78 protein-coding genes (2 of these 78 cut by a window edge) are annotated in these 115,343 nt (G+C 43.8%); 60 read left to right on the top strand and 18 right to left on the bottom strand.

The window, feature by feature from the left end; all coding sequences use genetic code 11:
- A protein-coding gene (locus AC07NA_RS16520) for an FAD-binding protein (protein ID WP_494898696.1) crosses the window boundary here: on the bottom strand, positions 1-514 show its start. The gene continues 977 nt to the left of window position 1, outside the view; the window shows 514 of its 1,491 coding nt (coding positions 1-514); the start codon lies at positions 512-514; its stop codon lies off the left edge, out of view.
- 537 nt (positions 515-1,051) lie between these two features.
- Here AC07NA_RS16520 and AC07NA_RS16515 point away from each other — a divergent pair.
- The 9 genes from AC07NA_RS16515 to AC07NA_RS16475 all read left to right on the top strand — a co-directional run bounded on the left by AC07NA_RS16515 (position 1,052) and on the right by AC07NA_RS16475 (position 18,395).
- Positions 1,052-3,829: a substrate-binding domain-containing protein gene (locus AC07NA_RS16515; protein WP_494898694.1), complete on the top strand. Its 2,778-nt coding sequence runs from the start codon at positions 1,052-1,054 to the stop codon at positions 3,827-3,829.
- Between the two features lie 761 nt (positions 3,830-4,590).
- Positions 4,591-5,916, top strand: a complete 1,326-nt coding sequence (locus AC07NA_RS16510; protein WP_494898692.1) for a sugar porter family MFS transporter — start codon at positions 4,591-4,593, stop codon at positions 5,914-5,916.
- Between the two features lie 17 nt (positions 5,917-5,933).
- Positions 5,934-6,812: a carbohydrate kinase family protein gene (locus tag AC07NA_RS16505; protein ID WP_494898691.1), complete on the top strand. Its 879-nt coding sequence runs from the start codon at positions 5,934-5,936 to the stop codon at positions 6,810-6,812.
- Between the two features lie 22 nt (positions 6,813-6,834).
- The gene (locus tag AC07NA_RS16500; RefSeq protein ID WP_494898690.1) at positions 6,835-9,924 is read left to right on the top strand and encodes a SusC/RagA family TonB-linked outer membrane protein; all 3,090 of its coding nucleotides are present in this window, start codon (positions 6,835-6,837) and stop codon (positions 9,922-9,924) included.
- A 21-nt stretch (positions 9,925-9,945) separates the two neighbouring features.
- Positions 9,946-11,661, top strand: coding sequence for a RagB/SusD family nutrient uptake outer membrane protein (locus AC07NA_RS16495; protein ID WP_494898689.1), 1,716 nt, complete (start codon positions 9,946-9,948; stop codon positions 11,659-11,661).
- Between the two features lie 149 nt (positions 11,662-11,810).
- Positions 11,811-13,460, top strand: a complete 1,650-nt coding sequence (locus AC07NA_RS16490; protein WP_494898687.1) for a glycoside hydrolase family 32 protein — start codon at positions 11,811-11,813, stop codon at positions 13,458-13,460.
- Between the two features lie 213 nt (positions 13,461-13,673).
- Positions 13,674-15,488 (top strand): glycoside hydrolase family 2 protein, encoded by a 1,815-nt coding sequence (locus tag AC07NA_RS16485; protein WP_494898686.1) that lies wholly within the window; start codon positions 13,674-13,676, stop codon positions 15,486-15,488.
- Between the two features lie 24 nt (positions 15,489-15,512).
- Positions 15,513-17,105 (top strand): glycoside hydrolase family 172 protein, encoded by a 1,593-nt coding sequence (locus AC07NA_RS16480; RefSeq protein ID WP_494898685.1) that lies wholly within the window; start codon positions 15,513-15,515, stop codon positions 17,103-17,105.
- A gap of 132 nt (positions 17,106-17,237) precedes the next feature.
- Positions 17,238-18,395 (top strand): hypothetical protein, encoded by a 1,158-nt coding sequence (locus AC07NA_RS16475; RefSeq protein WP_494898684.1) that lies wholly within the window; start codon positions 17,238-17,240, stop codon positions 18,393-18,395.
- 86 nt (positions 18,396-18,481) lie between these two features.
- On the opposite strand, the gene AC07NA_RS16470 is transcribed toward AC07NA_RS16475, so the two are convergent.
- The 3 genes from AC07NA_RS16470 to AC07NA_RS16460 form a co-directional block, all read right to left on the bottom strand.
- On the bottom strand, positions 18,482-19,465 hold the full coding sequence (locus AC07NA_RS16470) for an aldo/keto reductase (RefSeq protein WP_494898683.1): 984 nt from the start codon (positions 19,463-19,465) through the stop codon (positions 18,482-18,484).
- A gap of 61 nt (positions 19,466-19,526) precedes the next feature.
- A complete protein-coding gene (locus tag AC07NA_RS16465) occupies positions 19,527-20,570 on the bottom strand; it encodes an NAD(P)-dependent alcohol dehydrogenase (RefSeq protein WP_494898682.1) in 1,044 nt (347 codons plus the stop codon).
- Positions 20,571-20,672: 102 nt separating this feature from the next.
- The gene (locus tag AC07NA_RS16460) at positions 20,673-21,554 is read right to left on the bottom strand and encodes a helix-turn-helix domain-containing protein (protein WP_345210862.1); all 882 of its coding nucleotides are present in this window, start codon (positions 21,552-21,554) and stop codon (positions 20,673-20,675) included.
- A 337-nt stretch (positions 21,555-21,891) separates the two neighbouring features.
- Here AC07NA_RS16460 and AC07NA_RS16455 point away from each other — a divergent pair, with 337 nt between their 5' ends.
- From AC07NA_RS16455 to AC07NA_RS16440, 4 genes are all read left to right on the top strand, one after another.
- Positions 21,892-22,407, top strand: a complete 516-nt coding sequence (locus tag AC07NA_RS16455; RefSeq protein WP_494898681.1) for an RNA polymerase sigma factor — start codon at positions 21,892-21,894, stop codon at positions 22,405-22,407.
- Between the two features lie 93 nt (positions 22,408-22,500).
- On the top strand, positions 22,501-23,472 hold the full coding sequence (locus AC07NA_RS16450; protein WP_494898680.1) for a FecR family protein: 972 nt from the start codon (positions 22,501-22,503) through the stop codon (positions 23,470-23,472).
- Positions 23,473-23,606: 134 nt separating this feature from the next.
- Entirely contained in the window at positions 23,607-27,005 is a 3,399-nt protein-coding gene (locus AC07NA_RS16445) for a SusC/RagA family TonB-linked outer membrane protein (protein WP_494898679.1), read from the top strand.
- A 28-nt stretch (positions 27,006-27,033) separates the two neighbouring features.
- Entirely contained in the window at positions 27,034-28,548 is a 1,515-nt protein-coding gene (locus AC07NA_RS16440; protein WP_494898678.1) for a RagB/SusD family nutrient uptake outer membrane protein, read from the top strand.
- A gap of 180 nt (positions 28,549-28,728) precedes the next feature.
- Here AC07NA_RS16440 and AC07NA_RS16435 read toward each other — a convergent pair whose 3' ends face one another.
- The 4 genes from AC07NA_RS16435 to AC07NA_RS16420 form a co-directional block, all read right to left on the bottom strand.
- A complete protein-coding gene (locus AC07NA_RS16435; protein ID WP_494898677.1) occupies positions 28,729-30,351 on the bottom strand; it encodes a RagB/SusD family nutrient uptake outer membrane protein in 1,623 nt (540 codons plus the stop codon).
- Positions 30,352-30,369: 18 nt separating this feature from the next.
- Complete coding sequence (locus tag AC07NA_RS16430) at positions 30,370-33,603, bottom strand: TonB-dependent receptor (protein ID WP_494898676.1); 3,234 nt, start codon at positions 33,601-33,603, stop codon at positions 30,370-30,372.
- A gap of 252 nt (positions 33,604-33,855) precedes the next feature.
- Complete coding sequence (locus AC07NA_RS16425; RefSeq protein WP_494898675.1) at positions 33,856-35,010, bottom strand: FecR family protein; 1,155 nt, start codon at positions 35,008-35,010, stop codon at positions 33,856-33,858.
- 103 nt (positions 35,011-35,113) lie between these two features.
- Positions 35,114-35,698 carry an RNA polymerase sigma-70 factor gene (locus AC07NA_RS16420; RefSeq protein ID WP_494898674.1) on the bottom strand — a complete coding sequence of 195 codons (585 nt, stop codon included), beginning with the start codon at positions 35,696-35,698 and terminating at the stop codon, positions 35,114-35,116.
- 406 nt (positions 35,699-36,104) lie between these two features.
- Between AC07NA_RS16420 and AC07NA_RS16415 the strand changes: the two genes are divergently transcribed.
- The 10 genes from AC07NA_RS16415 (at position 36,105) to AC07NA_RS16370 (ending at position 45,707) form a co-directional block, all read left to right on the top strand.
- Positions 36,105-38,276: a glycosyl hydrolase family 95 catalytic domain-containing protein gene (locus AC07NA_RS16415; RefSeq protein ID WP_494898673.1), complete on the top strand. Its 2,172-nt coding sequence runs from the start codon at positions 36,105-36,107 to the stop codon at positions 38,274-38,276.
- Positions 38,277-38,391: 115 nt separating this feature from the next.
- Positions 38,392-38,994, top strand: a complete 603-nt coding sequence (locus AC07NA_RS16410) for a cupin domain-containing protein (RefSeq protein WP_494898672.1) — start codon at positions 38,392-38,394, stop codon at positions 38,992-38,994.
- A gap of 157 nt (positions 38,995-39,151) precedes the next feature.
- Positions 39,152-39,544 carry a GlcG/HbpS family heme-binding protein gene (locus AC07NA_RS16405; protein ID WP_494898670.1) on the top strand — a complete coding sequence of 131 codons (393 nt, stop codon included), beginning with the start codon at positions 39,152-39,154 and terminating at the stop codon, positions 39,542-39,544.
- 58 nt (positions 39,545-39,602) lie between these two features.
- On the top strand, positions 39,603-40,415 hold the full coding sequence (locus AC07NA_RS16400; RefSeq protein ID WP_494898669.1) for an SDR family oxidoreductase: 813 nt from the start codon (positions 39,603-39,605) through the stop codon (positions 40,413-40,415).
- Positions 40,416-40,572: 157 nt separating this feature from the next.
- Positions 40,573-41,490, top strand: coding sequence for an AraC family transcriptional regulator (locus AC07NA_RS16395; protein WP_494898668.1), 918 nt, complete (start codon positions 40,573-40,575; stop codon positions 41,488-41,490).
- Positions 41,491-41,678: 188 nt separating this feature from the next.
- Entirely contained in the window at positions 41,679-42,323 is a 645-nt protein-coding gene (locus tag AC07NA_RS16390; RefSeq protein WP_494898667.1) for an SDR family NAD(P)-dependent oxidoreductase, read from the top strand.
- A gap of 25 nt (positions 42,324-42,348) precedes the next feature.
- A complete protein-coding gene (locus AC07NA_RS16385; RefSeq protein ID WP_494898666.1) occupies positions 42,349-43,005 on the top strand; it encodes a putative quinol monooxygenase in 657 nt (218 codons plus the stop codon).
- Positions 43,006-43,021: 16 nt separating this feature from the next.
- A complete protein-coding gene (locus AC07NA_RS16380; RefSeq protein ID WP_494898665.1) occupies positions 43,022-43,870 on the top strand; it encodes an oxidoreductase in 849 nt (282 codons plus the stop codon).
- A gap of 379 nt (positions 43,871-44,249) precedes the next feature.
- The gene (locus tag AC07NA_RS16375; RefSeq protein ID WP_494898664.1) at positions 44,250-45,116 is read left to right on the top strand and encodes an oxidoreductase; all 867 of its coding nucleotides are present in this window, start codon (positions 44,250-44,252) and stop codon (positions 45,114-45,116) included.
- A gap of 48 nt (positions 45,117-45,164) precedes the next feature.
- Positions 45,165-45,707 (top strand): VOC family protein, encoded by a 543-nt coding sequence (locus tag AC07NA_RS16370; RefSeq protein ID WP_494898663.1) that lies wholly within the window; start codon positions 45,165-45,167, stop codon positions 45,705-45,707.
- Positions 45,708-45,934: 227 nt separating this feature from the next.
- On the opposite strand, the gene AC07NA_RS16365 is transcribed toward AC07NA_RS16370, so the two are convergent.
- Positions 45,935-46,795, bottom strand: coding sequence for a sigma-70 family RNA polymerase sigma factor (locus AC07NA_RS16365; RefSeq protein WP_494898662.1), 861 nt, complete (start codon positions 46,793-46,795; stop codon positions 45,935-45,937).
- 430 nt (positions 46,796-47,225) lie between these two features.
- Between AC07NA_RS16365 and AC07NA_RS16360 the strand changes: the two genes are divergently transcribed.
- From AC07NA_RS16360 to AC07NA_RS16325, 8 genes are all read left to right on the top strand, one after another.
- On the top strand, positions 47,226-47,825 hold the full coding sequence (locus tag AC07NA_RS16360; protein WP_494898661.1) for a sigma-70 family RNA polymerase sigma factor: 600 nt from the start codon (positions 47,226-47,228) through the stop codon (positions 47,823-47,825).
- A gap of 80 nt (positions 47,826-47,905) precedes the next feature.
- A complete protein-coding gene (locus AC07NA_RS16355) occupies positions 47,906-48,865 on the top strand; it encodes a FecR family protein (protein ID WP_494898660.1) in 960 nt (319 codons plus the stop codon).
- A 134-nt stretch (positions 48,866-48,999) separates the two neighbouring features.
- Positions 49,000-52,503, top strand: coding sequence for a SusC/RagA family TonB-linked outer membrane protein (locus AC07NA_RS16350; protein ID WP_494898659.1), 3,504 nt, complete (start codon positions 49,000-49,002; stop codon positions 52,501-52,503).
- 18 nt (positions 52,504-52,521) lie between these two features.
- Positions 52,522-54,282, top strand: coding sequence for a RagB/SusD family nutrient uptake outer membrane protein (locus tag AC07NA_RS16345; protein ID WP_494898658.1), 1,761 nt, complete (start codon positions 52,522-52,524; stop codon positions 54,280-54,282).
- Positions 54,283-54,487: 205 nt separating this feature from the next.
- Positions 54,488-55,105: an RNA polymerase sigma factor gene (locus AC07NA_RS16340; RefSeq protein WP_494898657.1), complete on the top strand. Its 618-nt coding sequence runs from the start codon at positions 54,488-54,490 to the stop codon at positions 55,103-55,105.
- A gap of 56 nt (positions 55,106-55,161) precedes the next feature.
- Positions 55,162-56,100, top strand: coding sequence for a FecR family protein (locus tag AC07NA_RS16335; RefSeq protein WP_494898656.1), 939 nt, complete (start codon positions 55,162-55,164; stop codon positions 56,098-56,100).
- A gap of 201 nt (positions 56,101-56,301) precedes the next feature.
- On the top strand, positions 56,302-59,541 hold the full coding sequence (locus tag AC07NA_RS16330; protein WP_494898655.1) for a TonB-dependent receptor: 3,240 nt from the start codon (positions 56,302-56,304) through the stop codon (positions 59,539-59,541).
- 9 nt (positions 59,542-59,550) lie between these two features.
- Positions 59,551-60,327, top strand: a complete 777-nt coding sequence (locus AC07NA_RS16325; RefSeq protein ID WP_494898654.1) for a hypothetical protein — start codon at positions 59,551-59,553, stop codon at positions 60,325-60,327.
- A gap of 104 nt (positions 60,328-60,431) precedes the next feature.
- On the opposite strand, the gene AC07NA_RS16320 is transcribed toward AC07NA_RS16325, so the two are convergent.
- A complete protein-coding gene (locus AC07NA_RS16320; RefSeq protein ID WP_494898653.1) occupies positions 60,432-60,677 on the bottom strand; it encodes a DUF1801 domain-containing protein in 246 nt (81 codons plus the stop codon).
- Between the two features lie 148 nt (positions 60,678-60,825).
- On the opposite strand from AC07NA_RS16320, the gene AC07NA_RS16315 reads away from it, so the two are divergent.
- Genes AC07NA_RS16315 through AC07NA_RS16285 form a run of 7 tightly spaced genes read left to right on the top strand, consistent with a single transcriptional unit; the run spans position 60,826 to position 67,139 of the window.
- On the top strand, positions 60,826-61,179 hold the full coding sequence (locus AC07NA_RS16315; RefSeq protein WP_494898652.1) for an S-adenosylmethionine decarboxylase family protein: 354 nt from the start codon (positions 60,826-60,828) through the stop codon (positions 61,177-61,179).
- 3 nt (positions 61,180-61,182) lie between these two features.
- Entirely contained in the window at positions 61,183-62,496 is a 1,314-nt protein-coding gene (locus AC07NA_RS16310; RefSeq protein ID WP_494898651.1) for a DUF4178 domain-containing protein, read from the top strand.
- Positions 62,496-62,666, top strand: coding sequence for a hypothetical protein (locus AC07NA_RS16305; RefSeq protein ID WP_494898650.1), 171 nt, complete (start codon positions 62,496-62,498; stop codon positions 62,664-62,666). The genes AC07NA_RS16310 and AC07NA_RS16305 overlap by 1 nt, the downstream gene beginning before the upstream one ends.
- Positions 62,667-62,678: 12 nt before the next feature.
- Positions 62,679-62,903, top strand: coding sequence for a DUF350 domain-containing protein (locus AC07NA_RS16300; protein ID WP_494898649.1), 225 nt, complete (start codon positions 62,679-62,681; stop codon positions 62,901-62,903).
- Between the two features lies 1 nt (position 62,904).
- On the top strand, positions 62,905-64,413 hold the full coding sequence (locus tag AC07NA_RS16295; RefSeq protein WP_494898648.1) for a polyamine aminopropyltransferase: 1,509 nt from the start codon (positions 62,905-62,907) through the stop codon (positions 64,411-64,413).
- Positions 64,391-66,058 carry an FAD-dependent oxidoreductase gene (locus AC07NA_RS16290; RefSeq protein WP_494898647.1) on the top strand — a complete coding sequence of 556 codons (1,668 nt, stop codon included), beginning with the start codon at positions 64,391-64,393 and terminating at the stop codon, positions 66,056-66,058. The genes AC07NA_RS16295 and AC07NA_RS16290 overlap by 23 nt, the downstream gene beginning before the upstream one ends.
- The gene (locus AC07NA_RS16285; protein ID WP_494898646.1) at positions 66,051-67,139 is read left to right on the top strand and encodes a hypothetical protein; all 1,089 of its coding nucleotides are present in this window, start codon (positions 66,051-66,053) and stop codon (positions 67,137-67,139) included. The genes AC07NA_RS16290 and AC07NA_RS16285 overlap by 8 nt, the downstream gene beginning before the upstream one ends.
- A gap of 86 nt (positions 67,140-67,225) precedes the next feature.
- On the opposite strand, the gene AC07NA_RS16280 is transcribed toward AC07NA_RS16285, so the two are convergent.
- Positions 67,226-67,618: a hypothetical protein gene (locus AC07NA_RS16280; protein WP_494898645.1), complete on the bottom strand. Its 393-nt coding sequence runs from the start codon at positions 67,616-67,618 to the stop codon at positions 67,226-67,228.
- Positions 67,619-68,085: 467 nt separating this feature from the next.
- Between AC07NA_RS16280 and AC07NA_RS16275 the strand changes: the two genes are divergently transcribed.
- From AC07NA_RS16275 to AC07NA_RS16210, 14 genes are all read left to right on the top strand, one after another.
- The gene (locus tag AC07NA_RS16275) at positions 68,086-68,412 is read left to right on the top strand and encodes a hypothetical protein (RefSeq protein ID WP_494898644.1); all 327 of its coding nucleotides are present in this window, start codon (positions 68,086-68,088) and stop codon (positions 68,410-68,412) included.
- An 85-nt stretch (positions 68,413-68,497) separates the two neighbouring features.
- Positions 68,498-69,241 carry a GLPGLI family protein gene (locus AC07NA_RS16270; RefSeq protein ID WP_494898643.1) on the top strand — a complete coding sequence of 248 codons (744 nt, stop codon included), beginning with the start codon at positions 68,498-68,500 and terminating at the stop codon, positions 69,239-69,241.
- Between the two features lie 146 nt (positions 69,242-69,387).
- Positions 69,388-72,078, top strand: a complete 2,691-nt coding sequence (locus AC07NA_RS16265) for a hypothetical protein (RefSeq protein ID WP_494898642.1) — start codon at positions 69,388-69,390, stop codon at positions 72,076-72,078.
- Positions 72,079-72,670: 592 nt separating this feature from the next.
- On the top strand, positions 72,671-73,840 hold the full coding sequence (locus tag AC07NA_RS16260; RefSeq protein WP_494898641.1) for a helix-turn-helix domain-containing protein: 1,170 nt from the start codon (positions 72,671-72,673) through the stop codon (positions 73,838-73,840).
- Complete coding sequence (locus AC07NA_RS16255; protein WP_494898640.1) at positions 73,827-74,474, top strand: hypothetical protein; 648 nt, start codon at positions 73,827-73,829, stop codon at positions 74,472-74,474. Before AC07NA_RS16260 ends, AC07NA_RS16255 begins: the two co-directional genes overlap by 14 nt.
- Before the next feature lie 154 nt (positions 74,475-74,628).
- Positions 74,629-75,276, top strand: a complete 648-nt coding sequence (locus AC07NA_RS16250; RefSeq protein ID WP_494898639.1) for a DUF3471 domain-containing protein — start codon at positions 74,629-74,631, stop codon at positions 75,274-75,276.
- Entirely contained in the window at positions 75,276-76,718 is a 1,443-nt protein-coding gene (locus AC07NA_RS16245; protein WP_494898638.1) for a serine hydrolase, read from the top strand. The genes AC07NA_RS16250 and AC07NA_RS16245 overlap by 1 nt, the downstream gene beginning before the upstream one ends.
- Before the next feature lie 488 nt (positions 76,719-77,206).
- Positions 77,207-78,754, top strand: coding sequence for a SusR family glycan utilization regulator (gene susR / locus AC07NA_RS16240; protein ID WP_494898637.1), 1,548 nt, complete (start codon positions 77,207-77,209; stop codon positions 78,752-78,754).
- 213 nt (positions 78,755-78,967) lie between these two features.
- Complete coding sequence (locus AC07NA_RS16235) at positions 78,968-81,943, top strand: SusC/RagA family TonB-linked outer membrane protein (RefSeq protein WP_494898636.1); 2,976 nt, start codon at positions 78,968-78,970, stop codon at positions 81,941-81,943.
- 21 nt (positions 81,944-81,964) lie between these two features.
- Entirely contained in the window at positions 81,965-83,560 is a 1,596-nt protein-coding gene (locus AC07NA_RS16230) for a RagB/SusD family nutrient uptake outer membrane protein (protein WP_494898635.1), read from the top strand.
- A gap of 14 nt (positions 83,561-83,574) precedes the next feature.
- A complete protein-coding gene (locus tag AC07NA_RS16225) occupies positions 83,575-84,627 on the top strand; it encodes a SusE domain-containing protein (protein WP_494898634.1) in 1,053 nt (350 codons plus the stop codon).
- Positions 84,628-84,680: 53 nt separating this feature from the next.
- Positions 84,681-87,137, top strand: coding sequence for a glycoside hydrolase family 31 protein (locus AC07NA_RS16220; protein WP_494898632.1), 2,457 nt, complete (start codon positions 84,681-84,683; stop codon positions 87,135-87,137).
- 39 nt (positions 87,138-87,176) lie between these two features.
- Complete coding sequence (locus tag AC07NA_RS16215; protein ID WP_494898631.1) at positions 87,177-88,577, top strand: alpha-amylase family glycosyl hydrolase; 1,401 nt, start codon at positions 87,177-87,179, stop codon at positions 88,575-88,577.
- Between the two features lie 282 nt (positions 88,578-88,859).
- Positions 88,860-89,975: a ligand-binding sensor domain-containing protein gene (locus AC07NA_RS16210; RefSeq protein WP_494898630.1), complete on the top strand. Its 1,116-nt coding sequence runs from the start codon at positions 88,860-88,862 to the stop codon at positions 89,973-89,975.
- Positions 89,976-90,066: 91 nt separating this feature from the next.
- Here the strand turns inward: AC07NA_RS16210 and AC07NA_RS16205 are convergent, their stop codons facing one another.
- Positions 90,067-90,414: a DUF7009 family protein gene (locus AC07NA_RS16205; protein ID WP_494898629.1), complete on the bottom strand. Its 348-nt coding sequence runs from the start codon at positions 90,412-90,414 to the stop codon at positions 90,067-90,069.
- 16 nt (positions 90,415-90,430) lie between these two features.
- Positions 90,431-91,174: a uroporphyrinogen-III C-methyltransferase gene (gene cobA, locus AC07NA_RS16200; protein ID WP_494898628.1), complete on the bottom strand. Its 744-nt coding sequence runs from the start codon at positions 91,172-91,174 to the stop codon at positions 90,431-90,433.
- A 314-nt stretch (positions 91,175-91,488) separates the two neighbouring features.
- On the opposite strand from cobA, the gene nirB reads away from it, so the two are divergent.
- The 6 genes from nirB (at position 91,489) to AC07NA_RS16170 (ending at position 102,874) form a co-directional block, all read left to right on the top strand.
- The gene (nirB, locus tag AC07NA_RS16195; RefSeq protein ID WP_494898626.1) at positions 91,489-93,981 is read left to right on the top strand and encodes a nitrite reductase large subunit NirB; all 2,493 of its coding nucleotides are present in this window, start codon (positions 91,489-91,491) and stop codon (positions 93,979-93,981) included.
- A 57-nt stretch (positions 93,982-94,038) separates the two neighbouring features.
- Positions 94,039-94,389 (top strand): nitrite reductase small subunit NirD, encoded by a 351-nt coding sequence (nirD, locus tag AC07NA_RS16190; protein ID WP_494898625.1) that lies wholly within the window; start codon positions 94,039-94,041, stop codon positions 94,387-94,389.
- Positions 94,390-94,946: 557 nt separating this feature from the next.
- Positions 94,947-96,488, top strand: coding sequence for an alginate export family protein (locus AC07NA_RS16185; RefSeq protein WP_494898624.1), 1,542 nt, complete (start codon positions 94,947-94,949; stop codon positions 96,486-96,488).
- A gap of 118 nt (positions 96,489-96,606) precedes the next feature.
- The gene (locus AC07NA_RS16180; protein WP_494898623.1) at positions 96,607-97,908 is read left to right on the top strand and encodes an MFS transporter; all 1,302 of its coding nucleotides are present in this window, start codon (positions 96,607-96,609) and stop codon (positions 97,906-97,908) included.
- A gap of 9 nt (positions 97,909-97,917) precedes the next feature.
- Positions 97,918-101,430, top strand: coding sequence for a molybdopterin-dependent oxidoreductase (locus tag AC07NA_RS16175; RefSeq protein ID WP_494898622.1), 3,513 nt, complete (start codon positions 97,918-97,920; stop codon positions 101,428-101,430).
- Between the two features lies 1 nt (position 101,431).
- Positions 101,432-102,874: a rubredoxin gene (locus AC07NA_RS16170; RefSeq protein ID WP_494898621.1), complete on the top strand. Its 1,443-nt coding sequence runs from the start codon at positions 101,432-101,434 to the stop codon at positions 102,872-102,874.
- A 928-nt stretch (positions 102,875-103,802) separates the two neighbouring features.
- Here AC07NA_RS16170 and AC07NA_RS16165 read toward each other — a convergent pair.
- On the bottom strand, positions 103,803-103,979 hold the full coding sequence (locus AC07NA_RS16165) for a TIR domain-containing protein (RefSeq protein ID WP_494898620.1): 177 nt from the start codon (positions 103,977-103,979) through the stop codon (positions 103,803-103,805).
- Positions 103,980-104,291: 312 nt separating this feature from the next.
- Positions 104,292-105,350 (bottom strand): esterase/lipase family protein, encoded by a 1,059-nt coding sequence (locus AC07NA_RS16160; RefSeq protein ID WP_494898619.1) that lies wholly within the window; start codon positions 105,348-105,350, stop codon positions 104,292-104,294.
- A gap of 445 nt (positions 105,351-105,795) precedes the next feature.
- Here AC07NA_RS16160 and AC07NA_RS16155 point away from each other — a divergent pair, with 445 nt between their 5' ends.
- Positions 105,796-106,029 carry a His/Gly/Thr/Pro-type tRNA ligase C-terminal domain-containing protein gene (locus AC07NA_RS16155; RefSeq protein ID WP_494898895.1) on the top strand — a complete coding sequence of 78 codons (234 nt, stop codon included), beginning with the start codon at positions 105,796-105,798 and terminating at the stop codon, positions 106,027-106,029.
- 317 nt (positions 106,030-106,346) lie between these two features.
- Positions 106,347-110,372 (top strand): ankyrin repeat domain-containing protein, encoded by a 4,026-nt coding sequence (locus AC07NA_RS16150; RefSeq protein ID WP_494898618.1) that lies wholly within the window; start codon positions 106,347-106,349, stop codon positions 110,370-110,372.
- A 9-nt stretch (positions 110,373-110,381) separates the two neighbouring features.
- On the opposite strand, the gene AC07NA_RS16145 is transcribed toward AC07NA_RS16150, so the two are convergent.
- The 3 genes from AC07NA_RS16145 to AC07NA_RS16135 form a co-directional block, all read right to left on the bottom strand.
- Positions 110,382-110,903 carry a hypothetical protein gene (locus tag AC07NA_RS16145; protein ID WP_494898617.1) on the bottom strand — a complete coding sequence of 174 codons (522 nt, stop codon included), beginning with the start codon at positions 110,901-110,903 and terminating at the stop codon, positions 110,382-110,384.
- Positions 110,900-112,201, bottom strand: a complete 1,302-nt coding sequence (locus tag AC07NA_RS16140) for a hypothetical protein (protein ID WP_494898616.1) — start codon at positions 112,199-112,201, stop codon at positions 110,900-110,902. The genes AC07NA_RS16145 and AC07NA_RS16140 overlap by 4 nt, the downstream gene beginning before the upstream one ends.
- Positions 112,202-113,087: 886 nt before the next feature.
- On the bottom strand, positions 113,088-115,343 hold the 3' portion of the coding sequence (locus AC07NA_RS16135) for an SIR2 family protein (RefSeq protein WP_494898614.1). The gene runs 801 nt beyond the window's last position; only the last 2,256 of its 3,057 coding nucleotides appear in the window; the start codon falls outside the window, past its right edge; its stop codon occupies positions 113,088-113,090.

The following is a 115,343-nucleotide window of genomic DNA, read 5'->3' as shown; positions in this document are numbered from 1 at the left end:
CCGAAATTCCTTGTCTGCGTTCTATATGAAAAACCTCACCGTTTTCGCCTATCATCACCACCGCCTCCACCAAACTCGCCAGCGAACCCAGCGTAATACCCGAGCCATGTGTAGCCGTTGAAATGGCCCCGGCAATGGTTTGCCCGGTGTAGGCACCCATGTTGGGCAATGCCAGTTTGCGGGCATCAAGCGCGGCATTCAGCTGCTTTATCAGTAGGCCGCATTCGCATACAAATAGGTGCGCGGTATCCGTGCCCGGCAATGTGTTAAGCAGATCGGTACTTAATATTTTGTTTAATTTATGCGTGTTGATCAAAAAATCGCGCGTGAGCGCAATGTCAGAAAACGAGTGTCCCGAACCTACCGCCTTTACCTTGTACCCCCTTTTTTCAGCTTCGCGAATAATCGTGATCACCTCCTGAGGCGTAGTAGGCTGAAAGTAGCCCAAAGGGTGCCCTACCTGTAGGTCGACACAGTTTTTCCAAACTTTTTTTAATCGTTGAGCTTTGATCATGTGGAAGGTAATTGGTTGTTATTTAGACTATTAAGTTACAAATAAATTTAATTAATACAAATATTTATAACGAAGAGTGTTTTTACGGGTTTTGATATTTTACCTGCCTGTTTTGGTTTAAAACACGAGGGGGAATCGTTTTTGAAACATTGCGCAACGGAATTGTAGCGTATCGACTCACCCCGACATCGCTTCGCTCGTCACCCCTCTCTCCGCAAGCGGAAAGAGGGGTTTGTATTTTTATTTTTTTCAGCCCTCTTTACGGCAAAGCCGGAGAGAGGGCGGTCCAGCGAAGCGTAGACCGGGTGAGTTAGCTATGCGATTTGCTTTGCTACAGGAGCCATTTTTAACTTTTCGTCCTTAAATTGGCAGCTATGCTCTCAAGAGGGGGAATAAAACTTCAAAAGCGATTTCCCTGCATAAACACATCTTAATTGGCTATACTAATTTCTTTTATATAACTTTAGAGATTAAGTTTGCGGCATACCAATTATAGTATCGTTAATTAAACCTGTCCGGCTTTAACTTGTATCAATTATGTTCAGCTGTCCATCGTACATGGGTTTTGTAAAAAGAGTATTGCTTTGGCTGCTGGTAGCGGTAACTGTTACGGCCTGCCACCGGGAAAAGGTTAAATCAACCTATACCATCGGTTTTTCGCAATGCGTGGGTACAGATCTGTGGCGCAAAACCATGCTGGATGAGATGAAGATGGAGCTCTCTTTACACCCCGGTGTAAAGTTTTTATACAGCGATGCCCAAAACAGCAGCGCCCGGCAAATATCGCAGGTGCGGGTAATGTTGCGGAAGGGGATAGACCTGCTGGTTATTTCGCCAAACGAGGCGCAACCGCTTACCGCCGTGGTAGAGGAGGCCTATAATAAGGGCATCCCCGTAATAGTTATCGACCGTAAAACATCCTCAACCCTTTACACCGCTTATGTGGGTGCCGATAATTATCAGCTTGGCAAAATGGCCGGGGAGTACCTGGGCAGTACTTTAAAAGGCGATGCATCGGTATTGGAAGTAATGGGTTTACCCGGTTCATCACCGGCCATTGAGCGCGACAGGGGTTTTTACGATGGCATAAAAAGATTCAGCAATATCCGCATAGCGGCAAAAGTATATGGCGACTGGCTTAAACCCAATACGCAACGCCAGCTGCATAAAATAAAGGCCGAACTGCCCGCTATTACCGCAGTATTTGCGCATAACGATGTAATGGCATCAGGCGTGCGTGAAGTGTTCAACGGTCTTAAATTATCGCCCGGGTTAAAAATTGTAGGGGTTGATGCCCTGCCCGGTCCCGGCGGCGGTTTGCAAAAAGTGAGCGATAAGGTGATTGATGCCAGCGTGTTATACCCTACAGGTGGTAAGGAAGCCATTGTTACCGCTTTCCGCATCTTGAACAAGGAGCCTTTTTCGCGCGAGAATATTCTGCAATCGTTAATTATTGATTCGGCCAATGTGCAGTTGATGAAAATGCAGTGGGCACGGGTAAACAGTCAGCAAAAAGATATTGAAAGGCAGCAGGAACTTATTGAGGAACAACAGGGCATATACAACAGCCAGCAGGTGATACTGAACATTACGGTGATCACACTGGTGCTTACCATCATATTCGGCGGACTGGCATTCTTTTCGTTAATGGAGAACCGCAAGATCAATAAAAGTTTGGCCGCCAAAAACGACGAGATCTTGTCGCAGCGTAATCAGCTGATAGAAATGTCGGTAAAGGCGGAGGCGGCTACCGAGGCCAAGCTGAACTTCTTCACCAATGTATCGCACGAGTTTCGCACGCCATTAACCCTCATACTTTCGCCTTTGCAGGATATGATGGCCAATGAGAAACTGGTATCACTTGCTGGCAAGAATATCCGGATGATCCATCAGAACAGTTACCGCCTGTTAAGGCTGGTGAACCAACTGATAGATTACCGCAAAATTGAGTACGATAAACAAATCATCAAGGCATCCGAAAATAACATAGTAGCCTTTGTGCGCGATGTGGTCGAAAATTTCAGGATGCACGCGCAAAAGCAGAATATCCACCTCAGCTTTTCAACCACCGAAAATGATATTCGCTGCTGGTTTGATGTTAATATGCTGGATAAGGTGTTTTTTAACCTGATTGCCAACGGCATAAAATTTAATAACGAACGCGGAAAAATCAAGGTAACCGTTATCCGCGAAGAGAACAATGTAGTTATACAGGTGCAGGATACCGGCGTGGGGATGGATGCCGAGGAACTTAAACAGGTTTTCGACCAGTTTTACCAGGCGGCGCACATGCCTTTAAATGGTTCGGGCATTGGCTTATCGCTTTCGCGCGAGATCGTTAACCTGCATCATGGTAATATACAGGTAGAAAGCGAAAAATGGAAAGGCAGCCGCTTTACCGTAACCCTGCCACTGGGCGAAACACACCTGTTGGCCGAAGAAAAAACCAATCAATCGGGCAATTGGGCCGATCTGGATGAGCGGTCGAAGGTGTTTAATTCCGACCTGAAAAAGATCCCGATGCTGAAGGAGAAAGATCCTTTAAGTGCGCCAAAAGAGTTTTCCATTTTAATTATTGAAGATAACACCGACCTGCTGCATTACCTCGAAGAAAAGTTTAGCGAATATTTTGAGGTTTATTGTGCCGGCAACGGTGCCGATGCCATATCGCAGGCTTATGAACATGTGCCCGACCTCATCATATCCGACGTGGTACTGCCAGGCGCATCGGGCAAGGAGCTTTCTAAGGGTTTAAAATCAGATATCCGTACCTCGCATATTCCTATTATTTTGCTTACTGCGCAGGGTAGTGTTGATCAGCAGATCTCTGGTATCAATGCCATGGCCGATCTGTATATCACCAAGCCTTTCAACTTTGATTTTCTGCTGGCCAACGTACGCAACCTCATTAAAAACCGCCGTATACTGAAAGATCACTTTACAAGCGATATCAGTCCGCTGGAAAAGGTATCGGTATCCAAAAGTATCGACAAGAAGTTCATCAATGATTTTGCCGGTATTGTAGAGCAAAACCTATCGAACGATAAATTCAGCGTTGATGATATTTGCAAGCTGATTGGTGTATCGCGCATACAGCTGTACCGCAAGGTAAAGGCCCTGCTGGGTTGCAGCATTACCGATTATATACTTAATCGCCGCCTAAAAAAGGCTACCTACCTGCTCAATAACGAAAACCTTACCATCGCCGAAATTACCTACATGGTTGGTTTTTCTAATCCTAACTATTTCGCCACCGTGTTTAAAGCAAAGTATGATTGTACGCCTACGGAGTATAAAAGGAAGGCTGTTTCTTAATCTTTTGTCATTGCGAACGAAGCAATCTTGTCGCATTTTGTGCTTCGTATATAAATCGCGTCATTGCGAGGAACGAAGCAATCTTTACGTAGGCTAAGCTTGTGCTGTAATTAACGTCAGCCTGCTCTTGGGCGCAGTGCCCCATTACTTTTGAGGGCAAAAGTAACAAAACCCTTGTCCAGCAAAAGGCTTCTTTGCCGCACATGGCCTATGCGCTGCCAAACCGTGCAGAACTTGGGGCTGGAACTTTTGCCCCGACGCTCATTTCCCAACCCACATGCAACAAGTTCCTATGCCCGCCTTTACGCACCATCCCACCACAGTTCTACCCGCTTTCGCCCGAAGCTGTTTGCTGACGAGAAAGCATTGCCGCATACCTTTTTGTCGAATAGCAAATGCCATTGCGCTCAAGCAGACTGCCGAAGGCTCCAGCACAAGCTTCACCAATATACCACTTCCCTTTTAATGTCAATACAAATCCCCCTGTGTAGTAACATACCCTCATAAACGGGCGGTAAAATGGCAAATCAATAAACACAGAGTGTAAAAAACACACCCTTGGCTGATGTAACATAAACAGAGAAATGATGTAACAGAAACGAATATCAGCGATAGTATATTAAGTGTATAAATTGTATGGTATTAATAATCAGTTAATTATAAACTGTCATAAATCTAATGGTTTTTGGTATAGATTCAATGTTGCACGGTAGCCCATCTGCCTAATTTGCGATCAGTAAACCAACTCCATTTTATTATTTATGAAGAAACATTCCGTACTGGCCTGGTCAATGGTCGTTGCCCTTGGTGGCTTTCTGTTCGGTTTCGATACCGCTGTTATATCCGGTGCCGAAAAAGCAATTCAGCAATATTGGCAACTTACTGTGGTCGAGCACGGGCTTACCATTTCTATCGCGTTATTCGGTACCGTTATAGGTTCGCTGCTGGGGGCTAAGCCGTCGGATATGTTCGGTCGTAAAAACACCTTGTACTTTGTAGCTGCCGCTTACCTGTTATCATCAATAGGTACCGCACTGGCCGAAAACTGGACGTTCTTTTTACTGTTCAGACTGCTGGGTGGCTTAGGCGTAGGCATTTCATCGGTTACCGCGCCAATATACATATCAGAGGTTTCACCGGCCGACAGGCGCGGCCGTTTGGTTGGTTTATTCCAGTTTAATGTAGTGCTGGGTATATTGGTGTCCTACCTGTCCAACTACCTCATCAGCCAGGGTGGCGAGGCCTCATGGCGCTGGATGCTGGGTGTACAGGCTTTCCCTTCGTTACTGTTTTTGGTGCTTATCTATTTTATACCCGAAAGCCCGCGCTGGCTCATCCTTAAAAAGAAAGATACCGTTACCGCGCTGGCCATTTTAAAGATCATCAACCCGCTTAACTGCGAGCAGGAACTGGCCGCCATTACCAGTGCTAATTTGCGGGAAGAAAAATCAAGTACCGGTCTTTTTTCGGGGCAGTATAAAACGCCTATTGTACTGGCGGTGCTGTTCGCTTTTTTCAATCAGGTATCGGGTATTAACGCCATAATTTACTATGCCCCGCGCATATTTGAAATGGCCGGTTTGGGTGCGCATTCCTCTTTGCTGTCAACTGTAGGTATAGGTATTATCAACTTTATATTCACGTTGCTGGGCATCAATATTATTGATAAAGTGGGTAGGCGCAAGCTGATGTTCGTTGGTTCGATGGGGCTGATCGCTTCGCTGTTTATGGTGGCGTTCACTTTTCAAACGGGTAATTTCAGCGGATTCGCTATCCCGGTTTACATGATGATCTTCATCGCGTTCTTCGCTTTTTCACAGGGCGCGGTGATCTGGGTGTTCATCTCCGAAATTTTCCCGAACCAGGTGCGTGCCAAAGGACAAACCCTTGGCAGCTCAACCCACTGGGTAATGGCGGCAATTATCGCCTTTTGTTTTCCGTACCTGGCCGAATCGCTTGGCGGGGCTATCACCTTTTCCTTCTTCGGTTTTATGATGGTTTGCCAGCTCATCTTCGTATGGAAGTTTATGCCCGAAACCAAAGGCCGCTCGCTGGAGCAGATTGAAAGTAACCTGGTTATGCACTAATTATCAATATAAAAAAGATGAACACTGTTTTTTGTTATGGCGAAATGTTGTGGGATATGCTGCCCGATGGCCCGCAGCCCGGCGGCGCGCCACTTAACGTAGCCTATCACCTGAGTAAAATGGGCATCCCGGCAGGTATTATCAGCAGGGTTGGTGCCGATGATAACGGAGCCGCGCTCATTGAGCTGGCAACCCAATGGGGGCTGGATGCCGACTTTATTCAAACCGACGATTTAAAAGACACCAGCAAAGCCGTTGCAAAAATGAACGGAACCGAGGTGACCTACGATATACTGCAAAACGTTGCCTGGGATTTTATTGAAACCAACGCCGCTATTAAAAAAGAAGTTAAGGCAGCGCCTTACCTTATTTATGGCAGCCTGGCATCAAGGAACGATGTATCGCGCGATAGCTTGTTTGAACTGCTGAGCATTGGCAACACCAATGTGTTTGATGTAAACCTGCGTGCGCCGCACTATACCCGCGATATACTGGAGAAACTGCTAACCGCTGCCGATATAGTAAAGTTTAACCAGGATGAATTGGGGATTGTTTACGGTTTCTATTTTACTGAGGATGCCGATGAAGCCGCGAAAGTAGCCTTCATAATGGGCGAATTTGCCATTGCCGAGGTACTGGTTACCAAGGGTGCGCATGGCGCATCGTATTATAATGCCGGTGGCGCGTGGCATGTAAGCTCTTTCCAGGTAAGCGTTGCCGATACCATTGGTAGCGGCGACTCCTTTTTAGCCGCCTTTATTGCTAACCACAGCAAGGGCGAAAACCCCGGCACAACACTTCGTAAGGCTATGGCAATGGGCTGCTTTATAGCAACGAAAAAAGGAGGTTGTCCGGATTATAACCTTAATGATTACCAGCTTTTTTTAAACCAATAAATTACCAAAACCAATAAATTAAATGAGAAAACTAATACTTTTTTGCTGTTTGCTGATAGCGATGGCACGAAGCGGGTTTGCACAAACCCAGAACATTTCGGGCGTGGTGACTGATAAGTCGACCTCGGCTCCTTTTGAGGGCGTAACCGTAACTATTGTTGAAACCCAAAAGGCCACAGTTACCGATGCCTCGGGTAAATTCACTATTCAGGCGGAAATTGGGCAAAGCCTGCAATTCAATTTTGTGGGTGCGCAAAGCGTTACCCGTAAAATTACCGATGGTAAAGCGCTCTCCGTGCAAATGGAATCGAGCAACATTAACCTGAACGAGATTGTAGTTACCGGTTACCAGAAAGAGCGTAAGAAAGATTTAACCGGCGCGGTATCTGTAGTAAAAGTGAGCGACATTAAGGATATCCCGCTGGGTAACCCCATGAAGGCCTTACAGGGCAGGGTAGCCGGTGTAACGGTAAGTACGGATGGTAATCCGGGCGGCGGCGCTACCGTGCGCATAAGGGGTATAGGTACTTTGGGTAATAACGATCCGCTGTATGTAATTGATGGTGTGCCTACCAAACGCGGGTTGCAGGAACTGAACCCTAACGACGTGGAATCGATACAGGTATTGAAAGACGCGTCGGCAGCATCCATCTATGGCTCGCGGGCGGCTAATGGGGTTATCATTGTAACCACCAAACGCGCTAAAAATGGGGTAAGCCGCATCAACTTTGGCGCTTCCACATCGTTACAGTTCAATACCTCTAAGCTGGATGTGCTGAATACTGATCAGCGCGGCCGCGCTTACTGGCAGGCCGCTGTTAACGATAAGCAAAACCCTAACCTTAATTCCACCTATCAGTACGATTGGAATAATAATTTCGACAGCCCTACACTGAACAGGGTAATTTTGCCCGAGTTTTTGGATGCAGCCAAAACCATGAAACCTGCCGATACACGCTGGTTTGATGAAATTTCGCAAACATCGGTAGTGCAGCAGTATAACCTCGATATATCTAACGGTACCGAAAAAAGCAATTCATTCTTCTCGGTAAGTTATTATGATAATAAGGGGATCATCAAGGAGTCGCAAAACAAAAAAATAACGGCGCGTTTCAATTCAGATTATACACTGTTCAACGGGCGTTTAAAGATCGGCGAAAACTTTTCGGCTTCTTACGTACGCAATACCTTATTGCCTATAGGCGATATTACAGGCCTTTCAGTGATCGATTTCTCGATCATCCCGGTGCATACTATTGATGGCGGCTGGGGCGGCCCGGCGGCTGGTATGGCCGACAGGCAAAACCCGGTAAGGTTAATTGAAGATAATAAACAAAATAAAGATCACCTGGGCCGGGTATTCGGTAACGCTTACGCTGATCTTAAAATATTACCAAACCTAAGCTTATCAACCAATTACGGTATTGACTATGCCGCAGGTTTCAACCGTACCATCCGTAAATCGTATGTGTCGGGTTATTTGGTCGATCCATCTAACCAGGTAGGAACATCGGCCTCTTACGATGGCAACCTGATATGGAAGAACCAACTGACCTACAACCTGGCCTTAAACAAGCATAAAATTGATGTGCTGGTAGCCCACGAGCAAATCAAGGTAATGAACCGTAACTTTTTTGGCAGCAGGCAAGGCTATGCTTTGGAAACATTAGACTATGCTTACCTGAGCTCGGGTTCAACCAATAAGGATAACGGCGGCGGCGGTTCAGGCAATGCCTTGCTGTCATACTTCGGCAGGGTTAACTACTCGTTTAACGATCGTTATATCGCATCGGTAACCTTACGCCGTGATGGTTCATCGCGCTTTGGTAGCAACAACCGCTTTGGTACGTTCCCGGCAGCATCGGTAGGCTGGCGCGTGAGCGAGGAGTCTTTTATAAAAGATAACCTGCCCTTTATATCCGATTTGAAACTAAGATACGGCTGGGGTAAAACCGGTAACCAGGAGATTGACAACTACGCCAATTATTCATTATACACACCAATATACGGTACCAACCCAACAGGTAGTTACGATGGTGGTACGGCGTATGATATCGGCGGAAATGGTACAGGTCAGCTACCATCAGGCTTTGTGCTGATACAAACCGGTAACCCTGATATAAGATGGGAAGATAAAACCGAAAATAACTACGGTATTGATTTTGGTTTGTTCAATAATAAAGTATCCGGGTCTATAGATTACTTTACAAAAAATACCACCGGTATATTGATCAGCCCGGCTTATCTGGCTGTAAAAGGCGATGGCGGTAAACGCTTTGCCAACGGTGCATCGGTATATAACAAAGGTTTAGAGTTTGTGCTCAACTATTCCACTACCATAAATCGCGACTGGAATATCGACCTTTCGGGTAATATATCTACCTATCGTAATAAAATTACCGATCTGCCTTCGGAAGTGTTAACCTCGTATCCGGGTAACGGAACCGATAAAACCATTTTAGGCCGCTCGGTAAATTCAATGTTCGGTTACGTGGCCGATGGTATTTTCCAGAACCAGGGCGAAGTAGATGGCTCGGCAACGCAGCCGGGTAAAGGCATTGGCCGCATGCGCTACAAAGACCTAAACGGCGATAACATTATTGATGATAAAGACAGGGATTATATAGGCAGCGGCGACCCTGATTTTGTTTGTGGTTTAAACGCCAATATCACTTACAAAAATTTCGATTTCGCTTTCTTTATCCAGGGGATAAAAGGCAATGATGTAAACAACGGTAATAAATACCTTACCGATTTTTCTTCACTGGCACCGGGTGCCAATTGGGGTTCGAGGGTGCTAAACGCCTGGACACCTCAAAACACCGGCTCAACCATACCTGCGCTAACCACGGTTGACAGGAATAACGAAGGTCGTTTTTCAACCTACTTTATTGAAAGCGGCTCATACCTGAAGTTAAGGAACATTCAGCTGGGGTATAACTTTAAGGGCTTATTAAGCAAATACAAGGTTCAAAATGCCCGCGTATTTATACAGGCTAATAACCTGGTTACCCTTAAGTCAAAATCATTTACCGGGCCCGATCCTGAAAACCCGGGCAATGGGTTCCCTATACCGGTAATTACTTCATTAGGTGTTAACATTTCATTTTAAAGTTTAAAGAAGATCAAAGCGATGAAAAAGAATATATTAATAGCGGCAATGCTTTGCCTGCTTTTCACATCCTGCAAAAAATACCTCGATGAACAGCCGCAAGGCTCAGTTTCGGGCGAAACCCTGAATACCCCCGAAAATGTTGATAAAATGCTGATAGCTGCCTATTCGGCATTAGGTAACGATGCCTGGATCACGCCGTATTCGGATATGTGGTCGTTGGGCAGTATCCGCAGCGGCGATGCCTATAAAGGCGGCGATGGCCCCGGTGATGTGGGCGATTTTCATGCCTATGAAACCTTTGCGCTTAACCGTGTAGATTTAGGTGCTACTGATAATATGTGGTTCAGGCTGTACATTGGCGTTGGCCGTGCAAATGATGCCTTGGGGCGTATCAATGCTATATCAGAGGCTGAATATCCTAACAAGGTATCGCGCCAGGCCGAAGCCCGTTTTTTAAGGGCGCATTTTTATTTTTTACTTAAAATGCTTTATAAACGTATCCCTTATATTGACGAAACCATTGATAAGCCGGGTTATGATACGGTATCGAACAGGAGTTTTTCGAGCGATCAGCTATGGTCAAAAATAGCGGCCGATTTCAGGTTCGCGGCTGATAACCTGCCTGCTACGCAAACGGATAAGGGGCGTATTAATAAATACGCGGCTAAAGCTTACCTGGCTAAAACGCTGCTTTACCAGGCCTATACGCAGGATGACAATAACAACGTAACCGGTATTGATAAACCCAAGCTGGAGGAAGTAAATACCTTAACCGGCGAAGTAATAGCGGGTCCGTACTCGTTGTATACTGATTATGCCAACAACTTTCTGTCGCAGTTTGATAACGGCTCCGAATCGGTATTCGCTATCCAGTATTCGTTGGACGACGGAACGCCTTTCGGCCGGGTTGATAACGGGCACTCGTTAAATTACCCCATGAACAAGGAGTACGGTTGCTGCGGTTTCCATGTGCCAAGTTATAATCTTATCAACTCGTTTGTTACCACAGGGCAGGGTATCCCGGATTTTGACGGCTTTAACAATAACGAGATAGGTAAGAACGGCGATTACAAAACCAAATCTTTTGACCCCCGTTTGGATCATACCGCGGCCATCCCCGGCCACCCGTATAAATACAAACCCGATTTTATTTATCAAAATACATGGTCGCGCGCGCCACAAATTTACGGGCCTATGCTGAGCCTGAAAGAAGCCGTACTTTATGACGATCCGGCATTTAAACGCTTCCCGCCATTTATGTCGAGCGCCAAAAACTGGATGGTGATACGCCTGGCCGATGTAATACTTATGAAGGCTGAAGCCCTGATAGAGCTGGGCCGCGAACAGGAAGCCCTTCCGCTCATCAACTCCATACGTACCCGCGCGGCAAACAGTACCGCCAAACTGAAAATGACGGATGGCACCGCTACATCGAACTATAAAGTTGATACCTACAAGCCGGGCGTTAACTGCACCTGGACAAATGATTACGCAAGGCAGGCCCTGCGCTACGAAAGGCGTTTGGAATTTGCTATGGAAGGTTACCGTTTCTTTGATTTAGTGCGCTGGGGCATTGCCGCAGAATACTTAAATACCTATTTTGCAAAAGAGAAATCGAGAGTAACACACCTGAACGACGCTTTGTTTAAAAAGAACAGGGATGAGTACTTACCAATACCGTTAAACCAAATTAACTTTAGTAAAGGATTATACAAACAGAATAGCGGTTGGTAAACTATGCTGTCAAAATATTAAAAATCAGCGGTGCCTGCCATTATTTACATGGCGGGCACAACTGATAAATATAAATGCCGGTAAGTAGAATAACTAACAAGCAAAGAACACATACAGGAATAATAAAATTCATACTTTATATAACTATTATGAAAATCCAATTTAAAGCAATCATGGCAGCCTGTTTACTGCTATGTATTTCGGTACCGTTACTGGCGGCTGATATTAATATCAAGATCAGTAAACGGTACCTTAACCTCCCGGTATCGCAGGCGCAGGCCCGCGGCACCATGCAGTTTAAAATAGGCAGCAAGGAAGAGCGCTCTTTCAAGATCAGGCTGGCTAAGGATGAGCCTCAATATTGGGTGTTTTGCGATGTAACCGCTTTAAAAGGCAAAACCATCAATATCAGTTATGACGGCGACGGCGCTGGCCTGAGCAAAATTTACCAGGACGATAAAATAGCCGGGCAGGATTCCATGTACCACGAAAAGAACCGCCCGCAGTTCCATTTCACCACCCGCCGCGGCTGGATCAACGACCCTAACGGTTTGATCTTTTTCGAGGGCGAATACCACCTTTTCTACCAGCATAACCCTTATGAAAGAGAGTGGGAAAACATGTCGTGGGGGCACGCGGTAAGTAAAGACATGATCCATTGGGAAGAGTTGCCAACTGCCTTAACTCCGGATAACCTGGGTACCATGTTCTCGGGCTCGGCGGTAATTGATTATGATAACACTGCCGGTTTTAATAAAGGCAATACCCCGGCCATGATAGCCACTTATACCGCTAATTCAGATGCTAAACAGGTACAATGCATGGCTTACAGTTTAGATAAAGGCCGCACCTGGACAAAGTACAGCAAGAACCCGCTGATTGATTCGAAAGCTAAATGGAACAGCCAGGATACCCGCGACCCACGCGTGTTTTGGTACAAACCGGGCAAACACTGGGTGCTGGTGTTGAACGAGCGCGACGGCCATTCCATCTATAACTCAACCAACCTTAAAGACTGGACCTTTCAAAGCCACGTAACCGGTTTTTGGGAATGCCCCGATCTGTTTGAGTTACCTATTGATGGCGATAAAAGCAAAACAAAATGGGTAATGTACGGCGCGTCTAACACGTATATGATAGGCTCGTTCGATGGTAAAACCTTCAAGCCTGAAACGGGCAAATACTACTACGTTACCGGTACAATTTACGCCGCCCAAACCATTACCAATATGCCCGAAGCCGATGGCCGCAGGATACAAATTGGCTGGGGAAGGGTTAGTCACCCCGATATGCCGTTTAACGGAATGATGCTGTTGCCTACCGAACTTACCCTGAAAACCACTAAGGATGGTGTAAGGCTGTTCAGCGTGCCGGTTAAAGAAACCGAGCAATTGTTTGATAAGGTAAACCAGTGGAGCAACCTTAAAGAGGGTGATGCCAACGATAAGCTGAAGGAATATAATAACAGCGACCGCCTGCGCATCAAAACAACCATCAAACTATCGCATGCTACCAGCGCGGGCTTAAACCTGTTTGGCCAGCATATTATTGATTACGATATGAACTTCAATCTTATCAACGGTAAGTTTTATTCGCCGCAGGATATGACGAGCATGGAACTGACCGCCGATATTTATATCGACCGTACTTCAATAGAAGTATTTATTGATGGTGGTGCTTACTCATACTCAATAGAAAGGAAACCGGATTCGAAAAATACCGAGGGTTTCCATTTCTGGGGAACCAATATAGATGTTAAGAACCTGGAGGTATACACCGTAAAATCCATTTGGAAATAATTGTATGTTAAAGCTGAAAGCCGAAAGGTTAAAGCTGAAAGGTCAATGACTAATGACAAAATGCCGAATGACTAAATAATAAAAACGTCATCCCTTCGCTAAGTGATGACGTTTTTATTCTACATATTATATAGAAAGACAGTGCTGTTAATTTTTTATTTATAATATTGGGGTTTCCGATCGTAAATATTAAAAACCAACATTCATCTTGATATGACCAACTACCTCAAACTTTTTTCCCTGTCGTTATTGCTTGCTGCAAACTGTTGTACCAACGTTTTTGCACAGGCACCCAAGTTACCAACCCAATGGACAAAAGCGGCCATGGAGGCCGACATCCCTTTCCCCGAATACCCACGCCCGCAGCTGCAACGCGAGAAATGGCTATGCCTGAACGGCAAATGGGATTACCAGAGCGGAAAAGATGTGGCCAACGCGCTTAATCCTGCAAAACCTGTAGCTTTTGATGGCAAGGTGGATAAGATTTTGGTGCCTTATTGCCCGGAGTCGGTAATATCGGGGATACAGCGTAAACAGGAGATCAACATGTGGTACAGGCGCACGTTTGAAGTGCCTGCAAACTGGGGTAACAAACAGGTAATTATCCACTTTGATGGTGTTGACCATGACGCGACCGTGTTTATTAACGGACAAAAAGCCGGTTCACATGCAGGCGGGTACGATGCTTTCAGTTTTAACATCAGCCCGTACTTGAAGAAGGGCAGCAATACCATTGTGGTTGCCGCTTATGATCCTAATGATGGCCGGGCACCTTCGGGTAAGAACGGTCCGCGTGGCGATTATACTTTTTCATCAGGTATATGGCAAACCGTATGGTTGGAGCCGGTGAACAAAGCCCATATTAAAGGCATTAAACTATTGCCCGATTTGGCTAACAGTCGTTTAATTATTACCGTAAATGCCGATGCCAATGCCAAACTATCAGCCTCCGCGCTTGATGGCAGCAAGGTAGTTTCACAGGCAAAGGGTGTGGCCGGTACGGCTTTTTACCTGCCTATTAAGGATGCTAAATTATGGTCGCCCGATGAACCGTTTTTGTATAATCTGAAAATCTCCCTTACCAATAACGATGGCAGCGTTGCCGACGAGGTGAACAGCTATTTTGGCATGCGCGATATTAAATTGGGTAAGCTGAATGGTGTAATACGCCCGTTGCTGAACGGCAAATTTGTAATGCAGGTAGGCTTGCTGGATCAAGGTTACTGGCCCGATGGCATCTTAACCGCGCCTACCGAAGCTGCTTTAAAGTTTGATGTGGAGTTTACCAAAAAAGCGGGTTTCAACCTGATACGTAAACACATGAAGACCGAGCCTCAACGCTTTTACTACTGGGCAGATAAACTGGGTTTACTGGTTTGGCAGGATATGCCGGCCATATGGTATCAAAACGAAGATACACTGAAAACCCGCAAAGTTTTCCGCCATGAGTTAAAAGCGATAATAGACGATCATTACAATTCGCCGTCGATAATTACGTGGGTGCCTTTTAATGAAAACTGGGGCGCTTTCGATGTTAAAAATATCACCGATTGGGTTAAGCAATATGATCCTTCGCGTTTGGTGAATGGTAACTCGGGCTTTAATAATAATCCTGGTTATCAAAAAGCTTACGGCGACCCCGGCAATGGCGACTATGTGGATACGCATATCTATGTAGGCCCGAGGGATGCATCGGTACCTGATGATCATAGGGCGGCATCGTTGGGTGAGTTTGGCGGTGTAGGTCTTTTTGTACGCGACCATATGTGGCCGGTTGAAAATAACGCTTATGATTATGAGCCTACCAAAGCTGCATTGACAGATCGTTATGTTTTCCTGCTCGATCAGGTAGAGCAACTGATGAAATATAAAGGCCTCAGCGTGGCCGTGTATACCCAAACTACCGATGTGGAGCACGAGGTGAACGGCGTATTAACGTACGACCGTGCTTATGAAAAAATGGAAGTTGAACGCATAAAAGCCGTTAACGAGGCGGTAATAAAAGAAAGTTATAAACTGAATAAATAACCGGGGTTGAAAAAAAGTCTGCCTATGTATAATAGATTATTGCTAATCGCTATATTGTTAATTGCCGGCATTAATTGCTTTGGCCAAAAAAAGGTGGATCTTAAGAGCTTGCTTACCGAACTGGCAGACAATACTTCGGTGGCCAGCTGGCCCGATCCATACTATAAGCAAATGCAGAGCAGCAGTTACGACCGCAACTCCGTTTCGCCCGATAAACCGGGCTGGTTTGCCAACGACGATCGCTCGCATTACATCCGCACCGAAGAGGTTGACGGCCATAAAGAAAATGTGATGCTGGATGTTGACGGTCCGGGTGCTATAGTGCGTTTTTGGCTCACCACCTTTCGGCGGAACGGTAAATTGAGGATCTATTTTGATGGGCAGACAAAACCGGAGATAACCATCCCGGCGTATGATCTTACCAAAAGCGGACTGGATTTAGGCAAAGGTTTACTGCAACCGCATTCGAGCTACGAACCGGCCGAAAAAGGCGGCAGTAATTTATACCTGCCTATGCCTTATGCCAAACACTGTAAAATAACCTGGGAAGATAATGACACCGATAACCAGCCGAGATATTACCAGGTAAATTATCGTGCCTATCAGCCCGGTACAAAGGTTAAAACATTTACGGTTGCCGAGTTTACCGCACTAAAACCTTTGGTTGAAAAAGTGAATAACAGCCTGCTGCACCCCGATGATATTAAAGGAAGCGTAGCACGGGCAAACGGAAATTTATTCCCGCAAACTACACTTATGCTGCGTGTGGCAGGTGCTTCATCTGCCATACGTTTGCTCACCATTAAAATTACTACGGCTAAGCCCGAAGATTATCAGCAGGCTTTACGCTCGGCCATTTTAAAAATCAGTTTCGACGGACACCAAACCGTTTGGTGCCCAGTGGGCGATTTTTCGGGCAGTGGAGTGGGCGGCAAGGCTATAAATAGCTGGTACCGCATGGTGGATGCCGATGGCCTCATCATTAGCAGGTGGGTAATGCCTTACCAGCGGTCGGCAGAGGTTTCCATAGTTAATACAGGCAGCGCGGAAATAAAGGTTAACATTATCGCCACAACCGAAAGCCGTAAATGGACGGCCAACAGCATGTATTTTCATGCAGACTGGAAAGCGCAAAACAACGTGGCCATTAAAAAGGGCGAAGAAGATAAACCTACCGAATGGGTATTTAACAGCATTAAAGGAAAAGGATTGTTTTTGGGCGATACCTTTGCCATATACAACCACATGCACAAATGGTATGGCGAAGGCGATCAAAAGATCTGGACCGATGGCGCTACCTTTCCCGATGAATTTGGTACCGGTGCCGAAGATTACTACAATACCTCATGGGCCCCTGTAGTATTGTACCAAACCCCGTTTGCCAATGCCCCGCGTGCCGATAACGCCGATTCTTTCGGCTACAATACCTTTACCCGAACACGTAACCTGGATGCTATCCCGTTTAAAGAATCGTTTCGCTACAGCTTGGAAACATTAGGCTGGGAAAACGGAACGGCCGATTTTGCCGCTACCACATACTGGTATGGTTTTAAAGGCGCTAAAAGCAGCGCGGCCGCTGAACAATCTTTGCCGGTGAGCTTAAAGGATAACGAATAGATTTCGCTGGGAATATCTTATTAATAAGTGTTGGTAAAAAAGTAGCGTATCACGTATATGTTACGTTGGTTTATTCGTAATCGTTTGATTTTTAATACGATATTTATATCGTTAAACAAAAGCCTTATCATTATGAAAAAACTCCTTATCCCGGCGCTGCTGTTATTGGCCGCCTGTCAAAACAAACCACTTGTTGATCCCGGTACAGCATCGGGCAAGCTGAAAAATGGTAAACTACGCACATTTGCGGGCACTACCCGTACCGATAGCCTCTACGGTGGCTCTGTTCACTTTGGTACCGCCAATAATCAGGATTACCTCGGCAATAAGATCGGCTATGCCATGAAACTGGCCCGCATGATGCACTGGAATTACTTTCGCGCTGATGCCTCAACAGATAGTCTCGGTAATCCGTCAAATGCTAATTTTGCCGTTTTTGTCGATTCGGCGTATAATGCCGGTTTTGGCGTATTTGCCGTACTTAGCAACCCTAATTTAGCAGCACCTGCTACGCCTGCTTCGGGTTACACTACATCAGAATTAAATGCTTTTTATCAAAAAGGTTATAACAAAGGGTACGGCTTTATAAACCGGTTCCCCGGAAAAATTGGTTTTCTCCAGGTTTACAATGAACTTGAATTGGATAATAATGCCAATTTGTTAAGATCTACCTATTATGGTACCGCCACACCTGCTGATAACGAGGTGAGCCCTAATAGATATGACATGACTAAATACAAGGCTTATCTTCAATATCTGAGCGGTATGTATTCGGGGGCAAAAGCTGCAAACAGTAACATTCGCGTGGGTATGAATTACGGTTGGATTCACTACGGCCTGTTCAGGAGATTTGCCCTGGATATGAAAGCCATTAATAAAAAATTGGATTTTATGGGTTTGGACTGGTATAACGATAGTGAATACGGAACAGACAGGAGCCACAATGTGAGCCCAATTGACACACCTATGGCTAATAAGGCCATAGTAAGACTTAAGCTGAAGTTTATAGATTCGAGCCTGGTGACGCAGGTTGGTATCACCGAAACAGGTATATCATTTGGCGGTACGCCAAGCCCCGGCATTAACCCTAATGGTTTGGGAAAAGGCGGTTTCTTAACCCTGATGCACAGCCAATACAAACCGAAGTGTAACTTTTTATTCTATTATGAATTGTTTAAAGAGCCATTGACGAGAGGATCGGGTACCAAGGAAGCTGAATTTGGTATTCAAACACCAACCAATTTGTCGCCAAATATTTTAGTTACTGATACACTTTCATTACTACACTAACTCATTTACAGAGATAGTAAAAAAGCAAAAAGAGCGGAATACGACATAATATCGTGTTCCGCTCTTTTGTATAAATAGCCGGTAGATTAGTTCTTATCTACAAACTTGTTATTGGCTTCATTATAACGGGCACCTGTATCGGGGTACTTGGTCAGTATCGCTTCAATAGCGGTTATGTCGGTATCAGATAGGTTTACATCAACCGATCCCGCGTTTTCAACCAGGTATTTGCGGCGTTTTGTACCGGGGATAGGGATAATGTTTTCGCCTTGTGCCAGTACCCACGCGATGGCCAGTTGTGCGGGCGAACAATTTTTAGTCGCAGCCAGGGCGGCAAATTCCTGTGTCAAACCGCGGTTGTTATCCACATGCTCTCCCTGAAAGCGCGGCAGGGTTTTACGGAAATCGCCATCTTTTAAAGTAGTTACATCCAGCGTATTGGTTACCAAACCCCTCGCCAGCGGACTAAACGGTATAAAAGAAATTCCCAATTCTTTGCAAAGCGGCAATATTTCGTTCTCTACTTCGCGGGTTAATAAAGAGTATTCACTTTGCAGGGCACTGATAGGGTGAACGGCATGGGCACGTTTAACTGAATTTGCCGATGCTTCAGATAGGCCAAGGTAGCGCACTTTGCCTTCTTTTACCAAATCGGCCATAGCGCCAACCATTTCTTCAACCGGCACATTCGGATCTATACGGTGAGCGTAGTACAGGTCGATCACATCGGTTTGCAGGCGTTTCAAACTTGCTTCAACCGCGGTTTTAATATAGGCAGGTGAACCGTTAAAGGCGGTATAGCCTTTAGTATTCAGTTCGAACCCAAACTTGGTAGCGATGAATATTTTCTGACGGTTAGGTTTTAATACTTTGGCTACCAGTTCTTCATTGGCGCCGTTGGCATAAATATCGGCGGTATCCCAAAAGTTGATACCCAGCTCTATGGCCTTCTCCAGCGTTGCAATAGATTCGGCATCGTCCGGTTCGCCATAGGCATGGTTCATACTCATGCAGCCTAAGCCAATGGCAGATAGTTCAACATCGGTATTACCTAATTTTCTGTATTTCATTGTTTATCAATTTAAGGGTGCTGATAACCGGCACCCTGTTTTTTAGCAGTTGACCGGCTGATTACAACGTAGCCAGATCGATCACGAAACGGTAACGAACATCGCCTTTCGTCATGCGATCGTAGGCAGCATAAATATCTTTAATATCGATCAGCTCAATATCTGACACGATGTTATGTTCGGCACAGTAATCCAGCATTTCCTGGGTTTCAGGCAAGCCGCCTATCATCGAACCAACCAAACTTTTGCGACCGCCAATCAGGCTGAAAGCATAAAGCTGTGCCGGTGTAGGAGGTACGCCAACGCAAATATGTACGCCATTGGTAGCCAGTAAAGACAGATATAGGTTCAAATCGTGATCGGCAGAAACGGTATCTAAAATAAAATCGAAAGTACCGGCAACGGCTTTCACCTGCTCTTCATCACTGGTTACAACAAAATGATGCGCGCCCAGTTTTTTAGCGTCTTCTTCTTTTTTAGGCGATGTGCTTAACACGGTAACTTCGGCGCCGAAAGCAACACCAAATTTAACGGCCATGTGGCCTAAACCGCCCAAACCTAAAACTGCCAATTTGTGGCCTTTGCCAACTTTCCAGTGTTTTAAAGGCGAATAGGTAGTGATGCCCGCGCATAGCAATGGGGCAACCGCGGCAAGATCCAATTTTTCTGAAATTTGCAGCACAAAATCTTCATGTACTACAATGCTGTTTGAGTAGCCGCCGTAGGTTGGGGTTACTTTATCCTGCTCAACGCCATTATAAGTTTGTGAGTGGCCATTGGTGCAATATTGCTCTAAGCCGTCCTGACAGTTTTTACAAATCCTGCACGAGTCAACCAAACAACCTGTACCGGCCAAGTCGCCGATCTTGAATTTTTTTACATGGTCGCCAACCTTTACTACTTTGCCTACAATTTCGTGACCGGGTACCATCGGGAAGATGGAGCCGCCCCATTCGTCTTTTATCTGGTGCAGATCGGAGTGGCAAACGCCGCAATATAAAATTTCAAATTGCACATCGTGCGGACCAACCTCACGGCGTTCAAAATTCCACGGAGCGAGGTCTGTTTGCGCGTTTTGTGCCGCGTATCCTTTTACTGGTATCATTTAATTACTTGTTTAAGTGTTTAATTGATACAAAGGTGTGGCATTTTCAAGCCTGTAGTTAGTCTTTAACGTTCAAATAAATTGACTTTGGCGTTCAATTACTCAGGCGCTCTGTAATTCTGTTTTATGTGCCGATGGCGAACAGCCGTAATGCGATTTATAAAGGCGCGAAAAGTGGGCCACGCTTTCAAAACCGAGCGAATAGCAAACATCCTTCACCGCCATATCGGCACGCAGCAGTTCGGCAGCTTTGGTCAGCCGCTTTTCCCTGATCCACAGGGCAGGGGTAGTTTTATATATGGCATGAAAATCGCGCTTAAAGCTGGACAGGCTCCTGCCCGAAAGATAAGCCAGTTCGGTAAGTGTGGCCGGTGTGGCATAATGCTCCATCACTATGGTTGGTATATCGCCATAAACCTGTTGCTTTAGCTGTAATAATTGCTGTAAAAGGTTTTTATCGGTGCTGGCCAAGTCATACAGCAATTCCATCATTTTAAGTTTGAGCAGGTTGCCGTCAATAGCCTCAGGGTTTTCAAAGTAGGGCACTACCGAATCAAAGAATTTTTGCAGCAACGGCTTAACGGGCTTTACCACCACCTTAACCATTTCATCCGTTTCTACCGATTGGATGTTGGCCATCTTCATGAACTCTATCAAAAACTCATCCTTCAAAAAGAACATCATGCTCTCATACACATTGCCCTTTTCGGGATTGCCGGTTTTATCGTAACCTATCTGTATGGCTTTTTTCAGGAAAACCATTTCATTTTTGTTCACCACAAACTCGTTATTGCAATAGGTTATCTTATTGGTGCCTTCCATTACAACCAACAGCATATGGTTTTGCAAAAACATGGTGCCCTGCTTACGGCTTGTTTGCGTGCACGATTCTACAATGCTTAAACCATTCAGTTTAAGGTCGCGGTTAAAATGCGGCGAACAGGTCATGTCGGCAGGTACTTTTATAGCTTTTGTTTTTTCCATTGATAATTTGAGCATGAATGCAGCAAAAGTAGAAAATTATAAAGGAGCATATTGTACAATAAAGGTCATATAAATTGACTATTAAGTTCAAGGTCGGCTAAGTTGATAGAATTTGAACCGATAGCTGTAAATCGAAATCCTGCTTATTTCTTGAAATGTGCTTCAACTCCAAGGTGGGCGTTTGTCAGAAAATTATGGTTTTAACACAATTTATGTAGGCGTAACAATTATTTAAAGCCCCGCCTGTAGGTTTGGGGTAATGAAAAACAGTTTGCCAGCGGACCCTCATCTGTTAAGCCAAATGCAGGCTGATGATCAAAAGGCGCTGTTATTATTGATGAAAAAATATGACCGGGCTTTGTTCCGGTACATCTATTCACGCATCAATTCGGCCGAAAACGCTAAGGAAGCGGTACAGGACATCTTCATTACCTTATGGAACAACCGCTATAGCATCCAGATCAACGATACCATATCGCCCTATTTGTATAAAGCCGCTAAGTACAAGGTTGTAGATTTTTATACCGCTGCCAACCGCGAAATAATAAATTACGAAGCGCTGTTGCCCGAGTATCAGTACGACGCGGCTCCCGCCGCCGATCAGGACATCGTTGCCTCCGAATTGGAGGATTGGTTTAGCAGCGAGATCAATAAACTGCCTGAGTCTGTAAAAAACGTGTTTAAGCTGAGCCGCCTCGAACAGCTTACCATAAAAGATATTGCCCGCCGGCTTTCCCTGTCAGAACAAACGGTAAAAAATAACCTTACCATTGCCCTTAAACACCTGCATGTGCGCTTTAACCGCATAGTGAGCATCTCGTTTATCCTCATCGCGCTTAAATACCTGTTATAAGGTGAAATCTTTGGTGTTTTTATTTTAACAAACTTTTCATAATTATTTAACGGTACTCATCGCCGCATCTGCCGATTATAGGTGCAGATGAATATGAAAGGATCGGCACAGGAAAAAGCCTTGTTAAAAAAATACCGGGACGGCGAATGCACACCCGCGGAAAAACTTCGGGTAGAGCAATGGCTCGCCGGATTAGGCCGTCAGGATATTCCTGAAGTTTCTTCAGCATCCGAAAAAAATATCCTGAAAACTGTACGCAAGGAAGTACTGAAACAAACCGGTACCCCACGTGGCCGTACTGTAACAATATTTCGCTACGCGAGTGTGGCTGCAATGCTGGTGTTTATCCCTTTAGCTTACTTGTTTTATAACCAGTTATCTAAACCGCAAACACCTGCCGAACAACGCTTTTCTACCTTGCCGGGGCAGCAAAAGATCATTGTACTGCCCGATAGTACCGAGGTAACGCTTAATTCCTCGTCATCATTAGCTGTAGGCGGCAGCTATAATCAAAAATATCGCCGTGTAACGCTTTCGGGCGAAGCCTATTTCAGGGTTAAGCACGATAAGCAAAGGCCGTTTATTGTAAGCACCGGCAAATTACAAACGCAGGTTTTGGGTACCGAGTTCAATGTGCATGCTTATACCGACGAGGCCAATATTAAGGTAGCCGTGGTACAAGGCCGTGTTAAAGTAAGCGAACAACAAAACGGCATTACCAAACAGTTGGGTGATGTACTTACCCACAATTTGATGTTGAGCTACGATGTAAATAGTCGCCGCCATATTACCACTACTGCCGATGCCGAAAAGTTGAGCGCATGGAAAAAAGGCGAACTGTATTTTGAGGAAACCGGTATTCAGGAGATAGTAAAAGCACTGTCGAGGCGGTATAACCAGGGTATAGAACTGGCAGATGCGCCTTTGGCCAACTGCAAATATACGATCAGCTTTTCTTCGGGCGATGCTTTGCCTAAAGTGCTTACGGTACTGGGCCAGTTAAGCGGCATTACTTATCAAACAACACAAAACAAGATCATCATACACGCAAAAAATTGCCATTAATTATGATATAAACCCAAGTCAATAAAAACAAGAACAGGCCGATGCATCGAACACCTGCCTGTTGTATGGCTGCTGAAGCAGCAGGCCATAGTTATTTCAACGATACCCAAATCATATTAATAACATTAGTAAAAATGAGAAATCTTTATCAATTTATTTCAAACAAATACATTTTCAGGAAATTCCCCATATTCCTGAACCTGTTATTGATCCTTACATTCAATACCACGCCTTCATTCTCTGCCGATGGGCAAACCATCAATACCATGCGTATCAGCATAACGGTAAAAAACGAACGCATAAAAAACGTTTTCAAGATCATTGAACAAAAAACATCTTTCAAAATTGGTTATAACTCAAACAATTTCGATTCTGACCGTACAATAAGCCTTAGCGCCAATAACGAATTGGTAATAAATATCCTGAAAGAGTTATTATCGGGTTACCAGGGTTCGGTACAACAGGTAGATGAGCAACACGTATTACTAAAGGTTGAAAAACAAAAGCCTGCTACTGTACCTGCCAAACAGGTAAATGCAGCCCCGGGCATTCGTGTTTCGGGTACGGTAAAAGATGAAGAGGGCTTTCCGCTTGTGGGTGTTACCGTTGCTTCAAAAGGTACTACAGTTGGTGGTGTAACCAACGAGGAAGGACAATACAACCTTAATGTTGAAGAGAACGCCATACTTGTTTTTCAATACATAGGTTATGTAAGCCAGGAGATAGCGGTAAAAAATCAACCTGTTATTGATGTGGTAATGAAAGCCGACAATCAATCGCTGCGCGAGGTAGTGGTAGTAGGTTACGGTACCCAAAGCCGTTCAACATTATCAGGAGCTATCACCAGTGTTAATCTTGATAAATTAACGTCACGCTCTTTCCGTAACGTTCAGGAAGCCCTGCAAGGTAAAGCCGCAGGTGTAGTGGTAAACAACAATGGCGGCGACCCAACCGCCACACCGCAGGTAAACATACGCGGTTTAGGCGGTATAAACGGTGAGCAGCCATTATATGTAGTGGATGGTTCGGTTTTTTATCCCGGCACACCGGTACTTAACCCTAATGATATCGAATCGGTTTCGGTACTTAAGGATGCATCGGCGGCTATTTACGGTTCGCGTGCTTCGGGCGGTGTAATTCTTATCACTACCAAAAAAGGTGTAAAAGGCAAACTGGCTATTACTTTTGATGCTAAATACGGCGCTGAATCGGCCTGGCGCTTATTACAACCCCTTAACGCTAAAGAGTATGCCGATGTATACAATACGGCTACAGACAACGCGGGCAAACCCCGCCTCCCGGCTTTCGACGCCACACTTTACCCCGACGGACAGATTACCCGCACTAACTGGATGGATGAAATATTCAGAACCGGCCGCATGCAGGATTACAACATTGGTCTGAGCAGCGCTAACGAAACCAGCAGCATGTACATGAGCTTTAATTACCGCAAAGGCGAGGGCATATTGTTAAATACTTTCTCTGAACGTTACGCGTACCGTGTAAATTCTGATCATAAGATAAACAAGTGGCTTAAGGTAGGCGAAAACCTGTCTTTCAGCAATACTAACGGTCGTGGTACCAATACCTTCAGCGGGTATACAGGTGCTATACAGGCTGCTATTTTTTACCCGGCAAGCATTACACCACGTACAGAAACCGGCGCGTATTCAGGCTTGCCAATTCAATACGCGGGTTCATACGGTGATGTGGTTAACCCGGTAGCCAACCTTGAACGTATAGACAGCAGTAATCCTATAAACACCATTATTGCCAACCCTTACCTGGAAGCAACATTGTTACCCGGTTTAAAATTCCGTTCTAACTATTCGATAACCAAGGTTTTCAACTATTACAAAAACTTTTCGGCAATAGTGCCTGAGGTGGGTAAACCTGTGCTTACCAACACCCTATCAGAAGCATCGGGCACCGAAAACCGTTTTTTGGCCGAGCAAACTTTAAACTATAACAAATCAATAGGCAAGCATAATTTTGATGTGCTGGGTGGTTACAGTTATCAGAAAAATACCAGCCAGGGCTTATCGGCATCATTATCGGGTTTTGGCAACGAGAACCCGCTTTACCGCTATTTTGTTAACGGTACAGGCACACCGGTACCACAACCCGGCGACTATAAAGTTACCGAGGCCCTTGTATCATACCTGGCGCGTGTAAATTACGATTACGACCACAAATACTTGCTATCATTAACCGGCCGCCGCGATGGTACGTCACTTGTTGCCGAAAAAAACAAGTTTCAAAACTTCGGTTCTATATCGGGTGGTTGGGTACTTAGTCGCGAAAACTTTATGCAACCGCTGTATTGGCTTAGCAATTTAAAATTGCGCGCAAGTTATGGTGTGTTAGGTAACTTGTCTTCGGTATCAACAACCGCGGTTAGCCCTAACCTGGGTTCGGGTACGTTGTATCTGGGTGCCGATCCCACATTGCTTAACGGTTATTACAGCAGCGATCGTTCAAACCCTGATCTTACCTGGGCAAAATCAAAACAAACTGATATAGGTTTAGACCTCGGCTTTTTAAACGAGCGTATCACCCTTAATGCCGATTACTTTGTTAAAAATACCGAAGATATGCTGATGAGCATTCCTGCAGGTATTGGTTTAGGCAATGTGTGGGTAAATGGTGGTAAGGTGCAGGATAAAGGTTTTGAATTTAGCCTGAGCTATAACAGCGATCAGCGTAAAGATTTTAAATACAATGTTACCGCTAACTTAAGTAAGATCAACAATAAAGTACTGTCTTTGCCAAATAACGTGCCTACTACAGGCAGCAGCCCGAGCGTGAGGGGTTTACTATCACCGGTACGTATACAGGTAGGTCAGCCGCTTTATTCATATTTCTCTATAAAAACCGATGGTTTATTCCAAAACCAGGAAGAGATAAACAATTACCGCGCACCTGATGGTACGCTTATACAACCAAATGCCAAACCGGGCGATATTAAGTTTGTGGATGCAAGCGGCAACGGTAAAATAGGCGACGAAGACCGCCAGTTCTTAGGCAGCGCTTTCCCTGATTTTACTTATGGCTTCAGTTTTAATGCCAGCTACAAAAATTTCGACCTGAACATTTTCGCGCAGGGCGTACAAGGCAATAAACTATACAACGCTTTAAAATATACCAGCTGGAACGCGGGCGGTTTAGGACAAAACTATAACCTGCTGAACGATGTTTTGAATGCCTGGACACCGCAAAATACCAATACTAACATTCCGCGTATTACCGCGAGCGATGCCAACGGTAACTTTGGTACCAACTCTGATTTTTATATTGAAAAAGGCTCATACCTGCGTATCAAGAACGTAACGCTTGGCTACACCTTTACGCCTAAAGTTTTGCGAAATGCAGGTATAAGCAGCCTGCGTATTTACTCAACAGCCAACAACCTGTTCACCATAACCAAATATAAAGGGTTTGACCCCGAGGTTGGTTTTGACAACTACGGTATGGATGTGGGCCGCTATCCGCAATCGCGAGCTTTCATTTTTGGTATAAACCTCACTTTGTAAGTAAAAACTATCTCATATTAAAAAGAGCATGAAAAAGATATTAAATAACCTCCTCATCTTATCGGCAAGCCTGCTACTGGGTTCTTGTTCTAATAAGCTGGATATATTACCTGAAGGCGCAGTATCTGAAAGCAATTTCTGGCGCACTTCTGACGATGCCGTACTGGGCGCGAACGCCATGTACCAGCCTTTTGATGGCGAAGAGTTTTATGGCCGCGGTTATATGTGGTTCATTAACGCCAGCGACGATATGGTTACCGGCCGTATAAACACTAATGCCGATGCTATAAAAAACTTTAGCAGTACTTATTATTCAAGCAGCTATACTGTTGATCAGTGGAATATGCGTTATTCTGTGATAAGGCGTGCAAACGATGTGATCAATAAGATTCCCGCCATCAGCATGGATGCTACCCTGAAAAACCGTTTAATGGGCGAAGCCTATTTTTTAAGTGGCCTGATGTATTTTCAGTTAGCTTATAACTACGGCGATTCACGTGCCGGCTTACCTATCATCACCCGCGAAAACAATAACGACCCTAACCCTACACCACGTGCCGCCAATGTTGACGCCAACTATACCTACATTGAGGGTGAGCTTAAAAAAGCGGCTAACCTGCTGCCAATGCTGGCGCAATTAGGTACTGCCAATTATGGCAGACCACATAAGGTTGCTGCCTGGGGTTATCTTTCAAAAATGTACCTGTATAAAAAGGATTACGTAAATGCCGAAAAGTATGCCGATTCGGTGATCAACTTTGGTAACAGGGCACTTTTGGATAACTATGGCGATGTGTTTAAAGCTGCTAATAATTACAGTTCAGAATATATCTGGTCGGCAGTAAGTACCGCTAAAGGCGCAGCTGGCTGGGGCAGTATTTTACCGGGTGTAATGCTGGAAAATAAAGGCTGGGGCAAGTACAATGGCTGGGGTTATTACCAACCAACCAAAGAGTTGTATGACGCGTATGAAACCGGCGACACACGCCGCGAGGTAACCATATTGAAACCGGGCGATAAGTTCATGTTCTTCGGCGTAGAAAATACTTACAGCTCGGTGAACAGTCTTTCGGGTTACCAGTTCAGAAAATACATGGAACCGTTCAGCTATGCAAGCCCGGTAGGCTCACATATCAGTTCTAATGGAGATCACCCTACTACAGACCTTAACGTGCCTTTATTACGTTATGCCGAGATCCTGTTAATTAAGGCCGAAGCAGCATTAATGCAGAATAAAAATGCCGATAAGGAGATCAACCTGGTGCGCCGTCGCGCAGGCTTAGAAAATATCAGCAACGCCACCATGGCCGATCTGAAAAAACAACGCCGTTGCGAACTTGCCGGTGAATGGGCCGACCGTCACCGCGATTTGGTACGCTGGGGCGATGCGCAGGCCGCTTACGCACAACCATTGCACGGCTTTAGCGGCAGTGTAATATGGCCATCGCGTACCTTTAACCCAACTGTACACCATGTTTGGGCAGTACCGCAAAAAGAAATAGACCGCAGCAGTGGTATCATCACACAAAACCAGGGCTGGTAAATAAAATAAAAAGGTCACGGGAGTAGTATTCCCGTGACCTTTTTATTTGAACCAACCGCTAAGCATCTGCGCGATGTTATTTCTAATCGATCAGGAAGACTCCATTTATTCATCCTTAATTATGGAAAAATTATCCTGACGATGACTAACTGGAGGCGTTCGAATTTTTAGAAGGTGAGCTTATTGCCAGCCCGGATTTTGTTCCATTTTGGTAATATCTATTTCCTTTTGCGGAATAGGCATGTACCACATTTTAGGATCAAAGGCACGGTTTTCCGCTGTAATTAGGGTAAAGCTTGTTCCGGCTGCATCGGCCCAAACAATGCCTTTAATTTGTCCGCCAAAGGTTAGTTTCCATCTGCGGTCATCAAAAAAGCGATGCTCTTCAAAGCAAAGCTCAATTCTTCGCTCGTGCCTTATGGCCAGGCGCATTTGTTCTTTTGACAGATCTGCCGCCAGCCCGGGCAAACCGGCCCTGGATCTGATCAGGTTAATATAGTTATAGATCAGCGGATCGGCAGAAGGGCTGCTGTTTGCCTCATTGCTCGCCTCGGCATAGTTTAAGTACATCTCTGCCAACCTGAACCATATACTCATCATTTGCTTTCCGGGCCCGTTACTCAGGTCAACAGACTCATCACAAAATTTGCGGGTATAATAGCCTGTCCTGGTATTATCATTACCGCCATTAATGGCCGCGTTACCTCCGGGATTGGTTTGTATGCGGATACCTCTTAGTACGCTGCCATTGTACCAAACGGTGCCGTAAAAGCGCGGCTCGCGGTGCAGGTACGGGTTAGCCGGGTCATAACCGGATGTAGGATCGGTAATGTTTTTTCCGTTATCCATCTGGTACTCATCAACAAAGTTTTGGGTGGGCGTTTCGTTTCCCCAGCCGCCGTTAGATGCCGGGTAGTAATTTTGTTCATAATCCTTACCGTTGCCTAAGTTGATAAACCAAATGATCTCTTTGTTGGCAAAAGCGTTAAATATAGCCTTGTAGTTTTCGGCCTTATCTGAATTTAAATCATACAACGCGTATTGGTTAAGGTCAATAACATCCTTTGCCGCTTTTGCTGCCGCCTGCCATTTGGCAGTGTTATCTGCCGAGTTTAGCGGGCTTGCAGCATATAACAAAAGCCTCGATTTAAGGGCCATGCACATGGCTTTGTTGGCCCTGCCCAATTGGTTTGCCGGGTAGGTAGCCGGGAGTAAGGTAATAGCCTCATCAAGATCATTTTGCATAAAAGCTACGCATTCATCATACGTATTGCGGGCTATTTTAAAATCGGCGTCGGGTGCAAATGCCTGTGAAATGATCGGGACCCGGCCAAATACTTTTAATACATCAAAATAAAGGAACGCGCGCAGAAATAACGCCTCGCCTCTTAATCTACTCCTGGTAATATCGTCGCCCGCGTTAATGGCGGGTACGGTTGGCAGTTTTTCCAGCAAAATATTGCACTTCCTGATATTTCTGAACGCGTTAGCCCAAATATCACCTATATAGTTAGTGATGTTTGTGGGGCCATATCCACCACCGTTAAAAGTGCGGCCATCCTGAAAGAAGGTAGGAGCGGCCTCGTCGCTCAGGCAATCCAACGAAGTAAACCTATGGCTGGTTCTTTTTTGATATGACGGAAGTTCGGCGTATATATTATTCGCGAAGTTTTCTGTTTGGATCATCGTGCTGAAGGCTTGTTCTTCAGAGATATTTTCATTAGGCGCGAGATCTAAATATTTCTTACACGAACAGAAAAATGTAAGCAATAGAACCGCTGCTGCTATTATAGTTTTTTTCATGATACTATCTATTAAATCTTAGAAATCAAGTCTGACACCGAAATTGTATACCTTTTGTTGCGGATAGGTATTACCTATACCGCCATTGCCATATTCGGGGTCAACAAACTTAATTTCGGACCAGGTGAACAAATTTTGACCATTTGCAAATACCCGCACCCTCTTCAGCCCTACCTTTTTCAGCAGGTCCTGTGCAAACGAGTAACCGATCTCCGCGTTTTTTAGCCTCACGTAATTTCCGCTTTGCTGGGTAAAGGTAGAGAGCCTTGTATTATTGGCATTCGCGCCAATATCTATCCTCGGGTAAGTAGCGGTAACGGCATTTTCCGGTGTCCAGCTGTTAAGCTGTTCTTTAAGTGCCGTTCCCTGCCTGTCAAATGGAACATAGCCGAACTCATCAAAATATACGCTTGAATGTGCTGAGCCCTGGAAAAGAACGCTCAGGTCAAAACTTCTGTAGCTCATATCAAGGGTTACGCCATATTGTATCTCAGGAATTGTAGAATAACCGATAGCCACACGGTCGAAATCGTTGATAATGCCGTCGCCATTTTCATCTTTGTATTTAATATCGCCCGGAATTACCCTGCTGGTGTATGTTTGTGTGGGGCTGTTAGCAATCTCGTCGGCATTTTGAAAGAACCCCTGAGAAATAAGCCCTAAGGGTTGATACACACGCTTGCCAACACCCGACTGATAGCCGTAAAGCGGCGTAGCCTCATTATTATCAAGTACTTTACTCCGGTTAAAGCCTACGTTACCCCTTAAGTTAACCATTAGGCTGCGGAATTTTTTACGGATACCTAATTCGGTTTCAAAGCCCTGGTTTCTTACCTCACCTTTGTTAATAGGCGGAAAATTAGGCAATCCGGCCGCGTCAGGAACGAGGGAGCTCACCAGGATCCGTTTCCTGTTTTCACGGAACAGGTCTACATTAAGGGTAATAAGGTCGTGAAAAAATTTACTCTCAAAAGCGATGTTTTTCTTGTAGCCACGCTCCCACGTAATGTTTCTATTACCCAAAAATGCCTCCCTTAAGCCGTTTGATGAGGATGGAGGATTACCAAAGCTACCGCCTCCTGCATCGGCATAATAACTGTTGAACAGGAAACGGCTGCCGCCGATCTGGTCGTTACCTACCACCCCGAAAGATGCCCGTAATTTTAAGAAGGAGATGAAACTAACGTTATCCTTAAAAAACGCTTCTTCGCTGGCAATCCAGCCGATGGCACCCGCAGGAAAAAAGCCATAACGTTTACCGGGTGCAAAGTTTTCAGAGCCATTGTAGGCATAAGTAGCCTCTGCAAAGTATTTATATTTATAATTATAGGTCGTTCTTCCCGAAAAGCCTTGCACAGCAGCCGGAATCTCAATATTACTGTATGATTTTTGCTGTGTAAAGATCGCGGAACTGGTTATAGCGCTGGGGCCAAAGGTTCTGTCATAAGCCAGTGTAGCACGATAGGTTGAAAACCTGGTAAGGCCGTATGAGCCCGATACCGTACCCAGTTTTGAGCCGGTGCCAACCCTGGTGTAAGTGCCATCGGCATTGTACTGAAAAGAATCATAACTTTTGCCCCGTTGCTGATCCTGAAAGTAGTTGGCATCGTACGATAAAGAAACCGTTGCCGACAGGCCTTTGGTCAGCATATCTAACTTTTGTGTGAGGGCGAATGTTCCCTGCGAGCGCCCGGTGTACGATACCACATACCCAACATCTGATAGTTCTGCCACAGGGTTTACGCCCAATGAACCGGCCGCGCCGAATGATCCGTCGGGGTTTCTGATAGGTGCCAGGTTAGGCGGGATACGAACGATAGAAAAGAATGGCTCGTTTGAATATCTTGGCCTGTTCACTGATCCGAAACTTCCTGACAGGTCTAACCGCAATATTGTTGTTTTGGTTACGTCTACATCGAGGTTACCGCGAAAGTTATATCGTTTGGCAACCTGGTCTGAAGGGTAAGGGGTAGGGTAGGTTTTATAGATCCCATCCTGCGACAGGTAACCTGCGGAAACAAAGAACCGTGCAAAATTTGATCCGCCTGTAACGTTAAGGTTGGTCCTGGTCATAGCAGAATGTTTTCTCAGCAAAATTGACGCGAAGTCATTATCAGGGTACAGGTAAGGATCCGAATGGTTTTTGTAGCCCTCCAACTGCGCATCTGTATAAGTAAGCGGCTGTCCGTTGTTTTTGTTCGCCTGGTTAAATAAGGTTGCATACTCAAAAGCATTAACCACTTCCGGTATCCTTGTAGGCGATTGCAAACCGTATTGCGTTGTAAGGCTTATTGCCGGCGCTTTTGATGATGATCCCCTTCTGCTGGTGATGAGTACAACACCATTTGCACCCCTGATACCGTAAACGGCCGTTGCCGTGGCATCCTTCAAAATGCTTACGCTCTCTACATCGCTTGGCTCAATATCGGCCATGGTACGGCCCTCCACACCATCTACAACAACCATTGGCCCCGAGCCGTTGAGTGTTGCCACACCGCGTATAAGTAATTGTGCATCATCACTTCCCTGCATGCCGCTTCTCTGTATAGAGATCAAGCCGGGTAATCGCCCGGCTAACGCGTTGCTGAGGTTTGATACCGGGCTTTGGCTTAGCTCCTTGGTTGACACCGAAGATATGGCGCCTATTACGCTGGCCCTCTTTTGAACGCCCTGCCCAACCACTACCACTTCATCAAGCCCTTTGTTATCTTCAAGCAGTGTTATTTTAAGTTCCGTTTCATTACTTACAACTATCTTTTGTGTAAGATAACTTAAGGTAGATATGATGAGCACATCGTTAACCTTAATGTTTTTTAACGAAAACTTACCGTTATAATCAGTGGCCGTACCATTATTGGTATTTTCTACCTTAACGTTAACTCCCTGAACCGGATTGCCGTTGTTGTCCACAACCTGGCCGGTTAGGGTAAAATCGGCTATATCGCTTTGTTTCTGCTGTTTCTTCTCTAATATAACGATGGTTTTGTCGCGTATTTTGTAAAACAACGGTTTGCCGGTGAAGGCCTGGTTTAAAGCTGCTTCTACAGGGGCGTTTTTGATTTGAAGGCTGATATTGCCATACTTTTGCAAAAGCTCGTCGTTATACAAAAACTCATAACTGGTTTGTTTCTCTACCTCGGCAAAGAAAACTTTTAAAGTACTGTTATTTAACGATAAGGTGACCTGTTGCGCCTTGGTATTAGCGTGTACGCCCAAGGAAAACAGTATAATTAATATGGCGGTTACCTTCATTATTCTGATACTTTGGATAAATATTGTGCAAAGCGGTTTCCTTTCATGTTCTTTGACATAAAACAGATATTTCATAATTTAGTAAAGTTTGGTTACAGATTGGTTATTGGTTCATAATAAACAGATCAAGCCAGACAGAACCGGAAGTAGTGGAATACTTCCGGTTTATTTTTTTTCGGGATGATCATTTGGTTGGTGTGTAAAGCTTTATTTTATCATAGGCATTTATATAAGGTGTTTATACTTAATTAATTATTTATTGTTCACCCATAGGGTGTTCCCGGTGCGTTTGAATTTCAGGTTGGTAATATCTGTAAGCATCGACAATACTTCGTCCAGCGATTCGGTCCGCACGATTTTACCGCTGTAGTGCAATCCCTGTGGAATAGCGCCTGAATATTTAACATCGATGTTATACCACCTGGCCACCTGTTGCAGTATGGTTTCAATACCGTCTTCTCTGAAACGGAAATATCCATTTTTCCAGGCTATGGCTTTTTGAAGGTCGGCGTTGCTGATGCTTATTTTCGCTTGTTCAGTTACGGCTTGCTGCCCCGGCTTAAGTAAACCCACGCTGCCCTTGCTGCTTACCCTAACAGAACCCTCAAGCAGGGTAGTTGTAACAGCGCCCTTGTTAAATGTGTTGACGTTGAATTTCGTACCTAATACCGCTATTTCGGTTCCGGTTACGTTTACCTTGAACGGCCTTGAAGCATCGTGAAATACCTCAAAATAAGCTTCGCCCTTTAAAGTGACCACACGGTCTTTTGATTTATCAAAAGCAATAGGATACGTCAATTCAGATACATTATTTAACCACACCACCGTACCATCAGAAAGATTTACCCTGTAGGTTTGGCCTGTAGGTACGTTTAAAATGTTTTGAGCAGCAGCGCCGGCCCGGTGTTTACTGGTATAAGTAATGGTGTTTTTTTCGATGTTGATTATAGAACCATCGCTTTCTTTCAGGTTGTTAAGACCTTTATCCAGGTAAACTCTTTTTCCGTTGGATAGCGTAAGCATTAACCTGTTCTGCTGATCAGGCAGAGCGACGTTAGTGGTTTTCGCGGTGAGTTTACCGTGTTTTTCAGGTTGTAAAAAATAAACGCCTATCGCGACGAGCAGCATAGCAGCCATGCCCGATACGGCATAAATAAGCCATTTTAATTTTGCAGGCTTTTGCACAACTGTTAAGTGTGACGATGCACCTTCAATCCTCCTGATATTGTCATTGATCCGCCCGAGCATCAGGGCTTCGAAAGCCTGTCTTTTATCGTCATCCAATAGCTCTTCCGGTTCACTTTCGGCTTCGTATGAATAATACCATTCATCAAGCAAAAGCTTTTCCTCGGCGGTACATTTTCCGTCAAAGAACTTATCTATAAGTTCAGGGATATTATGGCTCATTGTATCAGGAAAATAAGATGGAACTTGGTTTATATATAGCAGAAGTACCCTAATAAGACCGGCACCCTAAAAAAAATAAAAAAATATTTCAGAACCTGCTTTATCAGAGATAATAAGCGGTGAGGAGAAAAAGGAGAGCCACGAAATCTTTCAGATTGATGCGTAATATGGCAAGCGCCTTGGTGATATGATATTCCACGGCCTTTTCAGTAATGTTTAGCAACTGGGCAATCTCTTTATTGCTTTTATGCTCCTTGCGGCTTAGTCTGAACACCATACCTGTTTTGGCGGGCAGCTCTTTTATGGCTGCTTCAAAACTGTTGTTTAGTTCGTCAAATAAAATAACCTCTTCCGTGTAGTTATCAAGATCGGCATATATGGCTTTTGCATTGTCAATATATGCCCGTTTTACCTGTTCGCTTCTGAAGTGCTTAAATACCATGTATTTTACTGCAGTAAAAACATAAGATGCAAACGCGTGCTCAATATTCAGATCTATACGTTTTACCCATAGGGTAGTAAACAGTTCCTGAATTATCTCTTCTGCTATTTCTTTTGACTTTACGCGTTTATAAACTACGCTGTATAATTTTGAGAAATAGCGGTTATAAAGGATATTAAATGCCTCCCTGTCGCCTTTCTGCAACCTCTTAAGCAATTCGGTATCATCAAGTTCAATAGTTTTCATCGGGGATACCCTTTTATAACTTTACAAATGGAATTACAAACATATTTTAATTGATAATAACTTTTATACATTCAAAATAAATATATAATAATTACCGTGCCTCTAACTATGCACCCGCGGTATTAATATTCTTAGGCGTGATTTTTACTGGCCCGCACAACCGGCAAAACTTTCTCATTTATTTTTTAGGGTAACGCGGCTTTAAGGGTACTCCTCCTGTAATAAAGCCAATTTCTATTGATCGATCTCTATTATGCATAGCAGTATTCTTGAACTGATCAGCTGTTTTTTTGATGATAAATGTATAGCGGATAAAAGCTAATGCCGATACTATTTATTGATTAAAGCAGCCAAAAGATACCGCATGCAATTGGAGATGTAATACCAGCGGGGTTTAAACTAAAGAATGAGAAAATATTTATTAAGTACAATACTACAGTTTATGGTATTGCAGGTGATAGCACAACCGGTAAACTACCATAACACATGGACCTCCGCACCCGCCCATATACCAAATACTGCCTCTGTTGATGCGCCGCTTATGGGTAACGGCGATATCACCATGAGTGTAGGGTTTAAGCATAGTATACTGCGTTATTACCTGTCAAAAAATGACTTTTGGCGTTTACAATCAAAAGCCGACCATCTTTCGGGGCCGCGTGTGGCAGGGTATCTGGATATCAAGATCGACGGCTTGGCCGATGCCGGTTTTAGCGCCGGGCAATCGCTGTTTGATGGTACAACCACTTGCGTTATAGCTAATGGAGAACAGAAATTACAAGCCCGGTCATGGGTTTCGGCAACTGATAACTTAATATTTATTACACTTAGCGCATTAAATGAGCCGTCATCAATTAACATCGCGCTTAACGCGCCTGAAAACAGCGCTGCAAAACTAACCATAGGCGAAACGGGCGGTATTAAACACCTTACCCGGGCGTTTACTGATAGTGTGGATATACCAACCGAAATAGACGTAGCTGTTAAAGCGATTAACCAAAAAGGCTACAAGATTAAGGTAATTCCGGGCAAACCCGTTACGCTTGTATTGGCTTTTGAAAGTAAATTTAAAACCAGGGCTCCGCTGGCGTATACCCTGAAAAGGGTAGCTGAGATTGATAGCGGTACCGTCAGTAATCTCGCCAAACAACATACTGCATGGTGGCAGGCATACTGGCAAAAATCCTCCTTAAGTGTTGCCGATACGGTGCTGATGAAAGCGTATTACCAGGGTCTTTACACCATGGCTGCTTGTAGTAGGGATACAAAATTTCCGCCGGCTATATTTGGATGGTGTACAACCGATAAACCCACCTGGAATGGCGATTACCATTTAAACTACAACTTTTACGCGCCATTTTACGCGTTGTATGGTGCAAACCGGCTTCAACAAGCATCGGTACAGGAAGCGCCGCTGCTTGATTTTATGCCCCGCGGGGCGTGGTATGCCAAACAGGTAACAAAAACGAGGGGCATACTGTACCCGGTTGGAATAGGGCCGTTAGGGGTTGAAGTTACACGCGATTTCCCGACAGGTTCAGATAACGGGTATACTTTAACTTCCGATGTTGATTCGGGCGGCTTGTTTTATAAACAAAAATCAAATGCGGTGTTCGGGGTTGTAAATATGGCGCAGCATTGGCGCTGTACTTACAATGTTGATTATGGCAAACTGATATACCCTTATGTATTGGGCGTGATTGATTTTTGGGAAGATTTTCTGAAGCTGGAGAATGGTCGTTATGTGATTTATGACGATGCTCAAAACGAAAAATCAGGCTATAATAAAAATCCAAGCATGTCGTTGGCGTTGCTTCGCGACGCGCTCGATCTGATGATAGATCTGAGTACCCAACTAAAAAGAGATGAGCAAAGGCAGGCAAAATGGAAAGATATATCAGCCCGGTTAAGTGATTTTCCTGTTCAGTTACAACAGGGCAAACAGGTTTTACGCGGCGCCGAAGCAGATGATCAGGGGCGTATTGTAAGAGGGGCAAGTTCCTCTGCCATATATCCGGCCAATGGAATTACACTTAACAGCGATACGGCAATGATGGCTACCGGCCTAAATACGGTAGAGGCCATACAACGCTGGGATCATCATAACTCAACCAATAGTTTTTATATGGCTGCTATAAGGGTGGGTTATAACCCGCGTAAAATAGTTGATGAGCTGCATAAATATGCTTTGCGTACATATCCTAACGGGTTTCAGCTCGATAATCCGCATGGTATAGAGAACGCGTGTACCGTGGCCAACGCCCTTCAGGAGATGTTTTGCATGAGTGTGGGCAACCGTATTCGCTTATTTGGTGTTTGGCCGCGCGAAATGGATGCGGCTTTTACCAACATCAGGGCGTGGGGGGCATTTCTTATCTCGGCAAGGTTATCAAAAGGAACTGTTGCCAATGTTAAAATTAAGAGCGAAAAGGGAAAGGATTGCACCATAGTAAACCCTTGGGTGGGTAAAGCGGTACTGTTGGTTCGCAATGGCCGCAGCAAAGAGCAGCTTAACGGCGATTTGCTCAGTTTTAAAACCTCTGTTAACGAAACCATTGAACTAAAGGCTTTGCCGTAAGCCAATATTTATCAGCTACATACATTATTCATCTCACATAGCTAATAACAATGCATAATGTTTAAAAAACACATAACCACATGATTATCTTGATTTTAAACAGAGGGTGTCGTATATGAAGAGTAGCCTTAACAGAAAGGATGTTTTTCAGGAGGAGAAACTCATCAGGGTGCTTTCACCCGTTTTAAATGATGCGAAAGCCAGGGCGGACGCACTTTTTGGTATTTATATTACGCAGATTGGGTACTTCCCGCGGGCATATTTCCATACTTGTAATTACCCTAACGGATGCGAGGATAACCTATTTATATACTCTGTAAAAGGCAAAGGGCATTGTGTTACCGGTAATTACGAATACATTGTTCGCCCCAATCAATTTATCATTATCCCGGCAATTGAAAAGCGCATTTCTTATTGGGCTGATGAGCATGATCCATGGACCATTTATGAACTGTATTTTACCGGCCCGCACATTAACATTTTCAATACTACATTCATATCCCGTTTTTCTAAGGGGCCTGTAAGTATACCTTACAATGAATACGGAATATCTGTATGGGAAAACATTTATAGTCTTCTTGAAATGGGATACAGTTTTAAAAACATGGTGAAGACCAGTTTTTTGATACGGCCTTTTTTAGCCTCGTTTCTGTTTTTAAACAACGGCAACCGGCCGGAGATAGATCAAAAAAAGACAATTGAAACAACGCCGGTATAGCGCCTGCTGATTAAAGTTTATCTCGTTAAAACCGTCACAGGCACACGAATCTTTGAAATTCATAATAAAAGCTGTGTTATTACTACAAAACACCCCGGGCGTTCTGCCCAACTTTGTTTCATCAAAACATCAGCACAATAATTAAAAACTAAATAAAATGGAAGCCACACAAGCACAAGCTTTACAAGCCATTGACCAGGCGGTTGGTAAAGCAAATCAAATTGGCGTTAATGCCAACATTACCATTCTTGATACAGCCGGGCACATCAAAGCCTTCCTGCGTATGGATGATGCCTTTCTTGGTTCAATTGATATTGCTATGGGTAAAGCCAAAACAGCCATGCTCTTCCGCATGAACTCAGAAGCGGTCGGCGCGTTCTTAGATCCCGCAAACAAATCCTATGGTTTGGAAAACACCAATGGTGGATTGGTGGCCTTTAAAGGCGGCATGCCCGTAAGGTTAGCAGGTGAAATAATAGCTTACATCGGTGTATCAGGCGGCAGCCCCGACCAGGATTTTGAAATAGCAACCGCAGGCAGCACAATATAAAAACAACTAAATAACTATATATCAAATCAATTTTTTAACAAACCAAAAACTAAATAACATGTCAACTACAAAAACAATTCTGATAACCGGAGCGGGCTCTGGTTTTGGTGAAGGAACAGCGATCGGTCTTGCTCAGTTAGGTCATAAAGTAATTGCCGGTGTGCAAATTTCACCGCAGGTAACCCCATTGCGCCAAAAGGCCGAAGAACTGGGTATAAGCGATAACCTGGAAGTGATCAAGCTGGATATCCTCGACAAATACGATGTAAAAGTTGCCTTGAAATATGATATCGACGTACTGTTCAGCAACGCCGGTTACGGCGAAAGCGGCCCGGTATTCGAAATCCCTGTCGAACTGGTGCGTGCTAATTATGAAACCAACGTTTTCGCTCCGCTTGAACTGTCGCAGCAATTTATCAACAAATGGATCAATGCCGGTAAAGCGGGCAAAGTTGTATTCACTTCATCAATGGGCGGCTTGTTTACACCATCAGGCTACGGTATTTATGTATCAACCAAACACGCGCTTGAAGCGGTTGCTGAAGCCCTGGCAGATGAACTGAAATCATATAATATTAAAATACAAACCATTAACCCGGGTGCCTACCTCACCGGCTATAACGAAACCATGGCCGAAAATGCTTTCCGCTGGTTAGATGACGAAGTGAATTTTACCAAACGCGCCGATATGAAAGCCAACTTCGATTCGCTGCTGGGCACTCCCGAAGGACGTTTAGACCCGAAAGAAATGATTGACGCGATGATACAGATCGTACCATCAGATACCGGCAAGTTCCGTAATGTGGTTCCGAAATTTGTGGAAGACATGCTGAAAGATCACCAGGTAAAAGCTTGGGAAAACACCATATAATTTCATTATCAGCAATGAAAGGAAGGCCGGTTGTTACAACCGGCTTTTTTGAGGATACGCCAAACTGATAAAGCTTAACTTTTGGTGACCAATCAACACATACTTATATTCAATTTTTAGATAGATTTGTATAAACACCTCACACATACCTGCCATCATGATAAAAACAACCTTAGACAGTAAAGCCATCGATACGCTACGCGATTTGCCCGACATGATTCCCGTTTTTCGTGAGTTTTTTGAGGACTGGACCATCCGGGTATTTAACCGGGAACAGCACGAATGCCGTAACTACCTTTCGCCCAATAGGCGGGAGTTTTATAAAGTGCTGTTGATCACTAAAGGTACAGGTGTATTCACTATGGGGTTAAATACCTATTATGTTGAGGAGCCCACGCTTTTATTCATCCATCCTAATGATATCATTTCGTGGAAGAACCTTTCGGAAGAATCGGGCGGGTATTACGTACTGTTTAAAAAAGCCTTCATAAATCATCATAACCAACTTAAGGCAGTGATAGATAAATTCGCGCTGTTTACTGATAAATCAAAAAGCGTGATCAGGTTAACCGAAAGCGAGGTGCCCCGCATTAGCCAGTATTTTGAAAGGATGCAGGAGGAAGAGCTGAGCGATGGCGATTTTAAAGAAGATGCCATGCAGGCCTTTCTGCAATTACTGATGGTAGAAAGCATGAAGGTAGCCCGCCATCCTAAACCTGATGAAGTAACCGAGGACTATTCCCACATTCATCATTTTTTTGATTTGCTGGAAAAGGAAACATCAGGCATTAATTACAGCACACCCATCCGTATCAAAACCGCTAAGGAGTTTGCCGATAACTTGCACATGCATCCCAATTACCTTAACGCGCTGCTGAAAAAACATACAGGCCAAAACGCCAGTACACACATACGCAATCGTATTTTAGATGAAGCAAAGGCACTGTTGCTGCAAACCGACTGGAGTTTACAAGACATTAGCTACAGTATAGGATTTGCCGAACAGCCCAGCTTTAACCTCTTCTTTAAAAAGAATACCGGTGTTACCCCGGCAGTGTTCAGAAAGAGCGCCTGATTTTTTGTTTATACCCATAGGTTAGCAGGCCCTGCGTTTTAAAAAACGGAGGGCATGTTTGCATTCTGTATGATGTGTTTACCCCTCTGTTTTAAAACTTTGATATTCATAATACATGCTTTGCTATTCGTAAAACCCGGGGCAGCCCTTGTGCCGAAATTTGTTCTGTCAAATAAATGATAAACAAAATGAAAAAGTCAATATTAATAATCGGCGCAGGCCCGGGCCTGAGTTTGGGCGTAGCCGAAAAGTTTGCTAAAGAGGATTTTAGCATCAGTTTGATTAGCCGTAGTGCAGCCAATCTTGAAAAAATAAAAAATGAACTGGGCGCCAAAGGGATCGAAGTAACCTATGCCGCCGCTGATGCCGGCAATGCTGCGCAGCTTGATGAAGTTATTAAAGCGCTTTCTGCAAAGGTAGATGGCTTTGATGTGGTATTGTATAACGCAGCGGTGGTTAAAGCCAAAGATATTATGGAAGAAACCGCGGCCGACCTTACTTATGAATTTACAATTAACGTGGGCAGCGCCGTACAATCATTGCAAACTGCTTATCCAAATTTAAAAGCAAAACAAGGTGCCTTCTTATTAACCGGTGGTGGTCTGGGCGTTAGTCCGATGGCGGCTTATGGATCATTATCAATAGGTAAAGCGGGTCTGCGAAGTTTGGCCTACCAATTACACGAGCGTTTAAAAGATGAAGGTATTTATGTAGGATTATTAACCGTAGCCGGCTTTATTAATCCTGAAAGTACAACGCATTCGCCGCTGGTTTTAGCCGACCTGTTCTGGAAACTGTATACCGACAGGAGCGAAATAGAGATCCATCAATAATTATCCATTTAAACAGAAAACGATCATGGAAACAATAGATCAGGCTACGAATGTACAGCAGGCAGCGGTTACGTTATTTGTTAAGGTGGCGGCCAAATCGCGCAGCATTGAAAAAGCCCGCGAAGCGCTTTTAGCGGATGTTTACGGTGCCCGTACAGAAGCCGGGAATTTTAAAATGGAGCTTTACCAGGCCGAAGGCGAACCCGATAATTTTTATCTGTTTGAACGCTGGGAAAATCAGGGTGAACTGGAAAATCATTTCATTCAGCCTTACACTACAGGTGCCTTTGATTTGCAACTGGCAGACCTTACCGAACCTATAGAAATGAATTACCTGACTGATTTGTGGCCCGCCGGGCACGATTTGCAAAAGCAAAAACACAGGCCGCTTACCACGCTTATAGTACCCTTTGAAACTATACCAGGTAAAGAGGAGGAGTTTGTGAACCTGTTTGAAGCTTTTGTGCCATTGGTAAGGCAGGAGCCCGGTAATGTAGAATTTCATTTGCTGAAAGTTAACAACAGTGATAACCGCTATGTGCTTTATGAACGCTGGGAAAATCAGGAGGATTTAAATGCGCACAACGCGTTATCTACTACTGCCGAAATGGTTAGCAGCATAACGCCATTACTAACCAAGCCGGTTATTGAATTTGTATTGTTTGCAAAGGATATCAGTTAAATTTAAAAATACCGTTATGAATCATCAAAAAACATGGCTGATAACCGGGGCTTCGCAAGGCCTCGGTTTAGCCACCGTAAAATATCTTTTATCAAGAGGGCAAACAGTTATTGCTACCACCAGGAATACTGAAAAATTTAATGCAGAAGTGCGTAAGCACGAAAATATAGAAGTAATAAACCTCGACCTAACCAGTGAAACAGCTGTGCAGAATGCGGTAGAATTGATAGCCGCTAAATATGGCCGTATTGATATACTGATAAATAATGCCGGTTATGGATTTGCAGGAGCTATTGAAGAGGCGAGTGAAACAGAAATTGCCCAAGTACTGGCCATTAATGTTGAAGCAACCCTGCGTATGACCCGCTATGTGTTGCCGGTTATGCGTAAAGCAGGTTCCGGGCATATCATTAACCTGTCGTCGGCATCGGGTTTAGTAAGTGCTGCCGGTTTTGGTATTTATAACGCCGCGAAGTATGCGGTTGAAGGTTTATCTGAGGCCCTGTATCACGAATGTAAAGAGCTGGGCATTAAAGTAACTATTATTGAACCGGGGGCATTCAGAACCAATTTTTTAGATAGCTCGCTGGCCATAGCCAAACGCACCATTGCCGACTATGATGCCACTGCGGGCAATTTTAAAAACAGGCTGCTGGCAAATAATGGACATCAGCCCGGCGACCCCGAAAAAGCGGCAGAGGCTATTGTCTGGGTAGCTGAAATGGAAAACCCGCCTTTAAGGTTGCTGCTCGGCGAGGATGCATATAATCGCGTTGCCCAAAAATTGGCCGGTATGACCGCTGAACTGGAAAAATGGAAAGCATTAACTCTGTTCACCGGTTACCATCACACGCTAAACCAATAAACGAAACCAATATAAAAAACGATCGACGTTGGTGTACGTATAGCCATTGAGGCTGTAAGTACACCAACGTTGATCGTTACAAAATATAAATTATTGTATCGGCTTTGCCGGTCAATCCAACTTTACGCTGCCCGCTATACCCGTTCGTGAAGATCAATTGTTTAGCGAGGTTATCCGGAAGCGATCCATTTACCGCCTGCTTTAAACAGGTATACACCCATAAGTATAGAAGATTACATCATAGCTATTGCAGGCTTAGTTATGCAGTGTTAAGATGCCCCAATCTTTGAAATTCATAAAGTAACCTTTGTTATTAATATAGTCCGCAGGGGCGTTTCTACGGAACTTTGGTGTATCAAAAAAATAAAAAATATATAAAATGAAAACTCAAAAAACATGGTTTATTACCGGCGCCTCAAGAGGCTTCGGTTTAGATATCACCAGGGCCGTATTAGCGTCAGGTGATCAGGTAGTGGCAACTGTTCGCAGCAAAGCTGATGAACTTACCGCTCAGTTTAACGGCGATGCTAATTTATATGTGGTTACTATGGATGTAACCAACGAGCAGCAGGTAAAAGCCGCTGTACAGCAGGGGATAGAGCACTTTGGCCGTATTGATGTATTAATTAACAATGCCGGTTATGGCTTGCTTTCGGGCGTAGAGGAGGGCAGTGATGCCGAAGTAAAACAAAATTATGAGGTTAACGTATTTGGCTCGCTTAACGTGATCAGGGCTGTGCTGCCATCAATGCGTAAACAACGTTCGGGCCACGTTATCAATATATCATCGGTAGGTGGTTTGGGCGCCTATATGGGCTGGGGGCTTTATGGTTCAACTAAATTCGCTATCGAAGGTATTACCGAAGCTTTAGCCCAGGAATTGAAACCACTGGGGATACATGCAACGGTGGTAGCTCCGGGCTTTTTCCGTACCAACTTCCTGGATGAATCCTCATTGATCAGCAGCAAAAATGTAATTGATGATTATGCTGAAACTGTAGGCGCCATGCGCGATTTTGCCGCTAAAGCAAACCGCCAGCAACCCGGCGACCCTGAAAAACTGGCTTTGGCCTTTGTAAAATTGGGTAATGCAGAAAATCCGCCGGTGCATTTGCCATTGGGTAGTGATACCCTGCAACGCTTCCGCGAAAAAACAGCCGCTTTTGAACAGGATATTACCAACTGGTACGATACCATAACCGGTACCGATCATGACGATGTTGCCGCAAAAGCGCAGGTAAACTAATCCGATTTCATTCAACAGTAAACAATCATCAATTTCAAATTAAGTATCATGAAAACAGTATTAAGAATCAGTTTATTGATCATAGCGTTCTTTACCTTATCGATAGCTGTAGTAAAAGCACAACAAACAGAAGAAACAGGTTTTACCATGCCCGCGCTTAACCCTAACAGCGCCCTGGCCGGTTTAAGCGGCAATCACGTAGGTATACGGGTGCCTGACTATGCTGCCGCCATTAAATGGTATACCGAAAAATTAGATTTTCGCATTATTCATGAGTGGGATTATGCGGATGAAAAGCTGGCCTATCTGGCACCTGCCAATACCAACGATTTTTGGATCGAGATTTTGGCCGGCGGCAAGCTTACCCCTAAAACCAAATACAGTGATCTTGGTAAAAGTTTGGGGGTGGGCGGTTATCACCACATCTGTATGCACGTTACCAATCTTGATAAAACGCTTGCCGAACTAAAAAAACGCGGTGTAACCATTGTTGGCGATACCTTTTACCTGGAGGCCATTACCCGCAAGCTGGCATTTTTTCAAGACCCATGGGGTAACATGATAGAGCTGGCCGAAGTAGTTAAAAGGTAATAGATGTGTGTGGTTGATAGAGGAGTGTCGGAACTAAGAGGGCCGGCACTTTTTTTTATCTAAACATGCTGTATCAAAAGCCAATTTCGGTAAAATCATACCAATAAAAAACGTTGAGTTTAACGCTTATTAAGCAAAAAAGGGAGGGGCAGTTTTCAATTTGAAAACTGCCCCTTTATATATTAAGCCGACTGTTATTTAAAGCATCCGCGTAATGCAGCGGTTGTTTAATTTAAATAGGATCTCAGCGATTTGGCCCGCCTGTTATCACGTAATCTTGCCAATGCTTTATCTTTAATCTGCCTTACTCTTTCGCGTGTTAAGGAATACCTTTCACCAATCTCTTCCAGGCTGTGAGGTTGTCCGTGCTTCAATCCGAAGAAAAGCTCTATTATATCTCTTTCTTTTTCTCCAAGCATGCGCATGCTGTCAGCTAATTCGATGCTTAGCGATTCATTGATCATTTCCTTATCCGTGCCCGGTTCAGCGCTTTGTAACACATCTAAAAGTGTATTGTCTGCATCGCTTGAAAACGGCGTATCGTATGACAGGTGCCTTCCGGAATGGGCAAGTGAATTGCTCACCTTATCTACAGTAGTTTCCAGCTCTTCCGCCAGTTCCTCAGGTGTTGGCTGCCTTTCGTATACCTGCTCAAGCTTTGAAGCCGATTTAGCTATTTTTGAAAGATCGCCTACCTGATTTAAAGGTAAACGTATCATGCGCGATTGTTCGGCAATTGCTGCAAGTATAGATTGACGGATCCACCAAACGGCATAGGAAATAAATTTAAACCCCTTTGTTTCGTCAAAACGTTTTGCCGCCTTAACCAAACCAAGATTGCCTTCGTTAATCAGGTCGCCCAGTGTTAATCCGGAGCTTTGATACTGTTTCGCTACAGATACAACGAAACGAAGGTTTGCTGTAGTTAACCTTTCCAACGCCGCCTGGTCGCCCTCCCTTATCTTTTGAGTTAAAATCACTTCTTCCTGCGGACTAACCATCGGAATCTTTGCAATGTCTGACAAGTATTGATTCAACGACGCTGTCTCACGATTGGTGATCGACTCACTAATTTTAAGTTGCCTCATTTATTAAAATAATTTAAAAGTGAATGTTAAAGATTCTGTGCCTTAGAATGCGCGGAAAGCGAAATGGTTCTCTCAGAGAATTCAGCGGTTGCTGATGCTTGCGTAGAAAGGAATTTGAAATCTTTTTAATACGCAAATATACGCATAGATAAAGAATATAGTGTTAACTGGATGTCAATAAGATAGCTTAGCAGTGTTCTTTTTGCATCCCCAATTCAATATTCATCCGCAGAACATGTTGATTCATGTGTGAAAGGTCTAATCTTGGAAAAACAGAAAACGGTAAGAATCCCCGTTGATTTAAAAACTTTTCTCTCTTGAATAGCCATTATATAAAACCTTCAATGTAACATTTTTACAACATTCTTAATAAATTCATAACATTTCGGGCATAGGCTAAGCAAAAGCTAAGAGATATTTTTGCGCTGCAATGAGCGAGATACAAACCGGAAGTGATACCCATCTGTTAGCGGCTATACAGGCAGATGACAGTAGTGCCTTCCGTTTGTTATATGAGCGGTATTGGAAAGCCCTGTATATACGTGCCTGCAAAAGCGTTGATGAGGATGAGGCCAAAGATATGATACAGGAAGTAATGGTATCGCTATGGAACCGCCGCCACCACATCAGTATTGAAACAGACGATGATTTAGGCCGTTACCTGTTTACCGCGTTAAAGTACCGGGTAATAAGCTTTTATACCTACACCTCGGCCAAGGTTAAACGGGCAGCCCTGCTCGAAATACCTTTGGAGGCAAGCCCCGAAAGTTTAATGGAAGGCAAAGAAATGAAGATGCGCCTTGATTCGGTAGTGGAAGCTATGCCGGGCAAAATGCAGCTTATTTTCCGTATGAGCAGAGACGAGGATATTTCTATTGCTGATATAGCCTTCAAGCTTAACCTATCCGAACAAACGGTAAAGAACCAAATTAGCCAGGCTCTTAAAAGACTGCGTGCGACTGTGCTTGAGCAGCAAACCGGCGACTGGGTGGTACCCGTAATTTGCCTGCTTTACAGTACCCGGCTGTAGTGAAACTTAATATAACATTAACACACTTCGTATAGTACCAAAAGCGGTTTGCTTTGATAATAGGTCAAAAAGCATACTGAATGGGCAGCTTAAAAATTAAGCAAATACTAAAACGTTACCTGGAGGGCAAAAGCACCCCGGCCGAAGAACAAACTGTTGATAACTGGTACCGCAAGCTGGACGATGAAGCCCCTGTTAAAATTACCGGAGCTAAAGAAGACAGGGTGCGCGAAGAGATATGGAAAAGCATACAAGCTACCGTAAATCCAGAACCGGCCGTTGTAAAACAATTAAACTATAACTGGTTAAAAGCCGCCGCGGCCATATTGGTTTTTGGCGCTGTTGGTTTACTGCTTTGGCAAAACAACTATAAAGCACCTGTTGCCGCCAGGGTTGATGCAGGCTACACCACTATTAGCACCAAAACCGGCGAACGCAAACTGGTTAATTTACCCGATGGTACGGTACTTACCCTCAACAGCGCGTCATCCATACGTATCAATAACGATTTTACTAAAAGGCGCGATGTAAACATTACCGATGGCGAGGTTTATTTTGATGTAAAGCACGATGCCACGAGACCATTCATAATAAAAAGCGGACCGCTTACCACGCAGGTGTTAGGTACGGCCTTCAATATCAGGGCCTACCGCGAACTGAAAAAGATGTCGGTTGGGGTAACCCAGGGCAAGGTAGGGGTAATGGTTGCGCATGAGCCTGCACGTTTTTTAGTGAAAGGCCAACAGCTTGTATTTGATAAACGCAAAGCCAAAATCAGTTTATCCCGATTGGATGAAAGTACGCTGGCCTGGCAAAAAGGCTACCTCGTATTAAACGATGCTTCGTTTTACGAAATGGCCGTACTGATAAATAAGCAATACGGGGTACATGTTACCACCGCCGAAAATACAATACAACACAAACACTTCACGGCTACCTTAAACACCTCCATGTCTTCTGTAAAAGTATTGGAGGTAGTAGCCGCAATTCATCATTTAAAAATTAAACAAAGGAGGGATACCGTAGAAATTTTCCGCTAAAAAAGAAAGAGACAGTTGCTGTAACAACCGTCTCCCTGTACTGCCGCTGTAACGGCAAAAGCTTCAAATCATTTCACAATTTAAAAGCCATACAATGTATGAAATTAAAATTTAACAAACTCATCATTAAAACAATGAGAATAACTTTTCTTCTGATAAGTATACTCACCACCATTTCATTGTTGTTTCCATCGTTTGCCGGTAACGGGCAGGTGCTTGATAAAAGGGTATCTGTAACCATTAAAAACGAAACACTGGAAACCGCCATAAAAGATTTGCAGGACGAAAGCAAGGTTTACTTTGCCTACGACCGCAAATTATTAAGCAGGTTCAATGCCTCAAACGCAAGCTTTCAGCACGAAAAACTGGAGGTAATACTTAAAAAACTGTTTGAACCGCATCCGCTTAAGTTTAAGGAAGTAAACGGTGTTATTGTAATTAACGAGCTTACCCGCGAGGAGATAAAACAAATGCAGCCTGCCAAACTAACCGGTAAAGTGGTTGATGAAAAGGGCTTGTTTTTACCCGGGGCCACCGTTAAAATAATGGAGCTTAACCAGGCCATTCAGAGTGACGATGGCGGTAACTATAGCCTACAGGCTCCGGCAGGTATTTATACCGTGGAGGTAAGCTATGTATCGTACCAAAGCCAGCGTTTTCAAAATGTACAATTAAAGGCAGGCGAAACCACCAATTTGGATGTTAAACTATTGCCATCGCTTAACGGACTTAACGAAGTGGTGGTAGTAGGTTACGGTACGCAAAAAAAGGTAAACTTAACCGGCGCGGTAAGCCAGGTAGATTCTAAAGTGTTTGATGATCGCCCGGTGGCAGGTGTGGCGCAGGCCTTGCAAGGTACTATCCCCAACCTTAACATCACTTTTGGCGATGGTCACCCGGGTAGCACGGGTAAATATAACGTGCGTGGTTACGCGTCAATCACCAATGTGAGCGGTTCGCCACTGGTATTGATAGATGGCGTAACCGGCGATATCAACATGCTGAACCCGCACGATATTGAAACCGTAACGGTATTAAAAGACGCGGCGTCATCTGCTATTTATGGTGCAAGGGCAGCCTTCGGTGTAATATTGGTTACTACCAAAAAAGCCAAAAACGGTAAGCTAACGGTTAACTACGGCAGTAATTACGGTATTCAACAGGTTACCACCCGTACCGATTTTATTACCGATGGTTATACACAGCTGCGTTTGGTTGACGAAGCCTTTTCGCGTAACGTGGGTAACAGCTATAGCGGTTATACTGCCGAAGATTACGAACAACTGAAATTAAGGCAAACTGATAAATCATTACCGCAGGTAGTGGTGCAAAACCGTAACGGGCAAGAGCAATATGTTTATTACGGCAGTACCGATTGGTGGAACTTCCTGTTTAAAAAGAACACCCCGTCTATGGAGCACCACCTCAATATTACGGGTGGTAATGATAAGGTTGACTTTATGCTGTCGGGCCGTTATTACCAGCAAAAAGGTATTTATCAATCGTATTTACGTGAGGATGTGTACAACGCTTACAATTTCAGGGCTAAAATTAACGCGCATCTTTCAAAATGGTTAACTGTATTTTCAAACACGCAGTTTGCCGCTAATGATTATACCTGGCCTGCCAATGGTTATAATTCTAATAACCCTGGTTTGTATAACCACGCTATGGCCGCTTATGTGCCGCAAAACCCCGATGGTACTTTTACTTACCGTACCAACCTGAACAACTACGGCGCTAACGAGTATGCCGATCTGCAAAATGGCAAAAGCCTTGGCGGTACCAAAAATTACGATTTTACCAATACCGTTGGCTTTAGCGCGACTATCACCGAAGGCTTGGTTTTAAATGGTAACTATGCCTACCAGTTAAGTCCCGGATCAAACTTTCAGCGTAAAACAAAAATACCGTGGTCAATTATTCCGGGGGTAATTAACTATGAGGGTAACGATCAGTATAATGAAGGTACCCGTTCAGATCAGCACCATTCGGTAAACTTGTTTGCCACTTACGAGAAAAAGATCAGCCAAAACAACTTCAAGTTTACAGGCGGTTACAACTACGAGCTGCAACGGTACAAAACCAATACTACCATGCGCCAAAACCTGTTATCTGAAGATTTGAACCAGATAGATTTAGGCACCGGCACGCAGCAGGCAGGCGGCAACGCCAGCGAATACGCGCTGTTAGGTTACTTTGGCCGTATCAATTATGATTACGCCGGTAAATACCTGTTAGAGGTTAATGGTCGTTACGATGGTACATCGCGTTTCCCGAGCGATAGCCGTTTCGGTTTCTTCCCGTCGGTATCGGCCGGCTGGCGTATCAGCGAAGAGAAATTCTTCAGCGCCCTGAAACCCGCGGTATCTGAATTTAAACTGCGCTCATCATACGGTACTTTGGGTAACCAGGATGTAGGCTCGGGCAGTAGCAACCTTTACCCATATATCCCGGTAATTAAATCAACCCTTACCAGGTGGATAATTGACGGCAACCAGGCACAAACATTGAGTGCGCCCGACCCGGTAGTACCCGATTTTACCTGGGAAAAATCAACCTCGCTTGATTTTGGTGTAGATATGGCTTTCCTTAATAACAGGCTGCAAGCGTCGTTTGACTGGTATCGCCGCAAAACTACCGATATGCTGATCAATGGTAAAACATTACCATCGGTATACGGTGCCGGTTCACCAAAACAAAATGCAGGTGATTTGATGACCAAGGGCTGGGACCTGACCGTAAACTGGAGAGATAACGGTACTATTGGCGATAAACCTTTCGGCTATAACTTTGGCGTGGTGCTGTCAGATTATAAGGCTAAGATCACCAAATTTGATAACCCCAACAAATTGCTGAACAACTTTTACGAAGGGCAGGAACTTGGCGAAATGTGGGGATACAGCATTGATGGTTTCTTCAAATCTGACGAGGAAGCTAAAAACTGGAAAATTAATCAGGATTATGTGGATGGTCAGCGTACCGGTTCGCCGGGCGAGTGGAGCCAGCTGCACGCGGGCGACCTGAAATTCAGGGACCTTAACGGCGATGGCGTGATCAATAACGGCAAGAATACACTGGACGATCATGGCGACCTGAAAAAGATAGGTAACTCGTTACCGCGCTATTCGTTCGGTATCAATGCGGGTTTCAACTATGCTAACTTTGATCTTTCTTTATTTTTTCAGGGGATTGGTAAACAAAACTGGTACCCTAATACTGAGGCAGGCATGTTTTGGGGAACATTCGGCAGACCATATTCATCATTTATCCCGGTTGATTTTGAAAGCAAATTATGGACACCCGAAAACCCTAACTCTTACTTCCCTATCAACAGGGGCTACGCGGCTTATTCAGGTGGTGAGTTGTATGATAACAACGATAAATACCTGCAAAATATAGCTTACATCAGGCTAAAGAACGCTACGCTGGGTTATAACCTGCCATCGGCAATAGTTAAAAAGTGGAAGATAGAGCGTGTAAGGTTTTTCTTCACAGGGCAAAACATGTTCACGTTTACCAAGCTGAAATCAAAATACATCGACCCGGAACAAATTACACCTGATGGCGCGGATATAGGCGGCAGGGCTTACCCTTTCATGAAAACCTATACACTTGGTTTGGATGTAACCTTTTAATGTTTAGCAACTACATAAATGAAAAAAATATTATATATAGCAATGGCAGGCATGGCCCTGCTTGCATCATGTTCAAAATCATTGGACAGGGAACCGCTTTCGCAAATATCACCTAATAAAAGTTTCGCTACTGAAAATGAGCTGAGGTTATACGTACTATCATTTTATGATAGCATGCTGCCCATTGCCGATGGCGAAGACCACGCTTTTACCAGCCTGTATACCGAAAATAGCGACAATATTGTACTTACGGGTTTAGATCAGAAACTGACCGGTAACCGTGCCGTACCCGTAGCGGGTGGCGGCTGGAGCTGGGAAGGTTTGCGCAACGTAAACTACTTTTTGCAAAACTATCAGCGTGGCGGCATCAGTCCGGCTATTGCCGAAAAGTATGTGGCGGTAGCAAAATTCTTCAGGGCGTATTTTTACGCCAATATGGTAGCCCGTTATGGCGATGTGCCATGGTATTCAAAACCTATTGAAGCTACCGATAACGAAGCCCTTACCAAAGGCCGCGACCCGCGCGCTATGGTGATGGACTCGGTTGTTAAGGATATTGATTACGCTATTGAGCATTTACCCACTAATCAATCACCGGCCGAAGTAAACAAGTGGACCGCGTTGGCATTAAAATCGAGGTTTTGCTTATTTGAAGGTACTTTCAGAAAATACCATACCGAGTTTAAATTGACCGATGCTGATCGTTTTCTGCAACTATCGGCAGATGCTGCCGCGCAGGTAATAGAACAAGGCCCGTACAATGTATTTACCAGCACAACTGATAAAGCGTATGCCAACCTGTTTAACGCCCTTACCGTTAACACTACCGAAGTGATACTGGCCAGGCAATACAGCGCCAGCGCGCAAATTTTCCATAATGTGAACTACTATACCGTATCGCCATCATTTGGTAAACCGGGTTTGGAAAAACGTTTGGTAAACAGCTACCTGATGAAGGACGGTTCGCGCTTTACCGATAAGGCCGATTATAACAAAATTCAGTTTTATGATGAAACTAAAGACCGCGATCCGCGCCTGTCGCAAACGGTACGCACCGCAGGCTATAAAAGGGTAGATGGTACTACCGTTTTGCCGCCATCATACAGCGGTACGGTAACCGGTTATCAGCTTACCAAGTTTGTAACGGCCCAGCCTAATGATGCAAACGGAAAATCGCCGAACCCGCTGCCTATTTTCAGGTATGCCGAAGTATTGCTGAACTTTGCCGAAGCAAAAGCCGAACTCGGTACATTAACCCAGGCCGATCTGGATAAATCTATCAAACGCTTGCGCGATAGGGTAGGCATGCCGGGTATGAACCTTGCCAATGCCAACAGCAACCCTGATGCTTATCTGGCAGGGCAATACACGCATGTAACCGGTAGTAATAAAGGGGTGGTATTGGAAATTCGCCGCGAACGCCGTATTGAATTGGTGATGGAGGGTTTCAGATGGAACGACCTGATGCGCTGGAAAGAAGGACATTTACTGGCCGACCAGTTTAAGGGCGCTTACTTCCCGGGTACGGGCAATTACGACCTTGATGGCGATGGTAAGGCCGATCTGGTTATTTACGAAGGTACGCAACCAACCTTGCCGGGAGCACAGTTCCTGAAACTGGGTGTTGATGTAACATTAGAGAACGGCACTGCCGGTGGCAACATCGTTATTAACCCTAACACCCCTAAAAAGTTTAACGAAGAGAGGGATTACCTTTTCCCGCTGCCAACGCAGGATCTGTTGTTAAACCGTAATTTGAAACAAAATCCAAACTGGTAAAAACAATAAGCAGCTATGCGCGCAATATCGCATAGCTGCTTTTATATTTTTTGATCATTGATTATCAGAAGAAGATCAACCTAAAGCCCAGGTGTTAATTTATTCCGCTGCCCGGCGGGTAAGTATAATAGTAATTGATGTAAAGAGTTATAATGCGCAGGCTACCTTAACCTAAAGTTCATATTCACTTTCTAATTTGGCGCCGATGAAAGAAATGGCCGATAGTGAACTGGTTGAACGGATCAAAACTTCGGACTACCCGGCATTTACCGAACTTTACCGGCGCTACTGGAAATATATCTACACCATCGCCTATCAAAAAACTGCCGACCGTGATGACGCGGCCGACCTGACACAGAACGTATTTACAGATTTTTACGCCAAAAGGGAGCAATTGGAAATCGCTATCCCGGTGAGGAACTTTCTGCGGACGGCCGTGCTTTACAAGCTATCCAACTATTTCCGCAGCCGCGGTTTTCGTGATAAACATTACCGTAATTTTCAGCAGTTTTTGAACCAGGCAGAGGCAACCGATACCTCCTTCGACCCGCTTGCCGCAAAAGAAACCGAAACTGAATTTGAGCAGATGGTAAACCTGATTTACCAGGCCATTGAAGAAATGCCGGAAAAGATGAAAGAAATTTTTCTGCTGAGCCGAAGCGGTCAATATTCGGTCGCCGAGATTGCCGGTCGCCTCGGGGTTACGCCACAAACGGTTAAAAATCAGGTGAGTAATGCCCTGTCCAGGATCAGGTCGGCAGCTACCGCGAGTGGCCTGTTGGTGAGCCGGGTAGCATTTCTGATCTGGTTAACAAAACTTTAATATAAGCTTAACTTTTTCTTGTAGTACTTTTTTGCCTCTGTGTTTAATTGATACAAATGCAGAACAAAAAAAAATTAACGTCCGCTTTCCGCGGCATCTTCAGGAAGACTGCCGACCTACAGGAGAAGGAACTCTTTGCCCGCTGGTTCAGCCAGCTCGATCTGTCTGAAGGCCGGGTCTTTCGCGATACCGCGGAAGAAGAACGCGTTGGTCAGCAGATCGAAAAAAATCTTCATGCACATTTCTTTCCGGAGACGCCGGTAAAATGTTTACGGCCTTGGTTGCCTGCGGCTGCCGCGGCAGTATTGCTCATAGTTGCGGGTTTATGGTGGTTGTTGCCTGCCGGCCGGCAGCCTGCGTTTACCGTGGCCAAAACCCAAACAGGCGAGCGCAAGATCATTACCCTGCCCGACGGCTCACGCATCACCCTTAACAATGCCAGCAGCATCAGGTTCCCTGATGAATTTACCGGCCAGCAGCGTGAGGTTTCACTGGAGGGCGAAGCCTTTTTCGAGGTGGTTCATGATACTGATAAGCCATTTATAGTTAAGGCGGGGCAATTGAAGATCCAGGTGTTAGGTACCTCGTTCGATGTGCGTCATTATAATACTGATAAAACCATAGCTGTTGTGGTGGCTACAGGCAAAGTTGGCGTTATGGCAAAGGGCAGCGGTAAAACCTGGATGCTTACCCCGGGTGAACAGCTTGCCTACAACCGGTTAACGGGTAAAGCCGCTGAAAACATGGTAGATCCGGCAGATTACACTGCCTGGCAAAAAGGAGAACTTGTTTTTAAGAATGAAACACTGGAGGACATTTGTAAACGGCTGGAAAGATGGTACGGCGTAAAAATAATCATCAAAACCCCGGCCTTAAAAAGCAAGCGCATCAGCCTGAAGCCAAAGAACGAAAACCTGCAAACCGTACTGAGAATGCTAAGCATAGCCGGTGGTTTTAAGCATGAGATAAAAGGAAAGACGGTACAGATATGGTAACAGGGACAGACGAATTAAAAGAAAGGAAGCGATGATAGTATAAGAGAACTTAAACCATCACAAGTATGAAAGAAGGAGCGAAAGAATCTCACCTCTCCCGCCCCGATTAGCTTTCATCATCATTGAGTACGAACACAATAATCATTTAAAAAAGCTATGTACAATTCTACAAAAAGAAGTGTAATTAAACTATTGTATTTTATGACGAGACTGACATTCCTGGTAACGCTGATCACCCTGACCTTTACGGGAGTGATGCTGGCTTCAGGCGTGCGGTCGCAAAATTTAAAAAACATTAAGGTTTCTGTTTCAACTAATGGCAGGGCCCTTAAAGATATCCTGGCCGAACTGGAAAAAAAGTCGGGCTTTAGTTTTGTGTATGCCGAAGAAATAGGCAATATGACCCATATCAGGCTATCAAACAAAGCGGTAACGCTGGAATACCTCATCAAAGAGATGGCGCAGCAAAAGGGGTTACAGTTTAACCGTGAAAATTCCATGATCGCTATTACCAGGTCGGCTCCCTTAGCCAAACCCGGCAGGATAGCGGGTAAGATAGTCGACGAAAAAGGCCAGGCGCTACCGGGGGCGACGATAAAGGTTATCGAAACCGGGCGGGGTCTGCAAAGCAGTGTTGACGGCGCTTATACGTTAAGCCTGCAACCTGGTACTTATACGCTTGAGTTTAGTTTCCTGTCTTACCAAACACAGCGTGTAACCGGCATTGTTGTAACCGAAGAGCAGGTAACGCCGCTTAACATTGGCCTTAAACCGGCTAATAACACGCTCAGCGAGGTAACAGTAACAGCCACCTACCGTAAAGCCTCGATAGAGGGTTTGTACGCGAGGCAGAAAAATAACGCGGCCATGTCAGATGGTATTACCGCCGAGCAGATCAGCCGTACGCCCGATAACAATACCGCGCAGGTGCTTGCCAGGGTAAGCGGTTTACAGATATCGCAAAACAAATTTGTGGTGATACGCGGCATGAGCGACAGGTATAACAATGTGTTGCTTAACGGCTCGCCATTACCCAGTTCGGAGCCTAACCGCCGCGATTTTGCTTTTGATGTTATCCCGAGTTCGCTGGTTGATAATATTGTGGTAAACAAAACCGCCACGCCCGATCTTACTGGCGAATTTACCGGCGGACTGGTACAGATCACCACCAAAGACATCCCGGATGAAAACTTTGTGGAGTTTAATATTGCAAGCGGCTACAACAGTCGCTCAACCGGTAAAGATTTGATAGGCGGGCACCGCGGTACTGCCAATTACCTGGGCTTTGCTAATGATTATCAGCGTAAACCGGTCGGCATGACTTTGGGGCAATATGATGACCTGGCAATCCAGATAAATGACCGTACAGCCACTGCTGATCAAAAAGCGCAGGCGGCAAAGTTTTTAAGTACCATGCCCGATAACTGGGCGTTGCGTAAGTATATCGCCCGGCCTATCCAAAGCTATCAGTTTACGGCTGCGCACCGTTTCCCCTTTAAAGATAACTCCACATTGGGCGTTGTTGGGGCGCTTACCTATCGCAACGAGCAGCTGAACAATCAGCATGATGTGTATGTATCTACGGTACGTGATTATAAGGGGACAGATTATTTGTTCAATACCCTTTGGGGCGGCAGCCTTAATCTGGCCTACACCAGTGGTGCCAACAAGTTCACTTTGAAAAATACGTATAACCGCCGCTTTAGCGACGAGTATTTTACCTTCACCGGCGCCAATATGGGCGATAACCGGTTTGTAAATAACTATAGCGACCAAACCGTTATTAACCAATTGTTTCAAACAAACTTTACGGGCGAACATACATTAAGTAAGCTTGGTATAAAAGGCGATTACGGCTTTTCACTGTCTACCGTAAACCGCGACCAGCCTTTTACCAGGCTGATGGAGAGCGGCAGAACTTTAGCCAATAATTTCGATCCTGATGATTATTATTCATATAATTTCAGTGATGCCAATTTTCAATATGGTAACATTTTTTATTCGGAACTGGCAGAGAAACGCTATACCTGGCAAACCAACTGGCAGCTTCCTTTCAAACTGCTCGGGCTTGGCCAGTCGCTAAAAGTGGGCTACCAGGGCAGCAGGCGTCAGGCAGATTTCGGGGCCGATTTTTACCGGATACGTACGGTAACCTTAGACGGAACGAGCAACAGTCGTTACGATGGGATGGCATATTATGATGTTTATGATCCTTCACAATTTGCCAACGGTAATTTGTACCTGTTTACTACCACCCCACAGGGCGACGGTATAACCAGGGCTGGTGCAGGCACAGGTTATAAGGGCAGGCAAAACCTCAATGCCATGTATGGCATGCTTGATCTGAAACCGCTTAAAGATCTGCGGCTGATAGGTGGTATAAGGTACGAACGGAACGAGCAGAATGTTTTTACCAGAACGCGCGGCAGAGCAACCCCCGGCGGGGTGGCCCCAATTGTTGACAGCCTCATCCAATCAAAAAATAACGACTGGCTGCCATCAGTAAATGCGATATATGCCTTAACCCCCAAAATGAACATCAGGGCGGCATATTACAAAACGGTAGCAAGACCCGATTTTAGGGAGCTGTCTTTTTTTAGCTATTTTGATTACGACTTATTTGTTTCTATCGGTGGTGATAATCTTAAGCGTACTTCTGTAAAAAACTTCGATATCAGGTACGAGTTTTATCCTTCGCCGGGTGAGATATTGTCTGTTTCGGGCTTTCGTAAAGATTTTATTAATCCTATTGAGGTGGTTGTATCAACATCGCCTACACGCTACCAGTTTTATAAGAACCTGCAATCAGCCACCAACACAGGTTTTGAGGTAGATGCACGTAAATCGCTCGGATTTATATCGCCATCCTCTTTTTTAAAAGATTTATACCTCTCGGGTAATTTTACCTATATAAATGCCAGCGTTGACCTGGGAACAGCTTTTACCAAAGATGACGACGGAAATGTAGTATCCAGTAAACGAAGCAGGCCGTTAATGGGCCAATCGCCATACATAGTTAATGCCGGGATATTGTACACCGGCAAACATTTTGGTTTTAATGCTACTTTTAACCGTTTTGGGCAACGCATTGTTTATGCCTCGCCCGACCGTGCCGAAGACCTGTATGAAAATAGCCGGAATATGGTTGACCTGCAGCTGAGCTATAAATTTATGAAGGGTAATAAAGCCGAGCTGCGTTTAAATGTAAGTAATTTGCTGAACAGCGAGTTGTTTTACTACCGTAACCTGTTTCCGCCGAGCAATACCAAATTTCCACAGCCCACCCCTTCCGTACAACCCTATCCCGGCGAAGGCACTAAACCATGGCCGGCCGAGCAGATTGACCCCAAAGGCACCAGGTATAACCCGGAATACGACACCAAAATATATACCTGGAAGTACGGTACAACCTCTACGCTTAATTTCATTTACCGCTTTTAATTAAAACACATGAAATCAAATCTTAAATATTTATACCTTTTTTCATTTGCCATATTGCTGTTGGGCGCTTGTAAAAATGAGGGGGAGCTTATTGAAGCGAAAGGTTACGGCGTAATAAACATTAACGCCACCACCACAACTGATATAGGCAACCTGCTGGTTGATATTGACGGCAAGGTTGTGGATACGCTAAAACCGCCATCTGCAGTTAAAGCAATTAAGGCTTACACAGGTGATAGGAAACTGAAAATATACCAAACAGGAAAGGAAGGAAGCCCGGTGATAGATACCTTGCTTAACGTTGAAGGTAAAGGCACCAAACTAAGCTTTTTGTATACTGCCGAGGTTAAAATTATTGGCGGAGGGTACGATGGCAGTGTAACACCGGCCAAAGGCAACAGCCTGGTGCAGTTTGTAAACCTGGAGAAATCATTACCGGCCTCGGTTGACCTGAAAATATATGAACTTTATTATCAGGACAATGGTGATATTCTATCTGAAGAAGTTACAACCGTTAAAAATGTACGTAAAGATAGGTTCAGCCCATATTTAGAACTTGGCCCCACAAAGCACGGCGACTACACCTTTGGGTATTATTTCGGAGTATTTGAACCGGGAACGGGCAATATGCTTGTTGATGTATTAACCTATTATCCTACTATTTATTGGGATAGCCAGGGCTCGCAGTTTTTCAAGCCCAATAAAGTGATCTCGCTGGGTTTTGTGTATGACCCTGTTAACGTATTTTACGCCACACCGGTTATTTATGATACTGAACTAAAATAATGACCGGGTTTTGTAAATAGCCGGTAACAAAGCGGCAGTCCATTCGCTGTCGCTTTGTTTTATACTTGTTAAGTTTTTGCAAAGCAGAAGCAATGTGTTGTTGCTTAAATACTTGCTGCAATGATATTCTTCAGCACTTCCAAATCAATATCTGCCAGTTTATTGATGTAAACACAACCACCACCGGTTTTGATCTTACCCAGTTTTTGTAGCGCGGCCTCGTGCTTTTTAAGATCGATAAAGTACAAGGTGAGATTTGCCTTGCGGGGTGCAAATCCGATAATAAAAAAGGTATAATTATTAATCTCAGGGCGTTGGTCAGTTAAAATGAGATGTTTAAACGCCATCATATTTACATTTCGCTTTTGTCTTTCGATAAAAACTATATATCTTTTCTGAATTAAAAAATTCCCGGCAAAGGTCTGGCGTTATCAAAAATGAGTTACAGAACTGCTCTGCGAATAAAATTAATTTATATTTTTGAGGATACGCTAAAAAATGCCTTATCAACCCGGACTACATATCTTAACAGAGTTTACTACCCCCAAAAGCGAATACCTTACCTCATGTGAGCCATGCAGGGCATTGTTCGATACGCTGATAAACAATTTTGCATTGAGTAAGGTAGGGGAGGTTTATCACGAATTTGAAGGCGGCGGTTTTACCGCGGTAATTTGTTTAACAGAATCGCACCTTTCTATACATACCTGGCCCGAATTTGGGCTGGCAACTTTTGACATATTCTTATCAAACTATCAAAAAGATAATTCGGAGAAGGTAAAGCAGTTTTATGCCGAAGTAATGGCCTTTTTTGAGGGAACGGAAATACAGTATACTGAAGTAAACAGGTAACAGATGGCAACAACTAATTTAAAAGCTTTTCCTGTACCTGAAGAGGTTGCCTGCCCTAATTGCCGTAAGGTAACATTATTACAAGACCCTGCCGGGAGCGAATTTTATGTTTGTAACTCGTGTCGGTCATTTCTCAGGTTTATTACTGATACCGATGCACTTGTACAAAAACAAGCTAATAAACTTAAGAAAGAACCTGTTTTACCTGTAGGTGCCGAAGGCGTTTTAAATGGCTACTCTTTTAAAGTTATCGCTTACCTCGAAAAAAAGGAACATGGTACTAATTATGGCTGGCGCGAATACCTCTTATACAATTACGAAAAGGGATATGCTAACCTTGCGGAGTACGATGGGCATTGGAATTTTGTAGCAGGTAAGGAGTTTTACCCACCGCTGGAAAAGTTGCGTGATAATAAGTGGACTTTTCTGGCCTATGAGGATGTAGAGTATGCCTTGTTTAATAAATATACCGCCGTTGTTACTGCCTTAACAGGTGAATTTGACTGGGACCCGATTGCGGAAAAGATGAAAACATCGGAATTTATAGCTCCGCCATTCATCATTTACAGGGAGCAACATTCGGATGTAGTTACAAACCATTACCTTGGTGAGTATATTGAAGCTGCCGAAATAGCGGCCGCGTTTAAAGTAGATGAAAAACTGTTTCCGCCAAAAAAAGGGATCGGGGCTAACCAGTTTTCAAAACATTATAGCAGGTGGCATGATGTATCAAGGCTTACCGGTTTACTTATCGCTTTAGCACTTATTATCCAGATTGTAAATTTGGTTACCAGGCCTGCAACAATGGTGATGGATGAAACTTTTGAAATTACGCGCGATACAACCAAAACCGTTGATGATTTTAAACCTTTTGCCACCCCGGCATTTAATATTGAAGGAAGAGCGTCGGCAGTTGAATTTGAAGTACGTTCGGATGTTGACAATAACTGGCTTGAGGCAACTATTGTACTGGTGAACGAAAAAACCAATGAAACCTGGGAAGTTACCGAGGGCATTGAATATTACCATGGTTATGAAGGTGGCGAAAGCTGGAGCGAAGGCTCGCAAAGTACTACCTCCCTGTTATCATCAATCCCCGGCGGCAGGTATCATTTAAATGTTTACCCGGCATCGGGCGATCCCTTGAGGAATAGTGTAAACATCAAGGTAACTACAAACATAGCGGTATGGATGAACCTCATTATTACCTGTATCTTACTCTGTATATATCCGGCTTATTGCTGGTACAGGATGCGGAACTTTGAAAAGCAACGCTGGCTAAACAGTGATTTTTCACCTTATGAAGAAGAAGATTAATGAAAATTAAAAATATAAGGTTTTACCTGGTTGTTGCTTTGCTAATTGCAGGTTACTTTGCCTATGCAAGCTATAATGGTATTGTGTACTGGGAAAGCACGGTAGAAAAAAATACCGACAACGCTAACAGCCATGCACGAAACGGCGCACGCAGATTTTATCATAAATAAACTAAAAATATCATGAGCTTAAACGAATTAATAAATTACAAGTACATCGTAGCATCGGTATTGTACTCTATAATAGGTATCCTGATCTTACTGGTTGCTTTTTGGATCATAGAAAAGATAACCCCTGAAAATCTTTGGAAAGAGATCATCGAAAAACATAACATAGCACTGGCTATTGTTTGCGCGTCGTTTATGATAGCGGTAGCCATTATTATCAGCTCGGCCATACACGGGTAACATGAATAAAAAGCTGCATGTACTGCTGTTGTTATCGGTTTTCGTAGTAGCCACCTGCGGGTTGATATATGAACTGATTGCCGGTACACTTGCCAGTTATTTACTGGGCGATTCGGTAACACAGTTTTCAACCATTATTGGCGCCTACCTTTTTTCTATGGGGATTGGCTCATGGGTATCAAAGTATTTTGAAAAGAATATCGTTTACTGGTTTATTCAGTTAGAAATATTGGTAGGCATTGTAGGCGGTACAAGTTCTACCATTTTGTTCCTGGTTTTTGAAAATGCGGCGTCTTTCCGTATCATATTATACAGTTTGGTTGGCCTGACCGGGATACTGGTAGGGCTGGAAATACCCCTGCTGATGCGGATCTTGAAGGACCGGTACGAGTTTAAAGATCTGGTATCGCGCGTGTTTACGTTCGATTATATTGGCGCGCTGCTTGCTTCCTTGGTGTTTCCGCTTTTGTTGATACCCTATTTGGGTTTGGTGAAAACATCATACCTGGTGGGTATTTTAAATGTTACTGTAGCCCTTATAGTTTGTGTTAACTTCAAAAAAGAAGTTAAGGCGGCAACCTATTTACAAACCAGCGCCGTAATCAGTATTTTGGGTTTGCTTATAGGTTTTGTGTACGCCAATACCATCACCAGTTATGCCGAAAGCATGACGTATAGCGATACCATCATCTATTCAAAAAGTACCTCTTACCAGCGCATTGTGCTCACCAAAAAAGGCAAGGTGCTGCGCTTGTTTTTAAATGGCAACCTGCAATTCAGTTCTGATGATGAGTACCGCTATCATGAGGCTTTAGTACATCCCGGTTTACAGGCGCTGCCCGGCGCTAAAGATATATTGGTGATGGGCGGCGGCGATGGCTTGGCGGTGCGCGAGATATTACGCTATCCACAGATCCGCTCGGTTACATTGGTCGATCTGGATAAGGGTATGACGGAGCTTTTTAAGTCGAACACCATGCTTTTGGCGTTAAACAAAAGGTCTTTATTGTCGCCCAAGGTAAAAGTGATCAATGCCGATGCCTTTACCTGGACACGGGAGCAAAAAAAGAAGTTTGATTTTATTGTGATCGACTTTCCCGATCCATCAAATTTTTCGGTTGGTAAATTGTATACCAATACCTTTTATTCGCTGGTAAAAGAAATGCTTGCGCCCAACGGCATTATGGTGGTACAATCTACCTCGCCTTATGTAGCGCCAAAATCGTTTTGGACGGTGGATAAAACACTCCGCTCCGTAGGGCTGCATACCATCCCTTACCACAATTATGTTCCGTCGTTTGGCGATTGGGGGTATGTAATGGCCACTCAAAATATCACTTACAAAAAACCGGACCATTACCTGCCCGGCATGCGGTTTATTTCGACAGGGGGACTAAACCAAATGCTGTATTTTCCGCCGGATATGGCCCGTGTAGAAACCGAAGTTAACAAACTGAACAACCAGGTGCTGGTAAAGTATTTTGAAGATGAGTGGGCAGCCGTTCTATAAAAAGGAGAGCCTGCGCAATGGCATCAGCCGCAGGGCATTTTTGCTGAAAGCCGGCATTATTACCTCAGGCATCCTGCTAAGTGGTTGTATCAAAAAAATTAAACCGGGTAATAGTTATAAAAACATTAAAGGCAGTATAAAAGGCCCCAATGCCAAAGCCGGGCATATACTGCGCGATAAAACCCCGCTACCCATACCAACAGAGGCGCGCCGGGTAAAAACGCTGATCATAGGGAGTGGCATATCCGGTTTATCGGCCGCAAGGTGGTTGAAAACACAAGGGCATCATGATTTCGAGTTAATAGAGCTGGAAGACCATATCGGCGGAAATTCTCATTCGGGCAGTAACGCGGTGTCATCTTACCCGCTTGGGGCGCATTACGTTACCATCGCCAATAACGATGATAAATTATTACTTGATTTTTTTCAGGAATGCGGCGCGATAACTCATTACGAGAAAGGGCTGCCGGTTTACAACGACTATTACCTATGCTTTGACCCGGAAGAGCGCTTGCTCATCAACGGGCAATGGCAAGAAGGTTTAGTACCCGATTTTGGTATAAAACCCGAAGACCGCGATCAGATAAAAAGATTCTTCAGGCTGATTGATGATTTAAAGCAGGCAAAAGGTACTGATGGACGATACGCATTTGATATCCCGCTGGACAATAGTTCGGCCGATGAAAAATTCCTGGGTTTAGATAAATCATCATTTAAAGAATATTTGAAACAAGAGGGATACACTTCGCCCTATTTGTTTTGGTACCTCAACTATTGCTGTAAAGACGATTACGGGCAAAAAACAGATAAAGTATCGGCCTGGGCCGGTTTGCATTATTTTGCTGCCCGCCGCGGCAAGGCGGCTAATGCCGAAATTAACGCTGTACTTACATGGCCCGAAGGCAATGGCTGGCTGATGAAAAAACTGGCTGAAGGTGTTAAAGAACACGTTAAGCAAGGTGCTATGTGTTATCATATTGCTACTGTGCCCAATGGAGGTGTTATTGCCCGGATGCTGGATCTTAGAACAAACAAAACCTATACCATTGAAGCGGAGAAGGCCATTTTGGCCACGCCGCAATTTGTGAATCAAAAGATATTTGAGGGTGCCTCAAAAAGGGGCTTCAACCTTGATAAACTGCATTATTCGCCATGGTTTATCGCCAATATTACTCTTAATAACCTGCCGCAAGGTAAGGGCGCCGGTTTATGCTGGGATAATGTGCCATATAACACGGCCTCTGTTGGGTATGTTAACGCCAATCAGCAGCATGTAAACGCAATAGAAAATAAAAAGGTGATCACCTACTATTTGCCGCTGTGCGATTACGAACCGCGCGTGGCCCGGCTTGCGGCTTATACACGTACCTATCAGCAATGGCTGGATATTATTATCCCCGAACTTGAATACATGCACCCCGGCATTACGGATAATATTGAACAGGTAGACGGCTGGATATGGGGCCACGGTATGATAGCGCCAGATGTAAACTATATTTGGGGAGCCGACAGGAAGAACGCGCAGCAACCTGTAAACGGCAGCTTGTTTTTCGCGCATACCGATCTCAGTGGTATCTCCATATTTGAAGAGGCTTTTCACCAGGGTATAAAAGCGGCAAAACAGGTACTATCAAGCTATGCATAACAGCGAGAAAAATAAACAGCCATGGCTCCACTCGGCGGTTACCGATAGTGTTTTTATATTATCGCCACCCTTTATTGCTTTGCTTTTAGTTGTTTTATTTCCGCGGCAATTTCAGGTTTCATCGGCCATGCCTATAATTTACTGGCTTGTTTTGGTTGTATTTATTGATGTTGCACATGTTTACAGCACCCTATACCGTACCTATTTTAATCCTCATGGCTTAAAAAAGCCCGGCCTGCTGCTTACCATTCCGTTGATATGTTATGTTATAGGGGTTTTGCTCTATAGCATGGATGCTCTTATTTTTTGGCGGGTACTGGCCTACCTGGCTGTATTTCATTTTATAAGGCAGCAATACGGTTTTATGCGTTTGTATTCCCGCAAGGAAAAGAGCGGATATTATGCCATGCTTATTGATAAAATAGCCATATACACCGCAACTATTTATCCTATTGTATACTGGCATATTGAGGGTAACAGGCAATTCAACTGGTTTATTGAAAACGATTTCTTTACGCTCCCTGTCAATGGCTGGTTGCTCAACGCGGGCAACATACTTTACTTCGCTATTATACTAATGTATGTGGTTAAAGAAATCCTGTTATTTATTAGAATAAAACAGTTCAATTTGCCCCGGAATGTACTAATAGCGGGCACATTCTTATCCTGGTATTTCGGTATTATTTGTTTTAACGGCGATTTGGCTTTTACCACCCTCAACGTTATTTCGCACGGCATTCCGTACATGGCGCTTATATGGGTTGAGGAAAAGAAAAAAGGTGGTCAGCGTGGCCGTAAGGGTAATATATTTTGGCAGGCAATTTTTAACAGGTACGGGATTATGTCTTTTATAGTGATGCTCGTAGTACTTGCCTACCTTGAAGAAGGCTTGTGGGATGGTTTGATATGGAAAGAACATGGCAGCATTTTCCAATTATTCGGTCATCTGCCCAAAATAGAAAACAAGCCGCTGTTGTCTTTATTGGTTCCGCTGCTGGCCTTGCCGCAGTCTACACATTATGTATTGGATGGGTTTATCTGGAAAATTAACAAGGAAACTCGTAAGGCTTTAAAAGAATAGACAGCAAGTAGTCACGAATGTTTGGAAGGGTTAATCTTTCGCCCATTTGTGGCCATTCGGCAGCCTTTTTTTGGCTTGGAATTTAGTCAATTCAGCATGATGACATTATTGTCGTTCGGTAGCTGTTCCCGTATAATTGGATTGCCGCTAACTTTGATATGTGTCAATAACCTCAATGCTTTAGTGAAAGGCTTTAGTCGGGTACCACTTATATTATTATCCCGTAGATCTACCTCTTTCAGATGAATCGCATTTTCAAATACGGATAAAAATTCGTCTTTAATAAAATTACCTTGCAGATATATGCCGAGTAAGGCTTCGCCGTTCAAACGGAAATAAGTCAAGCCATGACCCTGAATTTTGTTCCTGCCAAAGTAGAACATTCTGATGCAGGTACTGCCAAGTTTATGCGTTGAAATGGGATGGAATACAAATTTATCTCTATTTGTATAGAATGTAACTAATTGTTCTAAGTGCATGTCTTTTATTACGCCCGAACCCTAATATTTATCTTAAACAGTAATATTGAAATTGTGAATTTGTACTGTATTGGATGTTCCGGGGGCATTGACCATTGTGTTTCAAAAGCGGGTGCAGAGCTTTCTGCTACACTTTGACCATTTTATATAACTGATTTATAAATTTGAAATTATGATTTAACAACACAAGTCGTTGATTTAATTTGCACGGAACAGAATGGTCAAGCTTACCGGAATGTCCATTGTATCTGTGAATTTAGCAAAAATCTTTTTTAAGGAACATACACCCATTTCATAGGCCTTTTTGCAATGTGACCGGACTAAAAATATTGAAAGTTACAAATTACTGAATGCACCTGATATTTCATTTAGGATAAAAATATGCCACAATCAGGTAAAATTCGTAATCATTAGATAAGTTCGTATGCGTAAATTGCTATTAATAATTAACCTTAACCCTAAACAAAATGAAAAAGCTGTTAGTTCTCTGCTTTTGCGCATTTGCCTTGAGTGCAAGTGCTGAAACCACTCCCCAAACTCAAAACACACCTGTAGCAGATCGGTCGGCAATGGAAGAATGTACCATCACCGTAAGCAAATCGGGTCAGCTAATTTTTTATTGTGCCGCAACAGAAATCCAATCGAGCTGGACTGTTTCGGCAAGTTGTACGGAAACAAGCACAGTAAGCTGTGACGCCGCGTATACCGCCGCTAATTCATGCGCGACGATGAAACTGGCGCAAGCAACAATTGCTTTGCATAATGCGTTGGTAGCTGGCTGCGTAGCCCCTTAAGTCATTCCATTAATCCATGATCATTTTCGGTACCCGATCTTCATCAAGATCGGGTATTAGTTTTTCAATAAAACCGTCTCTATAAATGAAAAATCAACCTTTTATTTATCTGTGTTTCTTTTTAGCTGCGCTTTTACCCGTTATATCTCATGCTCAAAACATTAAAGCAATATATAATATCCAGCTAAATGTTAGCGTAGCCGTCGGAACAAACAAAAAAAATGTTGTTCTGCCTTTAACCGCCTATTATTATAAGAAAGGAAATAAATACATCTATTGGGAACAGCCTGATTACCTGGCGAAATATCCAACGGGTGAAATCATCTTTACCGAAGACAATACCTATTATCAAACCCCAATAAACATGGATAGTGTTCAAATGCTATTCTACCACGACTATGATTCGCTAATTACCAGGCAAGGTTTGTACACGCAGCACCAGCGGACGATTACTGAACATCCTTTCGAAGCTTCCAAAACGCGGCCCTGGAAGTTCGAGGCAGAAACAAAGATCATTAATGGCCTAAAATGTCAGCTCGCTACTGACCGTGACCAATGGCGCGTTTGGTTCTGCCCCGACATCCCGGCTGCCACCAGCCTGCGCAGCCTGCAAGGATTGCCGGGGCTGGTTATAGAAGCAGAGAGCCTGCCTATCAATGCACATTACACACTGATCAGCTACGACATGGAAGCCAACATTGACGACAAGATTTTCAAGCCAAAGGCGTTTGACGGGCCGATGGACAAGGGGCCATTATTAAAAAGCGTCGGCATGCCTGCTTCAAAAAGTAAGCAAGAAAAGCAAGCTGAACTTCTTAAACAAAATTAACGTATTGAATAACAACTCATCCTACCTCGTACTCATATGAAAAAACTATCACTTGGTGTGCCTTATGTTTTAACCTCAAATAGTGGTACAAAAATCAATTTATCTTATGCCCGTAGCTGGGGAAATGTACAGCCGACATAGCCTGTATGCAGCAATTATACATCACGACGATCTTTATGCTGTTTTTTTGTGACCTATATGCACAAAAAATAGTTATCAAAGCAAGATTTATCGATGAAACCGGCAATGGTGTAACTGACTGTAATATAAAGATCAGCGGTAAAAGAACTGGCCTTATCTATGCCTATTTCAGCCTGACAGCGACAGCCATTCTGCAAAAAGAAGTCACTGCGCAAAAAAATGATGACAGTATCAGCGTATTGATCAATCACGTTTCTTATTCTGATACCACGCTTTATTTCAAAGTGGGGATACCCGTGGATCCTGGTAATATTGTACTTCGCTATCGCCAAAACATGCTGAAAGATGTGCATATCAAAGGGCCACCGATCTGGAAGCAGGGAGACACGACCAACTTTCGGGCAGATGCCTTTAAGCAGGGCGATGAAAAAAAATTGCGTGATATACTTAGGAATATGCCAGGGTTTGTGATTAGGGAAGATGGCTCACTCTTTTATAAGAATAAACCGGTTACGCGCATTACTATTGACGGCCAGGAACTCTTTGCAGATAAGATAAAGCTGTTGCTAAACAGCTTTCCTGTCCATGTGATAGAGCTGCTTCAGGCGCAGGAAAACCAAAATGAAAATAAGCTTCTTAACAAGCTTGGGGGCAATGAAACCTTTATTAACCTGACGCTTAAGAAAGGCACCCTTAAAGCTGCTTTTGGTGACTTCGAAGCAGGCCTTGGGGATAAGGGGCGTTATAAGGCCAGTCCTGTTATCTTTTCCCTCAACAAATATATAAAAGCAGGTTATATAGGCAACATAAACAGTTTGGGTGATGGCATAGGATGGCAAACACTTTCCGAACTGAAATCGTCAGCTGAATACGAAGCCCAGGCCTTCATGGTGAACAGCACCCAACTTAAGCTGATACAGGACATACCTGAGAGGTATTACATCAAAAACAGGTTATTTGATAACCGCTTTGAGGTAAATACGCAAAGCAGTAAAAAGTTGAATATCAAGACTACATTAGCGCTGATCTCGGATAAACAAGTACAGGACATATACAGTACATTCAACTTCTTTGATGGTAATAATTACGCTGTCAGATCTGAGCATACAATGCCCGCTAACAAACCATTAGTAATCAATCTTGGCCAAACCTACAACTATGAAATTAACCAATACAACAGTTTGAAAGTTAAAGCATGGTGGTATGCTGATCGTGGCCGAAGCAGTACACGGTCCTCATTTTTAGAAAATGGCACCACAGATTTTATCAGTAACCTATCCAATAATTTATGGAATAGCTTTAATATCCAGGTACGGTACACCTACCTAACTAAAAAAAACAAGGCTTTTATTACGACTGCGGAATATAGTCATCAACAGATCAGACAAAACATTAACTCATTCTCCAAGCAATGGCCACAAATATTCATGCTGACAGATTCTTCTTATAACGGGCTTTTTCAGACCTCAGATCATCTGTTTTCGAAGTTAAATATTGAGCAGGCGACACATTTCAACATCGGCAAGCATAAGATCAATGCAACTTTATTTTATAGAAATTACACCATGAAACTTGCCCCTGGTTTTGCACTGTCAGATACTTTAAATCAGCTTCCGGCAAACAAACCGGATAACTTCAATGGCCGGGGAACCTATGTCCGAAATATGCTGACAGCCAGGGCACGCGGCGCATTCAAATTTAAAAACGGGAACAATCTTAATTATTCTGTGCTTGCAGGCGTTAATCACAATGCTGTTGCGGAGGAGCATGTGGAAAGGAATTTAATTATACCAGAAATATCAGCTAACATTATGTTTGTCCCCAAACTATTAAAATCACACTCGGACAACCTGATGGTGGAGTACCTTCAATCAGATAATATGTTCAGCAGATTGAACACTATTCTATTACCACAAAGTGCAACCGCATTCGCGAAAAACTCACTTAGCAGTACTACGTTAAAAAATTTGAGAGCTGAATACAGCTTTAGTATAACTAAATTAACCGATCTGACATCGTCCAGTTTCAGTATCGGTTACAATCGTAATTTTAACAACAGGGTGGTTGACGGGCGCTATCTCGGGTTTTTATATTTCTCGACAGACTCAGTGGTAAGCAGGTCAACAGATGATATACGGATAGGTACAGTTAATAAAATTCCTTCAGTTCTACTTGGAGCAGTGCTGGAGCTGGAAGCAAACTGGTTTCACAGCCCGTATCTTTTTGCATATCAACAAAAGGTATTGAAAGGCAGTAATACTCAGCTATTCGCAAAGTTTGCTTTCAAGAAAAACTGGAACCAGCGATATTACATCACTTTATCAAGCCTTTACAGGTCGGTTGTGAACAAACGTCCGGCCTTGAATGCGGCTTCTCCAAAACAGTCCAATCGTTTTGAAAACTATTCTGCCGGATTGAAGCAAAGGGTTTTGATTACAAAAGATATCAATATTATAACCGATGCTAATTTTACCTATAACAATATAAGGTCGGATAATGAAATGAAGTTCTTGCTAATAGATACAGAACTTAACTGGAAGGTTAAAAAATCACCTTTTACGTTTTCTATAAGAGGAGAGAACCTAACAAACAGGAAATCGTATTTTATGGCCTATAATGGTGTAAGTAGTCAAACCACCAGTCTTATCCCATTAATTGGTAGAAACTTTTTCTGCTCTGCCCGGTGTGAGTTTTAAATCACGAAGAACAAAACCGGTTACGGCGCATCTGACGAGAAGAAGAGGACAGATGTGAATGAGAATTGATGCAAACTGATCTGCCGTGCCCCGGCATCAATCCTCATGATCACTGATTTTCCGGAGGGTTTTAGTAAAGGCACTCAGCGCTTCGAGCGCCGGCTCCATTTCTACAAAAAACGTTTCGTACCGTAAAGTTTCGTTGGGCGTTTTGGATATTCCGGGATCATCGACAATCGTGTTCCGAAAATGTGTGCGGAGCTTTCAGTTGCACTTTGACCATTTCAACTAACTGAATTGTAAATACGAAATTATAACATGGCAACACAATTCGTTGATCTGATTTGTACGGAACAGCATAGTCAAGCTTAACGGAATGTTTAAAATGTTTCGAGGCCGGTTTGAATTCCCATCGCACTAAACATGGAACCTGTTAAGATGTTCCCAGGGTTTCTTATTTATTTTATCTTATAAATAATGGGGTATTGCAAACACTGGCTTTAAATCAACCTATGTACATTTATTTCAATCCAATGTGAATCTTTCTTAGCTTAGTTTAAAAAATATCTGTGGATAGGATGGTATCAGCATTATGAATATTGCACTCAATTTAATTGACATCCTGTTGATCTCGCTGGCCGTGCAGGGCATCTTGTTATCGGGCATTCTGCTGTATTATTCCAAAAGTTTCAACAGTTACAGGTGGATAGCCGCCGTCATCTTAATAATTGCTGAGTCCACCATCGCTATGGAACTGTTCGCTTCAAATTTGGTTTGGCGCTACCCCATGCTGGGCACCTGCATTCCGGTGCTGAAAATGCTGTTAGGCCCCATGATTTGGTTTTATACACAAAGCCTGGTGCAAGGCAATAAAAAATTAACCCTCAAAAGCTGCTTGCACTTTTTACCGGTACTGCTTGACTGCCGCCCTCAATTCATCTTTTTACTGTACCAAACCGGCATCCTCTCCATCCCTCAGGTAACAGCATTTTACTTTCGCGATGATGTGCAGAACTTCCTGTTTCAACACAGTATTATTTTTGACCTGCCCATATTCATTTCATTGCTTGCCTACAGTACTGCCAGTTATAAGATAGTAAGTCGGGCATCAAAAGATACTGATTTAGACAACTTTCGGCTTAACGATCTTAAATGGTTGCGCACATTCCTCTATCTGATATTTGGCTTAACAGCCATCGTATTTATATCAACAGCCATAGCCGCCTTGCCAGGGTGGAATAAAGCTTTCCTGTATCTACCGGCAATCATTTTGGTTTATTATATAGGGATGCGCCTCATCATACGGCAGAAAAGAATGACCAACGAGGAAGTGACCGCCTACAACAAACCCCAGCCCAAACCTTATTTTGCTTCCGGTGATAGCGATAGGTATCACCACAAACTGGTAGCGTTAATGGAAAATGATAAACTTTATTTAGACCCGGCATTGAAGGTAGATGCCGTAGCCGAAAAACTGGCAATTTCCGAAAAGCAGCTTTCAAACCTGCTCAACCAATATATTGGCAAAAGCTTTAACGATTTTATCAATCAATACCGTGTGGATGCAGCCATGGAAAAACTTAGCGATACATCGCTACGCCACTTTACTATCGCAGCTATAGCTTTTGATTGCGGCTTTAACTCTATTGCTACATTTCAACGTTGTTTTAAACAGTTCACCGGGCTTACCCCAAGTGCCTACCAAAATAATTTGAAAATTGCAGCTACCGGAACCCAGCAAATAAAACATGAATCACTTTAAGGCTTTAGCAAAATACCTTTTTATGGCTGCGTGGTTGGTAACCGGGTGCTCAAACCCTCAACCCAAGCTGCAACAGTATACCGGCCGGTACGAAAAAGCTGTAAAAGAGCAAACCAATTATGTGGATGTTGCGGAGCGTAAGGGCGAACTGATCGTTAACGCATCATGGGATAAATATGAAAAGCCCCTCGGTTATTTAAACGGCGATAACTTTATAGCTAAAGGCTTTGGTTGGGGCATGAAATTTACCCGCGGACATAACAAACACATCAATGGTTTTATGATGACCGGCGATGCGCAATGGCTGAAAGTGGACCGCGATTCGAGCATTTACCAGTCGAAAAAATGGCAGGTTTTTACCGATAGCGCTAAACTGCATACCTATTCTGTTCCTACTATCCTTTTACAATCTGTTACCGGAAAGTATGGCGACAAGAGGATTACCCTACAAGGCGATCATTTGTTTTTAATTTCGACTAATGGCGATAAAGCACAGTTATACCCCATAAGCAATGATCTGTTTGTTACAGATGGATACACCCTGAAATTCATCCGAACCGGGAAAATGGATACTGATAAGATCGAACTCCGGTACAAGAACGGCTATGTGGAAACATTTGCGCGTGTTAAATAAAGGCCTTCCTCAAAATTTCGCCGGTAGGTTATAAAAAAGCATTGCTCAAATCCCGATTTGAGTAGACGCGGGATGACTACACTACTTCTTTTGTTGCTGTAAAGCGGACTGATCAACCGCGTACCCATAAATCTATTATCAACAATAACAGCAAATGAAAAAGTATTTAATCAACACATTATTGGTATCCGTAGTGGCGATTCTGTTTTCGGCACAAATAACCAAGGCCACGGTTCATTATACAAGGCAAAATATACAAGCTGATTCCCTCAGCGATTATCCGGGCAGGTATGAAGCATCACAAAATAATATTACCCTGCAATACGAACTGGAAGTGATCAATGGAAAACTGATTGCCACCAATCTCACCTCGGGTCAAAAGTTAAACCTCAAACATACCTCCAACGATGATTTTATGGTGGAGGAAATGGGCGTACCTATCACCTTTATTCGCGATGGCGCAAAAAAAGTAAGCGAGATACAAATGCCTGATGGCACGGTATGGAAGAAACTTACAAAGTTAAAAGCAGATGTTATAACACCGGCTAATTACAAGGAGTATTTAGGTAAATACCAACTGAATAATAATGGAACAACGGCGTCTATCGAAATTGTAGTTAAATATGGAAAACTATGGGCTTTGCGCGTAACAGATAACATGAGTAGCCCAATCACTAACACAGCAAAAGACAACTTTGCTATTAATGCCACAGGCGAACCATTAAAATTTAAACGGAATACCGGCAATAAAGTGGTAAGCCTGCTTCTAAAGGAAAGCGATGTTTTTGTTAAGGTGAAATAATGAAGCGCTATTTTAGCTTACTGGTAGTGCTTATGGTTTTAATAAGCACTGCCCTTTATGCCCAACAGCCTGACGATAAACTTGCTGAAGTTGAAAAGAACTTAGCAGGCAATATTCAGATAAAAGGTACGCCGCCCATGTTATTGGCTGATAGGATGGCTTATTATCATGTAGCGGGTTTGGGCATTGCCATCATCAAAAATTATAAAATTGTTGCCGCCAAAGGTTATGGTATGGCTAATGATAGCCTGAAGAATCCTGTTACCGAACAAACACGTTTTCAGGCAGGTTCGGTAAGCAAATCGCTGAATGCGGTGGGTATTATGAAGCTGGTGCAGGGTAAAAAGCTGGATCTTTACGCAGATATTAATAAGTACCTGCAACGCTGGAAATTGCCTTATGATAGTATTACCCATAATAAAAAAATTTCCATGGCGCAATTGCTAAGCCATACCGCGGGGATTAATTTACCGGGATTTCCCGGGTATAATCGCGGAAGCAAGCTACCTGATATTATCCAGATGCTAAATGGCCGGGCACCGGCAAATACCCCCAGGATACAGCCGGAAAGAGAGCCAGGAGGGCAAATGGTTTATTCGGGCGGCGGTGTGCTGATCTCGCAACTGGCGGTGATGGATATTACTCAACAAGCGTATGAAACCTACATGCAGGATAACGTATTGGCACCTTTGGGTATGACACAAAGTTCGTTTACACCACCAGTCAACTTTGATAATGTAGCTACCGGGTATTACGTCAACGGCAGGGAAATATACGGGCGGTACAGGGTATACCCCGAACTCGCAGCAGCCGGTATGTGGTGTACACCAACTGATGTGGCAAAATATATTGTTGAAATGCAGCTGGCTTATAAAGGTGCCGCGACTAAAGTATTGACACAAGAGAGTGCCCGGCTGATGCTGAAGCCATACCAAAATAACCGTACCGGCTTAGGTGTATTTATTGATACGCTGAACGGCATACCCTACTTTCAGCATGCGGGTGTTACTTCGGGTTTCCGTTGCCAATATTATGGCAGTATAGCAGGAGGGGACGGCGTAGTAGTGATGATCAATGGCGACAATGATGCCCTCCTTAAAGAAATAATTAACAGTGCTGCATTGGTTTATGAGTTGAAAGGTCTTAATCAAACAGTAACAAAAGAGATAGTGAAAGTACCCGATGCCGATCTGCAATCTTATACCGGGAGTTACCGTTTAAACCCGCAGTTTACTTTGTCGGTAGTTAAAGAAGATGGTCAATTATACGCGATCGCCCCGGGGCATAGCAAAGTTAGGATCATCCCCGAAAGCCAAACCCGATTTTTCATAATGGAAATACCCATAGAACTTGAATTTATAAAAGAAGGGAATCATTGTGTAGGCCTGCAATTAAAGGAGAACGGAAAAATAAACAGGTTGCAAAAAGAGAAAAATGATTGATTTTAACTAAACACAAATCAATGGAGAATATAGAAGCATTCTGTTTTGTTCAAGCCATCTGTGAATAGTCTTTAAAAAATCGAACTATTTTAAATAATGCTTTACCCCGATTAGCTGGATATTTCGGGATCATTGACCATCCTGTTCTGAAAACAGGTGAAGAGCTTTCTGTTACATTTTGACCATCTTAACTAACTGATTGGTGAATTTGAAATTATAACATAACAACACAATTCGCTGATCTAATTCGCACGGAACAGCATGGTCAAGCCTGCCGGAATGTCCGTGTCTGCCGGCCGAATTCTTCCAAATAGATGTGGTTCTTATTAGTCACTGCGGTTATAATCCGGACTATATTTATAACTTTAGCATGATTATAAACACCAATCGCAGCTTTTTCGGAAATAATGAAGTCAACCAGGTATTTTTTATTGTTGCTCTTATTATTATGTGTTAATTTTTGTGGATACGCACAGGTAAATGATAGCTTGTTTAATAAATTAAACGAGGTACTCAACAATAAAGAAACCTACATTAATCAAAAACAAGACAGGATAAAGGCTCTCCGTGAACAGTTGGCCAATACCGCCGCACCGCGCGACCGGTTTACGGTGTACCTGCAATTATACGATGAGTATAAAACCTTCAGCTACGATTCATCTTACAGCTACGCCAAAAAACTGCAAATCACCGCCGCTCAACTCAACCAACCGGTATTGATAGCAACCGCTAAAATGAAAATGGCCTTTACGCTGCTTTCTTCGGGATTGTTTAAGGAGACCTTGGAGGTATTAAATAGCATTAACCTGCAACCATTGCCTGATAACGACAGGGTAGAATATTTCTTTTTAAAGGCACGCAGCTATTTTGATCTGGCCGATTATAACCGTAGTCCGGATTATACCGCGATTTATAACCCTAAAGGGATAGCTTGTATAGATTCGGCACTGGCGCTTTGCAAGCCGGGCAGCTACAGTTACCTCGAATTAAAAGGATTGAAAGATTTGCGTACCGCCGATTTTGAAGATGGTGAAAAAACCTATACAGCACTGCTTAAACTACCGGGCTTAACACCTCATCAGTTCGCCATAAACGCCTGCTGCCTGAGTTATATTTACGAGGTAACGGGAGATAAGAAGAAGCAATCGGTAGAGTTGCTCATCCGGGCGGCTATTACCGATGTGGAATCGGCCACTAAAGAAACCGTGGCCAGCTATAAACTGGCAGATATATTATTTAAGCAGGGCGATATTAAAAATGCCTACGTATACATTAAGCAGGCCATGGACGAGGCTACCTTTTACGGGGCTTTGCACAGGCAGGTAAAGATCAGCAGTATACTCCCCATTATTGAGGCCCAGTGGATCAATCAAATAGAGCATCAGAAAAGGTTGTTATATGCCTACTCGTTCATCATTACGTTGCTGGTGGTGGCAGTGATCGTTTTCGCGGTGATCAGTTTCCGTCAGCTTAAAAAGATACGCGCGGCCGATAAAATTATTCAGGAGGCCAACCTGAGCTTGCACGAAACCAATACCGCCCTCGAAGAAGTAAATAAGAAGCTGAGTGTAGCCAATACCATCAAAAACGAATACATCGGCTATTACTTTAACATTAATTCCATTTACCTGGATAAGCTGGAGAATTTCAAAAAATCGCTGGATAAGAAGCTGACCAATAAGCGCTATGAAGACGCGCTGCAAACCATTAACCAGCTCAACCTCGAAAGCGAACGCCAGGAACTGTTCAACACCTTCGATAAGGTTTTCCTGCGTTTGTTTCCCGATTTCATCGAGATCTTCAACTCTTACTTTAAGCCCGAAGAAAAAATAGTGATCCCGAAAGGGCAGTTGCTCAATACCGAACTCCGCATTTTTGCCCTTATCCGCATGGGGATACATGATAATGACCGCATCTCAAAAATTTTGGGATATTCGGTTAATACCATATATTCTTACAAAAACCGCGTAAAAACCAAATCCATCCTCCCAAATGATGAATTTGAAGACCGTATAATGGAAATACAAGCGGTGTAATATCTACATTAAGGCTATATAAGTTCTATATTCCGCAGGTTTATTTACAATGCAAATAATTGATATATAGCATATTATATCAATTATCGTTTTGTATTTTCTATATCGGCTTTTGATAAATTGCTTTTGACAGCCAAGCTCCTTTCCTTTGGTTTATGATTGAGCCCCAAGCTCGTCTGTTATAAACCAATTTTTTAACCATAACTAAATTTAATGGAAAAGATCTACTCTTTAAAGTACGGGTTGCTGTTACTTTTTGTCTGCCTGTCAAACTGGGTATTCGCCCAATCAGGCACCATCACCGGTAAGGTGGTTGATGAAAATAACCTCCCACTACCAGCCGCTACAGTAGTAGTAAAAGGCAAATCAATAAGCACCTCAACAGATGCCAACGGCTTCTACAAGCTGAGCAATGTACCCGCCGGTGCGCAAACCGTAGTAATAAGTTTTATAGGCTATAAAAACCAGGAGAACCCAGTAAATGTAAGCGGCGCGGTAAGTTTGAATGCCCAGCTGGAGCCATCTACACTCGCCTTAAACGAAGTAGCGGTTATTGGTTACGGTACAGTGCGTAAAAGCGACGCTACAGGCGCAATAAGCGTAGTTACCGCTAAAGACTTTAACCGCGGCGCCGTAAATACCATACAGGATGCTATTGTGGGTAAGCTACCGGGTGTGGTAATTACCTCAACCAGCGGCGCGCCGGGCAATACATCAACCATACGCATCCGTGGCGGGGCCTCGCTAAACGCGAGCAACGATCCGCTGATCGTTATTGATAACGTGCCTATTGATAATACAGCCTTAGGCGGTTCGGCTAATATACTGAACACTATTAACCCTAATGATGTGGAGAATATTACCGTACTTAAAGATGCCTCGGCAACAGCTATTTACGGTGCCCGTGCATCAAACGGTGTATTACTGATCACCACCAAGCGTGGTTCAAAAGAGCTTAAACTGAATTACAACGTAACTACCTCGTTATCGGTATTGCCCAAACAAGTGGATGTATATACCAGTGATGAGTTTAGGGATGTAGTGAACAAAGTATATGCAGGCAATACCGCGGTAACTAACTTATTGGGTACCGCCAGTACCGATTGGCAAAAAGAGATTTACCAAAAAGCTCTCGGGCAGGATCATAACCTGAGTGTATCGGGTACGGCTAAAAACCTGCCATACCGTGTGGCGTTAGGCTATAACAATAGCGATGGTATTTTAAAAACTTACAATTTTCAGCGCACTACACTGGCTATCGGTTTAGACCCAAGCTTGCTGAATAACCATTTGAATATCCACGTAAACGTTAAGGGACTATATAATCTTAACAATTTTGCCGAGCAAAGCGCTGTTGGCAATGCCATTAATTATGATCCTACAAAACCGGTATATAACGGCAATACCCGCTGGAGGGGCTACACTACCTGGACGGATAAAGGCAATACCAACATTAACGGCGACCCGGTAACACTGGCACCTGCCAACCCGGTTGCACAGCTGGATTTAACGGATAATAAATCGACCGTACGCAGAAGCATCGGTAATGCACAGTTCGATTATAAAATGCACTTTTTGCCCGAACTGCGTGCCAACCTGAATCTTGCCTACGACTACGCCAAAGTGTTTGGCCATAACAACGCACGTGATAGTACACAGTGGGTATACATCCCTGTAGTAGCGGGCGGCCGTTTAAGCAATTATGAAGAAAGCAGGAAGAATCAACTGGTTGATTATTACTTCAACTATGTAAAAGATCTGAAAGCTGCAGACAGCCGTTTAGATGCAACGGCCGGTTATTCATGGTCGCACTTTTACAGAGAAGGCCACGGCACATCGTCAGATATTAAAATGACCGCGCCGCAGCCTCCTAACGATTACATTACCGAGTATTACCTTATCTCTTTCTTTGGCAGGTTGAACTACACCTTTAAAGATAAGTACCAGTTAACCTTTACCGTAAGGGACGATGCTACCTCAAGATTCGCTAAGGATAAACGCTGGGGATTATTCCCTGCGGGCGCGTTCACCTGGAGAATTAAGGATGAAGATTTCCTCAAAAACAGCAATACAGTATCTGATCTGAAACTGCGCGTGAGCTACGGTGTAACCGGTCAGCAAGATTTGAACAACGGTAATAACTACCCTTACCTGGCTAAGTTTACCGTGAGCGATCAAACATCGCGCTACCAACTGGGCGATACCTTTTACAACACCCTGCGCCCCGATGGTTACGATGCCAATATTAAATGGGAAACTACCACTACCACCAATATCGGTTTAGATTATGGTTTCCTGAATAACAGGTTAACCGGTACCATCGATTACTATTTCCGTAAAACTAAAGATCTGTTGAGCATCGTTAACGCTGCTGCCGGTACCAACTTCGCTGCTACGGTACTAACCAACGTAGGTAATATGGAAAACCGTGGTTTAGAGCTGGGCCTGAATGCGGTAGTGATCAGCAAAAAAGATTTCAGCTGGAACCTGGGCTACAACATCAGCTATAACAAAAATAAAATTACCCGCCTTTCACTAAACGCTAATGACAATACCATTATACAGGTTGGCGGTATATCGGGCACATTTAATACCATACAGGCGCAAAAAGTAGGCTCGCCGCTTAACTCGTTCTATGTGTATCAGCAAATTTATGACAGCAACGGCAAACCGATTGAGGATGCCTACGTTGACCGCAATAACGATAATGTGATCAACAGCAGTGATCTGTACATCTACAAAAAGCCGGATCCTACCGTACAAATGGGTATCAATTCGAGGCTTGCTTACAAAGACTGGGACTTTGCCTTTTCGGGCAGGTTGAGTTTGGGTAACTATAACTATAACAACGTTGCATCGGGCAGTACCTACCGTGGCCTGTACTCATCATTAGGTTACATAGCCAACCAAACCAAGGCGGCAGAAGAAACACAGTTCACAACGGCGTTAAAAACCAACATGTCTGATTTCTACATTCAAAAAGCTTCATACTTCCGTATGGATAACGTTAACCTGGGTTATAACGTGCCTAAGTTTAACAAGCTGAAGCTGCGTGTAAGCGCGGGCGTGCAAAACGTATTCGTAATTACCAAATACAAGGGGCTCGATCCGGAGATCTCCGGCGGCCTGGATAATAACTTCTTCCCGAGGGCAAGAATATACCAGCTGGGCCTTAACTGTACATTTTAATTATTTAGCAAGAACGACATCATGAAACTGAATAGATCATTAATAGCTGTTATCTTAATTTCAGGCGTACTTGGTACTTCCTGCTTAAAAGATCTCGACGTAAAACCTAAAGATCCGAAGATAACTACCTCGGCAACGGTATTTGATAAACCCGAAGCCTATAAACAATTTTTAGCCAAATTATATTCAACCCTATCATTAACAGGGCAAAAAGGCGAAGCGGGTGCACCCGAAATATCGGCACCCGATGAAGGTACTACCGCCTTTATCCGCGGCTGGTGGAACGCGCAGGAAGTTACTACCGACGAGTGCATCAATGCCTGGGGCGATGGTGGTTTGGTAGAGTACCACGGCCATATATGGTCGGACAATAACGACTACATTAAACTGATGTACCAGCGTTTGTTCATCAATATCAGCTACTGTAACGAGATGATCCGCGCGGTAAACGATAACGTAGGCGGCCTGAGCGGTGCTCAAAAAACCGAGATTGACGCTTACCAGGCAGAGGCTCGTTTTTTAAGGGCTTACTACTACTTCTGCGCTATGGATATGTACGGCAATGTACCTTTTGTTACCGAGGCGGATAAGCCGGGCGCGTTTTTACCCAAACAAATTAAACGTGCCGATCTGTTTAAATATGTTGAAAGCGAGCTTAAGGCTGTAGCCGACTTACTTCCGCAGCCGGGTGCTAACGAATATGCCCGTGCCGACCGTGCCGCAGCGTGGACACTGTTGAGCCGCATATATCTTAACGCGCAGGTATACACCGGTACAGCAATGTATGGCGATTGCATTAAATATGCCAACGAGGTAATTGGTGCAGGCAAATACTCGCTGCACGGCAAATACCCCGAACTATTTTTGGCCGATAATGATAAGATCAAGGATGAAATTATTATGCCTATCGCGTCGAGCGGGGCAAGTTCAAGGAGCTATGGCGATGTAACCTTTATTATCCACGCCGGTGTAGGTGGCTCTGAAGATGCTGCCAATACTTTCGGTATCGCTTCGGGCGGCTGGGGTGGTAACAGGTTGACCACTGCTTTTGTCAACACACAATTCGCTGATCCATCGGGCAATACCGATAAGCGTGCTATTTTCCACACCGCTGGGCAAACGCTTACCATTACGCACCCAACCGTGTTTACCGAAGGCTACTTATCAGCCAAATGGAAAAACATTACCTCAACAGGGGCACAAGGCGGTAACAGTACTTTTGTTGAAACTGATTTCCCGTTGTTCAGACTGGCCGAGGTTTACCTGAACTATGCTGAAGCTACCGTACGCGGGGGTGCAGGCGGCGATGCAGGCAAAGCGCTGCAATATATCAACGCTTTACGCACACGTGCTTATGAAGGCGCAAGCGGTAATATCAATTCGGGCCAGCTTAACCTCGACTTTTTACTGCAAGAGCGCGGCCGCGAGTTTTACTGGGAATTTCAGCGCCGTACCGACCTGATCCGCTTTGGCAAATTCACCGGTGGCAGCCTGCTGTGGGATTTTAAAGGAAACGTAATGGCAGGTGTAAGCACCGATGCCCATTTCAACATATTCCCTATACCGGCATCTGATATGTTATTGAACAACAACCTAACTCAAAACCCTGGTTATTAATCCGTCAGAAAATCATGAAAAGATCAATATATACCATTGTATTAATTGCCCTTGCCTTATTTGGCTGTAAAAAGGATAATAATATAGTTGCCGTAAAGAGCGACAATCCCGGTTCTCCGGCAATAAAACTACCCGCTGATGCCTCAACCATAAGCGTTACCCAAACCAATATGGACGACAAGATAGTTATACGCTGGGCACAGGCCGATTACGGTGTTAAAACAGAACTGAGTTATACCGTACAGGTAGATAAAGCAGGTAACAATTTTGCTGCCCCAGTTGCATTGGGCACTACCACGTCCGACTCATTATCAACCACCAAGGCTAACATTAACAGCACAGTGCTTAACACGTTGGGCTTACCGGCCAATGCCGAATCGGAAATTGAGATAAGGGTACGCACCGTTTTTAATAAGGATAGTGTGATATCAAAACCCATCAAAATAAAAGTGATGACCTACAAGGATATCATCCCCGAAAGGTTAAAGCTGAATGTACCTGGTGCATACCAGGATTGGAAACCTGAACTGGCCGTGGCTATTTACAACACCGAGGGTTCAAAATATGAAGGTTACGTATACATGGCCACCGCGGGTGAGTTCAAGTTTACTTCGGCACCCGACTGGAACCACATTAACTATGGCTTTGCCAGCGATGGCAAATTAACTACCGACGGCTTAAAGGGCGGCATTGTAGTTAGCGCGCCGGGCTATTATAAGTTTAATGTAGATGTTAACGCGCTTACGTATTCGTACAAACTGGTTGATTCGTTTGGTATCATAGGTTCGGCTACCAGCGGTGGCTGGGATAATTCAACCCCAATGGTTTACAGCGCAGCAACCGGTTTATGGAAGGTTACTGCCAATTTGGTGGAAGGTGCCGTAAAATTCAGGGCCAACAACAATTGGGACCTAAACTACGGCCCGGCAAGCAGCGCCCAGTTTAGCGGCAAGCTGATACAAACTAATGATGCGGTTAACATTTCATCGGCAGGCAGCTACACCATAACTATCGATATGAGGCAAAACACGCCCGATAGCTATACCTACACCATAGTGAAAAACTAATTCTGTAATATCAGTCCCGGCTATCAGGCCGGGACTGTTTTATCCCTTTTTAAATGAAATTTAACTATTTACTAACGCTTTCCCTGCTTTCTGTTTTGCTGTCGGCAAAGGCCTTCGGGCAATCTGCGGTGCTGCAAATTGGTAACGTTACAGGTGTAAAGATGAATGGGCAACAGGTTGATATCACTATTGATAATGCCGATGCGCAGGTGAGCATTTATACGCCGTCGATAATACGGGTTCGTATCGATAAGAAAAAGCTTGCTCCCGATTTTTCGTACGCGGTAACAGGCAAGCCCTTAACCGTAAAAAACACCATAGAGCAAAACGACAAGCAAATAACCATTACTACCGATTCGTTAAAGGCGGTAATTCAAAAAAAGCCCTTCGCTGTAGCATTTTATACCCCATCGGGCGAAGTGATCAACCAGGATGAAACAGGCCTTGGTACCTCATGGGCAGGCGACGCGGTAACCGTATACAAGAAAATGCAGGATGATGAGCATTTTGTAGGCTTGGGCGAAAAAACTGGCAACCTCGACCGTAAAGGTAACGGTTACACCAATTGGAACAGCGATAACTATGGTTACGCTGTTACGCAAGATCCCTTGTATTCTACCATTCCGTTCTACATAGGTATCCATCATGATGTAAACTATGGGGTGTTCTTTGATAACACCTACCAGTCCGATTTTAATTTCGGCGCGAGCAATAACCGTTTTTCATCCTTCGGTGCGCATGGCGGCGAGGCTAATTACTATATCATCTACCATGAGAAAGTTGCCGATATTATTACCTCGTATACCTGGTTAACCGGGCGTATGCCTATGCCGCCGAAATGGGCATTGGGTTATCAGCAAAATCGCTACAGCTATTACCCCGAAACTGAAGTAATGCGGATAGCGCATACCCTGCGCGAAAAACGCATCCCGGCAGACGGTATTACCTTGGACATTCATTACATGGATGCCTATAAACTCTTCACCTGGAATAAAGACCGCTTTCCCGATCCCCTAAAAATGAATACCGAACTTAACAGTCTTGGTTTTAAAACTACGGTAATTGTTGATCCGGGTATTAAGGTTGAAAAAGGCGCGGGTTCTTACGAGCGCGGCGTACGTGATGATATTTACATTAAATACCCCGACGGGCAAGCCTACACCGGGCAGGTTTGGCCGGGCTGGTGTAACTTCCCCGATTTTACAAGTGCCAAAGGTCGTGCATGGTGGCGTAACGAGGTGAAATTCTTCGCGCAATCGGGCGTAAGCGGCATTTGGAACGACATGAATGAGATTGCCACCTGGGGCCAAAAAATGCCCGATAACGTGCTGTTTGATTACGATGGCAAAAAAGCCAATCACCTGCAAGCGCATAATATATACGGCATGCAAATGGCCCGTTCAAGTTACGAGGGCGCAAGGGAACAGTTCAAAGAACGTCCCTTTATCCTTACCCGCTCGGGTTATGCAGGTCTGCAACGCTACACCGCGATATGGACTGGCGATAACCGCGCCGAAGACGACCACATGCTGGCAGGCGTACGCCTTATCAATAGTTTGGGCCTAAGTGGTGTTGCCTTTGCGGGGATGGATATTGGCGGTTTTACCGGCAACCCAACAACCGCCTTATATACCCGTTGGATAGAGCTTGGTGCGTTTACGCCTTATTACCGCAACCATACCGCGCTAAATAGCAAAGCAAGCGAACCATGGAGCTATGGCGAAGATGTACTGGATATTGCCCGCAACTACATCAGTCTACGGTACCAGTTGCTGCCTTACATCTACGCCAACTTTTACGAGGCCACCCAAAACGGTTTGCCTTTAATGCGCTCGCTGGCTATCAATTACACACATGATCCTCGTGTGCTCGACGCGCAGTTTCAAAACCAGTACGAATTTGGGAAAGCCTTTTTAGTAGCGCCGTTTGAAAGCAGCAAAGAGTACGGCAAGATCTATTTCCCGGCAGGTAAATGGTACGATCTGTATAACGATGGCTTACAGGCAGGCGGTCAGGATAAAATTGTTCAGCTAAACGTAAACAAGCTGCCGGTATATGTAAAAGGCGGCAGTATTATCCCTATGCAATCGCTTACCCAAAATACCGGCCAGTTGCCTAATGATACCCTTACCATACATATTTACAACGGTGATACTACCGGCAGTTTTGTGTACTACGAGGATGATGGTAAAAGCTTTGATTATGAAAAAGGCAGCTATTACAAACGCGCTATCAGCTTTGATCCTGTTACTAAACAGATCAGCTTCGGCAAGGCAGATGGCAGCTTTAAAAGCCATTTCAAACTGATTAAACTGGCGCTGCATGGGTTTACTGATGTAAGCGCATTAAAAACCGGCGATCAGCAGATCCCATTAAAAGATGGCAGGTACGGATGGTTAGCCGCGGCTGCCAATACCGATCCGCAGGGAAGTGCCTATGCGCCTGAAACCTGTCCTGTAAAAGTTGCCGTAATTAAAAATGATGACGGGGCTATAAAAATAAACTACTAACAAAGAGTGATGATGATGAGTGTTAAAATTAAAACCCGAATGAAAGCTTATTTATTTCTGTTACTGGTAAGTGTGTGCGCGATCAACTGTAGCAAATCGGGTTCGGTAAAGCCGGATCCTGTTACGCCACCTGTTGTGCCGCCTCCTACCGATACTTATAAAGATCCTGCGGCCTATGGCACCCCATTTGCCGCTGTGCCCGATAGCAAGGATGCCGTAATTTACGAAGTTAACCTGCGTGCCTTTAGCCAGGAAGCCAACCTGAAGGGCCTGCAAAACAGGCTCGACTCAATCAAAGACCTGGGTGCTAACGTAATATGGCTTATGCCGATTTACCCGGTTGGCGTGCTGAAATCGGCCGGGGGTTTAGGTTCGCCCTACTCGGTTAAAGATTACAATGCCGTTAACCCTGAATTTGGTACTCTGGCCGATTTACGTACCGTGGTTGATGAAGCACACAAACGCGGCATGGCTGTAATTTTAGATTGGGTAGCCAACCATACCTCATGGGATAATGCCTGGATCAGTAATAAAGCATGGTATCAGCAGGATAGCAATGGCAATATTATTAGTCCGGTTGGTACCAACTGGGCCGATGTTGCCGCGCTGAACTATAATAACGCGGCCATGCGCATAGCGATGATTAGGGCGATGAAATACTGGGTACTTACTGCCAACGTTGATGGTTACCGTTGCGATGCCATTGATTTTATCCCGACCGATTTTTGGCAGCAGGCTATAGATACACTCAAAAAATTCAATACCCGTAAACTGGTACTATTGGGCGAAGGCAGCAAGAAAGAACAATTTACTGCTGGCTTTCAGTTTAATTACGCTTTCGAGTTTTACGATAAGCTGAAAGGCATCTTCGCGGAAACGCAAGCACCAAGTGCCCTGTTCACCGCCAATACCAACGAGTATAATGCCTTACCCGCTGGCGCTATCAAATTGAGATATATTACTAATCACGATGTTACCTCATCCGACGGCAGCGCTATTGATATCTACAAGGGCAAGCAAGGTTCACTGGCGGCTTTTGTGCTGGCCGCGTATATGAACGGTTCGCCGTTGATATATAACGGACAGGAAGTAGGTTGCCCCAAAAAGATAGATTTTTTCAAGCACGACCCTATCGACTGGACGACCAACCCGGATATTACTGCTGAATACAAGAAGATCATCGCATTGCGTAAGGCAAGTGAAGCTATCAAAACCGGTACGCTTACCACTTACGGCAATACTAACGTTATCGCCTTCGAGAAAAAAGCCGGAACCGATGATGTGCTGGTATTAGTGAATGCCAAAAATTCCGTATTCAGTTATGATATCCCGGCAGCATTGCAAAACACTACCTGGAAAAACGCTTATACCAACGCCGCTGTAACACTGACCACCAACAGGCAAATGCAACCTTTTGAATATGTTGTATTAAAGAAATAACTATAATTGGTTATGTTAATAAATGTGTGTAGTCCCCCGGGTGGTTCCGGGGGACTTTTTTGTTTAGCTTAATTGCCCTGAAGGCTGAAAATATTGGTTTGATAAATGATATCCATCAAATGTCACTTAGCAAATTAATATGAGCTTACCGCTACGGGATGTTGGAGACGCTTAGCCGGATAACGGGGTGTTTATTTACAATGTTTACATTTTTATTTACAATCCTGATTCCTTGCACGCAACGATATCAAAGTAATTTCGCTGAATCAATTTTGATACCATATGAAAAGTATAAAAAATGGCTTACGCTGCCTGATTATTATGATGCTTGTTTTTTGCACTTTTTGCAATGCGCAGGTCAAAACAGATGTGTCAAAAGACGATATGCAGGCCGAAATAAAAAGTACAGCTATTTCCACCGGGCCTAACCGTATCACCCGTAATATCCTACAAGATAAAAAGGGTAACATTTGGATTGCCGCATTTGATGGTATTTTTAGATACGACGGAAAATCTTTTACCAATATTACCGGTAAAGTGAGTTCGGCGCGTTTCTTCTCTGTTTTGGAGGATAGCAAAGGTAACTTATGGTTCGGATCTATTGGGTCGGGTGTTTATTATTATGATGGTAAATCCTTCAAAAATTTCACAACGACGGATGGACTTCTTAATAATGATGTTGGGAGTATTTATGAAGATAAAAAGGGCAACATCTGGTTCGGGGTTTTTGGAGGTGCAAGCCGTTACAATGGTAAATCCTTTCAAAATTATATCATCAACGGAGATGCGATGAATGAAGACCGCACAGGGAAAACTTTTTCGGATAGGCCGCTTTATGAAGTTAACGCTATTGTTGAAGACAAAACGGGCAAATTTTGGTTTGCTACAAGAGGCAATACCTTTGTGTATGATGGAAAATCATTTACCGTTTTTACCCATGATCACAAGCCTTTTAAGAATGTTCGTTCGGTAATTGAGGATGCGAAAGGCAATATTTGGCTGGGAGGTAATGATGGCCTTTGGCGCTATAACGGTAGTGCTTTTACCAATTTCAAACGAAAGTTTGTTGGTTATATCTACGAGGATAAAAAAGGAAATATCTGGACCAGTTCAGAAAAGGATATTAACGAGCCCTGGGCGCTTCCTGTATATGACGGAAAATCATTGCCCTGGCCTACTTCAGCAGTGGATAACAGCCGGGCTTGGGCGCTTTCCCGGTACGACGGAAAGTTGTTATCTAACAAAAAACCAACGGTAACCCCAATAATAAATAAACCAATGATTTTCGGAATTTTAGAAGATGACAAAGGAAACATTTGGTTTGGCGCATTAGATGGGGTATATCGTTATAATGGACATAGTATTACCAGCTTTAACAGTAAAGAGAGTCAGAAATAAATAATGGGAAAATTGTACCTGCAATAAGCCGAAAGTCAAAACGAAACCTTAATGGGTAACCCCGGAGCTATCACTTAAGAAATGCGCCCTGTTATTTCAACAACGGATTAGGATAATTATCACTTTGGTCTTCACCCATGGCATCAATACACACAAAATCCTTTTCAATTAACAGGTATAAAGCGCTGCTGTTGTTGTTGAATCCTACACGATCGGTAGCTGCCCACTCTTTCGCCAATAGTTGGGGCATTAGTAAAGTGATCTTGTTGTTTTCAAATTTTGCTGATAATTCAGCTTCATTGTATTGTTGCAGGGCGTATATCAATTGCTGATCGCCAAAAGAAGTTGCTTCTTCAAAATAGCCTGTGGCGGTAAAGCGCTCAACTTCCGAGCGTGTAAGGCGGTAGCGTACCGAGTTGCCTTTAATGCGGATCTTCATAATTTTATTATGTTATTTATGCTGATAAATACTGTTGCGGCAGGGCTGTCACCTGGCCAATAATAATAAGCGCGGGGTAGGTAAGTTGTTGCTCTTTCGCTAACGCGGGCAGATCTTTAACCAATCCTCTTGCCGATTTTTTATGCGGGAGCGAGGCATGTTGAATAATGGCTGCCGGTGTATCGCCCCGGTTTTCCTTAATATAGGTATCCGCAACTGACTCTATTTGTTTCATCCCCATATATATAACTACTGTGGCATTGCTTTGCATGGCCAGGCGCAAATCGGCAGATAGGCTGCCATCTTTTTTGGTTCCGGTTATCATCCATACACCCTCGCTCATGGTGCGGTGTGTTAAAGGGATGTCTTCAAATCCCGATGCCTGCATACTGGTAATACCGGGTATATAATGTGTAGTAATGCCATGCTCGCGTGCGTATATAATTTCTTCAAACCCACGTCCAAAAATGAAAGGGTCGCCGCCTTTAAGCCTTACAACGCTGCCTTTTTTAAAAGCGAACTGTTTTATCAGTTCGTGTATGGTTTCCTGCGGGGTGTATTCGCCATAAGGTTGCTTGCCTACGTAAACTTTTTCGCAGTCCTTAGGTACAATATCTAATAATTGCTGGTTAGCCAAATTATCATATAATACAACACGTGCCTGTTGCAATACCTTATAGGCTTTCATTGTAATCAGTTCTGGGTCACCGGGGCCGGCTCCAATTACATATAATTCCGGTTTTGTATCAGTCTTTGTCATGTTTGTTTCGATTTTTTGATTGGTTTTATATGTAATTCGTGTTTTATTCTCATATATTTTGATTTTATGCTATAAAAATCATGTTTGGTGTTATTGATAATTGCTAATATCTGCAATATTATTGATTTATTTAGTTAAAATATCTAATTTTTATATCTTAAATAATATAAATATGTATTATAAAAAATAAAAACATCAAAAAATATGATTTAAAATAATTAATTGCTATTATTGCTATGGTAAATCATTCGAGGTCGCATTCGGAATTGATTTGTCAGATTAAAAAGAGCTTTAACATTTAAAAAAAACTTTATATGTTGCAACCAACCATTATAGTGATTGGCAATGGCATGGTAGGATACAAGTTTTGTGAAAAACTTGTATCCAAAACCTCCCGGTTTAATGTCATTGTTTTTGGCGAAGAGCCAAGGCGCGCTTACGACAGGGTCCACCTGAGTGAATATTTTACGGGTAAAACAGCTGATGATCTTTCTCTTTCTACCTCATCATGGTATGCTGAAAATGATATTGCGCTTCATCTTGATGATCCTATACAGGAAATAAACCGTGCTGAAAAAACAGTTCATTCATTAAAAGGCCTTAAGCTGCGATACGATTATCTGGTGCTGGCAACGGGTTCGGCGCCCTTTGTGCCCGATATTCCGGGTATTGAAAAGGATGGCGTGTTTGTGTATCGTACCATTGAAGATCTGGAGCTGATAAAAGCTTACGCGGCAAAATCAAAAACAGGCGCCGTGATGGGTGGTGGTTTGCTTGGTTTAGAGGCTGCTAAGGCGCTTATTGATCTGGGTATTGAAGATACACATGTAATTGAATTTGCGCCGCGACTGATGCCACGTCAGGTAGATGCCGCGGGTAGTGAAATGTTGCGCCAAAAACTAAAGCAGCTCGGCTTAAATATCCATCTTAATAAAAGTACCACCAATATAACCGGCGAGCATGCTGTAAAGGCCTTGCGTTTTAATGACGACACGGAGCTTGCGGTAGATATGCTGGTAATATCGGCCGGTATTCGTCCGCGCGACGAGCTGGCAAGGCTGGCCGGGTTGCAGGTAGGTATGCGTGGCGGTATTTTGGTGAATGAAAAAATGCAAACCAGCGACGACTGTATTTTTGCCATTGGCGAGTGCGCCTTATATGATGGCATGATATACGGGCTGGTAGCACCTGGTTATGATATGGCCGAAGTGGTGGTGTCTTATGTAACTGAAGGTGATAAAGCCTTTTATGGTTTTGATATGAGCACCAAGCTTAAGCTGATAGGTGTGGATGTGGCCAGCTTCGGTGATCCTTTTGTTACTGAGCCCGATTGTCGCACTATTGTTTTTGAAGATACGCACAAGGGGATATACAAGCGCATTAATATTACTAATGATGGTAGGTATTTGTTAGGCGGTATTTTAATAGGTGATGCCGATGCTTATAATATACTGCTGCAAACGGTAAATAATAAAATAGTGCTTCCACCCGATCCTGAAGACCTGGTGCTGGGGGCGCGTGGCGGCGAGGCTAATGCCGGTGCAGGTGTAATGAGTTTGCCCGACGATGCGTTGATCTGCTCGTGCGAGGCGGTCACCAAAGGCGCGATCTGCGCGGCGGTTGTAGATGGGGGCGCTACCGGAATTGACGCGATGAAGAAATGTACCAAGGCTGGTACGGGTTGCGGTGGCTGTGTGCCTTTGGTGAAAGATTTGATTGCCGGGACAATGAAAGCTAACGGGCAATACGTTAAAAATGTGATCTGTGAGCATTTTGATCGTTCGAGGCAAGAGTTGTATGACCTGGTGAAAATTAATAAGCTGAAAAATTACGATCTCGTGCTCGATCATTTTGGCAAGGGGGATGGCTGCGAGGTGTGTAAACCGGTTGTGGCAAGTATCCTATCGAGCTTGTGGAATGACGTAATTGTTAAGCAGGATACCATACAGGATAGTAATGATCGTTTTTTGGCGAATATTCAAAAAGGGGGTACTTATTCGGTGGTGCCGCGCATTCCCGGGGGAGAAATTACCCCGGATAAGCTAATTGTTATTGGGCAGGTGGCTAAAAAATACGGATTGTACACAAAAATTACCGGCGGGCAGCGTATCGACCTGTTTGGCGCTCACGTGGGCGACCTGCCGCTGATATGGGAAGAGTTGATTGATGCCGGTTTTGAAAGCGGGCATGCTTATGGTAAGGCTTTGCGTACTGTGAAAAGCTGCGTAGGTAGTACCTGGTGCCGGTTTGGTTTGCACGATAGTGTGTCGTTTGCCATTGAGGTAGAGGATAGGTATAAAGGTGTGCGCTCGCCGCATAAATTCAAAGGAGGGGTAAGCGGTTGTATCCGCGAGTGTGCCGAGGCGCAATCGAAAGATTTTGGCATTATAGCTACCGAAAAAGGCTGGAATTTATATGTATGCGGCAATGGTGGCTCCAAACCCCAGCATGCGCAATTGCTCGCGGCTGATATTGATAAGGAAACTTGTATTAAGTATCTCGACAGGTTTTTGATGTTTTATATAAAAACAGCGGATCAGCTAACCCGTACCGCCACCTGGTTAAATAAAATGGAAGGCGGCATGAGTTATCTTAAAAGTGTGGTGGTTAATGATAGTTTAGGCATAGCCGATCAGTTGGAGGAGGAGATGCAGGGGCTGGTGAATACCTATCACTGTGAGTGGAAAGAAGCTGTTAATGATCCGGCTTTGCGCAAGCGTTTCGCCCACTTTGTAAACGCTGTTGACGAAAAAGATCCGAACGTGAAATTTGAAACCATGCGCGGCCAGGTAAAGGCAAGCTGGTAAGGGTTGTTATCAATTAAAGAAAAACACCGGCACCTGCCGGAAAAAATAGAAGCAAATATGGAAACGCAAATAGCACAACAATGGATACTGGCCTGCTACGCCGATGATGTTCCGGAAAATGGCGGCGCGTGTATTAAGCATGGCAGCGAGCAAATTGCCATATATAATTTTACCCGCAGAGGGGAGTGGTTTGCTACACAAAATTTATGTCCGCATAAGCAGCAAATGGCTTTGTCGAGGGGGATGATAGGCAGTAGCGGCGATACCTGCGAGCCGAAAGTGGCTTGTCCGTTTCATAAAAAAACCTTTTCCCTGCTTACCGGCGAGAGTTTAAGCGGAGATGAATGCGCCATAAAGACTTACCCTGTTAAGGTGACAGAAGGTAAGGTTTATGTAGGTGTATCTTAGTAAATATTGAATAAGCTTTATAAAATTGTTAAAGGCGTTACTTCGGTAATGCCTTTTTTTGTTAATGCTATTTTTTTAAGGCAATTTTGATAATTAGGTTGATTCTTTTGGGTGTTGTAGTTGTGTTTGTGATTTTTTATGATTTATTTAAGATATGGTTTGGATTTTTGTATGGTATAGTGTGTTGATTATTGAAATTTGTTGATGTTTTTTATTTTTTGCAAGGTAATTGTGTGTTGTAATTGTGTTTTATTTGTTTTGTTGGCTTGTTGTGATGAAATTTTGAGTGTTATAATTTGGCATTTTTATATCAAATTCACTTTTTTCTATTTTATTTAATATAAATCGTTGCTTTTTAATGTAAAAATTGCTTTTTTGTCATAAATAAGATATATTTATAAAGGAAAATGAAATAGAATGATGTCTCATCAAAACAATAAGTGCCAATGGATGAAAAAATAGAAAAGTAACCACATAAAAAAGCCCTGTCGGGAGGTCGCATTCCCGGCCAGGGTTAGATAGTTTTTATTGCTTTAACAGATAAAAAACCAAACCAAATGTACAAAATTGCATTTAACCGCTATGCCTTTGCCTCTTTTTTGTCTTTTTATTTTTGCTCCGCCGGTTTCAAAGCAAATGCCCAATTAACCTTTACAGGGCAATTAAGACCACGCGGCGAAATACGCGACGGCTACGGTACACTCAAACCAAAAGACAGCAAAGCTGCCGCTTTTATTTCACAGCGAACGAGGCTCTCCCTTAATTACAAATACAGTAAACTCATTTTTCAGGCATCTGTACAGGATGTACGTTTGTGGGGGCAGGATGCTTCAACTATTTCACCCGCCGATGGTAATAAACTTGCCCTGCACGAAGCCTGGGCCGAACTCATCCTCTCCAACAAAAAAGATACTTCCTTCAAAAATTCTCCCATTGATTATTTCGCCATAAAAATTGGCCGCCAGGAATTGTCTTATGACGATGATCGCCTGCTGGGTAATTCCGATTGGCTGCAGCAAGCTCGCCGTCATGATGCTTTGATATTCAAATTATTAAATAATGGCTGGCAGGCAGATGTAGGCCTCGCCTTTAACCAAAACTCGGAGGCAATTAACTATAATGGCACCTATTATACGCCCGCCAATGTAGCTGCAACCGTAAAAGATAGTAAAGGCAACTTAGCCAATACCCCCGCAGGCTTTATTCCGCTTGTTAATGCAGCGGGAGTAAGTGCTAAAAACGGCAGTCCGGCATTTCTTAATTCGCCGGGTACTAATGCCCTCAATCAAAACTATAAGTCACTGCAATATATATACGTAGCTAAAAAGATCAGCAAAACTAAGGTGTCGGCACTCTTCCTGGCCGATCAGTTTGGTAAATACATTACCGATTCGGTTAAAAATGTAGCAGGCGATGATATTGGTTATATTTATGGCAAACGCTTTAACCAAGCCGGTGTAAATACACGCTACACCACAGGTTTACTGGTAAACCCTGTTTGGGGTGGTAAGGATGAATGGCTGGCGACAGGTGGCTTTTACTATCAGGGCGGGCATGATCGCGACGGACTTAAGTTAAACGCTTATACCTACACTGCATCTTTAAGCTATAGACCATCTGTTATAAGTTACACTATAGGTTGGGATCGCTTGTCGGGTAATAATGCCTTGTCGGGTTCTAAAACCAATCATCGTTTTGATCCGCTTTATGGTACCCCGCATAAGTTTTGGGGCTATATGGATTATTTTTATGCCGTAAGTGGTGCGCCATCAGGCGGCCTTGATGATCCTTTTGTGAAGGTGAAATACACCTCGGCAAGTAAAAAGATCACCGCCGAACTCGCCGGGCATTACTTTGCCCTGGCCGATAATCAAAAAGATGGTGCAGGCAATGCGGTGAGTAAACACCTCGGTACCGAAATTGATTTTACAACAGGCTACAAGCTCAATAAATATACAACGGTTGATTTAGGTATTAGCTACATGGCCGCTACCCATAGTATGGAGTATGCAAAGGGGATAACTCCCGGTACCGCGGCGCTGCACCCTGTTTGGGCTTACCTCCAATTAAATGTAAAACCGGAATTTTTAAATAAGTGATGATTCACCGCAGAGATATTGAGTTTTTGTCGCAGAGATACGGAGTTTTCCTCTTTAACTCCGCGTAAACCTCAGCGTGCTCAGCGGTTATATCCCAATCACACAAAAAAGAATCACAATGAAAAATCAACTTACCAAAATAAATATATTCTCGGTTAAGGGCGTGCAAATGCGCACCTTCCACATCACCTGGCTAATGTTCTTTGTATGCTTTTTCGGCTGGTTTGGCCTGGCGCCGTTGATGCCTACCATCCGTACCGAACTGGGTTTGAGCAAATCGCAGGTGGGTAACATCATTATCGCCTCGGTTACCGCTACCATTATCGCGCGGCTTATTATCGGTAAACTATGCGATACCTGGGGGCCACGTAAAACTGCCGTCAGGTTATTGATCTTCGGTTCTATCCCCGTTTTCTTTGTAGGCCTGGCACATGATTATACTTCGTTTTTGTTATTCAGGCTGGCAATAGGCATTATCGGGTCTTCTTTCGTTATCACGCAGTTTCATACCTCAATGATGTTTGCCCCGCAAATTAAAGGGACGGCCAATGCCATTACAGGTGGCTGGGGTAACCTTGGCGGCGGCGTAACCAATATGGTAATGCCGTTAATATTTGCGGCTATTGTGGGCTTTGGTTATACCAGCGCGCAGGCCTGGCGCTACGCTATGATCGTGCCGGGTGTAATGATGCTTGTGGTAGCCTACCTGTATTACAAATACACTAAAGATACTCCTGAAGGTAACTACGACGAAATTGGTTACACCAAAACAAACTCATCAAAAACAGATTGGAGCGTACTGGCCGATTGGCGTATATGGGCGCTAACTGCCGCCTATGCCATGTGCTTTGGCATGGAGATCACTTTTGATAACGTAGCATCACTCCATTTTGTTGATTCCTTTGGTCTTTCGCAAAGCAGCGCGGGTTTTTGGGCGGGCATCTTCGGTTTCATGAACATTTTCGCCCGTGCCTTGGGTGGTATCGTATCCGACAAGGTAGGCGCCAAATTTGGTATGCGCGGCAAGGGCTTACTGCTTGCAGGTGTATTACTTTTAGAGGGTATAGGTTTACTGTTCTTTGCGCAGGCAGGTACTTTAACTACGGCTATTGTGGCAATGCTCTCGTTTGCGTTGTTCCTCAAAATGTCTAACGGGGCCACTTATGGTATAGTGCCTTTTGTAAATGCCAAAAATGTGGGTCTGGTAAGTGGTATAGTAGGCGCAGGCGGCAACCTGGGTGGTATGTTCTTCGGGATGTTGTTCAAGTCGGAAAATATTACTTATGTACAGGCATTTACGTACATCGGTTACACCGTAATGTTTATTTCATTAATAGTACTGGTTACCCGCTTTAATAAGCAGCCTGCCCCAAAGCAAGAGGCCGACGCCCAAATGATACCCGGATCAATAGCATCATAAATTATCAGCATGTCCTCAAAAAAAAATACCGATACCCGCGCTACGTCTATTTGCTGCTATTGCGGCGTGGGTTGCGGCGTGCTGATCAATAAAGAAAAAAACGGATCGATCACCGTTGAGGGCGATAAAAATTACCCCGTTAATAAGGGTATGCTGTGTAGCAAGGGCATGAACCTGCACTATACCGTAAACGATAAGAGCGACAGGCTGCTTTATCCGCAAATGCGCTACAATAAAAGCATGCCCATGCAAAGGGTAAGCTGGGATGAAGCGCTTGACCGTACAGCTGCCGTTTTCAAAACATTCATTAATAAATACGGACCCAATTCGGTAGCTTTTTATGCTTCGGGCCAATGCCTTACCGAAGAGTATTACGTGATCAATAAACTCATTAAAGGTTTTATAGGCAGTAATAATATGGATACCAACTCGCGCCTGTGTATGAGCAGCGCGGTAGCCGGTTACAAAATGGCTTTGGGCGAAGATTGCGTACCTGTTTGTTATGATGATATTGAACTGGCCGATCTGTTTTATATAACAGGAGCCAACCCGGCCTGGTGTCATCCCATATTATGGCGCAGGGTGGAGGCCCATAAAGCCGCCAATCCTAACGTAAAGCTGATTGTGGTAGATCCGCGCGTTACGGATACCTGCGCCATTGCCGATCTGCATTTGCAAATTAATCCCGGTACGGATGTTACCCTTAACCATGCCATAGGGCGTGTGCTGATTGAGAACGGCGATATTGATGCCAATTTTGTACAAAACCATACCGAAGGCTTTGAAAAGTACAGTGCGCTTGTTTTTCAAAGAACAGTTGCAGAAGCATCGCGAATTTGCGGCGTTACCGAATCAGATATCCGCCTCGCAGCGCTTTACATCGGCGAAGCCAAAGGGTTTATCACCATGTGGACAATGGGGCTTAACCAAAGCGTAGTGGGTGTAAATAAAAACCTTAGCCTGATCAATTTGAGTTTGATCACCGGCCATATCGGCAAACCCGGCTCGGGGCCCTTATCGCTCACAGGGCAGCCTAATGCTATGGGCGGGCGCGAAGTAGGCGGATTGGCCAACCTGCTGCCCGCGCACCGCGATATGAATAATCCTCTGCATCGCGAAGAGGTACAAAAGTTTTGGGGCGGCACAGCCATTAATCCCAAACCCGGGCTAACCGCTACCGAGATGTTTGAGGCACTGAACGATGGCCGCCTGAAGGCCATCTGGATATTGTGCACCAACCCGCTTACCAGTATGCCTAATGTGCGTATGGTAGAGGAAGCCCTTAAAAAAGCCAAGTATGTAGTAGTGCAGGAAATCAGCAATAAACCCGAAACGCTTCAATACGCCGATGTGATACTCCCGGCTGCTGCCTGGGCCGAAAAAGAGGGCACCATGACCAATTCCGAGCGCCGCATCAGTTATCTCAATAAAGTAGTTGAACCCCCGGGCGAGGCCTTGCCCGACTCAGAGATCATCTGTCGTTTCGCTCGAAAGATGGGTTACAATGGTTTTGATTATAAAGATGCCGCGGCTATATATGCCGAACATGCAAAGCTCACCGCCAAAACCAATATCGATATCAGCGGCCTCAACTACGATATACTGAAAGAGAACAGATCTGTACAGTGGCCTTATCTCAAAAAACGTTATATAAAAGACAGTAGCCGTTTATTTACCGATAAGCAGTTTTACACACCATCGCGAAAGGCACGCATACATGCCGTGCCCGATGAATTTAACAGCGAACGTGCCGATAACGATTTCCAGTTTATATTAACTACCGGCCGCATCCGCGATCAGTGGCATACTATGAGTAAAACGGGTAAGGTAAACAAGCTTAATCAACACTATCAGCAAGCCTTTGTAGAAATACACCCTGATGATGCCGCACGGTTAGCCATTGGTGAAGGAGACGTCGCGGTAATTACATCCCGTAGGGGCGAGGTACATGTTAAAGCCCGGCTATCTGCACAAATAAAACAGGGTGTAATATTTTTGCCGATGCATTGGGGCAAAATACTGGGCAACGACCTTAACCGTGCCAACAACCTTACTAATGATATTATAGATCCTACATCAAAGGAGCCCGATTTTAAATATTGCGCCGTAAATGTGGTTAAGTTTAGTAAACCTAAGCAACGTATTGTAGTAATAGGCGCAGGCGCGGGTGCATACGGTTTCGTGCGATCGTATCGCGAACTGAATCCGGATGATGAGATAATAATTTTCAGTAAGGAGAACTTTCCTTTTTACAACCGGGTAATGCTGCCCGATTACATCAGCGGCGAACAGCAATGGGAACAACTGGTTAAAATGAAAGATTCGGAAGAGCCAGCTTATAACATCTCTTTACTGCGTGGTGTAAGTATTGAAAAAATAGACCGCGAGAACAAATACGTGCTTGATTCGCGGGGTAAAAGAACCGCTTATGATGTATTGCTGATGGCAACCGGCAGCCGTGCCGCCATACCCAAAAATGTACCAAAACTACCGGGTGTTTTTAGCATGCGTACCCGTACCGATGCTGATAACTTTAAAAAGCATGTGCCTAAAAACGGGCATGTGGTAATTGTTGGCGGTGGGTTGCTGGGTTTAGAAATGGCGGCTTCGTTGCGCGAGATAGGCATTAGTATAACGATTATACAACGCACCTCGCGCTTTTTGAACCGGCAGCTTGATGAACTGGGCAGCCGTTTACTGCACGAGGAAATGGTTGACCAGGGCTGTGATATTTATTATGATGATGAGGTGCAGCTTTTTTACGGGCGCTCTAAGCTGATGGGTATTGGCCTTAGAAGCGGTCGCAAAATCAATTGCGATGCCATGATACTGGCCATTGGTACATCGCCCAACCTGGAGCTGGCAAAAGATTGTGGTATTGATTGCAAGCGTGGTGTGGTAGTTAACGAGCGCCTGCTCACCAGCGACCCTAACATATACGCTATTGGCGAAATTGCCGAATTTGAGGGTACGCTTTATGGTATTACCGCCGCTGCCGAGCAGCAGGCCGAAGTTGTTGCCAGGTACATGAACGGCGATATTGCCAGCTATTACAAAGGCAGCCTGTTTATGAATATTATTAAGATCCACGGGTTCGACCTATGCAGTATAGGCCTCTCTGAATGCCCTGATGATACTTACGAGGAGATCACCTTTATTGACAAGGCCAAGCGCTACTACAAAAAATGTATCATACATAACGACAGGCTGGTAGGCACCATATTAATAGGCGACAAAAGCGAGTTTAACGAGTTTAGGGAATTGATAGCCAATAAAACCGAACTGAGCGATAAACGCCTGAAACTATTACGTAGCGGCAACAAAGCCGAACCTGTGATGGGTAAGCTGGTTTGCAGCTGCAATAACGTTGGTGCCGATAACATTCGCAACAAAATAGCCACGGGCTGTACCGAGTTAAAAGATATATGTTCGGCAACAGGTGCCGGTATGGGCTGCGGTTCGTGCAGGCCCGAGGTGATGCGTTTATTGGAAGAAAGTTTAAACGGCGTTTTACAAAGTTGATATGAGCGTACAACACACCATCAAGATCAATTTAACGGGAGGCGTAGTATCTGCCGGTGATTTATATGAAATACTGGTAATTGCCGAAAAGGCCGGTGCAACCAATATTTATTTCGGTACCCGGCAACAATTGTATTTTCATATTGACGATAGCCAACTGAACGATATGGATTATAATATGCTGGGTGCCGAAATAGCTTATGAACTTGGTACTGATGAATATCCCAACATAGTAAGTTCATACGTAGCCGATACTATTTTTAATACCGAAGGCTGGCTGAAAGAAGGGGTTTATAAAGATATATTCGACCTGTTTACGCATCAGCCTAAATTGAAGATTAACATTGCTGATAGCGGTCAAAGCTTTGTACCTTTTTTTACCGGCAACATCAACTTCATATCGTCGGGTGTAAGTAATTATTGGTACTTGTATGTACGTTTCCCTAAAACAAACCAGGTTTGCTGCTGGCCTGCGCTTGTATATTCTGATGATATTCCGGAAGTAAGCAAGGTAATAGAAGGGCTCATTTATAGCAACAAAACAAAGTTTTATGATAAGGCGGTAATTGATGAGCAATTGTTTTTTACCATGCTAAAGCCACTCATCAGTCATGAGCAGGCCATTACCCATTCCTTAAGCCTGCCGGAGTTCTTTTTGCCCTATTATGAGGGTTTTAACAAGTATGGCAGTAATAAGTACTGGCTGGGCATTTATCGCCGTAACGAATGTTTTGAATTAAGTTTTTTAAAAGATGTTTGTATGCTTTGCCTGCAAACAAGGGTAGGGCAGTTGTACATTACCCCATGGAAATCCATCCTGATAAAAAGCATTGATAATACCGACAGGCAGTACTGGGGGAGTTTGCTCAATAAATACCGCCTCAATGTGCGGCATGCTGCAAACGAGCTCAACTGGCAGGTAGAAGATCAATGCCCCGAAGGCCTGGCGCTTAAAAGGCAATTGGTACGTGAGTTTGAGGAAGCCGATATGCGCACTTATCGCCTGTGCTTCGCTATAAAAACGCAACCGCGAACAGGATTGTTCGGATCGGTGATCCTGAAAAAACAAACCGGCGAACACTGGGAAATTATGTATACCCGCGATTTTAACCCTAACTCTAAAGATTTTGTAGTTTACAAAAAGCGCGTACCCAAAGCCGAAATAATAAAGCATCTCGAAGAGCTTTGCCGCATTTACTATAGTTTTTATGCCGATAACGAGCTAAAAACAGGCAACGATCATTTACATACCGAAGATATCGGTGAGCCAGCTAAACAGAAAACCGTACATCAGTGTATTAATTGCTTAAGCGTATATGATGAAACCTACGGCGACAACGAAAATGGCATTTCGCCGGGAATAGCCTTTTCAGATGTATTGAGTTATAGCTGCCCTGTTTGTGGTTCTTCAAAAGAGTATTTCGAAGAGAAGAGATGGGCGTGAGTCAGGAATGAAGCTCCTTTTTAATATTTATAAAGCCTGAAATGATATGCCATCAGATAAGAGCAGCTATTTTGTAATGATTGGTTGAAAAGGTAGTATAACATGGCATTAGCGATCAGTACCGTATAGACTATGGTTTACAGGATACGTTTTTGCTTAGGATTAAAAAGACGAAAGGTGTTGCCATGCCGGAAACTGGCGGCATGAAAATTTAAATTGGTTTGCTGTATTCTGCAAAAAAAGCATCCGAAAGCATATGATTGGATCATTCTTGAGGGTGATCCACCACGACATGCGGTAATACTGATGCGGGAATCCTTGCCGATTGCTTCAAAGAACAAAAATAAAGGCCTGCACATAGCCGTCTTATTTGATCTTTACGCCCTGTCTGCGCTGCGGAGCCTGCCTGTTTTCTGCCTGTTCCCGAATCGCCTGATGTTGTGTCTGGCCGGCGCTTTAAACAAAATTCGAAAGGCAGCGTCTTTTAATCAAGATGTTTATATTTTTAATGTATTGATATTCAGTTGTTTAAATTGTTTTCAGTGCGTCTTTTTTCACCGGAAAAAGACGCCGTAGATGACGCCTTGGAATATTGGTGGTTTTTGACAATATTGAGAGGTCTTGAAAACAAAAAATCCTTCAAATCGCTTGATTTGAAGGTTTTTGCACATTTTGTGAATGTATCTGGCGGAATGGACGGGTCCGTTGAAATTTCCGCTATGGCTTTATTATCAATAACTTGATGTTTCTGAAAATTAAAAGGTAACCGAATAATTTGATTTGTTTTGATTGAGTTTGAAAGAACTATTTCAAATATAAACAATTGAAATAGCTTTTGCCAGTAAACTATAACCTTATTTCTTGGAGGTATTCGTGAATGCAAGATGCATATTTGGCTATCCTTATTGTGAACTTTCTGTCACGGCTACTATAATCTTTGCAACTTCTTCAGGTTGCGACAAGCATATTCTATTTCGAATGGCACCCAATCGTCATCATGTTTTGTTGTTTCGCCGATGATTAAAATCATGTGTTTGCTGTTGTTAAGATGTTCTGTTAGACTTCGTTTTAGCCCAAAATTGATCGACCTATATATCAATGCCACGCTCAATAGTCTGTACGCATTTCCGGAAAATCAAACCTGATGGTAACCCTAACACCATGCTTCACGAAGACATAGTTCTTGCTGTTTAGAATCTCACGATCTGCTCTGGAAATAAAATCGAATTCTGACCGCTGTTCATCTTTAATCATAGAGAGTAACCAGTTATCCCGCTCGGTAAAGTTTAATCTTTTAGGTATAGGGTGACATGAACCGTGGCATTCGCCATTTTCATTCCGGCATATGGCAAGATGGTCATCGGGACAATTGGTGGTGCCCCCTGGGGGCCTATTGCAACTGCAATTCATGTGAAATTTAATTAGGGTGGTTGATTAATTCGTAATGTGAGCCGTTAGTATTTACCTTATAACGAACGGACGGCTCTTCCGTTAAATATTGCAGGGCTTCTAAACCTTTGTAGGTGTTTTCTGCACTAACCTTTTGTGAACGAATACCGGCTGCCAGTTCGGCATCGGTGAAACCAGTAAAAGAGATAGTGCAAGAAGCTGTCTCTGTTAGTAACTCGGCGATTACTTTCAATGAACAACCAGCAGGAATGTCAAATTCCATTGGCGCATTCCCTTTTACAGAGCTGCTCTGTTGTTGGCCCAGCGTTACTAAGGCTTTCAATTCTTTTATCAGTCGCTTATAAGGGGTATGTGATGCCGGGTCCGAGATATCCTGGACGCTGTAATGGTTGTGATTGGTGTCGATACGAAAAGCGGCGGTCACACCTGCTGGTATAGCTGAACCTTCGTTAACGATTTCATCCTGGTGACCCGATTGGTAAATGATCGTCGGCTTATCTTCCAGGTTAGCAAATTGATAAGTCAGTTCATTAGTAAAGTCCGAAAATCTTTTTAAATCAAGTAACTGAATATGCTTGCCCAGCAATTTGGTGCCGAGTTCTGCCAAACTTGCACCATGATGCGGGACAGACAAGGATAGCACCAATTTTACTTTTCTGAGGTCTACTGCCTGCATATCGATTATAGCACGTTTAACAATCAGCCCACCCATACTATGCGCAACAATAACAATATTTTTGTAATCGCCTAAAGTTTCCCGGTTATCGCTGGCCAATTCCATGGCAATTGCACGAATACTAACGTTGAAAGTATCTTTCTTTTTTCCTGAAAACGGCAATTTCGCTTTGATTTTTTTCCAAAAACCAACTTCGAGGATTTTACTGGGATATGCAAATACGAATAACTGGTAATTGGCGTTTACATCGCTTTGCTTCTTTAGCGTGCTCACGAAGCTACTGTTTTCACGCGTCCAACTATCGCGGCTACCATTTAAGCCGTGAACAAATATGATGGCATTATCAAATTTTTTGTTTCCAACCTTCAATGATTCATTAAACAGCGGCATATGTCGATTTAATCTGTATTAAAGTACAATGTTAATTATAAAAAGGCAGAATAAGAATGCCTTCCACCCGATTCACTCCGTTCTTCCATTCAGCAGTTTTCCGGGTGTTGGCACCAGCTTCGCCAGTGCCCTATTGAGAGTTGAATTTATTTAGCATCTTAATTTATTCTACGAAGTTAATCTATAAATCTGCGCGAAAGTAAGCCAGTCTGGGGAGCTTCGATTTCGTCCCTAACTGGGCGGAATTCGAACCACTTTTTAGATCAAATGCGCGTTTTAAGCGAATTAGAACACTTTTAACGATCCCTAACTGGGCGGAATTCGAACCGCACAGTTTATGGTTCGAATCCTGCTTTGGCTCGCAATATGATAACCTGAACTGGACTAAAGTCGAACCGCTTAGTGGTCGATATGAAAATAATGATATCTCTTTCGATTTGACGGTATTAAAACTGAGCTGTTTCTTGACGAGCGGAAACTTACCAAACAAATAGAATACGCCAATAAAAAGGGATTCACTTACATCTTAATTAAGGGGGAATCCGAATTCATTGGCAACTTTACCTCAGTAAAGAATATGCTTACTGGTGAACAGACAAAGGTGAAAGATGAACAATTGGTAAATACACTTCGTCAATTAATTGACGAAAGCGATAAAATACAGCAATTAATAAATTGATTATCTAAAAAAAGAGGCTGCCCGAAACAGCCTCTTTTTTTTACTTGAAAATAAAATTACTTATCAGATTTCTGAATTAATTATTTTTAATTAAGGTATGAACTCATTGCACAGTGAGTAGTTATCAACTTTTGCATCCAGAAATTATTATTTATCGAAAATAAACAAGAAGTATCTCTAAGTAAATAGCAGATTACTAAAAAGTTTGTAAATTTTGAAAAGTAAAAAGAATACATTTTTTTTCATATATCACTAATTATTAGTAATTTAAACTCGATTATCACAGCCTTTTTATTTGCCGTGTGGAAGTTCAGCTTATGAAAAAAAAAGTTATTCTATCGCTCTTGATCCTTGCAAATCTCTGCCAGATATGTCTTACAGCCTTTGCACAGCAAAAGCCAGTGATTAATCAGGATACAGCCCGATATTCGGCAGAAGAAAACACTTTATTACGCTCGATTCGAACCAGGAACCTTTCTGTTACAAAAAGTTCCCTTCACTTATTAAAAATCCAATCAAAGGACATCAGACCATATCTTCAACAAATCATGCTTACCGGCGATACCCTCTATTTCGCTAAAAAAGATAGTGCAGCCGTAAACTGGTACTCGCTTGCTGCCGAGGAAGGACATGCCTTATCCCAGGCCTTGTTGGGTTATATGCACATGAATGGGTATGGCCTTCCGAAGTCTGATGAAATAGCCGTTGATTGGTTTCGGAAATCGGCTAATCAGCATGAACCCTATGGAATTTCCAACCTGGCTTACATGTACAGGCATGGCAGAGGCGGATTAACAAAAGACTTAATAGAAGCAAAGCGATTGTTCAGACTTTGTGGAAACATGCCCTTTGCTATTAAGCAATTAAAGGAAATCGTTGAAGATGAACAGCCCCTTATTTTTAAAGCGATTGCGTCTGGTCACCCAGATTCTATCCGTGCACACCTTAGTGAGGCAAACTCAAGTAATAACAAAGGAGAAACACCTCTGCAGCTAGCGATTGAAAAAAACAATCCGGAAATTGTCGATTTATTACTAGGGGGCGGTGCTGATCCGAACGCAAAAGGTAGCGACAAACAATTTCCATTAATTGACGCAGTTGACCTTAAGCAGAAAGATATCGTCGCGCTTTTGTTGAAAGCGCACGCGGATGTAAATGTCTCCGACAATTGGCAATATACCGCGCTGATACATGCCTTCAAAAAGCGTCAGCCCGAAATCGTTACGCTATTGCTAAATGCCAAGGCTAACATAAATCAGAAAGCCTCGGACGGGACCACTGCTTTGCATTGGGCCATCCCGGAATCCAATCTCCCGCAAAATACAACAAATTTCAAATTGATCCTGGACGGCACTACCAATATAAATGCCAAAGAGCTCGGACATGGTTTTTCTCCATTGATGCTTTCTTTGGACACGAATGCGCTATTATCTACAACCCGGATGCTGATAGAAAAAAATGCAGACATCAACACAAAAGATATTTTAGGTAACTCTCCGTTAATGGTTGCCGCCTCAAATGGAGCAAGCGAACAACTTCGCCTGCTGCTGCATCACGGTGCAAAATTAGATCAGAGAAACTTTGCTGGGCAGACTGCGCTCATGTTAGCCATTAAAGCAGACGAATATGATGCAGTAAAGATACTTATTCAGTCAGGCGCGAACATCATAAGCAAGGACGGCAACGGAAATACGGCATTAACAATGGCTGTCCGTGCAGAAGACCCGGAAATATTGCAAGCGCTTCGAAAAAAGTTCCCAGGTTCAACATTTACCAGACTTGTTAAACGAGAAAAACTGGGCACCCGTTTGCTGGAAGCGGTATTTGACAATAATATTATATCCGCCACTAAGCTGATTCGGGCAGGGGCTAATCTGGAAGCCAAGACTAACGTTGGGGAAACCGCACTTCATCTTGCCGTAGCAAACAACAACAAGGATATTGTCCGGCTGATGATCAAATCCGGAGCACGAATTAATTCAGTTACGCTTATTGGTGTTACTCCATTAATCATGACCGTGGAAGGCGGAAATTCCAATCTGGCTCAGCTACTCCTTAGAGCAGGCGCCGACGTAAATCAGGGCGATGCTTCCGGACAAACACCACTGCTTTACGCGGTGCAGTCAGATCGTCCGGATATCAGTGTTAATTTGGTAAACTTGCTGATAAAAGCAGGTGCCGACGTAAATACTGCCGATTCCTCCGGAAAAAATGCGGTTTCCCTTGCTTGTTCTTTATACAAATTCGATTTTGTTGAAAGACTATTGAAAGCGGGAGCAAAGACACGGGATAATTGTTGCCGGCTTTTAACCTCTGCCGCGGTCGCCAGTCCTGATGAGTTGCATAATCTGATCAGAACCGGTGTGGATGTAAACAGCTCCGATACCATTACGGGGCTCCGAGCACTGCAGATTGCCGCTTATCTTGGGCGTTTGGACAATGTGAAAGTCCTTTTGCAATCAGGTGCGGACGTTAATTCAAAAGACAGTTCCGGGATCACCGCACTTATTGCGGCATTGAAAAATGGCCAGACGGCGGTTGCAAAAGCATTGATATTTGCACATGCGAACCCAAACGACCGACTTCCCAAAGACGGAATCTGGGGGTACAATATCCCTGCCCTTAATATTGCCCTGCGACATCATGATGTGTCCAGTGCTGGTCAGCTTATCGATGCGGGCGCCGATGTAGATGCTGTTGACGGCTCTGGTGAGACAGCATTGATGCTCGCTTCCCGGGATATCAATATTCCAATGATGACCAAAATATTGCAGCATAATCCGCAATTAAATTCGCAGAACCGATCAAAATGGACCGCGTTAATGATAGCCATTACCGGATCATTACCTGATACATCTTCGGACAAAAATGGGAATCGTCTTATTTTCGGCCGGCATACGGCTATTGACAGCAGTCAAAAGATACAGGCCATCAGTTTGCTGCTGAAAGCCGGTGCCGACCTGGAAATCACCAACAATGAACATCATACAGCATTGATGGTCGCTGCCAAACAAAACTTATCGGATGTATTCCGCTTATTGTTGGGCAAAGGCGCAAACATCAATATCCGCGCTGATGATGGCAAAACATTGTTGTACTTTGCTTCAGGCTCGGGTTCGATGGAATTGGTGCAGACTTTAATTGCAAAAGGCGTGAACCTAGACAACGTTTGTGCCCCCGAAGGGTTTGGCGGAGATGAGACAGCGCTGATGCACGCCATTGGACAGAGACATACAGATATTGCACTGGCCTTGCTAAGTTCCGGTGCCGATTTCAAGTTCGTCAATCAAAATGGCCGTACAGCGACACTGCTCGCAGCCATTTACAATAATACTAAGGTACTTGAGGCTTTGTTGGCACACAAAGTAGATATCAATCAGCCCAATAATGAGGGCGAAACACCACTACTTATCGCCGCCTCGTTAAACAATACAGAGACCGTGAGATTATTGATGGATTCTGGTGCCGATATCAAACAACGGGATCCTCACGGAAATACGGCGTTAATGCTTGCTGCTAAACAAATCAGCAACAGTTCAGTGCCCTGCATGAAGGTTTTATTGCAGTATCACGCCGGGCTTGAGGACGAAAACGAAATGGGAGAAACAGCATTACATCTGGCAGCCGGTGTTGGAAATATTAAAAATGTTGAATTTCTGCTCAAAGCCGGTGCGGCAGCTGATTCTAAGGACAATTCGAATCGTACTGCAATGTATCATGCAGTGCTGGCCCGAGACACTTATTATGCAATTCCGGAAGAAGGTGCAGAAGTGATCAAATTGCTGGTAAGTAAAAAAGCGCGGGTTAATTGGTCAGATAATGATGGGGTCAGCCCGCTTATGGAAGCGTCAAAAAAAGGATATGTTGAGACCGTCGATTTGCTCTTACGTTTGGGAGCAAATGTCAATGCCAGGACTATTACAGGTTCCACCGCCCTATTGGAAGTGATCGGTGCGCATGATGAAGAACCCGAATCTCTTGACCCGGTTCCTAGACTGACACCATCAGCCCAAGCAGAGGTCATCCGCAGGCTGATCAAAGGGGGAGCCGATGTCAATATTAAAAGTGGGGAAGGCATAACACCGTTAATGAAAACCTCATTTAGTGGACAGCCAGAACTCGCAAAATTGCTTCTTAAAAGCCATGCAATTGTAAACCTGAAAAACGAAGACGGATGGACCGCCTTGATGTTTGCAGCGGCTCAGGGCAATTTACCCATTGTTAAAACGCTACTAAGCGCTCATGCGGACAGGCAAACGAAGAACAATGCGGGTCAGGATGCTTTAACATTGGCCAAGCAAAACCACCAGTCAACTGTTGTCCGATTCCTGCAGAAAAGGTAGAAAAATCTTTCAGGGCTCCGGCTCAGAACTTGTTGGCTTTGCCGAATCAGCCGGTTCTGTCTTCCTGATCGCTTTGATTGGCCTTTTGAGTTTAGACGCTTCAAAAAACCTGCTGACAACGAACACCGAAGTGGCGTTCAGTACGGTGACATAAAAAGTAACGATCAGTTTAAATTGATCTTGGATTGGCGACCAAGTTTGGCCCGGTCCCAGGTTCCCCATAGCCATAACAACTATACTCACAATGATAAGGCCGATTAGTAGTAACGGTGGCCATTTAACTACCCATGACGGTACCGGCACGATGGCGTCATTGTCAATAGTCTGATTAGTTCCAAAAAAACGAAAAATTACTGTTAACTGTCCCACCAGTGTGGGGATGATGATTTGAAAACAATCGGTTCCGGTTTGCCGGTCAATTCGTAACATCGCGGTATAGCGTCCCGCAAAGAGCAGTATATAACCGCCTAATACGATAGTGGTGACCAGGAAATATTTTCCCAACCAGTCTCTGATTTCGCCTGCTTTCATTGTATGTCTCCTCTTATTTCGCAGGTGCCGCCAACATAAATCCCTTTTCCCGACAACCGCCGGCAAGTGTTTTTTAAGGACTTAACGTACGCGGCGTTGACTGCGCGTTTGTAAATTGCTAAAAATTGATTCATTTGATCCGCTGGCTCAATATTTTCACGATATGCACTGATGCCATCTGCGGAAATCAGCAGTTCATTTTCAAGCTGGACAAAGACGTTTGAGCCGACTGTCATTTTTGCACCTTTTCCAAAAAAACCATGGGAGGTCGTCGAGGTAAAGTTCCGCGAATCGGCGCTGTTCCACATGATAGTGTAAGTGGAAATTTCGAAAGCGGAATTGAAGAAATTGGCCAGGGAAGGTGAAATGCTGTTGAAGATACTTTCGCGACCGATAACCCGACTTTTTTGGCGGGCTCTTTTAATGATCAGTTCACCATCCAGTTGACCGGCATCCAAGCTGCGTTCTGCAAGCAATGGGGTCGCTTTGAAATTCTTTTCCAGTTCATCTGAAAAAATATTCATAACCTTTATCGTTGATTTTTTTAGGTCATTGGTATTTGTAAAACTAAATGCGCGCTGGCCTGCCACAACGATCTGATGAGCAAACTCCGCTGTCGGGTTTACACTTTCGGAAACGAGGTAAGTCCCAAGGTCTGTAGTAACAGCTATAGGCCGGGTTCCGGACAGCTTAATTAGCGGTAAGCCTTTAGAATCTACTCTTACTCCGCCTTCCATCCAAACTGTAAGGATTTTCTCCCGCGATAGGTCCAGAGTCCATTTTTTGAACAGACTTCCGGCTTGCTGCTGGAAATTTTTGCTGTCAAACTTCATCTGACGAACAAACCTGCACCGAGGCTGCATCTGATGGTTTTCATAATCGTTCTGAATTGTATAACAATCTGCTATAGGAAGTTTAGATAACGAGTCGAGCATGGCTTCAAAAACAGGCCATTGATTAGGTTGAATTTTTTTTAATTGAAAATTGGCTCCTGTACATTCGTAATGGGCATCACAATCGATTGGTCCGACTTCTTCAATAGGCAATGATATATCGAGCCAAATGTCAGTTGCAGCTTTGAACGGTTGCGGCAGTTGCCCACGCTGAACAATGTCATCGATTACTAATATTTCCTTAAATTGTTGAGTAGACTTTGCAGCACCGATTCCCGTGGGCTTTTTGACTGTTATTTCACTCGCCAGACGTAAATCTGAAGGGTTGTATCGCAAGGTATTCTCACTGATGGAAGGGCATATCAGTATTATGCCGACTAATGTAAATGTTGTTGACCGTGTCATAGCTTAATTTGTATTACAGTACTCCTACAATGTTGCTAAACTAGTTTACCCAATCAATTTATTTTCAGGCTATACAACCTACCCGAAATTATTACAACACATCCAAAAATCGAATAGGGCTTTGATGGCAAATTAAGAAATTTTAGCAGTTAAAACAATCTTTACTGCCTGATAATCAGCAAATTTATTTGTTTAAATAAAAATTATATCATTTATTTATATTCTTTAATAGTACTAAATTTATTTAGTAAATATTCAGTAATTTAATATTGATATTCAGCTGTAATTATTGACTCTTCGGTAACTATAATAAGTTTTCGACTTTTGCATCCAGAAATTAGTTATATTTTGGATATCAATAAGTTATGACCATCAAAGCTGTGAACAAGTAATATCCCGTTGCCGTCGCCTAAAATGTTCTTAATGGGCAATAGGACTCGAGCCGAAAATGCACTTTATTATCCTCTTACTGTGCGGAATTCGAACCAGATTTTAGATCAAATGCGCGTTTTAAGCGAATTAGAGTACTTTTAAAGATCCCCAAAGTGGGCTCGAACCAAACTAGTTCATAACAATTTCAAAGCTGTCAATCGCCTTAAATCATCCTTAATTTGGTTAGAGAAGTGCTCAGTTGGGTTACTGTATTGTCGATATTAAAATTGAGCGCCAAAATTTGCAACTTATGCACCATTTTTTAGATGACATGCCGCTTCTTGCTAATTTGATAAAGGATTTTGATGAACCTTAATGGGTAATATCTGCACCCGAATTTTGTATTGATTGTCGATGACGGATTTGAATTTTCAAGTTATGATCTTGACGGTGGTGCGCTGATCTACATTTTTATCCTAATTAATTATTAAACAAAAGCCGGTATATTTCATTGCTAATTTGGTGTTGCTTTTAGGTGGTTAGTAACTTCTTTTTTAAAATCATATACCACTCGGAACCCCGTCCAGCTTGATTGCTGCCATGGTGAAGCTTTACGCACTAATGGGTATACGCCCGATTCCTTGATAACGCCAGATATTTGATGCCGGCGTTTGCGCTTACTTATCTGATTAATCGGTCCGATCCATTCCCAAATGCATTCACCTATATCTTCGTGCGCTAAAGGGCCCCGGCCTTTTAATGAAAGGCCTATAGGCCGCGATGGCTGAAGGAATTGGGCTTGTGCGATGACGGTACGGCCGGTACAACCCCGCGAATAGCTGTTCCCAGTAGCTAATGACCATTCAGCAATGGTTGGAAGCCTGGCAACATACTTGTCTGCACTTTGGCTGGTCAGCCACTTGCAGTAAGCTATAGCTTCAAACCAAGTTACACCGCTCACGGGTGCGTTAGGTACAGCTAATTGTTCTTCCCAGGATTTGGGTAATTGGACTTGATCTTTTGCAGATTTGGTGCTGTCATTTTCATCGATAGCTTCCCTAATAAACCGGCCGTATTCCTGAACGGTTACGGGGAAAGTGCCCATTCGAATGTTTCCTTCGGCTATTAAGGCCTTGGCTCTTTTGACCGGAGGGCCGTAAATCCGCTTATCCAATTGCAAAAGACCAAGGGTAGTATAGGTTAGTAGCTGGTCTGTTGCGTCCATTTTTGTTAGTTCTGATTCTGCTAATTCTGCGGCCTCGGCAAATTCTTTTTTTATTAAATTCCTTTGTTGGTGGATCGAGCTCAATCCATTATTCAACGCCAAATCGGCAATCTTGCATTTGAAAGCGATCAACCTGATCCTGTCTATTGTTTTGACACTATTTACCTGGTCAAGCTGATCCAATAAAACGTTAACCTGATCGGGATGGGTTATGCATAATAAACCGACGAAGTTCTCCAAAACTTCTTTATAAAATGGATCGGTAAAATGTGCAAATATTTGTCTAATGAAGTCTTTTTGTTGATACTGAAATATTTTGACTAAATATTCGGCAGCTAAGTAATCCCGTAAACTGAGGTGCCAGAATTCTATCTCTCTTTTTAGTGACAGGATATTGTTTAGTCCGATCTCAGTTTCCAAAATATAAGACACTTTATCTTCCCGACCTGAAAGCCGCATTTCAACGGCAGCTTTAACTGCGTTTAATGATATGCTACTGGCTCTGCGTTCTATAAAATAATCAGCCACAGCTTCCAACACCTGCGCTATCCGCCATTGGCTTAATCCTGCTTGCTGGTAATATTTGGCACGGGAATCTAAGAGCCATTGATAAATGCTTTGGTATAACGCCGTTTTTTTCTCCGGTAAGTTCCCGTTCTGCTTATAATTTAATACCGTCAGTACAATAATCAGTGGTGAATTTAGCCAACGACTGCTTATTTTACCATTATTGTCTAATCGTTTCAGTTCTTTTTCAAAATGGTTAATTCGTTCCGTTGCCAATAAATTATTGCTCCATTGGCGCAATAAGGCAGTAGCGGCGGCCTGATTGAGTGGCTCTAATTGCCCTGAAACAAACTCACTGGAATGAAGTACCGGCATTTCACTCGGCCGGGTCAGCAGGATGAAATAGCAGTCCTTCCAAAGAGATTGCGCGTAAAGCAGTAGTTGCTCCACTGCCGTCCGCAATTCCTGATTAACTTCGTCCAAGCCGTCTAAGATTAACGCAACTTGCCCGGTACGCAAATATTGTTTTATAATCGGTAACACCGCATGGGGTATGTTGGGAACAGCGCCTGAAAGCAAATTTTCAGCATCAGACCAACGGCTTACTTTATTTAAAGCAATGAAAACCGGGATTTGGGTATGCGTTCCCGCTTTTACTTTCAGGTACTGGGATTGCCAGGATTTACCGGAAGGGCTAGGGATTGCTAAATAATCTCGGGCCATCATCGTTGTGATGAATTTAGCAAGAGTTGTTTTGCCGTATCCTGCAGGCGCGCTTAAAACAATTGAACGGTTGATGAGCAATTTGTGTAACTTTTCGGGCCCGTCATCAGTTGAAAGTTCAGGATGTATCCAGACATCATCGATTTTCAAAACTTTATCAATACCCGTTACATGGACAGCTGCATGAATACGCTCACTACTAAGTAAATACGCTTTTAATGGGGCTTCAGAGTCTGACACGGGGGCTTTAGTTGACGCATTCAAAATTTGCTTAACACGTTCTATTAAAGGTTCACCGTAATCGGCATAACGGAT

The sequence above is a fragment of the Mucilaginibacter sp. GW821-FHT07G05 genome, from assembly GCF_059418565.1.
This window is presented reverse-complemented; position numbering and strand designations above follow the sequence as displayed.

Coding starts and splice junctions, on each gene's coding strand:
- AC07NA_RS16145 (WP_494898617.1), bottom strand. CDS start 110,903: ATGAAAGCAGGCGAAATCAGAGACTGGTTGGGAAAATATTTCCTGGTC.
- AC07NA_RS16320 (WP_494898653.1), bottom strand. CDS start 60,677: ATGATGGCGTTTAAACATCTCATTTTAACTGACCAACGCCCTGAGATT.
- nirB (WP_494898626.1), top strand. CDS start 91,489: ATGTTGCAACCAACCATTATAGTGATTGGCAATGGCATGGTAGGATAC.
- AC07NA_RS16310 (WP_494898651.1), top strand. CDS start 61,183: ATGGCAACAACTAATTTAAAAGCTTTTCCTGTACCTGAAGAGGTTGCC.
- AC07NA_RS16315 (WP_494898652.1), top strand. CDS start 60,826: ATGCCTTATCAACCCGGACTACATATCTTAACAGAGTTTACTACCCCC.
- AC07NA_RS16430 (WP_494898676.1), bottom strand. CDS start 33,603: ATGAAGGTAACCGCCATATTAATTATACTGTTTTCCTTGGGCGTACAC.
- AC07NA_RS16475 (WP_494898684.1), top strand. CDS start 17,238: ATGAAAAAACTCCTTATCCCGGCGCTGCTGTTATTGGCCGCCTGTCAA.
- AC07NA_RS16360 (WP_494898661.1), top strand. CDS start 47,226: ATGAGCGAGATACAAACCGGAAGTGATACCCATCTGTTAGCGGCTATA.
- AC07NA_RS16365 (WP_494898662.1), bottom strand. CDS start 46,795: ATGAGGCAACTTAAAATTAGTGAGTCGATCACCAATCGTGAGACAGCG.
- AC07NA_RS16175 (WP_494898622.1), top strand. CDS start 97,918: ATGTCCTCAAAAAAAAATACCGATACCCGCGCTACGTCTATTTGCTGC.
- AC07NA_RS16455 (WP_494898681.1), top strand. CDS start 21,892: ATGAAAAAATATGACCGGGCTTTGTTCCGGTACATCTATTCACGCATC.
- AC07NA_RS16225 (WP_494898634.1), top strand. CDS start 83,575: ATGAAAAGATCAATATATACCATTGTATTAATTGCCCTTGCCTTATTT.
- AC07NA_RS16485 (WP_494898686.1), top strand. CDS start 13,674: ATGACCAACTACCTCAAACTTTTTTCCCTGTCGTTATTGCTTGCTGCA.
- AC07NA_RS16275 (WP_494898644.1), top strand. CDS start 68,086: ATGAAAAAGCTGTTAGTTCTCTGCTTTTGCGCATTTGCCTTGAGTGCA.
- AC07NA_RS16185 (WP_494898624.1), top strand. CDS start 94,947: ATGTACAAAATTGCATTTAACCGCTATGCCTTTGCCTCTTTTTTGTCT.
- AC07NA_RS16335 (WP_494898656.1), top strand. CDS start 55,162: ATGCAGAACAAAAAAAAATTAACGTCCGCTTTCCGCGGCATCTTCAGG.
- AC07NA_RS16280 (WP_494898645.1), bottom strand. CDS start 67,618: ATGCACTTAGAACAATTAGTTACATTCTATACAAATAGAGATAAATTT.
- AC07NA_RS16170 (WP_494898621.1), top strand. CDS start 101,432: ATGAGCGTACAACACACCATCAAGATCAATTTAACGGGAGGCGTAGTA.
- AC07NA_RS16215 (WP_494898631.1), top strand. CDS start 87,177: ATGAAAGCTTATTTATTTCTGTTACTGGTAAGTGTGTGCGCGATCAAC.
- AC07NA_RS16210 (WP_494898630.1), top strand. CDS start 88,860: ATGAAAAGTATAAAAAATGGCTTACGCTGCCTGATTATTATGATGCTT.
- AC07NA_RS16390 (WP_494898667.1), top strand. CDS start 41,679: ATGAAAAAGTCAATATTAATAATCGGCGCAGGCCCGGGCCTGAGTTTG.
- AC07NA_RS16400 (WP_494898669.1), top strand. CDS start 39,603: ATGTCAACTACAAAAACAATTCTGATAACCGGAGCGGGCTCTGGTTTT.
- AC07NA_RS16345 (WP_494898658.1), top strand. CDS start 52,522: ATGAAAAAAATATTATATATAGCAATGGCAGGCATGGCCCTGCTTGCA.
- AC07NA_RS16515 (WP_494898694.1), top strand. CDS start 1,052: ATGTTCAGCTGTCCATCGTACATGGGTTTTGTAAAAAGAGTATTGCTT.
- AC07NA_RS16380 (WP_494898665.1), top strand. CDS start 43,022: ATGAATCATCAAAAAACATGGCTGATAACCGGGGCTTCGCAAGGCCTC.
- AC07NA_RS16460 (WP_345210862.1), bottom strand. CDS start 21,554: ATGGAAAAAACAAAAGCTATAAAAGTACCTGCCGACATGACCTGTTCG.
- AC07NA_RS16230 (WP_494898635.1), top strand. CDS start 81,965: ATGAAACTGAATAGATCATTAATAGCTGTTATCTTAATTTCAGGCGTA.
- AC07NA_RS16505 (WP_494898691.1), top strand. CDS start 5,934: ATGAACACTGTTTTTTGTTATGGCGAAATGTTGTGGGATATGCTGCCC.
- AC07NA_RS16235 (WP_494898636.1), top strand. CDS start 78,968: ATGGAAAAGATCTACTCTTTAAAGTACGGGTTGCTGTTACTTTTTGTC.
- AC07NA_RS16370 (WP_494898663.1), top strand. CDS start 45,165: ATGAAAACAGTATTAAGAATCAGTTTATTGATCATAGCGTTCTTTACC.
- AC07NA_RS16260 (WP_494898641.1), top strand. CDS start 72,671: ATGAATATTGCACTCAATTTAATTGACATCCTGTTGATCTCGCTGGCC.
- AC07NA_RS16330 (WP_494898655.1), top strand. CDS start 56,302: ATGACGAGACTGACATTCCTGGTAACGCTGATCACCCTGACCTTTACG.
- AC07NA_RS16440 (WP_494898678.1), top strand. CDS start 27,034: ATGAAAAAGATATTAAATAACCTCCTCATCTTATCGGCAAGCCTGCTA.
- AC07NA_RS16295 (WP_494898648.1), top strand. CDS start 62,905: ATGAATAAAAAGCTGCATGTACTGCTGTTGTTATCGGTTTTCGTAGTA.
- AC07NA_RS16410 (WP_494898672.1), top strand. CDS start 38,392: ATGAAGAGTAGCCTTAACAGAAAGGATGTTTTTCAGGAGGAGAAACTC.
- AC07NA_RS16285 (WP_494898646.1), top strand. CDS start 66,051: ATGCATAACAGCGAGAAAAATAAACAGCCATGGCTCCACTCGGCGGTT.
- AC07NA_RS16425 (WP_494898675.1), bottom strand. CDS start 35,010: ATGAGCCATAATATCCCTGAACTTATAGATAAGTTCTTTGACGGAAAA.
- AC07NA_RS16355 (WP_494898660.1), top strand. CDS start 47,906: ATGGGCAGCTTAAAAATTAAGCAAATACTAAAACGTTACCTGGAGGGC.
- AC07NA_RS16180 (WP_494898623.1), top strand. CDS start 96,607: ATGAAAAATCAACTTACCAAAATAAATATATTCTCGGTTAAGGGCGTG.
- AC07NA_RS16290 (WP_494898647.1), top strand. CDS start 64,391: ATGAGTGGGCAGCCGTTCTATAAAAAGGAGAGCCTGCGCAATGGCATC.
- AC07NA_RS16160 (WP_494898619.1), bottom strand. CDS start 105,350: ATGCCGCTGTTTAATGAATCATTGAAGGTTGGAAACAAAAAATTTGAT.
- AC07NA_RS16325 (WP_494898654.1), top strand. CDS start 59,551: ATGAAATCAAATCTTAAATATTTATACCTTTTTTCATTTGCCATATTG.
- AC07NA_RS16150 (WP_494898618.1), top strand. CDS start 106,347: ATGAAAAAAAAAGTTATTCTATCGCTCTTGATCCTTGCAAATCTCTGC.
- nirD (WP_494898625.1), top strand. CDS start 94,039: ATGGAAACGCAAATAGCACAACAATGGATACTGGCCTGCTACGCCGAT.
- AC07NA_RS16490 (WP_494898687.1), top strand. CDS start 11,811: ATGAAAATCCAATTTAAAGCAATCATGGCAGCCTGTTTACTGCTATGT.
- AC07NA_RS16305 (WP_494898650.1), top strand. CDS start 62,496: ATGAAAATTAAAAATATAAGGTTTTACCTGGTTGTTGCTTTGCTAATT.
- AC07NA_RS16495 (WP_494898689.1), top strand. CDS start 9,946: ATGAAAAAGAATATATTAATAGCGGCAATGCTTTGCCTGCTTTTCACA.
- AC07NA_RS16405 (WP_494898670.1), top strand. CDS start 39,152: ATGGAAGCCACACAAGCACAAGCTTTACAAGCCATTGACCAGGCGGTT.
- AC07NA_RS16470 (WP_494898683.1), bottom strand. CDS start 19,465: ATGAAATACAGAAAATTAGGTAATACCGATGTTGAACTATCTGCCATT.
- AC07NA_RS16395 (WP_494898668.1), top strand. CDS start 40,573: ATGATAAAAACAACCTTAGACAGTAAAGCCATCGATACGCTACGCGAT.
- AC07NA_RS16435 (WP_494898677.1), bottom strand. CDS start 30,351: ATGAAAAAAACTATAATAGCAGCAGCGGTTCTATTGCTTACATTTTTC.
- AC07NA_RS16350 (WP_494898659.1), top strand. CDS start 49,000: ATGAGAATAACTTTTCTTCTGATAAGTATACTCACCACCATTTCATTG.
- AC07NA_RS16250 (WP_494898639.1), top strand. CDS start 74,629: ATGAAAAAGTATTTAATCAACACATTATTGGTATCCGTAGTGGCGATT.
- AC07NA_RS16300 (WP_494898649.1), top strand. CDS start 62,679: ATGAGCTTAAACGAATTAATAAATTACAAGTACATCGTAGCATCGGTA.
- AC07NA_RS16465 (WP_494898682.1), bottom strand. CDS start 20,570: ATGATACCAGTAAAAGGATACGCGGCACAAAACGCGCAAACAGACCTC.
- AC07NA_RS16265 (WP_494898642.1), top strand. CDS start 69,388: ATGCAGCAATTATACATCACGACGATCTTTATGCTGTTTTTTTGTGAC.
- AC07NA_RS16420 (WP_494898674.1), bottom strand. CDS start 35,698: ATGAAAACTATTGAACTTGATGATACCGAATTGCTTAAGAGGTTGCAG.
- AC07NA_RS16375 (WP_494898664.1), top strand. CDS start 44,250: ATGAAAACTCAAAAAACATGGTTTATTACCGGCGCCTCAAGAGGCTTC.
- AC07NA_RS16445 (WP_494898679.1), top strand. CDS start 23,607: ATGAGAAATCTTTATCAATTTATTTCAAACAAATACATTTTCAGGAAA.
- AC07NA_RS16205 (WP_494898629.1), bottom strand. CDS start 90,414: ATGAAGATCCGCATTAAAGGCAACTCGGTACGCTACCGCCTTACACGC.
- AC07NA_RS16385 (WP_494898666.1), top strand. CDS start 42,349: ATGGAAACAATAGATCAGGCTACGAATGTACAGCAGGCAGCGGTTACG.
- AC07NA_RS16510 (WP_494898692.1), top strand. CDS start 4,591: ATGAAGAAACATTCCGTACTGGCCTGGTCAATGGTCGTTGCCCTTGGT.
- AC07NA_RS16140 (WP_494898616.1), bottom strand. CDS start 112,201: ATGACACGGTCAACAACATTTACATTAGTCGGCATAATACTGATATGC.
- AC07NA_RS16450 (WP_494898680.1), top strand. CDS start 22,501: ATGAAAGGATCGGCACAGGAAAAAGCCTTGTTAAAAAAATACCGGGAC.
- AC07NA_RS16500 (WP_494898690.1), top strand. CDS start 6,835: ATGAGAAAACTAATACTTTTTTGCTGTTTGCTGATAGCGATGGCACGA.
- AC07NA_RS16255 (WP_494898640.1), top strand. CDS start 73,827: ATGAATCACTTTAAGGCTTTAGCAAAATACCTTTTTATGGCTGCGTGG.
- AC07NA_RS16245 (WP_494898638.1), top strand. CDS start 75,276: ATGAAGCGCTATTTTAGCTTACTGGTAGTGCTTATGGTTTTAATAAGC.
- AC07NA_RS16415 (WP_494898673.1), top strand. CDS start 36,105: ATGAGAAAATATTTATTAAGTACAATACTACAGTTTATGGTATTGCAG.
- AC07NA_RS16220 (WP_494898632.1), top strand. CDS start 84,681: ATGAAATTTAACTATTTACTAACGCTTTCCCTGCTTTCTGTTTTGCTG.
- AC07NA_RS16340 (WP_494898657.1), top strand. CDS start 54,488: ATGAAAGAAATGGCCGATAGTGAACTGGTTGAACGGATCAAAACTTCG.
- AC07NA_RS16270 (WP_494898643.1), top strand. CDS start 68,498: ATGAAAAATCAACCTTTTATTTATCTGTGTTTCTTTTTAGCTGCGCTT.
- AC07NA_RS16480 (WP_494898685.1), top strand. CDS start 15,513: ATGTATAATAGATTATTGCTAATCGCTATATTGTTAATTGCCGGCATT.
- cobA (WP_494898628.1), bottom strand. CDS start 91,174: ATGACAAAGACTGATACAAAACCGGAATTATATGTAATTGGAGCCGGC.